At 60.0% G+C, this 86,017-nt stretch carries 74 protein-coding genes and 2 riboswitches (1 of these 76 only partly in view); of the genes, 40 read left to right on the plus strand and 34 right to left on the minus strand.

Translation table 11 applies throughout. The features are described from left to right. Positions 1–48: riboswitch (cobalamin riboswitch) on the minus strand (it extends 151 nt beyond the left edge of the window). Between the two features lie 299 nt (positions 49–347). The 5 genes from GGD50_RS20465 to purU all read right to left on the minus strand — a co-directional run bounded on the left by GGD50_RS20465 (position 348) and on the right by purU (position 7,715). After that, positions 348–1,385: a quaternary amine ABC transporter ATP-binding protein gene (locus GGD50_RS20465; RefSeq protein ID WP_183938854.1), complete on the minus strand. Its 1,038-nt coding sequence runs from the start codon at positions 1,383–1,385 to the stop codon at positions 348–350. Next, positions 1,378–2,265 (minus strand): ABC transporter permease, encoded by an 888-nt coding sequence (locus GGD50_RS20470; protein ID WP_183938855.1) that lies wholly within the window; start codon positions 2,263–2,265, stop codon positions 1,378–1,380. The genes GGD50_RS20465 and GGD50_RS20470 overlap by 8 nt, the downstream gene beginning before the upstream one ends. Positions 2,266–2,362: 97 nt before the next feature. After that, positions 2,363–3,364, minus strand: coding sequence for an ABC transporter substrate-binding protein (locus GGD50_RS20475; RefSeq protein ID WP_183938856.1), 1,002 nt, complete (start codon positions 3,362–3,364; stop codon positions 2,363–2,365). 600 nt (positions 3,365–3,964) lie between these two features. Further along, on the minus strand, positions 3,965–6,526 hold the full coding sequence (locus GGD50_RS20480) for a GcvT family protein (protein WP_183938857.1): 2,562 nt from the start codon (positions 6,524–6,526) through the stop codon (positions 3,965–3,967). A gap of 304 nt (positions 6,527–6,830) precedes the next feature. Then, entirely contained in the window at positions 6,831–7,715 is an 885-nt protein-coding gene (gene purU, locus GGD50_RS20485) for a formyltetrahydrofolate deformylase (protein ID WP_183938858.1), read from the minus strand. 363 nt (positions 7,716–8,078) lie between these two features. On the opposite strand from purU, the gene GGD50_RS20490 reads away from it, so the two are divergent. The 5 genes from GGD50_RS20490 to soxG all read left to right on the plus strand — a co-directional run bounded on the left by GGD50_RS20490 (position 8,079) and on the right by soxG (position 14,465). Continuing rightward, entirely contained in the window at positions 8,079–9,143 is a 1,065-nt protein-coding gene (locus GGD50_RS20490; RefSeq protein ID WP_183938859.1) for a GlxA family transcriptional regulator, read from the plus strand. Between the two features lie 180 nt (positions 9,144–9,323). Continuing rightward, entirely contained in the window at positions 9,324–10,577 is a 1,254-nt protein-coding gene (locus GGD50_RS20495) for a sarcosine oxidase subunit beta family protein (RefSeq protein WP_183938860.1), read from the plus strand. A gap of 12 nt (positions 10,578–10,589) precedes the next feature. After that, complete coding sequence (locus GGD50_RS20500) at positions 10,590–10,910, plus strand: sarcosine oxidase subunit delta (protein WP_183938861.1); 321 nt, start codon at positions 10,590–10,592, stop codon at positions 10,908–10,910. Continuing rightward, positions 10,907–13,897: a sarcosine oxidase subunit alpha gene (locus tag GGD50_RS20505; RefSeq protein WP_183938862.1), complete on the plus strand. Its 2,991-nt coding sequence runs from the start codon at positions 10,907–10,909 to the stop codon at positions 13,895–13,897. Before GGD50_RS20500 ends, GGD50_RS20505 begins: the two co-directional genes overlap by 4 nt. A gap of 13 nt (positions 13,898–13,910) precedes the next feature. Further along, a complete protein-coding gene (gene soxG, locus GGD50_RS20510) occupies positions 13,911–14,465 on the plus strand; it encodes a sarcosine oxidase subunit gamma family protein (protein ID WP_183938863.1) in 555 nt (184 codons plus the stop codon). Between the two features lie 327 nt (positions 14,466–14,792). Here soxG and GGD50_RS20515 read toward each other — a convergent pair whose 3' ends face one another. The 3 genes from GGD50_RS20515 to GGD50_RS20525 all read right to left on the minus strand — a co-directional run bounded on the left by GGD50_RS20515 (position 14,793) and on the right by GGD50_RS20525 (position 19,973). Next, the gene (locus GGD50_RS20515) at positions 14,793–16,172 is read right to left on the minus strand and encodes an MFS transporter (RefSeq protein ID WP_183938865.1); all 1,380 of its coding nucleotides are present in this window, start codon (positions 16,170–16,172) and stop codon (positions 14,793–14,795) included. Positions 16,173–16,458: 286 nt separating this feature from the next. Next, positions 16,459–16,638 carry a hypothetical protein gene (locus tag GGD50_RS20520; protein ID WP_183938867.1) on the minus strand — a complete coding sequence of 60 codons (180 nt, stop codon included), beginning with the start codon at positions 16,636–16,638 and terminating at the stop codon, positions 16,459–16,461. Positions 16,639–17,003: 365 nt separating this feature from the next. Continuing rightward, positions 17,004–19,973, minus strand: coding sequence for an NAD(P)-dependent oxidoreductase (locus tag GGD50_RS20525; protein WP_183938869.1), 2,970 nt, complete (start codon positions 19,971–19,973; stop codon positions 17,004–17,006). Between the two features lie 384 nt (positions 19,974–20,357). Here GGD50_RS20525 and GGD50_RS33250 point away from each other — a divergent pair, with 384 nt between their 5' ends. The 7 genes from GGD50_RS33250 to GGD50_RS20555 are packed head-to-tail and all read left to right on the plus strand — an operon-like array spanning position 20,358 to position 27,762. Further along, positions 20,358–20,480: a hypothetical protein gene (locus tag GGD50_RS33250; protein ID WP_281397201.1), complete on the plus strand. Its 123-nt coding sequence runs from the start codon at positions 20,358–20,360 to the stop codon at positions 20,478–20,480. Continuing rightward, positions 20,464–21,468, plus strand: a complete 1,005-nt coding sequence (locus tag GGD50_RS20530; RefSeq protein WP_183938871.1) for a glycosyltransferase family 2 protein — start codon at positions 20,464–20,466, stop codon at positions 21,466–21,468. Before GGD50_RS33250 ends, GGD50_RS20530 begins: the two co-directional genes overlap by 17 nt. Beyond that, positions 21,465–23,288 (plus strand): ATP-binding cassette domain-containing protein, encoded by a 1,824-nt coding sequence (locus tag GGD50_RS20535; RefSeq protein ID WP_183938873.1) that lies wholly within the window; start codon positions 21,465–21,467, stop codon positions 23,286–23,288. The genes GGD50_RS20530 and GGD50_RS20535 overlap by 4 nt, the downstream gene beginning before the upstream one ends. Beyond that, on the plus strand, positions 23,269–24,492 hold the full coding sequence (locus GGD50_RS20540) for a glycosyltransferase family 2 protein (RefSeq protein ID WP_183938875.1): 1,224 nt from the start codon (positions 23,269–23,271) through the stop codon (positions 24,490–24,492). The genes GGD50_RS20535 and GGD50_RS20540 overlap by 20 nt, the downstream gene beginning before the upstream one ends. Then, positions 24,489–25,796 (plus strand): glycosyltransferase family 2 protein, encoded by a 1,308-nt coding sequence (locus tag GGD50_RS20545; RefSeq protein WP_183938877.1) that lies wholly within the window; start codon positions 24,489–24,491, stop codon positions 25,794–25,796. Before GGD50_RS20540 ends, GGD50_RS20545 begins: the two co-directional genes overlap by 4 nt. After that, positions 25,796–26,536 carry a class I SAM-dependent methyltransferase gene (locus tag GGD50_RS20550; protein WP_183938879.1) on the plus strand — a complete coding sequence of 247 codons (741 nt, stop codon included), beginning with the start codon at positions 25,796–25,798 and terminating at the stop codon, positions 26,534–26,536. The genes GGD50_RS20545 and GGD50_RS20550 overlap by 1 nt, the downstream gene beginning before the upstream one ends. Continuing rightward, positions 26,533–27,762: a glycosyltransferase family 4 protein gene (locus tag GGD50_RS20555; RefSeq protein ID WP_183939000.1), complete on the plus strand. Its 1,230-nt coding sequence runs from the start codon at positions 26,533–26,535 to the stop codon at positions 27,760–27,762. Before GGD50_RS20550 ends, GGD50_RS20555 begins: the two co-directional genes overlap by 4 nt. 3 nt (positions 27,763–27,765) lie before the next feature. On the opposite strand, the gene galE is transcribed toward GGD50_RS20555, so the two are convergent. Further along, a complete protein-coding gene (gene galE, locus GGD50_RS20560) occupies positions 27,766–28,740 on the minus strand; it encodes a UDP-glucose 4-epimerase GalE (RefSeq protein ID WP_183938881.1) in 975 nt (324 codons plus the stop codon). Continuing rightward, entirely contained in the window at positions 28,737–29,711 is a 975-nt protein-coding gene (locus GGD50_RS20565; RefSeq protein WP_183938883.1) for a UDP-glucuronic acid decarboxylase family protein, read from the minus strand. Before GGD50_RS20565 ends, galE begins: the two co-directional genes overlap by 4 nt. A 334-nt stretch (positions 29,712–30,045) precedes the next feature. Next, positions 30,046–30,178: riboswitch (TPP riboswitch) on the plus strand. Between the two features lie 92 nt (positions 30,179–30,270). Here GGD50_RS20565 and thiC point away from each other — a divergent pair. The 5 genes from thiC to GGD50_RS20590 are packed head-to-tail and all read left to right on the plus strand — an operon-like array spanning position 30,271 to position 34,655. Continuing rightward, the gene (thiC, locus tag GGD50_RS20570; RefSeq protein ID WP_183938885.1) at positions 30,271–32,097 is read left to right on the plus strand and encodes a phosphomethylpyrimidine synthase ThiC; all 1,827 of its coding nucleotides are present in this window, start codon (positions 30,271–30,273) and stop codon (positions 32,095–32,097) included. 1 nt (position 32,098) lies between these two features. Further along, positions 32,099–33,079: a glycine oxidase ThiO gene (thiO, locus tag GGD50_RS20575; RefSeq protein WP_183938887.1), complete on the plus strand. Its 981-nt coding sequence runs from the start codon at positions 32,099–32,101 to the stop codon at positions 33,077–33,079. Continuing rightward, positions 33,070–33,267: a sulfur carrier protein ThiS gene (gene thiS, locus GGD50_RS20580; protein WP_183938888.1), complete on the plus strand. Its 198-nt coding sequence runs from the start codon at positions 33,070–33,072 to the stop codon at positions 33,265–33,267. The genes thiO and thiS overlap by 10 nt, the downstream gene beginning before the upstream one ends. 3 nt (positions 33,268–33,270) lie before the next feature. Then, on the plus strand, positions 33,271–34,044 hold the full coding sequence (locus GGD50_RS20585; protein ID WP_183938890.1) for a thiazole synthase: 774 nt from the start codon (positions 33,271–33,273) through the stop codon (positions 34,042–34,044). Beyond that, entirely contained in the window at positions 34,041–34,655 is a 615-nt protein-coding gene (locus GGD50_RS20590) for a thiamine phosphate synthase (RefSeq protein WP_183938892.1), read from the plus strand. Before GGD50_RS20585 ends, GGD50_RS20590 begins: the two co-directional genes overlap by 4 nt. 2 nt (positions 34,656–34,657) lie before the next feature. On the opposite strand, the gene GGD50_RS20595 is transcribed toward GGD50_RS20590, so the two are convergent. The 6 genes from GGD50_RS20595 to bioB all read right to left on the minus strand — a co-directional run bounded on the left by GGD50_RS20595 (position 34,658) and on the right by bioB (position 40,415). Next, entirely contained in the window at positions 34,658–35,290 is a 633-nt protein-coding gene (locus GGD50_RS20595) for a GntR family transcriptional regulator (protein ID WP_183938894.1), read from the minus strand. A 113-nt stretch (positions 35,291–35,403) separates the two neighbouring features. After that, entirely contained in the window at positions 35,404–36,390 is a 987-nt protein-coding gene (locus tag GGD50_RS20600; protein WP_183938896.1) for a beta-ketoacyl-ACP synthase III, read from the minus strand. Further along, the gene (locus GGD50_RS20605; RefSeq protein WP_183938898.1) at positions 36,387–37,658 is read right to left on the minus strand and encodes an adenosylmethionine--8-amino-7-oxononanoate transaminase; all 1,272 of its coding nucleotides are present in this window, start codon (positions 37,656–37,658) and stop codon (positions 36,387–36,389) included. The genes GGD50_RS20600 and GGD50_RS20605 overlap by 4 nt, the downstream gene beginning before the upstream one ends. Next, entirely contained in the window at positions 37,655–38,293 is a 639-nt protein-coding gene (bioD, locus tag GGD50_RS20610) for a dethiobiotin synthase (RefSeq protein ID WP_183938900.1), read from the minus strand. The genes GGD50_RS20605 and bioD overlap by 4 nt, the downstream gene beginning before the upstream one ends. Beyond that, positions 38,290–39,435 carry an 8-amino-7-oxononanoate synthase gene (locus GGD50_RS20615; protein WP_425503986.1) on the minus strand — a complete coding sequence of 382 codons (1,146 nt, stop codon included), beginning with the start codon at positions 39,433–39,435 and terminating at the stop codon, positions 38,290–38,292. The genes bioD and GGD50_RS20615 overlap by 4 nt, the downstream gene beginning before the upstream one ends. Beyond that, a complete protein-coding gene (bioB, locus tag GGD50_RS20620) occupies positions 39,432–40,415 on the minus strand; it encodes a biotin synthase BioB (RefSeq protein ID WP_343069985.1) in 984 nt (327 codons plus the stop codon). The genes GGD50_RS20615 and bioB overlap by 4 nt, the downstream gene beginning before the upstream one ends. Before the next feature lie 412 nt (positions 40,416–40,827). On the opposite strand from bioB, the gene GGD50_RS20625 reads away from it, so the two are divergent. Further along, positions 40,828–41,520, plus strand: coding sequence for a hypothetical protein (locus GGD50_RS20625; protein WP_183938904.1), 693 nt, complete (start codon positions 40,828–40,830; stop codon positions 41,518–41,520). 402 nt (positions 41,521–41,922) lie between these two features. After that, positions 41,923–44,538, plus strand: a complete 2,616-nt coding sequence (locus GGD50_RS20630) for a beta strand repeat-containing protein (protein ID WP_183938906.1) — start codon at positions 41,923–41,925, stop codon at positions 44,536–44,538. A 95-nt stretch (positions 44,539–44,633) separates the two neighbouring features. Here GGD50_RS20630 and GGD50_RS20635 read toward each other — a convergent pair whose 3' ends face one another. The 7 genes from GGD50_RS20635 to GGD50_RS20665 all read right to left on the minus strand — a co-directional run bounded on the left by GGD50_RS20635 (position 44,634) and on the right by GGD50_RS20665 (position 51,247). Then, a complete protein-coding gene (locus tag GGD50_RS20635; protein WP_183938908.1) occupies positions 44,634–45,566 on the minus strand; it encodes a MurR/RpiR family transcriptional regulator in 933 nt (310 codons plus the stop codon). 10 nt (positions 45,567–45,576) lie between these two features. Then, entirely contained in the window at positions 45,577–46,623 is a 1,047-nt protein-coding gene (locus tag GGD50_RS20640) for a C45 family autoproteolytic acyltransferase/hydrolase (protein WP_183938910.1), read from the minus strand. Further along, the gene (gene glnQ / locus GGD50_RS20645; RefSeq protein ID WP_183938912.1) at positions 46,613–47,341 is read right to left on the minus strand and encodes a glutamine ABC transporter ATP-binding protein GlnQ; all 729 of its coding nucleotides are present in this window, start codon (positions 47,339–47,341) and stop codon (positions 46,613–46,615) included. The genes GGD50_RS20640 and glnQ overlap by 11 nt, the downstream gene beginning before the upstream one ends. Further along, positions 47,338–47,994, minus strand: a complete 657-nt coding sequence (gene glnP / locus GGD50_RS20650) for a glutamine ABC transporter permease GlnP (protein ID WP_183938914.1) — start codon at positions 47,992–47,994, stop codon at positions 47,338–47,340. The genes glnQ and glnP overlap by 4 nt, the downstream gene beginning before the upstream one ends. 59 nt (positions 47,995–48,053) lie before the next feature. Continuing rightward, complete coding sequence (gene glnH, locus GGD50_RS20655; RefSeq protein WP_183938916.1) at positions 48,054–48,797, minus strand: glutamine ABC transporter substrate-binding protein GlnH; 744 nt, start codon at positions 48,795–48,797, stop codon at positions 48,054–48,056. 234 nt (positions 48,798–49,031) lie between these two features. Then, complete coding sequence (locus GGD50_RS20660) at positions 49,032–50,360, minus strand: aspartate aminotransferase family protein (RefSeq protein WP_183938918.1); 1,329 nt, start codon at positions 50,358–50,360, stop codon at positions 49,032–49,034. Beyond that, positions 50,357–51,247: a MurR/RpiR family transcriptional regulator gene (locus GGD50_RS20665; RefSeq protein WP_183938920.1), complete on the minus strand. Its 891-nt coding sequence runs from the start codon at positions 51,245–51,247 to the stop codon at positions 50,357–50,359. Before GGD50_RS20665 ends, GGD50_RS20660 begins: the two co-directional genes overlap by 4 nt. A gap of 85 nt (positions 51,248–51,332) precedes the next feature. Here GGD50_RS20665 and GGD50_RS20670 point away from each other — a divergent pair, with 85 nt between their 5' ends. Beyond that, positions 51,333–52,112 (plus strand): 3-keto-5-aminohexanoate cleavage protein, encoded by a 780-nt coding sequence (locus GGD50_RS20670; protein ID WP_183938922.1) that lies wholly within the window; start codon positions 51,333–51,335, stop codon positions 52,110–52,112. A 32-nt stretch (positions 52,113–52,144) separates the two neighbouring features. On the opposite strand, the gene GGD50_RS20675 is transcribed toward GGD50_RS20670, so the two are convergent. Beyond that, positions 52,145–53,068, minus strand: coding sequence for a LysR family transcriptional regulator (locus GGD50_RS20675; RefSeq protein ID WP_183938924.1), 924 nt, complete (start codon positions 53,066–53,068; stop codon positions 52,145–52,147). 153 nt (positions 53,069–53,221) lie between these two features. Here GGD50_RS20675 and GGD50_RS20680 point away from each other — a divergent pair, with 153 nt between their 5' ends. From GGD50_RS20680 to GGD50_RS20700, 5 genes are all read left to right on the plus strand, one after another. After that, a complete protein-coding gene (locus GGD50_RS20680) occupies positions 53,222–54,070 on the plus strand; it encodes a DODA-type extradiol aromatic ring-opening family dioxygenase (protein ID WP_343069983.1) in 849 nt (282 codons plus the stop codon). Beyond that, positions 54,067–54,441: a glutathione S-transferase N-terminal domain-containing protein gene (locus GGD50_RS20685; RefSeq protein WP_183938928.1), complete on the plus strand. Its 375-nt coding sequence runs from the start codon at positions 54,067–54,069 to the stop codon at positions 54,439–54,441. Before GGD50_RS20680 ends, GGD50_RS20685 begins: the two co-directional genes overlap by 4 nt. Before the next feature lie 30 nt (positions 54,442–54,471). After that, a complete protein-coding gene (locus GGD50_RS20690) occupies positions 54,472–54,894 on the plus strand; it encodes a DoxX family protein (RefSeq protein WP_183938930.1) in 423 nt (140 codons plus the stop codon). Between the two features lie 128 nt (positions 54,895–55,022). Next, a complete protein-coding gene (locus tag GGD50_RS20695) occupies positions 55,023–55,943 on the plus strand; it encodes an NADP-dependent oxidoreductase (protein ID WP_183938932.1) in 921 nt (306 codons plus the stop codon). 238 nt (positions 55,944–56,181) lie between these two features. Then, positions 56,182–57,453 carry a TadE/TadG family type IV pilus assembly protein gene (locus GGD50_RS20700; protein WP_281397203.1) on the plus strand — a complete coding sequence of 424 codons (1,272 nt, stop codon included), beginning with the start codon at positions 56,182–56,184 and terminating at the stop codon, positions 57,451–57,453. Positions 57,454–57,468: 15 nt separating this feature from the next. On the opposite strand, the gene GGD50_RS20705 is transcribed toward GGD50_RS20700, so the two are convergent. The 4 genes from GGD50_RS20705 to GGD50_RS20720 all read right to left on the minus strand — a co-directional run bounded on the left by GGD50_RS20705 (position 57,469) and on the right by GGD50_RS20720 (position 60,834). Next, complete coding sequence (locus GGD50_RS20705; RefSeq protein WP_183939004.1) at positions 57,469–57,825, minus strand: hypothetical protein; 357 nt, start codon at positions 57,823–57,825, stop codon at positions 57,469–57,471. A 55-nt stretch (positions 57,826–57,880) separates the two neighbouring features. After that, positions 57,881–58,723, minus strand: coding sequence for a DUF3313 domain-containing protein (locus tag GGD50_RS20710; protein WP_183938936.1), 843 nt, complete (start codon positions 58,721–58,723; stop codon positions 57,881–57,883). A gap of 123 nt (positions 58,724–58,846) precedes the next feature. Further along, positions 58,847–60,145: a HAMP domain-containing sensor histidine kinase gene (locus tag GGD50_RS20715; protein ID WP_183938938.1), complete on the minus strand. Its 1,299-nt coding sequence runs from the start codon at positions 60,143–60,145 to the stop codon at positions 58,847–58,849. 2 nt (positions 60,146–60,147) lie between these two features. Beyond that, positions 60,148–60,834, minus strand: a complete 687-nt coding sequence (locus GGD50_RS20720; protein ID WP_183938940.1) for a response regulator — start codon at positions 60,832–60,834, stop codon at positions 60,148–60,150. A 159-nt stretch (positions 60,835–60,993) separates the two neighbouring features. Between GGD50_RS20720 and GGD50_RS20725 the strand changes: the two genes are divergently transcribed. From GGD50_RS20725 to GGD50_RS20735, 3 genes are all read left to right on the plus strand, one after another. Beyond that, positions 60,994–62,100 (plus strand): efflux RND transporter periplasmic adaptor subunit, encoded by a 1,107-nt coding sequence (locus GGD50_RS20725; protein WP_183938942.1) that lies wholly within the window; start codon positions 60,994–60,996, stop codon positions 62,098–62,100. Continuing rightward, positions 62,100–65,252, plus strand: coding sequence for an efflux RND transporter permease subunit (locus GGD50_RS20730; protein WP_183938944.1), 3,153 nt, complete (start codon positions 62,100–62,102; stop codon positions 65,250–65,252). Before GGD50_RS20725 ends, GGD50_RS20730 begins: the two co-directional genes overlap by 1 nt. 217 nt (positions 65,253–65,469) lie before the next feature. After that, on the plus strand, positions 65,470–66,609 hold the full coding sequence (locus tag GGD50_RS20735) for a patatin-like phospholipase family protein (protein WP_183939006.1): 1,140 nt from the start codon (positions 65,470–65,472) through the stop codon (positions 66,607–66,609). Positions 66,610–66,639: 30 nt separating this feature from the next. On the opposite strand, the gene gabD is transcribed toward GGD50_RS20735, so the two are convergent. After that, positions 66,640–68,094 carry an NADP-dependent succinate-semialdehyde dehydrogenase gene (gene gabD / locus GGD50_RS20740; protein ID WP_183938946.1) on the minus strand — a complete coding sequence of 485 codons (1,455 nt, stop codon included), beginning with the start codon at positions 68,092–68,094 and terminating at the stop codon, positions 66,640–66,642. Positions 68,095–68,185: 91 nt separating this feature from the next. Further along, positions 68,186–69,013, minus strand: a complete 828-nt coding sequence (locus GGD50_RS20745; RefSeq protein ID WP_107107550.1) for a bifunctional allantoicase/(S)-ureidoglycine aminohydrolase — start codon at positions 69,011–69,013, stop codon at positions 68,186–68,188. 723 nt (positions 69,014–69,736) lie between these two features. Between GGD50_RS20745 and GGD50_RS20750 the strand changes: the two genes are divergently transcribed. The 3 genes from GGD50_RS20750 to GGD50_RS20760 all read left to right on the plus strand — a co-directional run bounded on the left by GGD50_RS20750 (position 69,737) and on the right by GGD50_RS20760 (position 73,432). Further along, the gene (locus GGD50_RS20750) at positions 69,737–70,798 is read left to right on the plus strand and encodes a porin (protein WP_183938947.1); all 1,062 of its coding nucleotides are present in this window, start codon (positions 69,737–69,739) and stop codon (positions 70,796–70,798) included. Positions 70,799–71,170: 372 nt separating this feature from the next. After that, positions 71,171–72,046 (plus strand): glutathione-dependent disulfide-bond oxidoreductase, encoded by an 876-nt coding sequence (gene yghU, locus GGD50_RS20755; protein WP_183938949.1) that lies wholly within the window; start codon positions 71,171–71,173, stop codon positions 72,044–72,046. Positions 72,047–72,289: 243 nt separating this feature from the next. Further along, positions 72,290–73,432, plus strand: coding sequence for an ROK family transcriptional regulator (locus GGD50_RS20760; RefSeq protein ID WP_183938951.1), 1,143 nt, complete (start codon positions 72,290–72,292; stop codon positions 73,430–73,432). A 38-nt stretch (positions 73,433–73,470) separates the two neighbouring features. Here GGD50_RS20760 and GGD50_RS20765 read toward each other — a convergent pair whose 3' ends face one another. Then, positions 73,471–74,517 (minus strand): Gfo/Idh/MocA family protein, encoded by a 1,047-nt coding sequence (locus GGD50_RS20765; protein WP_183938953.1) that lies wholly within the window; start codon positions 74,515–74,517, stop codon positions 73,471–73,473. Positions 74,518–74,793: 276 nt separating this feature from the next. Here GGD50_RS20765 and GGD50_RS20770 point away from each other — a divergent pair, with 276 nt between their 5' ends. The 6 genes from GGD50_RS20770 (at position 74,794) to GGD50_RS20795 (ending at position 81,332) form a co-directional block, all read left to right on the plus strand. Next, positions 74,794–76,092 (plus strand): extracellular solute-binding protein, encoded by a 1,299-nt coding sequence (locus tag GGD50_RS20770; RefSeq protein ID WP_183938955.1) that lies wholly within the window; start codon positions 74,794–74,796, stop codon positions 76,090–76,092. Between the two features lie 186 nt (positions 76,093–76,278). After that, positions 76,279–77,208: a carbohydrate ABC transporter permease gene (locus GGD50_RS20775; RefSeq protein WP_183938957.1), complete on the plus strand. Its 930-nt coding sequence runs from the start codon at positions 76,279–76,281 to the stop codon at positions 77,206–77,208. Beyond that, positions 77,205–78,047, plus strand: a complete 843-nt coding sequence (locus tag GGD50_RS20780) for a carbohydrate ABC transporter permease (protein ID WP_183938959.1) — start codon at positions 77,205–77,207, stop codon at positions 78,045–78,047. The genes GGD50_RS20775 and GGD50_RS20780 overlap by 4 nt, the downstream gene beginning before the upstream one ends. A gap of 64 nt (positions 78,048–78,111) precedes the next feature. After that, positions 78,112–79,353 (plus strand): ROK family transcriptional regulator, encoded by a 1,242-nt coding sequence (locus GGD50_RS20785; RefSeq protein WP_183938961.1) that lies wholly within the window; start codon positions 78,112–78,114, stop codon positions 79,351–79,353. Positions 79,354–79,395: 42 nt separating this feature from the next. Then, positions 79,396–80,250, plus strand: a complete 855-nt coding sequence (locus tag GGD50_RS20790; RefSeq protein ID WP_183938963.1) for a sugar phosphate isomerase/epimerase family protein — start codon at positions 79,396–79,398, stop codon at positions 80,248–80,250. 26 nt (positions 80,251–80,276) lie between these two features. Beyond that, complete coding sequence (locus GGD50_RS20795) at positions 80,277–81,332, plus strand: ABC transporter ATP-binding protein (RefSeq protein WP_183938965.1); 1,056 nt, start codon at positions 80,277–80,279, stop codon at positions 81,330–81,332. A 43-nt stretch (positions 81,333–81,375) separates the two neighbouring features. Here GGD50_RS20795 and GGD50_RS20800 read toward each other — a convergent pair whose 3' ends face one another. Beyond that, positions 81,376–81,702 (minus strand): DUF6665 family protein, encoded by a 327-nt coding sequence (locus GGD50_RS20800; protein WP_183938966.1) that lies wholly within the window; start codon positions 81,700–81,702, stop codon positions 81,376–81,378. Between the two features lie 429 nt (positions 81,703–82,131). Here GGD50_RS20800 and GGD50_RS20805 point away from each other — a divergent pair, with 429 nt between their 5' ends. Then, on the plus strand, positions 82,132–82,278 hold the full coding sequence (locus GGD50_RS20805) for a DUF1127 domain-containing protein (RefSeq protein WP_183938968.1): 147 nt from the start codon (positions 82,132–82,134) through the stop codon (positions 82,276–82,278). Positions 82,279–82,370: 92 nt separating this feature from the next. Here GGD50_RS20805 and GGD50_RS20810 read toward each other — a convergent pair whose 3' ends face one another. Together GGD50_RS20810 and GGD50_RS20815 are read right to left on the minus strand one after the other, a co-directional pair. After that, positions 82,371–82,517 carry a hypothetical protein gene (locus GGD50_RS20810; protein WP_183938970.1) on the minus strand — a complete coding sequence of 49 codons (147 nt, stop codon included), beginning with the start codon at positions 82,515–82,517 and terminating at the stop codon, positions 82,371–82,373. A 304-nt stretch (positions 82,518–82,821) separates the two neighbouring features. After that, on the minus strand, positions 82,822–83,013 hold the full coding sequence (locus GGD50_RS20815; RefSeq protein ID WP_331371043.1) for a hypothetical protein: 192 nt from the start codon (positions 83,011–83,013) through the stop codon (positions 82,822–82,824). Between the two features lie 430 nt (positions 83,014–83,443). On the opposite strand from GGD50_RS20815, the gene GGD50_RS20820 reads away from it, so the two are divergent. Together GGD50_RS20820 and GGD50_RS20825 are read left to right on the plus strand one after the other, a co-directional pair. Continuing rightward, positions 83,444–84,757, plus strand: coding sequence for an O-acetylhomoserine aminocarboxypropyltransferase/cysteine synthase family protein (locus tag GGD50_RS20820; RefSeq protein WP_183938972.1), 1,314 nt, complete (start codon positions 83,444–83,446; stop codon positions 84,755–84,757). 113 nt (positions 84,758–84,870) lie between these two features. After that, positions 84,871–85,926: an isopenicillin N synthase family dioxygenase gene (locus GGD50_RS20825; RefSeq protein ID WP_246451359.1), complete on the plus strand. Its 1,056-nt coding sequence runs from the start codon at positions 84,871–84,873 to the stop codon at positions 85,924–85,926. The last annotated feature ends 91 nt before the right edge of the window (positions 85,927–86,017 follow it).

Genomic DNA, 86,017 nt, shown 5'->3' on the forward strand with positions numbered 1-86,017 from the left:
TTATCCGCATCACCAATTCGATGCCGCACCCGAGAACAGCGTGAACATAACGTATCGCTTAGCGCGCCCAAGCATGCATCGCGACATTTGTGTCGCAGATTGAATATGGCGCATATATTTAAAAAGACCCGCCCGAATGGTCGCGGTTTTCAGGCGCAGCCCGTGGGCTGCGCAAAAGGCGCCAATGGTACTTTCAGGATGGGTGGCAAGCTGGATTTCTTTGGAAAAGGGCCGGTTATTCTTCCGATATTCAAACACTCGGAATTGGTCGTGTCTCGGCCAATGGGGTATGGGCTACCCAGGTGGCACAGGCGAATCGACGATCCGCCTGTGCCGAGATTTCATCGTCAGTGCGAATTGACCATCGCCGTCGCCAGTTGGCGGAAATTCACGACGCCAAGCGGTTGACCCGTTGGTGCGACGACGTGGACCTCCCCGTCGGGTGACGAGCACAACAAGCGCACCGCTTCTTCAACGGTAGTACCTGCTGCGATCGTCGGCCCGCCAGTCAGGGCTGCGGATGGCAGCGGCATCATGATAGCCTCGACCTGAACGACACGCCCTCGGTTCACCTCTTTCACGAAATTGGCGACGTACTCGTCGGCCGGCCGCAGGACGATATCCTGGCTGGTGCCCTGCTGGATGACTTCGCCATCGCGCAGGATCGCGATCTGATCTCCGAGACGAAGCGCCTCGTCGAGGTCATGAGTAATGAAGACGATGGTTTTCTTGATCTCCTTCTGCAGATCCAGAAGAACCGTCTGCATGTCCATGCGGATCAGCGGATCAAGAGCCGAATAGGCCTCGTCCATCAACAGGACCGGCGCGTCGTTGGAAAGCGCTCGGGCGAGGCCAACACGTTGTTGCATGCCGCCCGAAAGCTGGTTGGGATACTTTTTCTCGAATCCCTTCAAGCCGACGCGCTCCAGCCAATTCATGGCAATGGCGACGCTTTTTGCCCGGTCCATGCCCTGCACTTCGAGGCCGTAAACGGTGTTGTCGAGCACGTTGCGATGAGGAAGGAGCGCGAACTTCTGGAACACCATCGCGGTCTGATGCCTGCGGAATTGGCGAAGCTTATCCTCATTCATCTTCACGATGTCGACGCCGTCGACCAGCATTTCACCGGCCGTGGGGTCGATGAGGCGGTTGATATGCCGGATCAAGGTGGACTTGCCGGAACCGGAAAGCCCCATGATCACCTGGATGCAGCCCGAAGGAATTTCGAGATTGATGTCCTTCAGCCCCAGGACGTGGCCGTGCTTCTCGTTGAGCTCCGTCTTGGACAGGCCGTTCTGAACGGCCTGGATGTGGGCCTTGGGATTGGGTCCAAAGATCTTATAGAGATTGCGGACCTTGATCCCGCCGAAATGATGATCAGCCATGGACGGTCTCCCGGTGTTTCTGAATTCTCTTGCCATAGGCCTGGCTCACACGGTCGAAGATGATGGCAATGCCGACGATCGCGAGGCCGTTGAAAATACCGAGCGTGAAGTACTGGTTGGCAATCGCCTTCAGAACCGGCTGGCCAAGTCCTTGCACGCCGATCATCGAGGCAATGACGACCATCGCCAACGCCATCATGATGGTCTGGTTGATACCGGCCATGATGGTGGGAAGGGCGAGCGGCAGTTGCACCTTGAAAAGCTTCTGCCAATTGGACGATCCAAAGGCGTCGGCGGCCTCGAGCACGTCCTTGTCGACAAGGCGGATGCCGAGATCGGTTAGCCTGATCATCGGGGGAATGGCGTAGATGACGACGGCGATGAGCCCCGGCACCTTGCCGATCCCGAGCAGCATGACGACCGGGATAAGATAGACGAAGCTCGGCATCGTCTGCATGACGTCGAGGATGGGGTTGACCACCCTTTGGATGCGATCGGAGCGGGACATGATGATGCCCATCGGAATGCCGATGGCGATCGACAGCAAGGTGCAGACGAAGATCATGGAGACCGTCCGCATGGTGTCGTCCCACATATCGAAATAGCCGATCAGCAGGAGTGTCACAAGACAGCCAACGACGATTTTCATGCTTCGGCTCGCCGCCCAGGCGATCACGAGAATGATCAGGGTGATGATCGGCCATGGCGTCTGCGTCATGAAACGATCGGCGGCGATCAAAAAGTGCTGCAGCGGAGAAAAAAAGCTTTCGATCGCGTCGCCATAGCCGCGGGTGAATGTTCGAAACGCTTCGTCAATACCCTTCTTCAGGCTGGCGAGTGTTTCATCGTTCATGTGTGGGAATTTATAAAACCATTCCATTCGGTTCCCCTTTTTAAAAAAGAAGCCGTGGCAAGTCTTTTTGATTTTATCGGCAGCTAGGAAGCGGTGCGCTTTTGCGCACCGCAAGATTTTACGATTACAACGAAGCTTCGATTTTCTTCGCCGCTTCCGGCGAAACCCACTTCGTCCAGATGTCCTTGTTTTCCTTGAGGAAGTGCTTGGCGCCGTCTTCGCCCGTTGCCTGATTGTCGGTCATCCAAGCCATGAGCTTGTTGACCGTGTCGTTGCTCCAGGAACGCTTCTTAAGGTATCCGAGGACGTCAGGGCCTGCCTTTTCCGAAAAAGACTTGGCTACAAGCGTCACAACGTGGTCGACCGGCCATGCGTTCGGCTTCGGATTGGGGCAGTCCGCAACGGTGTTGCAGCGCTTCCATTCGGCCGCGTCAGCGGGTACGCCAGCCTCAAGCTTGACCATCGCGTATTTGCCGAGCAAGGCGGTTGGCGCCCAATAGTAGCCGACCCAGCCTTCCTTGCGCTCGTAGGCCTTGGCGATCGAGCCGTCCAGGCCGGCAGCCGAGCCAGTATCGACCAGCGTGAAGCCAGCCTTCTGAGCATCAAAGGCCTTGTAGAGTTGCGAGGTCACGACCGTGCCGCCCCAGCCCTGCGGACCGTTGACAATGGCACCCTTCTTGGAATCTTCCGGATCGGGGAAGAGTTCCGGATGCTTCAGCATGTCCGGGATCGTCTTGATGTCCGGATGAGCGTCGGCGATGTATTTCGGAATCCACCAGCCTTGAACGCCGCCATCGGGCAGGGACGTGCCGGCGATAACCAGCTTACCTTCTTCCGTGCCCTTCTTGACGACATCCGGAAGAAGATCGATCCAGGCTTCTGGCGCGATGTCCGGCTGGCCTTTTTCAGCCATGGAGGTGATGGTCGGAACGGTGTCACCGACGGTGATCTCGGCGCTGCAACCGTAGCCTTCGTTGAGAATGATCTTGTCGAGGTTCGACAGAACCTCCGCGCTCTGCCAGTTCATGCTGGCGATGGTGACGCTCCCGCATTCTCCGGCGCTTGCAATCGACGCTCCGCCGAGCAGGCCAAACATCAGGCATGTGGACGCAAGTAGTTTTTTCATTATCGTTCCCTCATTTTGCGGCATGTATTGGGCAAGCGGGTTGTGCCGCGTGAACCCGCTTCAACGGCTATCAGGAGCTCCTCCTCCTGCGATAACCGATCTCTCTAAAGCACTGATGCGCCGGTGAACGGCAGCCAGCCTCAAGGCTGTACTGATGTTCGCCGGTCTGAATTACATTGGAAGTTGGGTCGCCCTCGTTGTCTTGTTGCCAAGGCTTGCTGGATTGATGATGCTGCTAAGGACAAATGTTCAACTAGCCCACAAAAGGCGTCAGGTTGTTCGAAAGCTGGGCACGCTATGCTGGCCATCATTGAAAGGGTAACTGACCTTTCGCACGTCGACGAATGTGGATCACCGCTCATGCCAGTCGTATATACTGTGCATTTGAAACACATAGGATGTTTGCGACGATCGGGTGGTTGTTTCGAGACAGTGACAGCGGAGACGCCAGCATCGATCTTGGATTTCGAATGCAAGATCGATTGATCCGGCAGAGGGGCATTGTTTGCTCGACGCCGCCGGCATGTGGCGGCGTCGGACAATTGCTTCAATGACTGTCGGCAAAGCGATGAGGCTTATGCGCCGTTTTAGATCAAGCGCTTAGCTTTTCGGCTTCAGGCTTTCCGGGTCATAGATCGGCTTGTAACCGATGCCGACCACCTCGACCGGATAGGTCTCGGCAAAATATTCGATGTTAAGCTTGCGACCTTCCTGGCAATGGCTCCAGGGCAGGTAGGCAAGCGCAATGTTCTTACCGATGGTTGGGCCAAATGCGATCGAGGTCGTGTAGGAGCGGCGGCCAAGTTCGTCCACCAGCACCTCGCCGGTTTCCGGGTCCATGACCGGGAGGTTGCCGAGCGGATAGCGGGCAACACCCTTGCTGTCGACATTGTCGGTCATGACGAGGGTGCAAAGCACGGCCGGTTGATGGTCGCGCGCCTTGTACTCCAGATGTTTCGCCTTGCCGCGGAAGTCAGCTTCCTTGACCCTCGGACGGGCGAGGTCGCATTCGATCAGGTTGTACTGGGTCAGCAGGTCCGCGTTCTGCAGACGCAGGCTTTTTTCCATGCGGCGCGAGTTTGCATATGTCTCGACGCCGAAGGCCATGACACCCGTTGCACGCAGCGCATCCCAGACGGCAAGGCCATCCTCGTACGCCATGTGCAGTTCCCAGCCCTGCTCGCCGACATAGGAGATGCGGAAGGCAGTGACCCGCTTGCCGGCGATCTCGATGGGCTTGATTGCTGCGAAGGCGAAGTTTTCAGGATCCAATCCTGCCGGATCGGCAACGACCTTCTTCAGCGTGGCGCGGGCGTTCGGCCCCCAGATGCCGATCGTGACGAACTTCTCGGAGACGTCCGTGACGGTGACGTTGAAGCCCTTATCCTCGGCAATACGCTTGATGTAGTGGAAATCACGCGGGCCGGCGTCTGCGCCGTCGATCACTCTGCAGCGATCGGCCATGCGGATGACCGTCAAGTCGGCGCGCACCATGCCCTCGTCGTCGAGGAAGTGGGTATAGATGCCCTTGCCGATATTGGCGTCGCCGCCGATCTTTGCGGCGCAGACCCATTCCATGAGTTCGACATGGTCAGGCCCTTCGACATCGAACATGTAGAAGTGGCTGAGGTTGACGATGCCGCAGTCCTCGCTCATCGCCAGATGCTCGGCATTGGAGACGCGCCAGAAGTGGCGATTGTCCCATTCGTTTTCGCGAACTGGAACACGGTCGCCGTATTTCTCCAGCAGATGTTCGTTGGCGGCGTAGCCGTGCGCACGCTCCCAACCACCCAGCTCCATGAAATAGCCGCCAAGCTCCTTTTCGCGCTCGTAGAAAGGCGAGCGCTTGACGTTGCGGCTTGAGGCATAAGGTTCGCGCGTGTGGACCGCCGGGAAATAGATCTTCTGCGCGGCTTCGTAGCAGCGACTTTCGATAAATTTCTCTTCGAACTGGTGCGGGTAGAAGCGCGAATAGTCGATGCTGGCGTGGTCGATCTCGGTGCGGCCGTCGGTCATCCAGTCGGCAATCAACTTGCCGTATCCCGGACCGTCCTTGACCCAGATGGCGACGCAGTACCAGAGGCCGCGCACCTTCTGGCTCTCGCCACACGACGGGCCGCCGGCGGCGGATACCTGCAGGAGACCGTTGAAGGAGTGGCCTTCATTATAGCCGAGCTCGCCGAGAATTGGCGTCAGTTCCATGGCGCGTTCGAGCGGCTCGAGGATCTGCTCCATATCCAGGTCGCGCTGCGAGGGCGAGAGACGCGCCTCGTGCTTTTCGAGCAATTCGCGCGGATGGCACATGCGCGGATTGTCCTTCTCGTAGTAACCCCATTCGATCTGACCGCCTTCCGTGGTCTTCGGGTCGCCGGTGTCGCGCATATAGGCGGAGTTGCCCTGATCGCGCAGCAGCGGATAGCCGATTTCCTTGCCGGTGCCTTCGAATTCATTGTAGGGGCCGAAGAAGGTGAGGGGGTGGTCGACGGGCATGACCGGCAGATCTTCGCCAACCATTTCGGCGATCAGGCGACCCCAAAGACCAGCGCAGACGATGACGTGGTCAGCCATGATGGTGCCGCGATGGGTAACGACGCCCTTGATGCGGCCGCCTTCAACAATCAGCGATTTGGCCGGCGTGTTGCCAAATACTTGAAGCTTGCCGGATTTCTCCGCGGCATCGACCAACTTGCCGGCTACAGTCTGCGAGCGTGGAACGACGAGGCCGGCATCCGGATCGAACATGCCGCCCATGACCTGATCTTCCTCGATCAGCGGGAACATCTGCTTGATTTCGGAGGGCGTCACGAGGTGGGCGCGGGTACCGAAAGACTTGGCCGACGTCACCTTGCGCTTGATTTCTTCCATCCAGGTATCGTCGCCGGTGCGAGCGACTTCGAGACCGCCGATGCGGGCATAGTGGCCCATCTTTTCGAAGAAATCGATCGAGTACTGGGTCGTCCAGACCGAAAGATAGTCATGGCTTGTGGTGTAGCAAAAATCCGAGGCGTGCGCCGTGGACCCGATGTCAGTAGGGATGCCCGACTTATCGATGCCGACGATGTCGTCCCAACCGCGTTCGATCAGATGATGCGCGATCGACGCACCAACGATACCTCCGAGGCCAACGATGACGACCCTCGCTTTTTCGGGAAACGCTGACATTTTTACCCCTCTTCGTTTCTAATGAGGTTGAAATTCACTGTATGAGGTCGGGTCTAGCAATGTTTTCGGCGGACCATGCGACAGAACCCGACAGCAGATGTTCAAAGCGGGCCATCCGAAGCTTCGGCGTCATTCCGGTCTCGCTCTTCATATGCACTTCGGGCGCAGTCGTTTCTCACGGGTCCTGCAGCAGGCTCATTGCGCGCTAAATGTCACTGCAATTGCAGGGACGCCATCGATTTTCTGCACATCCAGACCTTCAGTATAAGATTTCCCGGCGATTTTATGTGTTCCTCACCATCGCTCAGCCCATTCTCTCCGACGCATAGCTCCCCGGGCTTGCCGGGAAGACGATGGTGCGGTTGCCGTTGAGGAAGGTGCGGTAGTGGATATGGGCATGGATGGCGCGGGCCAGCACCTGGCTTTCGACATCGCGGCCGATCGAGACATAGTCTTCCGCCGACTGCGCATGCGTGATGCGCGCCGTGTCCTGCTCGATGATCGGACCTTCGTCGAGATCGCCGGTGACGTAATGGGCCGTGGCCCCGATCAGCTTGACGCCGCGCTCATAGGCCTGCTTGTACGGATTGGCGCCCTTGAAGCTCGGCAGGAAGGAATGGTGGATGTTGATGATCTTGCCCGACATCTTCTTGCACAGCGCATCCGACAGCACCTGCATGTAGCGGGCGAGCACGATCAGTTCCGTGCCGGTCTGCTCGACCAGATCCAGCAACTGGGCTTCGGCCTGCGGCTTGTTGTCCTTCGTTACCTTGATGTGGTGGAAGGGGATGTCGTGGTTGACCACCACCTTCTGGTAATCGAAGTGGTTGGAGACGACGCCGACGATGTCGATCGGCAATGCGCCGATCTTCCAGCGGTACAGCAGGTCGTTGAGGCAATGGCCGAAGCGCGACACCATCAACAGCACCTTCATGCGCTTCTGGGCGTCGTAGATCTCGGCATCCATCTCGAAGGCCTCGGCGACCGGCTTGAAGCCTTCGACGAGCTTCTGCTGGTTGACCGCTTCTTCGGAGATGAAGGAGACCCGCATGAAGAACTTGCCGGTATCGAGATCGTCGAACTGGCTGGAGTCGACGATGTTGCAGCCTTGATCGGCCAGATAATTCGCTATCGCCGCAACGATCCCCCGCGTCGATGTGCAGGATACCCGTAGAACATATTGTTTCATCGGTAGAGGTCCAATCCGTTGATGCCGAATGTTGATGTCAATGTCTCACGCACAACCTTGTCGCCGCCTCCCTTGGGCACCAGCGGCGCGCTGCTGTCAAGAACGCGCTACATAAAGTCAGCCTGTCGCTTCTTCCCGTTTCGCATTCTCGCCAGGCCGTTCGCCCGCGTGTTGGCGACGGGATATCCCGGGCGATATGAGCTTACGACTTGGCGAAGCATCATCGCTTTGACCGATCATGGAGCGCTTTCTGCGAAATTGACGGAACTATTGTGACAAATGTCGTCGCTGCACAGTACATTTGCGTCAAAGGAAGACTATCACTACGACACTTCCAAAAGAACAAGCGGGGCAACTTTGAAAATGGTGCAGGAGCCTCGATCCCACGCAGTCGCCTCAAGAATCCTCAGGAAGAGAGGTGAAGGGCCACGCCTTTCTGTGGGCTTCATCTTGGCCAAGCGATTCACATTGTGTGCCTTCGCCAATTTCGTTGACGTGCTGAGGCTCGCCGCTGACGAAGGTGACCGGAGCCGGCCGATAATGTGCGAGTGGGCAATCCTCTCGGACACGATGAGTGCAGTCCAGTCGAGTTGTGGCGTTTCCGTGCAGCCGAACGAACGGCTGGGTGACCCCGCCAAATTCGACTATATCGCCGTTATCGGGGGGCTGATCGACGAGATACCCAACATCAGCGCAAACTATATTCAATATCTGCAGAAGGCTGCCGCTGCCGGCGTGCCGCTGGTCGGCATATGTACCGGAGCATTCATCCTCCACCGCGCCGGTTTGATGGATGGACATAAGTGCTGCGTGAGCTGGTTCCACCACACGGATTTTCTTGAGCAGTTCGACGGTCTAACGCCGGTTTCCGACCAGATTTTCGTCATCGATAGAAATCGCCTCACATGTTCGGGCGGCGTAAGTTCAGCCCATCTTGCCGCGCATCTCGTCGAAAAACATGTTGGACGGGCACAGGCGAGCAAGAGCCTGCACATCATGATCATAGACGATGCGCTCCATCCGGAAAAACCGCAGCCGGGAATTCCAATCGATCTGAAGACGCAAGATCCGATGGTGAAACGCGCGCTGCTCATCATGCAGCAGAATATCGACACGCCTCTCTCGATCAGCGATATCGCGCGCCGTATGGGAAACAGCAAACGACAACTGGAGAGGCACTTTCGAGCAGAACTTGGCAACTCTCCCCAGACCGTTTTTCTCGGAGTGCGGCTTTCATTGGCGCGCCGTCTGATCGAAACCACGCAGAAATCAGTGGCATCCATTGCCGTCGAATGCGGCTTCTGTGACTCGTCCCATCTCAGCCGCATGTTCCGCCGTCATTTCAATTGCGCGCCGCTCGATATCCGCCGATCGCAGGGTGTGGGTGAAGATCTGGAAGGAGAGCCGCGCGGACCCGCATACGCGTAAATAGAAGTCCTCTGAGACAACCAAATCGCTCGTACATGCGTGCCAGAATGACGTTGCTGTGGCCAAGTAGCGGTGCGCATGGCGCATTCATTCAAGTCAACTGGCGCGAAAGTTCCGGAAGCATTTGCTGATGTAAGTATACTGCCGCCCAGTCTTTCTCTTGAAGTGGCGGCTAACGATATGACGCGTTTTAGCGCATTTTCTCTCCTCAAGAATGCCCTGACGGGGCACAAACATTGGACCGAGCAATGGCCCGACAGCCAGCCGAAGGCCGAATATGATGTGGTCATCGTCGGTGCGGGCGGCCATGGTCTCGGGGCGGCATATTACCTGGCCAAGCAGCATGGCATCACCAATGTCGCCGTGATCGACAAGGGCTGGCTCGGCGGCGGCAATACCGGCCGCAACACGACGATCATTCGCTCCAACTATCTCTATGACGAAAGTGCTCGCCTCTTCGATCACGCCGTCGACCTTTGGGAGGGGCTGAGCCAGGAACTCAATTACAACGTCATGTATTCGCGCCGGGGCTGCCTGATGCTGGCCCATACGGTGCATGACGTGCAAAGCTTCAAGCGCCATATCCATGCAAACCGCCTTAACGGCGTCGATAACCGCTGGCTCAGCCCAGAAGAATGCAAGGAATTCTGCCCGCCGCTCAGCCTGTCGCCCAATGCGCGTTATCCGATAATGGGCGGAGCCTTGCAGGAGCGCGCAGGCACGGCGCGTCACGATGCCGTGGCCTGGGGCTATGCGCGCGGTGCCGCCGCACGCGGTGTTGATATCATCCAGAATTGCCCGGTTATCGGTATTCGCCGCAAACCGGACGGCTCCGTCGCGGGTGTGGAGACCGTCAAGGGCTTCATCAAGGCGAAGAAGGTCGCCGTTTCGGCAGCTGGTCATACGTCTGTCGTCATGGATACCGCCGGGGTGCAGTTACCGCTTGAAAGCTTCCCGCTGCAGGCATTGGTTTCCGAACCGGTCAAGCCGATTTTCCCCTGCGTGGTCATGTCGAATGCCGTTCACGCCTATATCAGCCAGTCCGACAAGGGCGAGCTTGTTATCGGCTCCGGTACGGACCAGTACACGTCTTACTCGCAGCGCGGCGGACTGCCGCTGATCGAGCATACGATCGCCGCGATTGTGGAAATCTTCCCGATCTTCAACCGCATGCGGATGCTGCGCAAATGGGGTGGCATCGTCGATGTGACACCCGATCGCTCTGCCATTCTCGGCAAGACGCCGGTCGAAGGCTTGTATGTCAATTGCGGCTGGGGGACCGGCGGGTTCAAGGCGACGCCGGGCGCGGCGCATACTTTTGCCTGGACCATCGCCAAGAACGAGCCTCATCCGATCAACGCACCATTCACGCTTGATCGTTTCCGTACCGGCCGCCTGATCGATGAGGCCGCCGCGGCGGCTGTGGCGCACTGAGGGAGCTCACCCATGCTTTTGATCCGTTGCCCCTATTGCAATGAAACCTTGCCCGAGGCGGAGTTCACCTATGCCGGCGAAGCGCACATTGCGCGCCCGCTTGATCCTTCCTCCCAGACCGACGCGCAGTGGCAGGAATACCTCTTCATTCGCACCAACGTGAAAGGGCCGCATTACGAACGCTGGCGGCATCTGCATGGCTGCGGCCGGTTCTTCAATGCCGTGCGCGACACGGTCAGCGACCGCTTCCTGACAACCTATCCGGCGGGCAAACCTCGCCCTGAACTTGCTCCGCTGCCCGGGGTGCCAACCGATCTTGAGGTGCTGAAATGAACCAATATCGTGTTTTCGGCCGTGGCCGCGTCGATCCGGGGCGTCCCGTCACCTTCGCCTTTGACGGCAAGACCTATCGCGGCTTGAAGGGCGACACGGTTGCCTCCGCGCTCCTGGCGAATGGCGTCCACCTGATGGGACGGTCGTTCAAATATCACCGTCCGCGCGGTCCTGTGGCGGCGGGGTCCGAAGAGCCCAATGCGCTGATCGGCACGCGCCGTGGGCTTGGCCGGTTCGAGCCGAACACCCGCGCCACGGTGCATGAGATCTGGAACGGGCTCGAAACCACGTCACAGAACAGATACCCCAGCCTGAAATTCGATGTGGGCGCGGTCAACGATGCGGCCTACATGCTGTTTTCGGCCGGCTTTTACTACAAGACCTTCATGTGGCCGAAGAGCTTCTGGAACAAGGTCTATGAGCCTTTCATCCGGGCGGCCGCCGGTCTTGGCGTATCCCCGACCGAGGAAGACCCTGACACCTATGCTTCGCGCAACATGCATTGCGATGTGCTGATAGTTGGCGCGGGGCCTGCCGGCCTGGCGGCGGCGCGGGCGGCGGCGGTCGATGGGTTAAAGGTCGTCGTGGTAGATGAAAATCCCGAGGCGGGTGGCACCTTGCTGTCTGAGCCTCAGGTGCAGATCAATGGCCGCCCGGCATGGGACTGGCTGGCCGCGGAATTGAAGGCTCTGAAGGGGATGGGTGTGAGGATCATGACCCGCACCACGGCCATCGGCTATTACCATCAGAACATGATCGGCCTGTGCGAACGCTTGACCGATCATCTGGAGGTTTTGCCCAAGGATACGCCGCGCGAGCGCCTGTGGCGGGTGCGGGCGCGGCAGGTGGTGCTGGCGCAGGGCGCGCTGGAAAAGCCGCTGGTCTTTCACGGCAACGACCGTCCGGGTGTGATGCTGGCGGGAGCGGCGCAGACCTATCTCAATCGTTATGGTGTCAAGGTCGGCAATGCGCCTGTCGTCGTCACCAGCCATGACAGCGCCTGGTATGCAGCTTTCGATCTTCACGATGCGGGGGCGCGCATTCAGGCAATCGTCGATACCCGCGCCGATGTGCGGCAGGATCTGGTGAACCAGGCGCGTACCCTGGGTATTCCGGTCAAGCTGTCCCATACGGTGACGGCGACGTCGGGGCGGCTGCGCGTAAGTTCGGTCCGGGTCAATCCGGTTCGTGGTGGTTCGGTCGGCGCGGGGCAGGCGATCAAATGCGATGCCCTGCTGATGTCCGGCGGCTGGACGCCGTCGCTGCATCTCTTTTCGCATACCCAGGGCAAGATCGCATGGGACGACGACCGCACCACCTTCCTGCCGGCGATGACACGCGAAGACTGCGTGATCGCGGGCGCAGGGCGGGGGCTCTGGGGCGTCGAGGCGGCGTTGAAGGACGGCGCTGAGCGTGGCCGCGAGATCGCCGCCGCGCTTGCCAAGACAAGTGCTCCGGTCAGCTACGCGGTGGCCGCCGATCGCAAGGGCAGTGGCGTGTCGCACACTGAACTGCCGACGGACCGCTATCCCGGCAAGGCAAAGGCCTTTGTCGACTATCAAAACGATGTGACTGCCAAGGACCTGCGTCTGGCGGTACGCGAGGGAATGCGCTCGATCGAGCATGTGAAGCGCTACACCACCAATGGCATGGCGACCGATCAGGGCAAGATGTCCAACATCAACGGCCTGAATATCGCCGCCGATGCGCTTGGCAAACGCCAGCCTGAGGTTGGTCTGACCACGTTCCGGCCGCCCTATACACCAACGACCTTCGGGGCGTTTGCAGGTTATCATCGCGGCAATCATTTCGAGATCACCCGCAAGACGCAGATCGACGCCTGGGCCGAGGCACATGGGGCAGTCTACGAACCGGTCGGACAATGGCGCCGCGCCCGGTATTTCCCCAAGCAGGGCGAGGATATGGACGCCGCCGTCAGCCGCGAATGCCGCGCAGTGCGTGCGAGTGTGGGCATCTTCGACGCTTCCACCCTCGGCAAGATCGAAGTTGTCGGCCCGGATGCGGTCGAGTTCATGAACCGCATGTACACCAACCCCTGGACCAAGCTCGTGTCGGGACGCTGCCGCTATGGCCTGCTTCTGGGCGACGACGGCTACATCCGCGATGATGGCGTCATAGGGCGCATCACCAAGGACCGCTTCCATGTCACCACCACCACCGGCGGCGCGGCGCGTGTCCTGAACATGATGGAAGATTTTCTCCAGACCGAATGGCCCGACCTGAATGTCTGGCTGACCTCGACCACCGAGCAATGGTCCACCATCGCGCTCAACGGTCCGAATGCGGCCAAGCTTTTGGCCCCGCTGGTCGAGGGTCTGGATCTCACCGATGCTGCTTTCCCGCATATGTCCTGCGCGGAATGCACAGTCGCAGGCATTCCGGCACGTCTCTTCCGGGTCAGCTTCACCGGCGAGGTCGGGTTCGAGGTGAACGTGCCCGCTCCCCTCGGCCTGAAGCTCTGGAAGATCCTGTGGGATGCGGGGCAGCAATACGGCATCACGCCTTATGGGACCGAGACCATGCATGTGTTGCGCGCCGAGAAGGGCTACATCATCGTCGGTCAGGATACTGACGGCACGGTCACCCCCTATGACGCGGCCATGGGATGGGCCGTGGGCAGCAATAAACCCGACTTCGTCGGCAAGCGCGGTCTTGCCCGCCCCGATCTGGTGGCGAAGGGTCGCAGGCAGCTTGTGGGCCTGCTGACGGAGGACCGTTCCAAGCTCGAGGAGGGTGCGCAGATCGTCTTCGATCCGAAACAGCCACTTCCGATGACGATGGTAGGGCATGTGACGTCGTCCTATCATTCGGACGCGGCCGGCCGGCCGATTGCGCTGGCGCTGGTCGAAGGCGGGCATGATCGAATGGGCGAGACCGTCCATATCCCGATGCCCGAGCGCACCATCGCCGCGAAAATCACCGGGACCGTCTTCGTCGATCCCGAAAACATCCGCCTGAAAATCTGATCCGGAGCCGAAGATGAGCGTAAAGATTTCTTCCCTCACCCCCGGCATTTTGGTCGAGACAAGAGCGGCGCGGGTCAGTGTTCTGCCCGAACGGGGGCGCCTCTCGCTGCGCGCTCGTGGTGATCTCAAAGCACTGAACACGGCTTTTGGTCTGCCCTTGCCCGATATCATAGGCCGGCGCGCCAAGAATGCCGAAGCCGAGGCCGTTCGGCTTGGTCCTGACGAATGGATAATCCTGTCCTCCCCGGAGCAAATGGCCAAGCTGATTGCTGCATGTGCCGCGATCTATGAGCATCACCCGCACAGCCTGGTCGATATTTCCGGGCGTGAAGTCACACTGCTGATCGAAGGGCCGATGGCTGCGGAGCTTCTGACCCTTGGTTGCCCGCGCGACATTGAAACCATCCCCGTCGGCGAAAGCCGCAGGACAGTCTTCGACGGGGCCACGGTGGTGCTTTGGCGTGATGCCGAAGACCGTTTCCGCATGGATATCTGGAACAGCTTCGCGCCGCATCTCGGCCATCTGCTGGAAACTGGCTGTAAGGAACTTGCCGCCGAACACGCGTGATCCGTAAAGGGTCCTCGCTACGTTTCGACGCTTTCCCGAGCTGAGCATTTCCGAAACGTTTGTCGACTGTGGTTCGCCAGATTCTGCGAGGAATCGCGACAGACATCATTTCGCGGAGAGGGTTGGCGTTGCTCTGAAAAGGTCGAACGCAGCCTTGGAGCCAGGAGGCTGGCCTCGGCGGTGGCTCCCAACGCTCGGAATAGGTTCTCGAAGATTGGGCAATTGCGAGACTAGAGCAAAGTGCGTTCAAGCGGGAACGCCTCTTTGCTCTAACTCTTGTTCGACACATCTTGCCGGACTTTGATGTGCCCGCGGGGTCGCGAACCTTTAGTGCGAGAAGCCGGCGGCCGTCTCGCTGAGGCTCTTGCCCTTCGTCTCGGGCGCTAGCCATTGCGACAGGGCGGCGCCGACACCGGCGATGCCGGCAGCAATCAGCATCGTCCCCGATGTGCCGAGGTTGGTCATGGACCACGGCAGCAGGAAGGTGCCGAGGCCGGCCCCGACGCGGCTGACGGCGGCCGCAAAGCCTGTGCCGATTCCGCGGATCTCCGTCGGGAAGACCTCGCCCGGGTAGATGCTGGTCAGCGTGCCGTACCCTGCATTGAAGAAGGAGAATGTGAGGAACAGGGCGAGCACGACCATCGCCGGCGCGCCTGCCCATAGGCCGAGAACCGCAAGCAGCACGGTGGCAATCCATTGTGGTGGTGCGGTCAGCGTACGACGGCCGCACTTTTCGATCAGGAGAACCGTGGTCACGCTTCCGGCCAAAGCGACAGCGGAGAGCCCCACCCCACCGGCCAGCCCACCGCCGAGGCCGTATTTCTGCAGCACGCTATCGGCGAACGTGGCGATCGCGAAGTATGGCGTGACGGCGCAGAACCAGAATCCCGATACGAACAGAGTGGCTCGCCAATACCGACGGGAGAACAGCATCCCGAAGCTGCCCTTCTGGTGGCTACCTTCGTGCTCCATATCAGCCGTGTCGGCGGAGCTTTCCAGATATCGGTTGGCGATCGCGCGGGCCTGTTCGGTACGCCCCTGGTTCCAAAGCCAGCGTGGCGATTCCGGCATGCCGAGCCGACCGAGGAATAAGGCTACCGAGATCAGGGTGCTTGTGCCGAGGATCAGTCGCCAGCCGAGGTCCGTATACTCGTTGAGCAAATAGCCCACGATGAAGGCAATCATGAATCCGGCGTACCAGGCTATAAGCGTCAGGCCCATGAGCCTCCCACGCAGCCGGGCAGGCGCGAATTCCGACATCAATGGCCAGCCGACGGAATACTCGGCGCCGATCGCGATGCCCATCAGCAGACGCACGATGAATAGCTGCATGGGCGAGTCCACGAAAAATTGCACGGCGCCGACGAAGAGCTGCATCATCGAGGACAATAGGAACAGCGCCATGTCCATCATGAACAGCGGTTTGCGGCCATATTTGTCGCCGGCCCAGCCCCCAAGCGGAGAGCCGATCAGAATGCCGAACAATGCGCCCGCGGCGATCAGGCCCTCCCAGAATGGCGAAATGGCGAGATCAGCAGTCATTTTGCCAGACACCGGTCCGACGATCCCGAGGATATAGCCGTCCAAGAACATGCCGCCGGTAAGAACGATGATCATCCTCAGCATAAAGCGTCGTTTGAACGCCGCAGACGTTTCCTCCTCGGCGGTTTCGATCGAAATCGCCGCTGTTTTGTCCAATATTGACATGGTGTTCCTCCTTATTTTCCTTGGGGCTGGACTGTGTGGATGCGCTCGGATCGCGCTGCATGGCGGTTCGCATGCGCCGCCAGATCGCTCTTCCGCCTGCTTTGGCTAAGCGGCTGCGCTCCGCTCGTTGTTGATCCGATGTCCGAAATCAGGATCGAACTCGTCGTGAGTCGAGAGACGTGCAGAGAGATCGTCGGGATGGCGTCGAGGACCGTGATTTCGGCGTCGGGGGCGGTTAGCCCCAACAGCTCATCAATAGCCGGCCACCAAAACGCCAGCCGTATCGTCAGGCCGAGGCGTGATCGTCCTGGTTCGTGAATAGCTTTTTCACGGTGGGGAGCGGCGAAAATTTCAGCTCTAGGCGGTGCCGGAAATGCATATCTTCCATCGGCAGTTTCACCGCCTGGAACTTCTGCTCTGGAATGTGAATACGGCTAGGTATGAAAGGATGGTTGTAGCCTTGCATGTTTCCTCCGATGCATGCAGCGCGTCCGCGGGCGGACTGTTCCTCGCGCTAAAATTGCCTTTCCTGGCATGTCTGCACAACACTCGTTTAGGCAGAAAAGAATGCCAGATGTGCAGCCAATGGATGGCCTGGATGGGTGGCGGCTGGAGGAGGTGGGTAGGTCTGGCCTACCCGGCGGGCAGTCAATCCAGACTTGCGCCGGTGCTCGTGGGCACAAAGAGGCAATGGCTGTGGCGTGATTGTTCGCTTCGCACTTGCGAAAATCGCGGATGTCGATTCGGGCCTGTAGTCAGAAACTCTGGCTATCGACCGGGCGGTTAGTGCGCCCGGTCGATAGAGTCGTCAGTGAAGCCGTATAAGGATCATTAGGCTTTGGCTGCCGGAGCAAGCAGTCCGGCTTCCTTGAGCAGATTATATTGCTTCAGCGCGCTGTCAGCGAGCAGCGACCGATAGCGATCAATGATGCGGGCACGATGAGCATCGTCGGCGACCGCGTTTAGCGCCCCCACGATCGAAGCAATCTTCTCGCTTGCCAGGCGCAAGTCGGTCAAGAGATTCACATCGTCGGCGGCTTGGACCATGTCCGCCCGCGTGACGTAGCCAATTCCCGGCGCGGTTCTCGCACCCTTCGATACATAGCCGTCGGGAAGATCGCCCTTGAGATTTGTGATCGCCCGGTTCCGAATGACATCGATGATCTGATCCACGGCCTGCTTGGCGCCGGCGACGCGCGTCGGGTGGTCGGTGTCGGCGGCGGCATGCGGCAAGAGTTCCAGCTTGTCCGCATGTTTCGGCAACAGCGAAAGATAGGGTTTCATCGGACCCGTCGGACCGTCCTCGCTTTTGAAGATATCCGCATCGATCGCCGCATGCCGGACCTTGCCCGAAGCCAGGGCTTCGTCAAGCGCATTGACATCAACGAGTTCGCCGCGGTCATAGTTGATCAGAACGGCCCTGTCATTGAGCGCGAGCAAGACGTTCCGATCGACCAATCCCGCGTTCGAGAATGCTCGCGTGACCGGATCCTGCCGACCGAGGCCGAGATGCACGGAAAGAACGTCGGCTCCGCTGGCTGCGGCAACCGGGCTTTCTGCATATTCGTAGCCTTCAGCCAGAATATTGTCGCGATGGGTCGGGCGAGCGTAAATAACCACGCTCATATGAAAAGCCTTGGCGATCCGTGCGAGTTCGCGTCCGATGTTGCCGTAGCCAAGAATGGCGACTCTTTTGCCTTCGAGTTTTTCCGTCGGGTATTCCGCCAGGTTTTTCCCGGTGTCGAAATCACCCTTGATGACTCGCTCATGCAGTTCGCCAACCGGAAGATCGGGCGTTACCTTGAGCAATGCCTTGATCGCCATCTGCGCCGTCGCCCGGCTATTGATGCCCGGCGTGTTCATGAGCGGCGCCTCGCCGCCTTCGCCGTTAGGACCACCCCAGGAGGCTGCGCCCATATTGCCGGTTCCGGTGCCGATGCGTACCCCGCCAAGGCGGAACTTGGCGTCGGACGGGATGAACGTCGCGGCTGCGATGACGGCATCGTATTGGCCCCGATCGGTTTGGGCGAGGATCTCATCCGCCTTGCTGAGGTGGGGCTGATAGAAGAAGTGGATCTTGCCGTCATTCGCGACGTCTGCCGTCTGGATCGACGTCTCATGGAAAACGCCATTCTTTTCGGCGATATAGGCGGCGAGTTCGCTATGGTCGAGGCGCCCCTTGGCATCGAAGCGCAGGCCGATGGCGTCTGCGATCAATACCTTGAAGGTGCCTGCACGGGTGCTCTCTGCGGAATTGTTGCCGGCTAGGGAATATTCGACCTGGCGGCCTCTCCGCTCAAGCTCCTCCTCCAGGACGACGATCTTGGCCCGGAGATAGGCATATTTCAGATTTTCGAGCAGTGCCGTGATGTCAGACGGTTCGCGAATGCCGCCAATCCATGCCCGGTAATCGCCGGGCGTTCCAGGGAACGCGTTGACATACCGCGCCGCATCGAGCCCGGTCTCATGAGTGCCGTTCGGATGGGTGATACCCTCATAGCCCAGTATCTGCTTCGAGCGGGCGATGATGCGGGCATGCAGGTCGGACGACGAGATGGCGCCGTCGTTGACCTTCAGGAGTGTGACGGCAGCGCCGCGACGCTCCTCTTCGCTGACCACCAGGCTGAACAACGGGTTCTTTTCAACCCACTCGTTGACGACGATGCGGTTGCCCGCCGAGCGCTTGTTGAGTTCAATCACCGAGCCTACGCGCCGTTCGGTTTGCAGCAGGCCAAAGGTCGTTTCGGCAAATGCCAAGGTGCTGTAGGTATTGATAACCCCGCCGAGCATCTTGTCTTCCTGAGCGTCGTAGAACGGGCCGGCGTCGACCGAGCGCTTGCTGGAAAGCGGCTGCTTCGGATCGAGCGGCGGGGCGATTTTCAACTGACGCGGTATTGCCCAGGAGGGATTGCTCTGGTTGCGTTCGATAAGCGCAAGAGCAGCCGGCGTGAAGGACGCGATGAAGTAGCCGGAGATGCCGCCGATCGCTTTCTGGAACGGCATGAACAGGCAGCACTTGGCCATCACGGCGCGCACCGTCTCGGGCGACCAGGGCATTGCGCCAAGCATCGATGTGGCATCGAAGACCGCGTGCCTGTTTTCGGGATCGCCATCCAGCCACGCCAAAAGTTCGTTGATTTCTTCGTTGGTGTAGGAGTTCGCACCGGTGGTTTCGTGGCCTACACCGACGAAGATGGAGATGCCGAGCTCGGCCAGGCGCTTTGCAGACGGGATTGCGCCTTCTTTTTCCGCGAAATGGATGCGGCTTTCATCGCCCTTTTCGGCAAATCGGTGCATTTCGATCAGCTGGGTTGCCCAGGACTGTCGGAAAAAGCCGGAAGCTCCCGCGCCACCGCTTTCCGGTCGCGGCGTGTCGACATAGACCCGCTGGCCCGCGTCGTTGGCATTCAACAAGTGCTGGACGCACACGGTATAGCCGCTATGGCCGCCGCCGAGCCCGACAGCGACGCGGTTGGACTTGGGAAACTCAAAGTAGCGGTGAATGGCCCGCATCATATCCAGCAGGATCTTATCTGCCGGGTATCCGCGATGCATGCTTCGCGCCAGCTCTGCCGTTGTGAACGGACCGATGTCCTTTCCGGTGTCGTCCAGCTTTCGGTAGGTCTTTTCGATCCACCGATCAAATTCAAAGCGCCGCAGCCTGCTGTCGACCTCATCAAGCGTAGCGTCGGTAATCGGCCCAACGCCGAAGAATGGGTTCGAGGGGATCGGAGGAGCGCCATCCTTTGTCTGTTCAAGCGCATCAAGCCGATTGGCATGCAATTCTGCGTCGGAGATCATGTAAAACCCTCTACTCCCAATTCGGCAGCGCCGTCTGCGCTGGGCCGTTCCGCTTATAGTGTTGGAGAAATCAGCAAAACGCGTCGTGCAGATTCGAACCTATTCGGACCAAAATGCGACATCACGCACGGCAAAGGGCCCAAGAAACAGGGTCATCTCGCCAATCCACTCCGTCTTCGTCGCCTCGTAAGGCCTGCTAAAGACGATGGGCAGCAGGGTTTTCGTTCTTTATCAGACCAAAGTCCCATTCAATCGTAGGACTTACGTCCGAAGACGCAATCTTTGGTCCGAATGCCATGGATTTGTACCAACCGCTGCTCCAGTTCCTCCCGGCAAAGAAAGCGGCGTCACCGCCCGCTTTTGCGAAGCATGCGGAGAAGGTCGATGAACATGAATGACGTCCCCAAGAACGGCATCCTCGCCTCGGCACTCGTTATGATTTCCGTGAGCGACGCCGCCGTGTTGGCCGACGTCCGCGCTAAGGGCTGCAATGATCGTGGGAAGTGAGCGAAGTGCCACAGTCGCGGTCGTGGTGCCAATGTTCAATGCCGAGCGAACAATCGGTGCGACCTTGGCCAGTATCTGCCAGCAGACGCATCAGGCATTGGACATCGTCGTCGTCGATGACGGTTCGTCGGATCGTTCGACGTCGATCGTAGCCGCTTATGCGAAACAAGACCGACGAATTCGAATGCTCCGGCAGACCAACAGCGGGGTCGCCGCAGCACGCAACACCGGTGCGGCTGCGACTGACGCCGAGTTTCTGGCGTTTGTCGATGCCGACGATTTATGGGCTCCCTCAAAGGTCGCTCTTCAATGGCAAGCCCTCGATAAGGGCGGCCCGTCGGCAGGATTGGCCTATTGCTGGTATGCCCTTATTGACGAGGATAGCCGCGTATTCTCGCTCCATAACCAGCCGAGCGCCGAAGGGCACGTGCTTCAACGCATGTGCAGGAACAATTTCGTCGGCAATGGCAGCTCGATGCTCATGCGCCGATCCGCCTTCGAAAAAGCCGGGAAATTCGACCCCTCGCTGAGGGCTCGGAAAGCCCAGGGCTGCGAGGATCTTCTGATCTGTCTCAGAATTGCGGAGAGCTACGAATTTCGCGTCGTGCAGCAACACCTTGTCGGCTACCGCATGACGAACACGAACATGTCGAGTGACGTCAAGCAGATGCTTCGTTCGTGTGAAATCGTCCTTGCCGAGTATCGCAAGAAATATCCGCAGTACGACGCCGATCTCGACGCGCATTTGGTCGACATGATTCATTGGCTGGTCATCCGCGCCTTTGTCAGCGGGCGGTTTTTCGATGGCTGTGATCTGTTGAAACGATTTTTGGCTTTGGAGCCACGCCTGGCGATTTCGAACCTGCCGAACATGCTGGATGTCTATTGCCGGGCCAGGCTGGTTCCCAATTGGATCAAGGCTCGCCTGAAGAGGTTGCGTAGCAAGAATGCCGAGTTCCGACCTCTCTATACGGAGACGGTCCAGTGACGTCGGGCACTTCCCTCTTCAAGCGATTGCGACGGCTTTTCAGCCTCGCGGGAGCACCTGGGTGGGCCGGTCCGACCATCGTGGGACTCGGGCTCGCCGCGGCGGTCCTCGAAGGTGCCGGGCTCTTTCTTTTCATTCCCCTCATTCAGAGCCTCGGTGCTGCAACGGCGCAGGAGGGGGAATGGCAGCGAATTTTCGACCACCTCCTGGCGCCTGTTCCGCAACAGCATTTGACGGCATTCCTGGTCGGAGTGTTGTGCATCAGCATCCTCCTGAAGAATGCGGTCCATCTCATCAACACCTGGGTGACCCGGTATGTCGACGGTCTGGTTGCGCATCGGCTGAGAGCGAGGGTCTTCGACCAGACGATAAGTTCGTGCATCGACTACAGGGTGGAAAACAAGCGCTCGGACATCATCACGACTATTGCCAACAACACCTGGAAGGTCAGCCAGGCACTGAGCCTCGCCTATCGATTGATGATCTGCTTCTGCACGTTCGTCGTCTTCATTCTGCTTATGCTGCTGATTTCCATCCGGCTGACTTTTTTCTCGATGATGTTCCTGCTGCTTGGCGCCATGGCCATTCGTCTCGCCACGCGCCAGGCAGACGAGACCGGCAAGGCCGTTGTCGAAGAGAACAAGCAGTTCGGCCTTAGGATGTGGGAAAGCATCAACGCGCTGCAATTGATCCGCGCTTTCGCCCAGGAAGACTATGAACGCAATCGGTTCCTGAAGACGTCCGATAACGTGCGAAGACGTCTGCTGAAGCTCGATATGTTATGGGCGACGCCCGGGCCTGTCTCGGAAATCTCGATCACAATCCTGATCGGCGCGCTCGTTCTTGTAGCGCAGTCGGTCGGCTTGGGGATTGCGGCATTGGCCGCCTTTCTGTCGTTGCTATACCGTCTTCAAGGTCCGACCCGGGAATTGCTGCAGTCGAAGATTGCACTGGACGGGCTTACCGGCAGCATCGACGACGTTGACGATTTTCTGCAGAGGACGGAGAGGCCTTTTCTATCGGAGGGGCATCTGCCGGCGCCGCAGTTCGGGAATGCCGTCGAGTTTCGGAATGTCTCGTTCCGCTACGCACCCGGCCAGCCGCTCGCCCTGCAGGAGGTTTCCTTCAGCATTCCCGCGGGCAAGACCACCGCGATCGTGGGAGAGTCGGGGGCAGGCAAATCGACGGTGATGGCGCTGCTTTTTCGTTTTGTGGACCCCACCTCCGGTGCGATCATCGCGGATGGCGTACCTCTTCCCGAATTCGACCTTCGCAGTTGGCGCAAGCGCCTGTCGTTGATGTCGCAGGAGGTCCATCTCTTCAACGACGCGATTTCGGCCAACATCGCCTATGGCGACCTGGAGGCTGGCGAGGCTGAGATACGCAAAGCCGCCGAGATTGCCAAGGCGGATGATTTCATCCGACTGCTTCCGGATGGATACGAGACCCGGATAGGCGATGAGGGGATGCGGCTGTCGGGCGGACAAAGGCAGCGTGTCGCGCTAGCCCGAACAATACTTCGAAATCCCGATATTCTGCTCCTGGACGAGGCGACGAACGCGCTCGACGCCGAAACCGAACAGGCGTTTCAGCTCGCGCTCGATGAGTATTCGCATAACCGCACCGTTGTCGTGATCGCTCACCGGCTTTCGACCGTTCTGGCGGCCGATCAGATCATCGTGATGACAAAGGGGCGGGTGGTCGAGGCCGGTTCGCCGGATGAACTCTTCAAACGGCAAGGCCACTTTTCCAGGCTCCACGAATTTCAGCACGGCCGCCGCAATGGGCGGGAGTTGGGTGATGAGTTACAAACTTATTGATATCGACTTGTCGGAGCCCTTGGCGCCGATCGAACTTTCGGCCGAGCAGAATGGGGTCGGCTTGATCGCGCGCTGGCGGGGTCGGCTCATCGCATTTGAAATGATCGAGCTACCGGCCGGATCGGTGCTGACGGCCGAAAGGCTGAAAGCCCTTGCGGACGAGCGCTTTGCCGAGCGCATCCTCGTCGCAAAGCTGGAAGACGAGCTGAGAAAGCGGCAGCCGATGGAAGCGGCGGCGCTGCCAAGCCTCAGCATCGCGATCTGCACTAAGGACCGCGCGCAGCGTCTTTCCCGGCTGCTAGCCTCGCTCGATCGGGTCCGGGCGGAAGCCGCCTTCCAGTTCGTCGAAATCGTCGTGATCGACAATGCCTCGGTGGACACGGCCACGCGCGATGCCGTCGCGGGCTTCAGGGATATCCGCTACGTTTTCGAACCGAAGGCGGGGCTGGATTTTGCTCGAAACGCCGCCCTGCATGCGGCTAGGGGCGATATCATTGCCTATCTGGACGACGATGTCGTGGTGGATCGCAATTGGCTTACGGGCCTTGCGAAAGCGTGCCGGGACAATCCCGGCGTCGGCGGCTTCACAGGCCTCGTGCTGCCGTTTCGCCTCGACACCGAGGCGCAGATCTTTTTCGAGCGACGAGGCGGGTTTGGCCGAGGCTTTGCTCGACGGGAGTTCCACAAAGCGCGATTTGACAATCCGCTCCACCCCGTGGGGTCCGGTGTTCTCGGTGCCGGCTGCAACATGGCCTTCGACCGTGCAGTGCTGATCAAGCTTGGCGGCTTCGACGAAGCGCTCGATACCGGAGCGCCGCTTCCCGGAGGCGGCGATCTCGATATCTTTTACCGCGTGCTGCGTTCGGGCCGCCCGATGATCTATGAGCCGGAATATGCCGTCTATCACGAGCATCGCGAAACCATTCCGCAGCTCAGGCGGCAATATTGGACCTGGGGCCTCGGCATGATGGCTTTTCTGGTCAAAAGCTATCGCACCGACGATGAATTGAGGGCGCAGCATCGCGCCATGGTCCGGTGGTGGTTCTTCGACCAGTTGAAGGCGCTTGCTCGCGCCGCAAGGCGGTTTCGCGGCCATGATCTGCGTTTCGGCATGGCGGAGCTGTGGGGCGGGATCTACGGCCTTGCGGGCGAATATGACCGCTCGCGTGCGCGCATTCAGGCGATCCGGGAGCGCAATCCATGACCGCAGGTAGTTTTGATGTGAGGCATGTCGATCTCGCTGCCGGCGATGCCGGCGGCCATGGCAGGCCCGCATTGTCCATCTTCTGGTGGAAAGACCTGCCGCTTGGAGCGCGAGCATCCCTGCAGGACGAACTGCCCTACGGAACCTCACAGTTGCGCCAACTGACGGCCGAATATGCTGCGGCGCAATTGGAAGCACGCAGCAGCAGGCTGGGCGCACCGTTGCGCGCCACCTATGAAGGATGGCCGAAGCAGGCGCTATCGCTCGAGGCGGCGTTCGAAGCGGAAAATCTGGTCGAAGCTCTCGAAGAGTTTGCCATCCCGTCGTCGGCTCCGGCGCATGATATCTCCGTGGTGATCTGCACCCGCGATCGCGGCCCGGCCCTGAGCAAATGCCTTGCCAGCCTGACGGCACAACGCAGCGCTCCGGGGGAGGTCATCGTCGTCGACAATTCCCAAGATGGGAATGCCAGGGATGTGTGCGGGCAATTTCCTAATTTTCGCTATGTCCATGAGCCGCGCGCTGGCTTGAGCCGGGCCAGAAACGCCGGAATTCATGCAAGCCGGCTAAATATCATTGCCTTCACCGACGATGATGTCGAAGCCCATCCAGGCTGGACCGCGGAGATCGCGCGTGCCTTTGCGGAACGGGACGTTGAGGCGTTTACCGGTCTTGTGCTGCCGGCGCGCCTCGATACGGTCGCTCAACGCAGCTTTCAGTTCACCATGGGTGGCTTCGGAAACACTTTCGTACCGCTCACCTTTGACAGGCGTTTCTTTGAAGAGACGCGGCCGAGCGGGGCGCATGTCTGGAAGATTGGTGCCGGTGCTAATATGGCCTTTCGGCGGTCCGTATTCGAGCGGGTCGGCCTGTTTGACGAGCGCCTCGGGGCAGGGGCGGCAGGATGCTCCGAAGACTCGGAGCTTTGGTATCGGCTGCTGGCAACGGGCGGAACCTGCCTCTACGAACCCCGGGCCGTCGTCTTCCACCATCATCGCAGCGACTGGCCCGGTCTGAAGCGGCAGATAAGGGCCTACATGAAGGGCCACGTGGCGGCCCTCGTGGCGCAGTATGACAATTTCGGCGATCGCGGAAACATTGTGCGCATTGGCAAGCAACTGCCGGTCTATTTCGTGAAGACTTTCGTCAAGTCGCTTTTCGAGGGGCCGCCGGGCCGCCTCGGAATTTTGGCCTCCGAAATGCAGGGTTGGCTGGCCGGGCTGCAGTTTCTCCTGCGCTTCGGCTGGAGAATGCGGCGAACCTCGATGGGTGTCGCCGCGACTGCTGACAAGGAAACAGCGTGATGATCAAGAAAGCACCACTTGGCCGGTTTCTATCCGGGAACCCTTATCCGAACGGGCTGACGGACGGTTTGTTCTATCGCGAAAAGATGCGCGCCATCCACCGCGTGGCTCCCGCTGAAACCGGAGGCTTCGGACGGGTGTTGGAAATCGGCGGTGGTCGCAGCGGCCTTGCCAGCATCCTCTATCCGGAAGCGGAGATCGTTACGCTCGATATCGATCCGGAGCTGGGCGAGCATCAGCCTTCCTGGGCGAGATCGACCTTCATTTGCGGAGACGCCTGTTCGTTGCCGCTCGACGATAACAGTTTTGATGTCGTCACCATGTTCGATGTGCTGGAGCATATCGAGGATGATCACCGCGCCGCGCAGGAGGCGTTACGAGTGGTGCGGCCGGGCGGTTATGTCCTCATCTCAACCCCTGAGATGAATTGGCACTATCCCTATTTCAACGCGATGAAACGCTATTGCCCGCATGAGAGCGCGTTGATGCGCGAATGGGGCCATGTCCGGCGGGGATACCGCGACCCGCAACTGACGGCTCTTTTCAACAGGCGGCCGGAACGGCGGGCAACATTCATCAATCCCGCCACGGCGTTCTTTCATGACGTCTCGTTCTCTCGCATTGGACGTCGCCGTCGCAAGGTACTCTATGCGCTAGCGGCGCCCGTAACGCTCGTCGGCTATCTGATGCACCGGCCATCCACGCGTGGCACGGAGACGGCATTCGCTTGGCGCAAATGATCGGCCATCGGACGCCGCAGGTCATAGCGCTCTTCCCATGGGGCGATGTGATCGAGGAGTTTCTCGACCCGATTGGGCTTGAGCTCAATGATTTCGTCGAGCGAATGACGGGAGGCTGGTTGTTCGGCTATGCCGCCGCCTTAAGCTCGGTAGGCCACAAGCCGATCATCGTCTGCGCATCTGAACGGGTGACCAAAATCGAGCGCTACGAGCATTCGGGCACGGGCACGCCGATCTGGGTCGCGCCGGCAAGGCGGCCCCGGCAAGGCCATTCTCCAGCCGCCTACAGCCTGCGGCGCTGGACCGCAACGCCGCTTGCGGCCTTCCAGGAGATTCTTAGCCGCTCCCGATGCGATCTGCTGCTTGCCCAGGAGTATGAGTATATTCGCTTCGACGCGCTTGCGTGGCTGGCGCGGCGTATCAACGTTCCCCTCTATGCCACCTTCCAGGGCGGGGATCGCACGCTGTCCCGGATAGAGGCGGTTGCGAGACAGCTTTCCCTGCGCGCTTGCCGCGGCCTGATCGTTGCATCCTCCGCAGAGCGCGCGCGCCTCGCCAAGGCCTATCCGCGCATTGTGCTCGACATCGCTGACATCCCGAATCCGCTGGATACCGAGGAATGGCAGGCGATGGATCGTGTAGAGGCGCGCAACAGCCTTGGCCTGCCGCAGGATTGCTTCATTGTCCTCAATCACGGCCGTATCGATATCCGCCGCAAGGGGCTCGACGTTCTCCTGAAGGCTTGGAGGCGGTTTGCCGACGATTCAACCAGCCAATTGGTGATTATTGGCTCGGGCCAGGATAGCGACGCCTTCGCAAAGCTCGTGCGTGAAAGCGGCTCGTCGAATTTGCGATGGCTTTCCGGCTACACGACGGACCGGCCGTTGATCCGGCGCTGGCTTTCGGCCGCCGACGCCTATGTCACAGCCTCCCGCATCGAAGGCATGCCCGTTGCGCCACTGGAGGCGATGGCCTGCAGCCTTCCTGTCGTTGCCACGGATGCGCAGGGTTTGCCGGATATCCTGGCCGATGGAGAGGCCTCGGGCGGTCTGATGGTGGGGCAGGAGCGGCCGGAGGAAATTGCGCAGGCCCTGGCAAGATTGAAAGGCGATAGAGTCCTTCGAGCACGGCTCGGCGCGGCTGCCAGAAAGCGGGTGACGGAAAAATTCTCGATCGAAGCGGTTGGCGCCGCTCTCGATGAGTTTCTGACCGCGACACGCCGGTAAGGGTCACATCCGGCTGCGATACCAGGCGAGTGCCGTGTCGATGATCCCATCGATGTCGGAATGCCTGGGCGCCCATCCAAGCTCCCGCTCGGCCTTGGCGGCAGAGGCGACGAGAGCTGGCGGATCGCCGGGTCTGCGGGGTCCGTAGGCAGTGGGAAGTGTATTTCCGGAGACGCGGCCAACGGCGTCGGCGAGTTCCTTCACGGTCGTTCCGTTGCCCGTGCCGAGGTTGTAGACATGCACCCCTCGATCCCGCAATAGCTTTTCACCGCCAAGGACATGCGCACGGGCCAGATCGGTGACGTGGATGTAGTCGCGGACGGCGGTGCCGTCTCGCGTATCGAAATCGGTACCGTTGATGGTAAAGACCCGGCCCGGCTTGATCGCCGCCTCTATGGCAAGTGGAACGACATGCGTCTCGGGTTCGTGCCGTTCGCCGATTTCGCCATCAGGGTCGCATCCGGCGGCATTGAAATATCGCAGCATCACTGCATTGAGGCCGCGAGCACGGGAGAAATCGTCCACCATCCGTTCGATCATGAATTTCGACCACCCATAGGGATTGATCGGCCACTGCGGATGGGTCTCGTCGATCGGGGTTCGCACCGGAATGCCGTAGGAAGCGCAAGTACTTGAAAAGATCAGCCGGTTGACCCCGGCTTTCAGCATTTCCTCGATGAGCACCAACGTCCCGAATGTGTTGTTCCGGTAGTAGAGTTCCGGAAATTCAACGGATTCGCCGACATAGGCGTAGGCGGCGAAATGGGCCACGACGTCAGGGCGATACTGGCGCAGCGCTGCCGCGAGAGTCTCGGCGTCGGCAATGTCACCCTCGACCAGAGGCCCCCATTTTACAGCGTCACGCCAGCCGCGGGAGAGATTGTCGTAGGTGACGATCGACCAACCGGCCTCCGCGAACGCCTTGCAGCAATGCGATCCGATATACCCGGCTCCGCCTGTGACGAGGACGGTCGTCATTCAGCAGCGACCGCGTGCGAATCGTCCGACGAAAGCAGCTCGTCAAAATAGGCGATCGTTTTGGCAAGCCCGTCTCGCAACTGGAGCTTCGGCTTCCAGCCGAGTTCACGCATGGCAACGCCGATGTCCGGTTGCCGTTGACGGGGATCGTCGGCAGGCAAGGGCAGGAATTTAATCTTCGATCGGCTGCCGGTCAGTTTTATGACGAGTTCGGCAAGCTCCAGCATCGTAAACTCCGCCGGATTGCCAAGGTTGATCGGGCCGGTGACCTCTTCCTTTGTTCCCATCAGGCGAACCAGGCCGTCTATGAGGTCGTCGACGTAGCAGAACGACCGCGTCTGCTGGCCGTTGCCGTAAACCGTTATCGGCTCGTTCTGCAGCGCCTGCACGATGAAGTTGGAAACGACACGGCCGTCATCGGGGCTCATTCTTGGACCGTATGTGTTGAAGATGCGCGCCACTTTGATCTGGAGCCGGTGCTGGCGCCAATAGTCGAAGAACAGGGTCTCGGCGCAGCGCTTGCCCTCGTCGTAACAGGAGCGCGGGCCAATCGGGTTCACCCGGCCCCAATAATCCTCCTGTTGGGGATGGATCTCGGGATCGCCATAGACTTCGGACGTGGAGGCCTGGAGGATCTTTGCACCGACCCGTTTGGCGAGGCCCAGCATGTTGATCGCACCGTGGACGCTGGTCTTGGTCGTCTGTACCGGATCGTATTGGTAGTGAACCGGACTTGCCGGACAAGCGAGATTGTAAATCTCATCGACCTCTACGTAGAGGGGAAAGGTGATATCATGGCGGACGATTTCGAACGACTTGTTGTCCAGGAGGTGCGAGACGTTGCTCTTACGTCCCGTAAAGAAATTATCTACGCAGATAACCTCCTGTTTTTCCTGAAGAAGTCGTTCGCACAGGAATGATCCGAGGAAACCTGCACCGCCTGTAACTAGGATTCGCTTTGCTTGCTGCATGGCCGATTATCTTGCAGCCAACATGGTGACGCGGCTACCGTCTGAAACCGCGACAGGCGTCGGGGCGAGGATGCTGTCTTGGGCGTTCATCTTCATCGACCTTCTCCGCATACTTCGCAAAAGCGGTCGGATACCCCGCCGCTTTCTTCGCCGGAGGGAACTGGAGCAGCAGTCGGTACAAATCCATGGCGTTCGGACCAAAGATTGCGTCTTCGGACGTAAGTCTTGCCATGAGTAGGACTTTAGTCTCATGGTGAGCGGACCTATTCGGCTTGGTCTGCCGAGGCTGTGGTTCCAGGGTTGACACAAGCCGAGCCCCGGACATAGTCTTTGCGACATTCACCAGGGGGGTCCCGGCAAGGGGCTGAGATACTGCTAGGCAATGCGGCTTTGCCGATTGTGGGCGCAGTGACCCGTTGAACCTGATCCAGTTCATACTGGCGTAGGGACGGTGCAAGCGCTCGAAGGCTTCGGATTCCCGCGTGGATTCTATGCCGGCGTCTTTCCATCATTCCGGCTGATTGACTGGGTCTCCAACTGCAACTTGGAGCCTCAAACCATGAACATTGCCGCAAAGAACCTCACCCCGACTGTCACCACCGGCCCGCTGCCGGCGTCGCGGAAGATCTACATTCCCGGCGACATTCACACCGATATCCGCGTGCCGATGCGCGAGATCAGCGTTCATCCGACATCGGGCGAGCCACCCGTCGTCGTCTATGATTCCTCTGGTCCTTATACGGTCGAAGGTGCTGATATCAGCATCGAGCAGGGCCTGTCACAGCTTCGTCGCGACTGGGTGCTCGCGCGCGGTGACGTCGAGGCCTATGAAGGTCGCCATGTGCGTCCCGAAGACAATGGCTTTGTCAGCGGCGAGCGGCTGACGCCGGAATTTCCGGCTAAGCGCCAGCCGCTGCGAGGCAAGGACGGCAAGGCCGTTACCCAGCTCGCCTATGCGCGCGCCGGCATCATCACGCCGGAGATGGAATTCATCGCTATCCGCGAAAACCTCGGCCGCAAGGCCAAGGCCGAAGCCCTGGTTCGCGATGGCGAGAGCTTCGGTGCCCATATTCCCGATCATGTGACTCCGGAATTCGTCCGCCAGGAGGTCGCAGCCGGCCGGGCGATCATCCCGGCCAATATCAATCACCCGGAAAGCGAACCGATGATCATCGGCCGGAACTTCCTGGTGAAGATCAACGCCAATATCGGCAACTCCGCCGTCACCTCTTCGATGGCGGAAGAGGTCGAGAAAATGGTCTGGGCGGCCCGATGGGGTGCAGATACGGTCATGGACCTCTCGACCGGTCGCAATATCCACAACATCCGCGAATGGATCATCCGCAATTCGCCGCTGCCGATCGGCACGGTGCCACTCTATCAGGCGCTGGAAAAGGTCGGCGGCATTGCTGAGGAGCTGACCTGGGAAGTCTATCGCGACACGTTGATCGAGCAGGCCGAACAGGGCGTCGATTACTTCACCATCCATGCTGGCGTGCGGCTGCATTACATCCCGCTGACCGTCAATCGCGTCACCGGCATTGTTTCGCGTGGCGGCTCGATCATGGCCAAGTGGTGTCTGCATCATCACCGCGAGAGCTTCCTCTACGAGCATTTCGAGGAAATCTGCGACATCTGCCGCGCCTATGACGTTTCCTTCTCGCTCGGCGACGGCCTGCGCCCCGGCTCGATCGCTGATGCCAACGACGCCGCGCAGTTTGCCGAACTGGAAACGCTCGGCGAACTGACGAAGATCGCCTGGGCGAAAGATTGCCAGGTGATGATCGAAGGCCCCGGCCATGTTCCGATGCATAAGATCAAGGAGAACATGGACAAGCAGCTCGCCGTCTGTGGCGAGGCGCCCTTCTATACGCTCGGGCCGCTGACGACCGATATCGCGCCGGGCTACGATCACATCACCTCGGGCATTGGAGCGGCGATGATCGGCTGGTTCGGCACGGCCATGCTCTGCTACGTCACCCCGAAGGAGCATCTCGGCCTGCCCGACCGCAACGACGTCAAGACGGGCGTCATCACCTACAAGATCGCCGCCCATGCGGCCGATCTTGCCAAGGGTCATCCGGCCGCCCAGGTGCGTGACGATGCTCTGTCGCGTGCCCGCTTCGAATTCCGCTGGGAAGATCAGTTCAACCTGTCGCTCGATCCCGACACCGCCCGCAGCTTCCATGACGAAACCTTGCCGAAGGAGGCCCACAAGGTTGCGCATTTCTGCTCGATGTGCGGCCCGAAATTCTGCTCCATGCGGATTTCGCACGACATCCGCGCCGAGGCGCAGAAGGAGGGGCTGGAAGCGATGGCGGCAAAATATCGGGAGGGCGGCGACCTCTACATGCCGATTGACGGCGCCGCACATCCGGCCGAATGACATGCGTGTCCTCGTCAAAGGGGCCGGCGTCGCCGGCCTCACGGTCGCTCATGAACTGCTTCGGCGCGGTGCAGAGGTCACGATCGTAGATCCCAACCGGAATTTCCGCCAGGCCGCCTCCTGGCTCGCCGGCGGCATGCTGGCGCCCTGGTGCGAACGGGAAAGTGCCGATGAAGCCGTTCTCGAGCGTGGCCGCGATTCCGTCGACCGATGGGAAGCAATTGTTCCCGGCAAGGTCGTCCACAATGGAACGCTCGTCGTCGCGCTGAACCGCGATCAAAACGAGCTGAAGCGATTTGCCAGCCGCACGACCGGCTATCGCTGGGTAGAGGAGTCCGAAATCGCCACCCTCGAACCCTCTCTTGCGGGTCGATTCCGGCATGGCTTGTTCTTCCCGCAGGAAGCGCACCTCAATCCCCGCGAGGTGTTGCAGTCATTGAAGAACGATCTCTCAGCAAAGGGCGTGACCTTTGCCGATGAAATTGAGGATGACGGCGAATTCGCCAAAGTCGTCGATTGCACGGGCGCCGCCCGCATCGGTCAGAACGGGGAATTGCGGGGTGTCCGGGGCGAAATGCTCTATCTGCAGACGGAGGAGGTCACGCTTGCGCGTCCTGTCCGACTGCTGCATCCACGCTTTCCCGTCTATATCGTGCCACGCGGCAAAGGCCTGTTCATGGTCGGCGCAACGATGATCGAGACGGATTTCCAAGGGCCGATCACCGCCCGCTCGTTGATGGAACTGCTGAACACTGCCTATGCGCTGCATCCCGCATTTGCCGATGCCGCCATCGTCGAGACCGGCTCCGGCATCCGTCCTGCCTTTCCAGACAACCTTCCGCGGGTGTCGCGGGAGGGCAATGTCATCATCCTCAACGGCCTTTATCGCCACGGTTTTTTGCTGGCACCCACCATGGCGGTCGAAGCCGCGGATCTGGTCTTTTCCGAACAGACGAGGCAAAGGAGCCCCCGATGCGCCTGATCATAAACGGCGAACCCGAGACAATTGCCGCAACCACACTTTCGCAGCTTCTGGCCGTGCTCGATTATGAGGGCGAGTGGCTGGCAACCGCCGTCAACGGCGAACTCGTCCATCGCGAGGATCGCGATGATCACCTTCTGAACGACAATGACAGGATCGAGATCCTGACCCCGATGCAGGGAGGCTGAACCATGCTTGATCTCTATGGTACCCAGGTTGGATCGCGTGTTCTTCTCGGCACAGCACGTTATCCTTCGCCGGCCGTCCTGGCCGAAGCTGTCAAGCAATCCAGGACGGAGATCGTCACCGTGTCGTTGCGCCGGGAAACGGCCGGCGGGCGCAATGGCGGCGCATTTTTCGATATGATCCGGGCGCTCGGCGTCCGCGTTCTTCCCAACACGGCAGGCTGCCACGGCGTATCCGAGGCCGTGCTGACGGCCAAGATGGCGCGCGAGGTGTTTCAGACCAATTGGATCAAGCTGGAGGTGATCGGCAATCACGATACGCTGCAGCCGGATGTCTTTGCGCTAGTGGAGGCCGCCCGCATTCTTGCCAGCGAAGGCTTTGAGGTCTTTCCCTATACGACCGACGACCTAGTAGTGGCCGAGCGCCTGCTGGAAGCAGGATGCAAGGTGCTGATGCCCTGGTGCGCCCCGATCGGCACTGCGGCGGGGCCACTCAATCCTTCGGCCCTTCGATCCATGCGAGCGCATTTTCCCGACGTGCCGCTGATCGTCGACGCAGGCATCGGCCGGCCGTCGCATGCGACGACCGTGATGGAGCTGGGTTTCGATGCGGTTCTTCTGAACACCGCGGTTGCCGGTGCGGGCGATCCCGCCGCGATGGCAGAAGCCTTCGCCAAGGCGATTGAGGCCGGTCGACAGGCATTCGGCGCCGGCATGCTGGAGCCGCGCGACATGGCGGTTCCGTCGACACCTGTAATTGGAAAGGCGGTATTCGCGTGAGGCTCGATCCCTTCTACCTGATCGTCGACAGTGCCGCCTGGATCGAAAGGCTGGTTCCGCTTGGCGTCAAACTCGTGCAACTGCGCATCAAGGAACGCGCGCTACCGGACATCCGCGCGGACATCCGGCGGGCAAAGGCAGTCTGCGCGGCGCATGCGTGCCAGTTGATCGTCAACGACTACTGGCAGCTTGCCATCGAGGAAGGCTGTGATTTCATCCATCTCGGCCAGGAGGATCTGGCGACGGCCGATCTTTCCGCCATCCGTGAGGCCGGCCTGAAGCTGGGACTTTCCACGCATGACGAGGCGGAGCTGGCAACCGCGCTTGCGGCGCGCCCGGATTATATCGCGCTCGGTCCGATCTATCCCACGATTCTCAAAGTGATGCCCTGGGCGCCGCAAGGTCTTGACCGTCTGCGCGACTGGAAGAGCCGCATCGGCTCGCTGCCGCTCGTCGCTATTGGCGGGCTGACGGTGGAGCGCATTGCCGGCGTCTTCGAAAATGGGGCGGATAGTGCCGCCGTGGTGACCGACATCACGCGCAATCCCGATCCCGAACAACGGACGCTGGCGTGGATTGGTGCAACCCGGTCATTTCACCGAGAAGGTTGAAACTACGATCTGCTTCCCGGCTTCTGGCCCATCCATTGCACATGGCGCGAAAGGACCGCCGTGGCGACGTCCACATTCCCAGCGCGCAACGCGTTGAGAATGGCACGATGATCGCGGTCGGTCGGCGCTTCCCACTCCGCCCGCCAGCCGGAAAACAGGAAGCGTGCGCTGACCGCATGCAGGTCTTCGATCGTCTTCAGCAGGCGCGGCATGTTGCAGGGAGACAGAATGAGACGGTGGAACGTGCCGTTCGCCTCTTCCCAGGCCTGAACGTCAGTCGCGCGATCGCCGGCGTGGATCGCCTCTTCGGCCTGGTCCAGGATGGCTTTGGTCATATGAGGTGCGGCATTGCGCAGCGCCAATACTTCGAGGGCGGCGCGCATTTCGGCTACTTCGCGCACCTCTTCGACGCTAAAGCCGACCACACGCACGCCCTTGCGCGGCTGGCTGACCACCAGCCCCTGGGATTCCAGGCGACGGAAAGCCTCGCGCACGGGCACATGGCTCGCGCCGAATTCCTCGGCAATGTGATCCTGCCTGAGCTTGGCGCCGGCTTCGATCACGCCTGAAATAATGCGATCCGCGAGTGTCCGGCTTATCCGCACGGCAATAGGATCATCTTTTGCAACGCTCATTGAATTATCATCGGTTTCAGAAGGGGCGCATCGACTCAATGTCCTATGCTTACCTGTCCCTTTGTTGATTCTCCATATTCTTCGTGGAACTGTAGCTGTTCCACAGCGTCAGTTTAGACCGCAAGGATGACAGCCCCGCCCGCCAGGCCAGCACCGGCGGCGGCCATGAGAAGGCGCTCCCCGGATTTGAATGGTTTGCGGCGATTTTCGACGGAAAGGGACAGCGGAATGGTAGCAGCCGAAGAGTTGCCGAATTCCGCGATCGTGCTGACAAGCTTGCTTTCTTCCAATTCGAGATTGTGGCGAACCGCGTCGCAAAGGCGGAGGTTCGCCTGATGCGGGATGAAGCGGTCGATGGCGGAGACCGTTACGGCTGCCTCGTCCATGGCCTGGCGTGAGGTGCGTGTCATCAAATCGACAGCGCGGGAGAAGACCTCGCGCCCATCGCGCATCGTCATTAGTACTTCGTCTGCCGCAGTCTCTGGAGAAAAAGGCTTGTTGCTGCCGCCGGATGGAATGGTAATCAGATCATAGCCACTCCCGTCCGAAGCCAACACGGCTGCCTTGAGACCGCTTTGACCATCGCGGTACGGAGCAAGCACGACCGCGCCGGCGCCGTCGGCAAACAGAACGGCGCTGGCGCGCTCCGCCGGATTGATGCGACGGCTGAGAATATTGGCGGCGACGACGAGTGCCGCTCGCCCATGCGCCCGCACGAAGCCATCCGCCAACGTCAGAGCGTAGAGGAAGCCGGAGCAAGCTCCGGCAAGATCGATGGCTCCGGAATTTGGTAAGCCGAGCTTGTGCGCCAGAAGCGGCGCCGAGGGCGGCAAAAGATGGTCCGGCGTCGAGGTGGCAAGCAGGGTCATGGCGATCTCGCCCGGCGCAATCCCGGCATCCTCAAGGGCCATTTTTCCGGCCTCGGCTGCAAGGCCGCTCAGTGTGTCGCCCTCGGTTGCCCAATGGCGAGATCGGATGCCGGTGCGCCTTTCGATCCAGCCTTCCTCGAGGCCGAGTCGGCTTTCGATTTCCGCATTGTGGACGATGCGGGATGGAACGGCATGACCGAATCCGGCGAGGCGGGAGGAGAGAGGCGTCAAGATCCAGTCTCCTCCAGAACGAGCGAGGCGACTTCGTCGATCGCGTCATAGGCGGCGGCGATGTCCGCGGCGCTCGTGCAATAAGGCGGCATCAGGTAGATGACGTTTCCGAGCGGGCGCACAAGCAGCCCGCGTTCGCGAAACAGCTTGCGCATGCGCGGCCCCGCTTCGGCGAGGTAGCCGCCGGTGGGCACTGCAAGATCGAGGGCGGCGATCGTTCCGCATTGCCTAACGTTTACAAATCTCTTGTCGTTTTGGAAGCGCCGCAGATGCCGGGTATGCTGCGCTGCAAGCCCAGCAATCCGGGTTTCGACCGGTTCGTCCTGCCAGACCTGCAGATTGGCGACAGCCGCCGCACAGGCGATTGCATTGGCAGTGTAAGAACTCGAATGGAAAAAGGTCTTGCGCCGATCGCGAGACAGATGGGCCTCGAAAATCTCCGCGGTGCAAAGCGTTGCCGCCAGCGGCAGGGCGCCCCCCGTCAGACCCTTCGAAGTGCAGAGGATATCCGGGGTGACGCCTGCCTGTTCGCAGGCAAAGCGCGTTCCCGTGCGACCCCAGCCGGTCATCACCTCATCGGCGATGAACAGGCAGCCGTATCGGCCGGCGATCTCCTTCAGCGCAGAAAGCACGGCGCTGCTGTAGAACTTCATGCCGCCCGCGCCGAGCACCAGCGGTTCAATCAGAATGGCGGCGACCTTGCCTGAGCGGCAGATGGCCTCGAACGCGTCAAGCGTCTCCTGTTCCCGGCCGGGTTCGGGGAAGGGCAGGCGGTCGACGCCAAAGAGCAGCGGCTCGAAGGGCGCATTGAACACGCCACGCTCTCCAGCGGACATGGTACCGATCGTGTCGCCATGATAGCCGTGTTCCATCACAACGATGCGGTCACGCGCGATGCCACGATTGTGGAACGCGCCGAGCGCCATCTTGATCGCCACCTCGACCGCCGTCGATCCGCTGTCCGAATAGAAGACGTGTTTCAGTTCAGGGGGCGCGAAGGCGAGAAGACGTTCCGCGAGTAGTTCTGCGGGCTCGTGGGTAAATTCGGCGAAGATGATCTGGTCGTAGGCCTCCGTCGCCTCGCGGATTGCCGCCATGATATGGGGATGGCGATGGCCATGGGTGATCACCCACCATGACGAGATCGCGTCGAGGATGCGATTGCCATCCTCGTCGAACAGATATGCGCCTTCGGTCGCGACGATGCGTTTCATCGGCGGTTCGAGGGCATGCTGAGTAAAGGGGTGCCAGACGGGCGAGGGGGTCACGCGTTTGCCTCCATCAGGGATGCAATGTCGAAATTCTCGCGGAAGGCGCGGCGTAGGGTTTCGCCCGTCAGGCTTTCCAGCAGGGGCAGCCGTCCCAACACCTTCACTTGCCCGACGGCCGCAATGGTCGCTTGGGTGTCGGCATTTTCCGCGCCGATGAAGGCTACGCCGCAAAGGGGGATATCGCGGCTGCGCAGAGCCTCGATGGACAGCAGCGTATGATTGATGGTGCCGAGCGAGGTTCGGGCGCAGAGAATGACGGGAAGGCGCCACCGGGCGAAGACATCGGCAAAGACCGTATTTTTCGTGACCGGCACTAGTAGGCCGCCGGCTCCTTCGATGACCAGTGGATCGGTGCAGGCTGGCGGCTCGAGCCGGGCCGGGTCGATTTCCACGCCGTCGAGACGCGCCGAAAGATGCGGTGAGAGCGGGGAGGAGAGGCGATAGGCTTCCGGCAGGATATGCTCAGCCGGCAGTCCGCTCAGTCGGGCGACGGCTTCGCTGTCCGTTTCATCTTCCAGTCCGGATTGCACGGGTTTCCAGTATCGGGCGTTGAGCGCGCCCGCCAGCGCCGCCGCAAACACGGTTTTGCCGATGCCGGTATCCGTGCCAGTTACCACGAAACGGGCGGTCATCTCCTGTGTTCCTCCATGGCGGCGGCGAGGCGATCCAGCATGTGCGCAATCTGCTCCGAATCGACGTTGAGCGTGATCGACAGCCGCAGGCGCGCGGTGCCCTCCGGCACGGTCGGCGGACGGATCGCGCGGATATCGAACCCTTGAGCCTGAAGAGTTTCGGCAATTCGGACCGCACGCGCGTTGTCGCCGATGATAACTGGCTGGATCTGCGACCCGCTCGGTTCTATGCCGAATCGGCTCCTTAATCCGTCGCCGACAAAGGCGACCAGATGTTCCAGCGCCTCGCGGCGCTCGGGTTCGTCATCCACCATGCGTAGGGCTTCGCGTACACCCGCCGCCATGAGAGGCGAGGGCGCGGTGGAATAGATGAAGGCGCGGGCGCGGTTGACGAGATAGTCGGAGAGCACGCGCGGCACGGCAAGCAGCGCCCCCGATACGCCCAGCGCCTTGCCGCAGGTATGCAGGGCAAGCACATTGTCCCGGCCCTCCAACCCCGCCGCAAGCCCTCTGCCGCCCGTGCCGAAAACGCCGGTGGCATGGGCCTCGTCGATCACTAGGAAGGCCTCGTGACGATGGGCAATATCGGCGAGGGCAACAAGCGGCGCTTGGTCGCCGTCCATGGAATATAGACTCTCTACGGCAATCCAGGGCCGGCCCTTACCGCCCTCCCTGCGCCAGTTTCGAATCGCGTCATCGAAGGCGTTCGCATCGTTGTGGTCGATGCTGACGGCTGCCGCCTTGCTCGCCGCAATGCCCTCATGGGCGCTGGCATGGATAAGCGCATCGTGAACGATCAGATCTTCGCGCCGCGGCAAGGTCGAGAAAAGCGCGGAATTGGCGGCATAGCCGCTGCCGAAATAGAGCACGCGTTCCACGCCGAAGAATTCGGCGGCTTCCGCCTCCAGCGCCTCGTGTTCCGGATGGTTGCCGCGCAGCAGGCGCGAGCCGCCCGCCCCCGCCGGAACGCCGCTTTCCATCGCCGCGATGATCGCCGTCTTGAGGCGTGGTGCGCCCGCAAAAGCGAGAAAATCGTTTGACGTAAAGTCCATGCCACGCTGCGGCGCCAGGCTGCGCAGCCGTGCCTTGCGTCGCAGGCCCTCAAGCGTTGCGGCATAGTCCGAAAGCATTGTCGCCGTCACACCGCCGGCTCCAGCGGCATGGGAGAAAGGCCGAGGCGGCGGAAGAGCGCGGTGTCGTGATCGTCGCCGGGATTGTCCGCCGTCAGCAGCATGTCGCCGACGAAGATGGAGTTGGCGCCCGCGAAGAAACAGAGCGCTTGCATCTCGTCGCTCATTTCGGTGCGTCCGGCCGAAAGGCGCAGATGCGAGGTCGGCATCAGGATGCGCGCCAGTGCGATCGTGCGGACGAAATCGATCGCATCGACAGGTTCAGCGTCGGCCAGTTTCGAACCGGGAATGGGGATGAGCTGGTTGATCGGCACGCTTTCCGGCGGCACGGGCAGGTTTGCCAGCGTCAGCAGCATCGAGATCCGGTCGTCGACCGTCTCGCCCATGCCAAGGATTCCGCCGGCGCACACCTTGATGCCGGCCATACGCACGGTTTCCAGCGTATCGAGCCGGTCCGCGAAGCTTCGGGTGGTGATGATTTCGGAATAGAAGCGTTCGGAGGTGTCGATGTTGTGGTTGTAGTAGTCGAGGCCGGCTTCCGCGAGTTCGCCTGCCTGAGTCTCCGTCAGCATGCCGAGCGTCATGCAGGTTTCCATGCCGAGCGCCTTCACGCCCTCGACCATGGCGACCAGCGTGTCCATATCGCGATCCTTCGGGCTGCGCCACGCCGCCCCCATGCAGTAGCGAGTCGCGCCCGCATCCTTGGCTTTGCGCGCCTCGGTCAAAACGCGTTCGACTTCCATCAGCTTCGAGGCCTTCAGGCCGGTCGGATAGTGGGCGGACTGGCTGCAGTACCCGCAGTCCTCGGCGCATCCGCCTGTCTTGATCGATAGCAGCCGGCTCATCTGCACGGCGTTGGGGTCGAAATGAGCGCGGTGGATAGTCTGAGCCCGCAAGAGCAGATCGTTAAATGGCAAATTATAGATAGTTTTGGCTTCACCCAACGTAATGCCAGGCGATGCTGAGGCAGAAATCGTCGAAAACTCCGAAATTTGGCTGGTTCTTTCCACTGCGCACGTCCTCCAGATTCAAATTATGGATAGAAAATATTTTTATCGATAATTTTGCAAGGGGTAACGCGAAAGGAATTGAAGGACGTTATCCAGCGGTCCAAACGTCACGATCTGAAGGTGGCGAAATGGGCGCGATATCTGCTGCGCCAAAAATTCGCCAGTTGGTAGAGCGTATGGACTGCGGGCGGTGCCATCGGGCGCATCGAAATTTTGGCGCGCTACGGGGGATAAGGCACAGCTTGTAGACCTTGCTTTCGGGTCGACAATCTCAAGCAGCGTGTAGTCTTCGATTTTAAAATCCTACGGTGTATTGATCGCATCAGGAGAGCAATACGGCGCACGAAATCAGGGCGATTCGCGAGCGCTGCGCAGACCAAGGAAAAGGGGCGAAATGAAAAAGCTTGTGATTTTGGTGGCCGCCACTGTGGCGGTTTTTTCTGCGTCGGCGAACGCCGCGCCGGTTACGACCAAGGGCGGGTATGAATATGACAGAAATCGACTAAGCGATGCCACGGTTCTCAATTGGAACATCGAGGCATGCAGCCACAGTGGTATCGAGCCGGACGCGCAAAAGAAGCTTGCGAAGCTGATGGGCGTTCCAGAGGCCAATGTCCGCCTTGAGTTTTGCCGCCGGATTCTCACCGCTTACGCGAAAGGAACCATCCCCTACGACGACTATGTTCAGTTTGTCCAAGGTCACGTCATGAATCCCAGCATTTCGAGGGCTTTGAGGATCTCCGCTTCCAGCCTGCCGAAGCAGCAGGGTCATGGAGAAGGCGACATAGTTCTTCCGGTTTCGGCGAAAATGGATTCCGGTGAGACGTTCAAAGGCTCCACGATCGCGTCGCACGGCAATGGCCGCTTCTCGGTCCAGTCGTCACGGCATTCGGTGAAATGCTCCGGCACCTACGACCTGAAGGATCGGCGTCCGACTGTTACTCTTCCGATGAAATGCTCGGACGGTCGCACCGGGCAGGCCGAGGTCACGAGAGCGCCGGACCTCATGTCAGCCTGGGGGAAAGTGAAGCTGTCCGACGGAAGCGCCGGCCGATTGGTTTTTGGTTCAGCTCCGAAGCAGCCTTGACCGGCAGGTAGGGGCCCCCCGGGGGGGCGTTATATCTGACAATCAGGACGAGATTTCTGCAGTGAATGAACCGGGGACTGCCGCCCTGGTTCTTCTCTGGCTGAGTGGCGCCATCTCTATTGAGGGTGACGAAGACTTCCTGGTCCCTATCAGGAGGACATCACTCGCGGCAGGTCGCCGCGGCAAAAAGCCAAGACGCGCAAGCTTCGGATCAGGTGCCACTGTTACGGGTGTTAACAAGAAACATCCTAGCGAGTAGCGCGGGCACTATGAAAACAAAAGCAGTCAGCTAGTTCGCATCGCGTTTATTCCGACGCCTCTGCCGCCGTCGCCAGCCGTCCGAAGCACCATGGCGGCCTGACCGGTAAGGCGTGATCAAGCTAACATTTGGAACGCTCGTCTATGACAATCATTTCTTCTCTGTCTGCCACTGCGATCAAAGCTCTTTCCACAGCCACCATAGCGTCTCTGAGCACGGACGAGGTTGCGGCGCTGAGCACAAGCGCAGTCAATGCGCTGACCTCAGTCCAGATCGCCGCGTTGGATACCGAGGACGTTGCTGTCCTTAGCTCGAAGCAAATCAATGCAATATCGGCGAGCGCCATTGTGGGCTTGGGGCTAGATCAACTGGCCGTTCTATCGTCGGTCCAGATTGCGGGGATCTCCACGGTTGACGTGAAACGGCTGACCACCACTCAGATCGCGGGGCTGTCGACGGAGCAGATCGCGTCGCTGTCGACGACGCAGATCGCCGCTCTCTCTGCCTCAGAGGTCGGCGCCCTGTCGTCGGAGGATATTGTGGCGCTGTCGAGCAGCCAAATCGGGGCCATCAGCTCGTCCGTCTTGTCGAAGCTTTCCACTGCTAATATCGCGTTGCTGACCACCAGCACGGTCGCCGGCTTGACGACGGCGCAGGTGGCTGCGCTGACGACCAGCCAGATCGCTGCGCTCACGACCGGACAGATTGATGTTTTGAGCTCCACACAGATCAGTGCTCTGAGCATGAGGCAAGTTGCCGCTCTAGGCGCCGACGGCGTGGCCGCACTCTCGACCGCGCAAATCGCTGCGCTGAAGACCGCCTCGATCGCCGGGTTCACCACCGGTGAGATTGCGGCACTGTCGACGACGCAGATCGCGTCGCTGTCGACGGCGCAGATTGCCGCTCTCTCTGCCACAGAGGTCGGTGCCCTTTCGTCGGAAGACATTGAGGCGCTGTCAAGCACCCAAATCGGAGCCATCAGCGCGTCGGTATTGCCGAAGCTTTCCACTGCTAATGTCGCGTTGCTCACCACCAGCACGATCGCCGGCTTGAAGACGGCGCAGGTCGCGGCTCTGACCACCAGTCAGATCGCGGCGCTGACGACCAGTCAGATCGACGTTTTGAGTTCCACGCAGTTGGCCGTTCTGAGCTTGAAGCAGGTTGCGGCTTTGGGCACTGATGGCGTGGCCGCACTCTCGACTGCGCAAATCGCGGCGCTGAAGACCTCCTCGATCGCCGGGTTGACCACTGATGAGATTGCGGCGCTGTCCACAACACAGATCGGCGCATTGACGACGACGCAGATCGCCGCTCTTTCTGCCACAGAGGTCAGTGCCCTGTCGTCGGAGGATATTGTGGCGCTGTCGACTAGCCAAATCGGAGCCCTCAGCGCGACGGCCCTCTCGAAGCTTTCCACCGATAATGTCGCATTGCTCACCACCGGCATGGTCGCCGCCTTGAAGACGGTGCAGATCGCGGCTCTAACGACCAGTCAGATTGCGGCGCTGTCGACGACGCAGATCGATGTCTTGAGCTCCACGCAGATCAATGCTTTGAGCGCGAAGCAGGTTGCGGCTCTTGGCACCGACGCCGTGGCTACGCTTTCGACCGTGCAAATCGCGGCGCTGAAGACCGCCTCGATCGCCGGACTGACCACCGATGAGATTGCGGCGCTGTCCACAACGCAGATCGGCGCATTGACGACGACGCAGATCGCCGCTCTTTCTGCCACAGAGGTCGCTGCACTGTCGTCAAAGGATATTGCGGCGCTGTCGAGCAGCCAAATCGGCGCCCTCAACGCTTCGGTCTTATCGAAGCTGTCCACCGATAATGTCGCACTGCTCACCACCAGCACGGTCGCCGGCTTGACGACGGCGCAGATCGCGGCGCTGACGACCAGTCAGATCGCGGCGCTGTCGACGGCGCAGATCGACGTTTTGAGTTCCACACAGATCAGTGCGTTGAGCGCGAAACAGGTTGCAGCTCTGGGCACCGACGCCGTGGCCACGCTTTCGACCGCGCAAATCGCAGCGCTGAAGACCGCTTCGATCACTGGGCTGACCACCGCTGAGATCGCGGCATTGTCGACGACGCAGGTTGCCGCGTTGACCACGACGCAGATCGCCGCTCTCTCTGCCACAGAGGTCGGCGCCCTCTCGACGGTGGATATTGCGGCAATGTCGAGCAGCCAAATCGGCGCCCTCAGCGCGACTGCCCTCTCGAAGCTTTCCACTGCTAACGTCGTGCTGCTCAGCACCGGTACGATCGCAGCTTTGAAGACGGCGCAGATCGCGGCGCTGACGACCAGCCAGATTGCCGCGCTGTCGACGACGCAGATCGACGTTTTGAGTTCAACGCAGATCGGTGCTTTGAGCCTGAAGCAGGTTGCAGCTCTAAGCACCGTCGCCGTGGCCGCACTCACGACGACGCAAGTTGCCTCGTTGAAGACCGCCTCGATCGCAGCGTTGACGACCAGCCAGATTGCCGCGCTGTCGACGACGCAGATCGGTTCATTGACCACGACGCAGATCGCGGCTCTGACCTCCGCAGAGATCGGCGCCCTGTCGTCGAAGGATATCGAGACGTTATCGACCAATCAAATCGAAGCGATTGGCACTCGCGGCCTGGCGGGACTGTCAACCTATGATATTTCCATCCTGTCCAGCGCCCAATTGTACGCTATCACGACAGCCCAGGCGGCGGCATTGGACTCGGCGCAAGTCGAGGCGATCATTGCCGCCTATGCTGCCTATAGCTAACGACGACGCCTGTAATGGCGAAATAACCGGAAGCTGCGGGCGTTGGTTTGGAACCACGATCTGCAGCTTGCCGACGCAGAATGATCGGGCAAGCGTCAATCGCGATCGATTTCGATGCGAAGATCGCGGATCAGCGCTTCGCGTTTGGCGAGCGCGTCAATGGCGCCGTCGGCCAGCGCTCTGGCAACAAGGTTGAGCAGGCCCTCGCAGAAGACGATATAGGCGCCCATGCTGTTGCTGAAGAAGCTGCTTGCATGCGGCACCAGAAATGCATGGCGGGCAGGCGGGACGAGGGGAGACGATCGGGTATCCGTTACGGCGATGACGTCGAGCCCCCGGCGAGCACCGAGGGCCGCGACTTCGGCGACATTTCGCGTATAAGGCGCGCAACTTGCAACGACAAGGACATCGCCGGGCTCGAGCTGGGCAAGCCCCTCCGCTTCGCCAAGGCGCGGCGCATCGAGCAGGGCGACATCGCTTCTCAACATCGCCAATCCATAGGTAAGAAAGCTCGCGAAAGCGTGAAACTGGCGCACTCCGTAAACGCGCACACGCCTCGCATGGGCGAGTCTGTTCGCCGCTGCATGCAGCTCGGGACCGTCGAGCTGCGCGAGAAAGCCGTCGATATTGATCTTCGATTCAGCCGCCAGTTTCTCGAAAACGTGGATTTCCTCGTCGGCTTCCTCCTTGATCGAGATCAGCCGGCCAGCCTGGCGGCTGTAGAAATAGCGCCCGTCATCGGAAATCGCTTCCCGGAAAACATCCTGAAAATCCCCGAAGCCGCCGTAACCCAGCCGCTTGGCGAGCCGGGTCAAGGTGGATGGGTTGATGCCGAGCCCTTCAGCCAATTCGGAAATCGTGCGGACCGCCGTCTGTTCAGGCGTATCGACAAGCCGGGAGAGGACCCCGAGCGCCTTGCCTCCCAGCGAGAGATCGGTATTGCCGCGTCGGATGTCGACCGTCAGCGCCCGAAGCTCCTCAAGTGTTTGCGGACGCGGGGAGCTTTTCGATGCGCTTATCGTGGTCATTCATCTTGCCTCATGCGGGACTGAACGCATCGCTCTTAAAGCGGAAACGCGGAGAAGTCTCGTTTCCATCATAGATCGTGCAATCGACCTTGTCCGTACCGATCTTGAAATAGGCGGTTGCCAGCGTGTTTTCATTATCCGGATCGTCGGGCTGCTGGCGATAGATCGGTAAGGCGCTTTGTGTCGTATCGTGGAGGATAGCGAGAGGATCGACGTTGCCGCCGGCTTCCGCAATCATTGCATCCGCCCGCTCCTGCCGCGAGTTCGAAGAACCGGTAACGAGCTGCTGCTCCGCGCGGATACCCGCGTGGATCAGATGATTGGCGTGGCTGGAGGGGCTGCGCACGGTCTGGACGGACAGGTGCTTGTGGGTGAACTCCAAGCTGAGGATATCGGCCTCCCCGGATCGGGCAAGCGTCAGATGAAAAGCGCCGGCGCGGGGCGCGGTCTTTACCCGTTCGACGGCCTCATCCAGAGAGCCGCAATCCAGAAGCGCGCGGGTCACGACCATGCGTGGCAGGCCTTCGCCGGTCTCGCGGGAGCGAATGTTGTTGACCGTCATGACCAAGCCGGCGTCGTTGAGGGCAAAGGTGTGGCCGGGAAGGGATGCCGGATAGACGAATGCGGTAAAGGCTCGGCCCTTGGACGGACGCACGGTCGCGAGAGCGCAACCGCGCCGCAGGCCGGGGTCGCCGTCCTCGTTGTGCGCGACGACGGGTTCAGAGCCAGGGATTTGTATCGTCGTGCAGCCATCCGGGCTCATGGCCCAGATGTCGCCGCGGCAGTTCCACGCGAAAACATCCTCCAGCGGCAATTCCAGGCCGGCTGCTAGCCCGCGCAACTCCTCGAAGTAACGAGGAAAAAGCGTCTCCGTCAGCTCTCTCGCAGCTTGCACGTGATCGTGATTCTTAGAACCGGTCACATGTGCCCAGGCATGGGTGCGGATCAGATGCGCATGGGCGGCATCCGCGCCGTGGCGGCCGAGCTGAAGGCCGATTTCGAACGGCTCGCCGGCAATCGCGATGCTGGAAAGCCGGTGGGATTTATCAATGGACATGCTGGAGGAACTCACGAAGGCGAGGATTTTCAGGATTGTCGAGCAAAGTGGCCGGATTGCCATCGACCGTTATCTTGCCGCCCTCCATGAAGATCAGCCGCGTGCCGACCTGTCGGGCAAACGCGATCTCGTGGGTGACGACGATCATCGTCATGCCCTCTTCGGCGAGCGACTGCATGACCTTCAGCACTTCCTGGCGAAGTTCGGGATCAAGCGCCGAGGTCGGCTCGTCGAAGAGCATCAGTTTCGGCTTGACCGCGAGCGCGCGGGCTATGGCCACGCGCTGCTGCTGGCCGCCCGACAATTCGGAGGGATAGTGATGGCCTCGCTCCGCTAGCCCCACCTTCGCAAGGAGCGTTTTGGCCTGCGCGGTCGCTTCGGCTTTGCCCAGGCCGCGGACGCGGCGAGGGCCGAAGGCGACATTTTCCAAGGCCGTCATCTGCGGGAAAAGATTGAACTGCTGGAACACCATGCCCGCTTCCTGGCGGATGAGGCGCACGCGCGAACGTCCCTCGCGCACGCTGATACTATCGACAACGAGATTACCGCCATCGATTTCCTCCAGCGCATTGATGCAGCGCAGAAGGGTGGACTTGCCAGAGCCGGACGGGCCGATCAGCACCACGACCTGGCCAGCCTCGATGTTGAGATTGACATCCTTGAGGACCGTAATCGGACCGAACGTCTTGGTGACGGTTCTGAATTCTACGATGCTCATAGGATGCGCATCCTCTTTTCGGTGAAGCGGAGAGCGAACGTCAGGACGCCGGTCATGATGAGGTAGAGGATGGCGACCGCGGTCCAAATCTCGACCGCGCGGAAATTGGCTGCCATGATCTCCTGCCCTTGCCGCGTCAATTCACCAACGCCGATGACGATGAAAAGCGACGTGTCCTTCAGGCTGACGATGAATTGATTGCCGAGCGGCGGGATCATGCGGCGAAAGGCGATTGGCCCGACGACATAGGCCAGGACCTTCCACATCGGCAGGCCGAGTGCGAGCCCGGCTTCCTTGAGGCCCTTGCTGACGGAAAGCAGCGTGCCGCGAACGATTTCCGCTATGTAGGCGCCCGCATTGACGATGATGGCCGTGATGGCGGCCGTCATGGGGTTGACGCGGATGTCGGCCAGTATCGGCAGGGCGAAATAGATGAACATCACCTGCACGACGATGGGCGTGCCGCGAATGATCTCCACATAGACGAAGGCGATGGCGTTGAGCAGCCAGTTGCCATAGGCGCGCATGAAGCCCGCGACGGCGCCGACGGCGATGCCGCCGACAAGACCCGCAAATGCGATGAGAACGGTCAAGCGAGCGCCGCCGAGAAGAGCAGGCAGGGCATCGATGACCACCGACCAGTCGAATTGCATTGGAATACTCCCGTGGACTGCGCGCCGGCTGCACCGACGCGCATGAGGCTACCGGGCGATCAGAGCTTCGGCTCAGCGCCGAACCACTTCTTGTAGATGGCCGTGTAGGTGCCGTCCTTCTTGAGCTTGGCGAGCGAAGCGTTCACCTTGGCGACGAGCTCACTGCCTTTCGGAAAAGCGATGCCGTATTGCTGCGCCATCATCTGCTCGCCGACAGCCTTCACCTTTCCGGCGCCGGCCGTCTTGATGTAGTAGAGCACGTTCGGCGTATCATGCATGGCGGCGTCGACACGGCCGGTCTGGAGTTCCATGTAGGCATTGTCCACATTCGGGAACTGGCGCAGTTCGGTGTCCTTGAAATTAGCCTTGGCGTAGTCGGCTGCCGACGTGCCGGTCTTGATCGCCAGCGTCTTGCCCTTCAGGTCCGCCGGGCCTGTGATCTTGCTGTCAGTCGGGACCATCAGCAGAAAGCCACTGTCGTAATAGCCGTCGGAAAAGTCGATGACCTTCTTGCGTTCATCCTTGATGGTGATGCCGGCAAGGCCGACATCGACCTGCTTGGTCTGCAGGGCCGGAATGATGCCGTTGAAGTCCATCGGCTGAAGCGTGTAGCTGACGCCGATATCCTTGGCCACTGCCGCCCATAGATCGATATCGAAGCCGACATACTCGTCGCCTTGCTTGAATTCGAACGGCACGAACGCGGTGTCGGTGGCGACGATCAGATCCTTGGCCAGAGCCGGGCTGAAGGAGAGGGCGGCGACGAAAGCGCCGATCAGCAAATGACGAATACGCTGTTTCATGGAAGTTCCCTTTATCGTTGATGCGTCTGAAGTTTGCTCAGATACGCTATATGCAAATATAGAATGCTTTTTGGGATTTGTCGCATTGAAAATTTGCAAAGATGAATCTTTTGCATTGAAATGAATGCATACGAAAAGGGTGGCAATCCATCTTCACGCGGCCATGGAGAACACCGAACATACAAAAGCCCGCGCTGGGGAACAGCGCGGGCCCTCTTCAGTAATTGTCAGCTTTTAAATGGAGGCGATTGCGGCCTCGATGGCATCTCCCAATCTTTCGACAATCGCCTCGACATCGCTCTTCCCGACGATGAAAGGCGGGGCCAGCAGAACGTGGTCTCCGGTCTGCCCATCGATGGTGCCGCCCATCGGGTAGACCATCAGGCCACGGGTCATGGCTTCCTTCTTGATCCGGGCATTGAGTTTCAGCCCGGCGTCGAACGGCTTCTGGGTCGCCCGGTCCTTCACGAGTTCCACGCCACGGAACAAGCCGCGGCCGCGAATGTCGCCGACATGGTGGTGGTTGCCCAACCGCTCGACGAGGCATGTTTCCAGATGGTTGCCCATGTCCCTGACATTGCCGAGCAGACCGTCCCGCTTCAGGATGGTTTGCACTGCAAGTCCTGCGGCGGCGGCCATCGGATGGCCCATATAGGTATGGCCGTGCTGAAAGAAGCCTGATCCGAGTGCGAAGGCATCGAAGATGCGCTTCGACAGCAGCACCGCGCCGACAGGCTGATACCCGCCTCCAAGACCCTTGGCGACGGTCATGAGGTCGGGCGAAACCCCATCCTGCTCGCAGGCGTGCAGCGTGCCGGTGCGGCCCATACCGCACATCACTTCGTCGAGGATCAGCAGCACGCCATATTTGTCGCAGATGGCGCGAATGCGTTTCAGGTAATCGGCGACCGGCGGAACGGCGCCGGCCGTTGCACCCACCACCGTTTCGGCGACGAAGGCGATGACCTGATCGGCGCCGAGTTCGAGGATCTTTGCTTCCAGTTCACCGGCGGCGCGGGCGGCATAGGCCTCGTCGCTTTCCCCGGGCATTTGCAGGCGATAGGCATAGCAGGGATCGATATGATGCGTTTCGATCAGCAGCGGCTTGAACTGTGCCCGTCGCCACTCGTTGCCGCCAGTTGCGAGCGCCCCCAGCGTATTGCCGTGATAGCTCTGCCGGCGCGCGATGATGTGGCGACGCTGCGGCTCACCCTTCTCCACGAAATATTGCCGCGCCATCTTCAGCGCTGCTTCTACCGCCTCCGATCCGCCGCTGACGAGATAGACGTGATCGAGACCTTCCGGCGCATCGGCGACGAGCCTGTCCGCCAGTTCTTCGGCCACTTCGGTCGTGAAGAAGCCGGTATGGGCATAGGCGATCCGGTCGAGCTGCGCATGAAGTGCAGCAAGCACGTCGGGATGGGCGTGACCCAGGCAGGAAACGGCAGCACCTCCGGAGGCGTCGATATAGGCCTTGCCGGTGGCATCGAACAAATGAATGCCTTCGCCGCGCACGGCGACCGGCAGGCTGGCATGAATGGATCGATGAAGCAGGTGGGTCACGGTGTTTTCCTGATGTTGCGGGACGTGAGGTGTGTGCCGAGAGCGGCAAGGCGTTCGTCGAATTCGCGCAGCGCCAAAAGCGTCTCGTCGCCGCCGTGCCCGGCAACGAGCGCGCCGACAATTTCGGCGGCCGCGAAAGCCGGCACCATGCTGTGGAAGAAGGAGGGACTGTCGGTCTGAACGATGAGAGCCATGTCCGCCGACTGCGCCAGCGGCGCAACCGGGCTGTCGGTGATGGCGATCAGGCAAACGCCGCGTTCGCGGGCGTAGTCGGCGATCTCGATGGTGGCGCGCGTATAGGGAAGGACGCTCACCGCCACCAGTACGTCCTGCGGCCCGGCCCGGCCGATCGAATCGGCGCCGGTTCCGCCGATCCCATCCAGCAGCGTCGAACGTTTTCCGATAAGCGAGAGAATGTAGTGCAGGTGCCAGGCCGAGGCATGGCTGGAGCGTAGCCCGAGGCAATAGACCTCGCGCGCCGCCGAAATGCGGGTGCTGACCTCGGCAAAGCGTGCAAGCGAACCCGGTTCTGCCAATGAGCCCGCCTGTCTGCCGAAGGTCATCAGCATTTCGCCGGCGAGAAACTGGTCGCCCTTCAGCTTCTGGTGCTGCGCCTGCTCGCTCACGCGACCCGCAAAGTTTGCTGCGTCGCCGCGAACCGCGGCGCGATAGAGCGACCGGATGTCCTCGTAACCATCAAAGCCGAGATGCTTGGCGAGCCGTGTCATCGTTGCCGGTTGCAGCCCCGCCTGTCGCGCCTGCTCGCGCATGGAAAGCAGCGCGATATCGCGAGGATGGTCGAGAATATAGCGGGCGGCCGCCTGCAATTGCGCGGACATGCCGTCGAAGGCTGCAAGGATTGTCTCTTCAAGAGGATTTTTTTCCATGCCGGATTTGTATCCTTTATAGGGCGTTATTGCAACATATGTTTCATTGTGATTAATATGAAACATATGGATCGCAGGAGTTGGCGTGCCGGAGACAACTATCACCGTGGCCCCGAATGGAGGGCGCCGCACGAAACAGGATCATCCCGCCATTCCCTTGACGGCCGCGGAACTGGCGCGCACCGCCCGCGAATGCCTGGAGGCAGGCGCGTCGATGATCCATGTCCATGTCCGCAAATCGGATGGCACGCATCTGCTGGATGCCGATGCCTATCGGTCCGCGATCGCCGCGATCCGCGCCGAAGTAGGGGATCGAATGGTGATCCAGATCACCAGCGAGGCATTGGGAGTATATTCGCCCGCCGAACAGATCGCCGTGGTGAAGGCCGTGCGCCCGCAGGCCGCGTCGCTGGCGCTGCGTGAACTTGTTCCGGATGCGTCCCACGAAGCGGCTTTCGCGGACCTGCTTGCCTGGATGCAGCGCGAAGACGTGCTGCCGCAGATCATCCTCTATGAGCCTGCGGAGGCGATCCGCTTGGCCGAATATCGTCAGCGCGGTCTATTGGCGTTCGATGATGTGCCCGTGCTCTACGTGCTGGGACGCTATACCGTTGGACAGACCTCGGCGCCAACGGACCTTTTGCCCTTTCTCGCGCTGGACATGCCGCGTTTTTCCCATTGGAGCGTCTGCGCATTCGGCCGTGACGAAGCAGCATGTGTTACCGCCGGAGCACTTCTCGGAGGGCATGCCCGTGTCGGTTTCGAGAACAATCTTTACCGGGTGAACGGTCATTTAGCCGCGTCGAACGCCGACCTCGTGCGCGACGTCGAGTCGGCCCTTCGGCATCTGGGCCTTCGGCGCTAGCCCCGGTTCATCCGTTACGCCGTGCGAGATCCTTAACTCGCCGACTGATCTTCGGTTGCCCCGGAACAAAGGTTTTTCCTGGAAGCAAGGAAATCGATGAAGGTGCGAACCTTGGCGGAGAGATATTTTCTGCTGGGATAGACTGCATGCAGGGTTGCGGTGAATTTAACCTCATCGGGCAGAACCATCTCCAGCCTGCCTTCGGCAACGTCGGTTTGCGTCATCCATACGGGCAGGAAGACGAGGCCCATGCCTTCGAGCGCTGCGAGATGCAGCATGATTTCGTTTTCGCTTTGCATGATGGGCCGAAGGTTCACCGTTGCCGGACCTTCCGCTCCATCGATGGTAATGCTGCCGTTTGCATTCATGCCGCTATAGGCCAGCAGCGAGTGACCGTTGAGGTCGGCCACCCGGGTCGGGCGGCCGGTGCGCGACAGATAGGCGGGAGAACCCACGAGGTGAAAGGTGACCTTCATCAGCGGGCGCGCAATAAGGCTGGGGTCCAGCCGTTCGGGAGCCGTCGCGCGTAGGGCCAGATCAAATCCCTCGTCCACGAGATTGACGATCCGGCCGCTCAGATCCATATCGAAGCGCACGTCGGGATAGCGTTGATGATATTCGGCAAACGCTTGGGCGACGAGCGTATTGGCAGCCCACACCGGAGCGCTGAGTTTTAGAACCCCGCGCGGCATGACCGTGACATTGCTGACGGCGGCCTCCACCTCGTCGAGCCCGTCGAGCATTTGCTTGGTCTGGTTGAAGTAGAGCAGACCGGTTTCGGTCACGCTGACATGGCGGCTGGTTCGGTTCAGCAACCGGGTTCCGAGCCGGTTTTCCAAGTGCATAACATGCTTGCTGGCCATGGCCGGCGAAAGGCCAAGGCGCTCTGCGGCCGCCGTGAAGCTCCTGAGCTCGGCCACCGTGCAAAAGACTCGCAGACTCGTCAAACTATCCATGGATCATCAACGTATAGGAAGTGTTTCTTCAATGTAAGGCGCATTGATCAACAATTGCGAAAAGTTAACATTGGCTGCAAGAACACGGGCAAAACTCGTTTTCCCCGCGATTTCGCACCCGTGGACTGGTGCGGTTCAATAAGGATGCAGCAGGTGAGCAAGTTTCGGCTTCCGACTTATTTCGTCAGTCACGGCGGTGGTCCGTGGCCGTATATCACCGATGATTTTCGCCGTAACTTTGACAAGCTCGAGCAATCGCTGATCGAGATGCGGGCGGAACTTGCCAATGCGCCCAAGGCGGTGCTGGTGATCTCCGGCCATTGGGAAGAGCAGGGTTTCGCCATCTCCTCCGGCGCCAGACCGGGAATGGTCTACGACTATCACGGCTTTCCCGAGTACCTCTATCATATCAAATATGATGCGCCTGGTTCGCCGGAGCTTGCCAAGCGCGTTCAAGACCTTCTGCATGGGCGCGGAATCGAAGCCAGCCTCGACCCGACGCGCGGTTTCGACCATGGCACGTTCAGTATCATGAAGCCGCTTTACCCGGAGGAGGACATCCCACTGGTTCAGCTCTCCTTGGACGTGGGCTACGATCCAGCCTTGCATCTTGAGCTAGGACGGGCCCTTGCGCCATTGCGCGACGAAGGTGTGCTGATCATCGGCAGTGGCCTCAGCTATCACAATTTGCGGGAAATCAGGGGCACCAGCGGCTACGAGCCGTCTCGCCAGTTCGACGCCTGGCTCCAGCAGACGCTGGTCCATTCGTCTCCCTACGAGCGCGCCGAGCGGCTGCTCAAGTGGGAACAGGCCCCGTCCGCCCGCGCCGCGCATCCGCGTGAAGATCATCTCATTCCGCTGATGGTGGTGGTCGGCGCGGCGAGGGACGAACCCGGTTCCGTCACCTACCATCAGACCGATTTCGCAGGCGGCATTACCGCCTCCAGCTTCCGCTTCGGCCATGTGCCCGCAACCCTTTCATCCAAGGAAGATACACAATGAGCGAGAATGCATCGAAGCCGGTCCTCTATTTCAAGAAGGCCTGCCCCTTCTGCCTGAAAGTGAGGTTGTTCCTGTGGGAAGCCCGCATGATGGAAGAGGTGGAAATCCGTGAATGCGAGCCGGGATCGAAACAGGAGAGTGACATTCGCGCCGAGCTTGCCGGTCACCTCGACAAGGTGAGCTTCCCTGCCGCCCGGCTGGAGCCAGGCCGCTACATCGCCGATTCCGGCGAGATCATCGCGCTTCTGGCGGCAAAATCGGGCTGTGTGCCCGCCGACATGCCCGTGCTTGCCAGCTACATCGAAGGCGCTCTCAAGCCGATGATGAAGCTGTGGAAGGAAAATCTCGAGCTCAAGGCCGCAGCCGCTTGAGCATATCAACAGCCAATCAGGAGTAATGCCATGCCGAACACAACCAAGTGGACGCCTCATATCCTCGCAATTTTGCGAATCGTGACCGCGTTGCTGTTCCTTGAACATGCAACGATGAAGTTCTTCCAGTTCCCCGCCGCCATTCCCGGCGTACCTTATCCGCTGCCCGCGATCATGCTCGTTGCTGGCGCGATTGAGATCGTGGCCGGATTGCTGATAACGGCCGGCTTTTATACACGCATCGCAGCCTTCATCGCTTCCGGCGAGATGGCCGCCGCTTATTGGATGGCTCACGCGCCGCAGGGCTTCTGGCCGGCACTCAACATGGGCGAAGCCGCCATCATGTTCTGCTTCATCTTCCTCTATATCGCCTTTGCCGGTCCCGGCAGTTGGGCACTCGACAATGTCCTGCGCCCGTCCACGAAGCAGGTGTCGCTTACCGAAGGCGCATAATGCCAATGCGCTCCCGTCATGTCACGGGAGCGCATCACCGGCCGACGATCCGGCCGCCCGCTTTCCTGCAGGCAAACCAACTCAGTCCCAATTCAATCAAAGCAACAACAAGCTTTTGGAGGCACGCAATGAAGGCTGCTCTTCTGAAATCCTATGGTGATGTCGATCAATTCGAGATCGGCGAGATTCAAACGCCGAAGCCCGGGCCAGGCGAAGTCCTGATCAAGATCGAAGCATCGGCCGTCAACCCTTTCGATCTCATCCTGCGCCAGGGTTTCATGGCACAGTATATACCGCTTCCGCTACCGGCAGTATTGGGCGGCGATGCCGCGGGCATCATCGCCGCAGTCGGCGAGGGCGTCACCGAAGTAGCAATCGGTGATCGGGTCGTTGCCGACTTCGCGGCCAACGGCAAAGGGGCTCATGCCGAATTCGGCGTCGTTCCCGCCACATCGGTCGCCAAACTGCCGGCGGCACTAAGCTTCGAAGAAGGAGCGGTCTTGGTAAAGGCCGGGCTTACGGGGCGTCAGACTGTGGACGCGCTGGGAGTCAAGGCCGGCGATCGCGTCCTGGTTTCCGGCGCGCTTGGCTCGGTCGGCCGCGCGGCAATCCAATATCTCCAGCAGATCGGTGCCAAGCCGGTGGCTGGCGTCCGGCCCGAACGATTGAGTGAAGCGCGCGCGTTGGCGGGTGAGGCGGTGGATATCACAACGTCACCGGGAAATCCCGGCTTCGACTATGCCATCAGTGCTGCGGCGCCGGTGGCCGAAAATCTCATCGCTCACGTCCGCGACCGCGGCCAAGTCGCGAGCATCGTTCCGGTGCCCGAGGGTGCCAAGACGGACAATCGCGTGACCATCCATGAACTCTATCACCGCACCGATGCCGCAACACTCGATGCCGTCCTGGATGCCGCCGTGCGAGGATTGCTCGTGATACCGATCTCGCAGACCTTTGCTCTGGAAGAGATCGGTGCCGCACAAAACGCAGTTGCGGCGGGTGCTCAAGGGAAGGTTGTTCTCAAGCATCGAACGGAGAATAGACCCTAGCCGTACTTTGAGGCCGTGAAGGCTCGACAGCCATCCCAATTCACGGCCTCTTCCGCCTGACAGCGTCTCCCCATCAACTCGATCATTGATCGAAAGCATGCCCATTATCCAAAATACGCGATTGAAGCCGATCTGCGAAGCATACGCATAGTTGCAGTCAACTTGACCCACCGAAATCAATAGCTCGTTTATCTTTCGTGCGCCTTTTGCCGGTCATTTCTTGAACGATTGGTGAAGCATGCGCATTTCGTTGTTTAATAAATTTGCATCCCGAGGACGCCCGCTCATCATTGCCTCCCAGAATTTTGCGGCCGATAGAGGGGGGAACTTTGGAATTCTCACCGCTTTGCTGGTGGTCTTCCTGGCGGCCGCCGCTGGAGGCTCTGTCGATTTCGGTCGCGCCTACGTTTTGCGGGCCGATTTGCAGGAAAGGCTTGATGCGGCAGTTCTTGCCGGCGCAAAAGTTGCGCAGTCACAGCAAATTTCCGAAGCGCAAACATATTTTAAGGGCGGCATTTCCTCTCTTGCGGCATACTCGCCCTCGGCGACCTTCGCGATCAATTCCGACGGCACCATTTCCGGTGACGTGACCGCGTCGCTCCCGGCATCACTTCTCGGCGTGGTCGGGGTGAACCAGGTACCGGTCGCCGTTCACGCCGCTGCCACTGCCGCATCATCCGATCCAGTCTCCAACGGCGCTCCTTGCATCCTGCTCCTCGATACCGGGCAGAATGCGCTCTACGTCAATTCAGGCGCGGGAATTCAAAAAACCTCATGTGAGATGCATGTCCATTCTGCCGCCTATCCAGCCGCCACCTTCACGGATGGCGGCAACGGACTGAAGCTTGCGCGCATCTGCATCAAGGGTACTCAGATCTCCTACAACAATCAGCTCAATCCGGCTGTGGAGAAAAATTGCGCGGCTGCGGATGATCCCTTTGCGGGCAAGCTCCCGGCCGTGAGTTCGCTGGGTTGCGATCAGCAATTGGGCGGACATCTGCCGGACAATAAGGCCGTCGACAAGCTCACACCGGGGATCTACTGCAACGGCCTTAGCGCAAATGGCTCACCGCGGATCGAACTGGCGCCTGGTCTCTATGTGATCAAGAACGGCGATTGGTTCTTCAATTCCGGAACCACCTTAGTCGGCGACGACGTGACGCTCTATTTCGCCGACACATCCAAGATCTTCTTCAACGGCAATGTGAATATCGACCTGTCCGCGCCCGCGGATGGAAAATACAAAGACATCTTGATCTTCGAGCAGGCTGGCTTGCAGAAGACCGACATGCTCTTCAATGGCAACCAGAATGCCGTGCTCAACGGCATCATCTATTTGCCCAGCCGAAATGCGCACTTCAACTCCACCTTTGCGATGAACAATGAGCGCACTGCCATCGTGCTCGACGACCTGAGCCTCGACGGCACCAACTGGAACCTGACGCCATTGTCAGGCACCGGCGGATCATCGGCAAGCAGCGGGAGCGCATCGCCGCGGCTGGTTCAATAGACGCGGCGGGGAACCCTAGCGACTGAACTTCAGATCCGGCTTGTCGCCGTCCCAGGCCTGGAGGGCGCCGGGAACCTCACGGAATCTCAGGCACTTTGTCCCCATCTTGCCGGAAAGGCACATCGCATCGCCCTTGACCGTCCATGTGACGGAGAGCGCAAACGGCAAAGGGCCGCGTATGCTGCCGGAGCCATCCTTATTGAGGATGACTTTGAGGGTCTTGCCATCGGGCGCGTCGGCCGTCCAGGGAGCTCCGTCGGCGAGTATGGCAGCAGCCTTTTGGGCGGCAAGATAAGCCTGTCCTTCCGTGCCGAATGCAGGACTTGCAGCAAGGATTGCGGCGGCTGCGGCAAGCTTCAGATGCGTTTTCATGATCAATGTTCTTTCCTTGTTTGATTTGTTGCGGGTGGCGAAATGGTGGGGATGTCTATTGCGGAGCCGCCGCTCCCTTGTCGCTCCAGCTCGGCGGTAAGCCCAACTGACCGGCAACTGCTCCCGTGAGGCCCGGTGCCGAACCGAATGCTTTGCAGGCGTCGTATTTCGGGTCGCCGCCGAGCGATGCCTTTATCTTTTGTATCGATGGTATGGCCGGCTTTCCCTTGAAGGGGTCATGGCCCCTTACCAGCATGCGGCTGAAGTCGCCGCCAAAGGCGGAGGAGAGGGAATAGGCATCGCCGACCGAGGAGATCCGCGCTTTTGTCGTCAGCATGTTTGCCCCGCGCGACCAAAGCATGGCCGCCTTCTGCGCTCCATCCTGACCGACAGCTTCCGCCTCGACGGACAGCCCGCCGAGGCCGATTGGAATCCTTGGAATGGGAATGGCGAGCGCGACCGATGTGCCGAGCGACGCGACGGCGGATGTCGCCGCGGCCGTCCGGTTGGTTGGAACGATATCGGTGACCGTGGCATGCACGACGAGATCCGCCGGTTGGTTCGCCGCCACGACCTGGAAGCGGTCACTGAGGCCGGTACAAAGAGCCCGGTCTATGGCGTTGGCAACAAGCGCAAGACCCTTCGGGTCTAGTGCGCCGCTGTTGCCGGGGTGCGCCGATGTCGGCACGATACGCACTGTGCGTGCAACAAGGACGGACGCTGGGTCTACCCGCAGCTTCGCCTTCGTCAGCGACCCTCCCGATGCAGCCATATCCTTATAAGAACTGAGGGAGGTGCCCTGATGCAGCGGCACGCTGGCACAAGAGGGAAGCGCCGCGAGCAGAATGACGGCTGCGGTCTGCGGGCGGATGTTGGCAAGCCGAAAGCTGGAGGTCATGTGGCAAATTTCTGAACAGTGATCGTCGTTCAGCTTTTAGCCACGCCAGCGTTAATGGCTGTAAAGGCAGTGTAAAGTTGGGTAAAAGCCTGAGAGGCAGATGTTTAAAGACGCTGAGCCTGCTCAGGCACGTATGCTTGCCGGTGCATAGGCCTTCGGCCTTCGGGGAATTTCGAGGGTGATGGCCAAGCCGCCGGCGGCAGGCAGCGATGCGGAGACGCGCCCGCCGTGACGCTCGATCGCCTGTCTGGTGATCGCAAGGCCGAGGCCATATCCGCCTTCCGGCACGGCGTTGTTGCCACGGGAAAATGGTTGGAAAATGCGTTCGAGCTCGTCTCGCCCGACCCCAGGTCCTTGATCCGTCACGCGGATCTTGAGGAGATCGCCAGTCGTCTCACAGGATACCGATATGCTTGAATGTGTTGCGGTATATTTAACCGCATTGCGAATAACGTTTTCGAGTGCCCGATAGATCAGCTCGCCTTCTACTTCAGCCGGAAACGTGCCGCCAACGCCGGGCGTGATCGAGACCTCGCGGGCCTGGGCCTCGAATGCAGCATCGCCCAGGATCTCGTTCAAAAGGTCGATGACATCAAGGGATTGCGTTTTCAGAGGCAGGCTGGAGCCGGCGGTCAGTCTGGCGAGCGTTAGAATCTCGCCCACGAGCACGTCGAGCCGTTCGACCTCCCTATCCATGCGATCCAGCATGACATCGAGTTTTGCAGGATTCTGCCGGAGGACACCCACGGCGGCCTGAAGGCGGGAGAGGGGCGAACGCAGCTCATGGGACACGTCATGAAACAGCCGCTGCTGCGCATCCTGAAGTTCCTGCAGCCGCGCGGCGCTGGAATCGAAATCATGCGCGAGCGCGGTGACTTCGTCCTTTCGGCCGGCCATCTTGTTCCCGATGCGGACGTCGAAACGGCCGTGGGCAAGCGCGCTCAGGCCATCACGAAGGTGCACGACGGGACGAATGAGATATCGGGCGAGAGCCGCCGCGGCGACCGTGCTCGCAACAAAGATCGAAAGCCAGGGCACCAGCAGAGCCAGGTTGTCGATAATATTGAGAAGGAAGTTGGGTTCCGGCGCCACGGAGATCCGGTAGCAAATTCCGTCCTTCAGGACGGATTTCGTCTGCGACGTACTCTCATTTCCGCACGCACTCGCGTCCGCGGTTTTCGAAAGCGTCAGGCCAAGCGGCACCGTATTCTCGCTTGTGCGGACGAAGCGCGCGGCGGCGTCCTCGCCATCCGTTGTGAGCACGTTTGCCGTCAGCTTCAGAATGATCGCGCGTTCCTGATACTCCCGGTCGCGGCCGGGGGGCGGGATCTGAAAGAGGTTGACGATCACGATGATGACCGTGAGCGTCGTTGCAAGCGTCAGCCAGATTGTCGCGAAGAACTTCCAGAATAGCCGGGGCATGATCAATCCACGAGAAGTTGGTAGCCCTGGCCGCGCACGGACTGGATCCAGGATTGTCCGTCCTCCCGGAGCCCGAGCTTTTGCCGAACGCTGCTGATATGGACGTCGATGCGGCGGTCAAATGGCGTGAGCGGCTTCCCGAAGGCCCGCTTCGAGATGTCCTGCTTCGAGACGAGCTGGCCGGCGCCGCGAGCGAGGACTTCAAGCAGGCTGAATTCAGTGCCGGTCAGATCCAAGGTCTCGCCGCGCCACTCGGCGGTTCTGCTGCCCGGATGGATCACGAGCTGACCGGCTCTGAGCGTATCGGTCGACACGCCGCTTGCCGGTTGGCCTGCCCGGCGCAGGATTGCACGCAGGCGCGCTGCAAGTTCGCCAGGCGAGCAGGGCTTCGGCACATAGTCGTCGGCGCCGAGGTTCAAGCCCGAAATCCGGTCGATGTCATCGCCTCTGGCCGTCAGCATCAGTACCGGGACCTGGCTCAGCTTCCGGACTCGCTGCAGAACCTCGATCCCGTTCATCCGCGGCATCATGATGTCGAGTACGATGATGTCGACCGTATTGCCGGCGGCGGCGGCAATAGCGGCACGACCGTCCGTGTCCGTTACGACCTCATATCCTTCCTCGCTCAGATATTCCTGAAGAAGCGTCGTCAGCTCGACATCGTCGTCGATGAGAAGAACCTTGTTCATTCACGTTACCCGTCATTCCTATCCGCCATTCATACAGCACAAAAGCGAGCGCGGGACGAAGTTTTACTCAGCTTAACATTAACTTGACCGCACTTAACGTTCGCCCGGCTACTGATCGATGTGGCGGCATCGGTCGCGCGGCAGGAACAGCCTGTGCCCATGCCGGAACCTGCAAGGAATGCATCGTTGAACAAGCCATCCATGACATTCGCCGCCGCATTCGTCGCGGCTGCGCTTCTTTTCCCTCTCCCCAATGCCATTGCGGAACAGGCCGCCGTACCTGCAGCCGCGCTCACTGTCTCCCTGGCAGCGCCGGCGCAGCGCGACTGGCCGGAAACCGTTCCCGCGAGCGGCTGGCTGAAACCGTGGCAGGAAGCAATCATCGCCTCCGAGACGAGCGGCCTGCGCATCACCGAGGTTCTGGTCGATGTCGGGTCGGTGGTCACCAAGGGGCAGACGCTGGCCCGGCTTTCGCAGGACAGCGTGCTCGCCGATATTCGCAAGCAGGAGGCGGCCGTCGTGACTGCCAAGGCGAAACTCGCTAAAGCCACGGCCGACGCAGATCGGGCGCGGCAGCTTCGCTCCTCCGGCGCTCTATCCGCTGAGAAAATCACCGAATATTTCGCCGACGAGCAGACGGCAACGGCGAGCCTGGCATCCGAGGAAGCCGCGCTCGACAGCGAAAAGATCAAGCTGGATCAGACAACCATCACTGCCGTCGATGATGGCCTCATAACCTCGCGTTCCGCCGACCTCGGTGCCGTCGTCTCTACAGGCACCGAGCTCTTCCGCATGGTGCGCCAGCAGCGTGTCGAATGGCAGGCGGAAGTATCGGCGCGTTATCTGTCGCGCATTTCCGAAGGCTTGAGCGTTGCGATCAATGGACCGGACGGTCATGCCATTGCCGGCAAGGTGAGACTTGTCGGGCCCTCTGTTAGCACCGATACCAGCCGGGCGATCGTCTATGTCGCGCTTCCGGCCGACGTTCGTCCGCGCACCGGCCTTTATGTCACTGGCAATATCGAGCTGCAGACCACACCGGCGCTCACCGTCCCCGAGACGGCGATCGTGTTCCGGGATGGCATCAGCTACGTCTTCACCGCCGGCGATGATAAGCGGGTTCGACGGATCCGGGTCGAAACCGGCCGCCGCAACAATGGCGAGGTCGAGATCATCTCCGGCATCGACCGGTCGGCGAAAGTCGTCACGTCGGGCGGTGCCTTTCTGTCCGACAATGACCTCGTAAAGATTGCGGAGGCGAACTGATGAACTTCTCGGCCTTCTCGATCCGTAACCCTGTCCCTGCGATCCTGCTGTTTGTCATGCTTGCCGTCGGCGGGCTGTTGGCCTTCAAGCATCTGCCGGTCCAGAATTTTCCCGATATGGACCTTCCGACCATCAGCGTCACCGCCACGCTCGACGGCGCGGCGCCGACGCAGCTCGAGACCGAGGTCGCCCGCACCATCGAGGATAGCCTCGCAGCTCTCAGCTATCTCGATCACATCACCACGACGATCACCGACGGCACCGTGTCGATCAAGGTTTCCTTCAAGCTGGAGAAAGACAGCGAAACGGCCCTCAACGAGGTTCGCAATGCCGTCGACAGCGTCAAGGCCGATCTGCCCTCGCAGATGGAGTCTCCGAGCGTCACCAAGGTCACGGTGCAGAGTTCCGCGCTCGTCACCTATGCCGTCCGCTCGACCGCTCTCAACGAGACCGAGCTTTCCTGGTTTGTCGACAATGATCTGACCAAGGCGCTGCTGTCGGTGCAGGGCGTCGGGCAGGTCAATCGCATCGGCGGGGTCGATCGTGAGGTTCATGTCGATCTCGACCCCAAGACCATGGCATCGGTCGGCGTCACCGCGGCCACTGTGTCGTCGCAGCTAAAGGCCATGCAGGCCGATACGTCCGGTGGTCTTGGCGAAGTCGGCGGCAACCGCCAGACCTTGCGCACGCTGGGCGCCCTGCCATCGGTCGAAGCACTGAAGGGGCTACGGATCCCCCTGGCCAACGGCCAGCAGGCCCGTCTTGACGACATCGCCTCGGTCAAGGATAGCTTCGCGGATCGTTCCTCGATGGCCTATCTCGACGGCAAGCCGGTGATCGCGGTCGAGATCAAGCGTTCGAACGGCTTTTCCGACAGCGGCGTCGCGTCTGACGTCGGCAAGGCGATCAAGCAATTCGCAGCCGCCCATCCGAATGTGCAGATCGATGAGGCTTACAGCACGATCGGGCCGATTATCGATAATTATGACGGCTCGATGCACATGCTCTTCGAAGGGGCGATCCTGGCGATCGTGGTCGTCTGGCTCTTCCTTCGGGACTGGCGCGCGACGATTCTCTCGGCAGTGGCGCTGCCTCTGTCGGTCATACCGACCTTCCTGGTCATGTATTTCGCCGGCTTCAGCCTGAATATCGTCACGCTGCTTGCGCTGTCGCTGGTGGTCGGCATCCTGGTCGACGACGCTATCGTTGAGATCGAGAACATCGCCCGCCACCTACAGATGGGCAAACGGCCGATCGATGCGGCGATGGAAGCGGCCAATGAGATCGGGCTTGCCGTCATCGCGACCACCTTCACGCTGGTCGCCGTCTTCCTGCCCACGGCCTTCATGAGCGGCATACCGGGCCTCATCTTCCGCCAGTTCGGCATCACCGCCTCCGTCGCGGTGCTTGCCTCGCTCGTGGTGGCGCGTCTGCTGACGCCCATGATGGCAGCCTATTTCATGAAGGCGCATCCGAAAGAGGAGAAGGATGGGCGCATCATGCGCGCCTATATGACGATCGCCAAGGCGGCTCTGAAGCACCGGAAGACCACGATTGCCGCAACCGCCGTCGTCGTGGCGCTTTCGCTCGCCACCATTCCCTTGCTGAAATCGGGCTTCCTGCCTGCTTCGGACGATGCGCGCACCCAGGTGACGCTCACCATGCAACCCGGCGCCACCATCGAGCAGACGGATGCGATGACCCGCAAGGCTGCGGATATCGTCGGCAAGCTGCGCGACGTCATGCATGTCTTCTCCTCGGTCGGTTCGACATCCTCCAGCAATGGCCCTGATACCAGCTCCACGAGTGATGTCGGATCGGCCACGATCGTGGCAGTCCTGACACCCATCTCCGATCGGGATCGAAAGCAGTCGGAAATCGAAAATAGTATCCGGCAGGCGCTCTCCGCTCTCCCCGGCGTACGGGTGGAGGTCGGCAGCGGCGGCAATGGCACGAAGCTTGAGATCACGCTCGCCAGCGACGATGCCAGTGCGCTCGATAGCGCCAGCACGGCGCTCGAGGAGCAGTTGCGCACGCTGCATGGCATCGGTGCGGTCACATCGACGGCGGCAAGGCAGGCGCCGGAAATTCAGATCACGCCCGACTTTGCGCGCGCCGCAGCACTCGGGGTAACGTCGAATGCAATCGCCAGCGCCGTGCGCGTGGCAACGAACGGGGAATATTCCTCCGACCTGCCGAAGCTCAACCTGCCGCAGCGCCAGATCCCGATCGTCGTCCGCTTCTCGCCGGAAACGCGCACCAGTCTGGACGACATCAAGACCATGCGGGTGGCCGGCACCAATGGCAATGTCGATCTCGGATCGATTGCCGATATCCGCATCGGCGGCAGCCCTTCGGAGATCGACCGTATCGACCGGATGCGCAATGTCACGGTCTCCGTCGAACTCAACGGCCGCATTCTGGGCGATGTCAACCGCGAGGCGCAGGCGCTGCCGGCGCTTCAGCACCTGCCGCCGGGCGTCACTCTTGTGGAGCAGGGCGAGTTGCAGCGCAGCTCCGAGCTGTTCCAGAGTTTCGCGCTTGCGATGGCGATCGGGGTGTTCTGCATCTATGCGGTGCTCGTCCTGCTCTTCCATGACTTCCTGCAGCCGCTCACCCTATTGATGGCCCTGCCGCTCTCGCTCGGCGGCGCGCTGGTGCCACTCGTGCTGACCGGAACCAGCTTCTCGATGGCAGCGGTCATCGGGTTGCTCATGCTGATGGGCGTGGTGACGAAGAACTCCATCCTGCTCATCGAATATGCGATCATGTCGCTTCGCCAAGGCATGTCCCGATTTGATGCCCTCGTCGATGCCTGCCACAAGCGGGCGCGGCCGATCGTCATGACCACCATAGCCATGGCATCGGGCATGCTTCCCGTTGCACTCAGCCTGACGGGCGGGGATTCGAGCTTCCGGCAGCCGATGGCCATCGTGGTGATCGGCGGCGTGATGATGTCGACGCTGCTCAGCCTCATCGTCATCCCGGTCATCTTCACCTTCGTCGACGATCTGGAACAGGTGCTCAAGCGGCTCCTGCGGCGGGTTGGGCTGAGCCATGAAAGTGCCGACGACGAGGCGCCGCAGGCATCCAATGACCGCGAGGCGATCGCTTTCAAGCCCGATCAGAAGCAGGCACGCAGCCACAGATGATCCCTTCTCAAGACGTCATTGGTCCAATGCATCTGCGCCGAACAGAAGCAGGACTTGCCGATGCTCATGGCAACTTCTTCGGTCGCGTTCCTCCCCCCGGAACGAGGCCGCGGGACGTGTACCCCCCGCAGGCGGCGTCATGCCGCCTGCGCGTCCTGCCGTCCGAAGGAGAGGGGCTGTGAGCTTCCGATCGATCCGGTTTTCTCGCAGCAGTCCGATGCGGGCGCTCATTCTCGTACTGTCCTTTCTGCTCATCCTGTCCGGATGCATGCAGACCCTCGACAGGGCTCTCGATGCGAATGAGGCGGGCAAGGCCGCCATTGCCGGCTACGGCGAAATCCGGATCTATCTCGATGCCCGATTCAACGAAGCACCGCGCGATTTCCATGATTGGGCACCGGTGACGACGCGCAAAAAAGCCGCCGCCCTGATGATCTCAGGCGGCGGTGCGGGTGGCGCGTTCAGCGTCGGTGTGCTTTCGGCTTGGAGTGCTGCGGGGACCCGTCCACAGTTCGACATCGTGACGGGCGTCAGTACCGGCGCCTTGATCGCCCCTTACGCCTTCCTGGGATCGGCCTATGACGATACCCTCGTGCACCTCTATACCAGCGGCGTTGCGCAGGAGTTGGTCCGGACCAAGGGCTTCGTCGGGCTGTTCGGGTCGAGTCTGCTGCGAGCCGGACCATTGAGAGGGATGATCGAACGCTATATCACGCCGGCGATCCTGCAGCAGGTGGCCGCCGAGCATCGCAAGGGCCGCCGCCTCTTCATCCTGACCACCAATCTCGATAGCCAGCGCGCCGTCATGTGGAACATGGGCGCGATTGCCAATAGTGGGCGCCCCGACGCTTTGAAGCTGTTTCAGGATGTTCTGACGGCATCTGCGAGTATTCCCGGCGTTTATCCGGCAGTCATGATCAAGGCCGAGTCCGGAGGGCGGCATTTCGAGGAGATGCATTCGGACGGCGGGTCGGCCTCGCAAGTCCTCATGATGCCGCAGGCTTTTCTCACGAGTTCCGATCGCCTAATGCCCGTCAAAGGGCAGGGCATCGATTTCTACGTGATCGTCAACAATGCGCTCATGCCCGAGTTTGCCGTCACGCCGGACAGGACTCTTCCGGTGATCGTGCGGGCCTATTCGATCTTCATCAAATCACAGACCCAGAGCGCGCTGACGGCGCTCTACAACTATGCACGGCTGACCGGCGCCGGCTTCCATCTCGCCTCGATCGATGCGCAGGTTCACTATTCGATGTTCGATCCGTTCAACACCAATTATATGCGGGCGGTCTATGCTCTGGGATATGCCGAATTCACCGCGGGGACCCTGTGGAAGGAAAAGCCCGTCTTTCGCTGACGGGCTCCTATCCTGGATTAGTTTTTGACCTCAGACGACACCGCCGAGGCAGACATATTTGATTTCGGTGAACTCCTCGATGCCGTAGCGCGATCCCTCGCGGCCAAGGCCGGAGAGCTTGACGCCGCCGAAGGGGGCTTCGGCCGTCGAGATCAGGCCGGTATTAACCCCGACCATGCCGTATTCCAGTGCCTCGGCGACCCGGAAGACCCGGGCGAGATCCTTGGCGTAGAAATAAGAGGCAAGACCGAATTCGGTGTCGTTGGCCTGGGCGATGACATCGGCCTCGTCCTTGAAGCGGAAGAGGGGAGCGACCGGCCCGAAGGTCTCTTCCTTCGCGACAGCCATCGCCGGGGTGACATCGGCAAGCACCGTCGCCTCGTAAAAGCGGCCGCCGAGCGGATGGCGATGGCCACCGGCAACGACGCGGCCGCCTTTGGAAAGTGCATCGGCAACATGCTCCTCGACCTTGGCAAGGGCCGCCTCGTCGATCAGCGGGCCGAGATTGATGCCCTGGTCGAACCCATTGCCGGTCTTCAGCGCGCCGACGGCCTTGGCAAGCTTTTCGGCAAAGGCATCATAGGCACCGTCCTGCACATAGAGGCGGTTGGCGCAGACGCAAGTCTGGCCATTGTTGCGGAACTTGGCGATCAGCGCGCCTTCGACGGCGGCATCGAGATCGGCATCGTCAAACACGATGAAGGGCGCATTGCCGCCGAGCTCCAGCCCAAGTTTCTTGATGGTCGGTGCGCTCTGTTTATAGAGTTCGGCACCGACTTCGGTCGAGCCGGTGAAGGTGAGCTTGCGCACAACCGGGCTTGCGGTCATCTCGCCGCCGATGGCGCGGGCCGAGCCGGTCAATACGCTGAAGAGGCCCTTCGGCAGGCCGGCACGCTCCGCCAGCACTGCGATCGCGATTGCCGAAAACGGCGTCTGCGAGGCCGGCTTCAGCACCATGGCGCAGCCGGCGGCAAAGGCGGGACCGGCCTTGCGGGTGATCATCGCATTTGGAAAGTTCCAAGGGGTGATCGCCGCGACCACGCCGATCGGCTGTTTCATCACCAGAATGCGCTTGTCCTTCTGGTGGCCGGGGATGATGTCGCCGTAGACGCGGCGGGCTTCTTCGGCAAACCATTCGACAAAGCTGGCGCCATAGGCGATTTCGCCCTTGGCCTCGGCAAGCGGCTTGCCCTGTTCGGCCGTCAGGATGCGTCCGAGATCATCCTGGTTTTCCATCATCAGCTCGAACCAGCGCCGCAGGATACCGGAACGTTCCTTGGCGGTGCGGGCGGCCCATTGCTTTTGTGCGATCTCGGCTGCGGCAATCGCCGTCTTGGTCTCGGCAGCACCGAGATTGGGAACAAGGCCGATGATCTCGCCCGTCGCCGGATTGTCGACCTTGATCGCATTCGAGGGATCGGCTTCGATCCAGTCGCCGCCGACCAATGCGGCCTGCCGGAACAATGTTGCGTCTTTCAAATCCATGACTGTCTCCTGCCGACGGTAGAAAGCGGGCGTTTCGCCCGCTCTCAAGGGTAACGCTTAAGGCGCGATAATCGGATGTCACATGCAGTCTTTAATACCGCGACAACTTCATATGGCGATTGACATCCTTATAAAGGAGATAGCGGAACTTCCCTGGCCCGCCTGCGTAGCAGGCCTGAGGGCAGAAGGCGCGCAGCCACATGAAGTCGCCAGCCTCGACTTCCACCCAATCTTGATTCAGCCGGTAGACGGCTTTGCCCTCGAGTACGTAGAGACCGTGCTCCATCACATGGGTTTCTGCAAAGGGGATGACGGCACCTGGTTCAAAGGTGACGATCGTGACATGCATGTCGTGGCGCAGGTCCAACGGATCGACGAATCGGGTCGTTGCCCATTTCCCCTCCGTTCCAGGCATCGGTGTGGGTGCGATTTCCTGTTCATTGGTGAAAATCGGTTCTGGCGCATCCAAGCCCGGGACGGCCTCATAGGCCTTGCGGACCCAGTGGAACCGCGCGGTGACAGATCCGCGATTGCGAAGCCGCCAACCGGACGAAGGCGGCAAGAAGGCGAAGCCGCCGGGATGGAGCACATGAACGTCTCCCCCCAGTTCGACCGTCACCTCTCCTTCTACAATGAAGAGCGCGCCTTCGGCATGCGGGTCCAATTCCGGCTGATCGCTGCCGCCCCCTGGGGCGACCTCCATGATGTATTGCGAGAAGGTTTCCGCAAAGCCGGAAAGCGGGCGCGAGAGCACCCAAAGGCGTGTTCCGTCCCAGAAGGGCAGATAGCTTGTGACGATGTCCATCATCACGCCTTTGGGGATCACGGCATAGGCTTCGGTAAAGACCGCGCGGCCGGTTAGGAGTTCCGTCTGCTTCGGAGCGCCGCCCGCCGGCGCGAAATAGGTTGGTTTTGTCACTTTGGCCTCCGCGAAATATGGCGCTCATGATCCTGCCTGATCGATGGCATCAGGGTAGGGCGAACATGGTATCGGTTTGCCCATATCAAACGGGTTTGTCCAGCCTTTGACGGTCTTGCAACAAGCTTTCGACCGGACTGCGACTGCAGCCCTCCTTCTCTCGTAACCGCCCTTACGAATACCTTTTGCCATCCCATGGGCAAGGCATCTGTAAGCTGGGACTGACGGCGGCCCGAACCTGTCGCCAGCTATTCGTAGCAACAGATCTGCATTCTTGGTGGGAAAATCTTATCGCAGCACCCACCTTGGACAACCCGTGGAGGCAGTGGAAGCAATGAATTCACAGCCGTAAGAGGATCAATTCCCACAATAACTCGACTCAAAATGATAATAGTACCTTACCATATGAACCCTACTGATAAGTATTGTAACTGGAATATGTATAGTTATACGTACAGCCTGTATGTTTATGAATATTTCTGACGCCAAATTAGGACTTATATATTCGATTATTCTTAATTTACTGATGTATTTCTGCATCTATGACGGATTTATGTCGGCAATTTTCTTGTATTTGCCCAAATACTATATTGGCTCCGGTGCTTCTCTGGCTATCTTGCGGCCGGAAGTTCACAAACTTTCGATTATAGGGAACAGCCGGATGAATGAACGTAACGGACAGGCTCCGGGTCGTTCCGATCAGGCACATAGATTGGAGAAAAAATGAACATCAAGAGCCTTCTTCTCGGCTCCGCTGCTGCTCTCGCAGTAGTTTCCGGTGCACACGCGGCTGACGCTGTTGTTGCTGCTGAACCGGAGCCGCTCGAATACGTCCGTATCTGCGACGCATACGGTGCAGGCTACTTCTTCATTCCGGGCACCGAAACCTGCCTCAAGATCGGCGGTAAGGTTCGTACGGAAGGTGAATGGTACAACGCCTACAACCCGAACGACGTTCGCGGCACGCTCTGGCACACCCGCGCTGAACTGCAGCTTCAGACGGCTACCGACACCGAATACGGTCCGCTGAAGACCAACACGGAACTGCGTTGGGATTGGCAGGAAGGCGGCTCCACGAGCACGAACTTCCTCCATGGCAGCATCAGCCTCGGTGGTTTCACCGTCGGTAAGGAAGATTCGCAGTTCAACGTATTCACCGGCTACGCTGGCGACGTCATCAACGACGACGTGGTCTATGACGGCCCGTATGAACTCAACCAGATCACCTACAACTACGATGCCGGCAACGGCTTCACGGCTGTGATCTCGGTCGAAGACACCAATTCTGGCGTTGGCGCAACCGGCTCTAACGGCGAAGACAGCTCGGATCACTACGCTCCGGACGTCGTTGCCGGTGCTGGCTACAAGGCTGGTGCATGGTCCTTCAAGGTCGTCGGTGGCTATGACTCCATCGTCGAAGAAGGCGCCATCAAGGCTCGCGTCGATGCTGACTTCGGCGTCTTCTCTGCCTTCTTGATGGGCGGCTGGAACACGGACGGCGACAAGCTGAACAAGTACGCTGGCGCGAACGGTGGCGGCGACGCTTCCGGTATCGGCTGGGGCGACTGGGCAGTTTGGGGCGGTGCAAGCGTTCCGATCAACGAAAAGCTGAAGTGGAACTTCCAGGTCGCTTATACCGACTCGAAGATCTTCTCTGCTACGACGAACCTCAAGTGGAAGCCGGTTAAGGACCTGCTCGTCGAGCCGGAAATCACCTACACCAACTGGGATTCGATCAACGAAGATCAGTGGGCTGGTATCCTCCGCTTCGAGCGCAGCTTCTAATCTGATCTGAATTTGACCTCCGATCAGAAAAGGGAAAAGGCCCGGTTTCCCTCCGGGCCTTTTTTCTTGCCTATCGCACGCAGTCCGCAAATGTGCGGTAAATAATGCGTTTTTCGTGCCTTTTGCCGTCCCAAGAGACGTAGGCAGGCCGTTCTAATCTTTGACAATCCTACCTCGCTCATTCAGGCCACCCGTGAGGCGCCTTGTCGGCATGCGTTTTGAATGGTTTCCGCGCTCAGTTAGATAATTGTCTCACTGCTGCGTGAAGTGGTGCCCTTGCCCCTGACAAAACATCGCTACCTTTGCTAGGTGCATAGCGATCATCGAAGCGATGTCGATTGTACGTCCCTGTCAAATATCAGGAGTTTGAGCATGACCGGTTCTTCCGACTACACGCCGCCGAAAATCTGGACCTGGAACAAGGCGAATGGAGGCCAGTTCGCGAGTATCAACCGTCCGATCGCGGGACCGACACACGACAAGGATCTGCCGGTCGGCCGCCATCCTCTCCAGCTTTACTCGCTCGCAACGCCGAATGGCGTGAAAGTCACGATCATGCTCGAAGAGCTGCTGGCTCTTGGCCATAGCGGCGCGGAATATGACGCCTGGCTGATCAAGATCGGCGAGGGAGAGCAGTTCGGCAGCGGCTTCGTGGAGGTCAATCCCAACTCCAAAATACCGGCGTTGATGGACCGCAGTGGCCCCAAGCCGATTCGGGTTTTCGAGTCCGGTTCGATCCTGGTTTATCTCGCCGAAAAGTTCGGTGCTTTCCTGCCGACAGACGCCGCCGCGCGCGCCGAGTGCCTGTCGTGGCTGTTCTGGCAGATGGGAAGCGCACCATATCTCGGCGGCGGCTTCGGCCATTTCTACGCTTACGCGCCGACGAAGATCGAATATGCGATCGACCGCTTTGCCATGGAGGTGAAGCGCCAGCTCGACGTGCTCGATCGCCGGCTTGCCGAAAGCGAATATCTGGGCGGCAAGGACTATACGATCGCCGACATCGCCGTTTGGCCCTGGTATGGCGGCCTGGTCAAGGGCTGGCAATATGGTGCGGCGGAGTTCCTTCAGGTGGAGGATTACAAAAACGTCCAGCGTTGGGCAGACGCAATCTTCGAACGGCCGGCCGTGCAACGCGGACGGATGGTCAACCGTGTATCCGGTGAGCCCTCAAGCCAATTGCATGAGCGCCATGACGCCAGCGATTTCGAAACCAGGACGCAGGACAAGCTCGCTGTCGCGAGCTGAGCGATCCTTTCGCTGGAGCCAAAGCTGGGCGTTGCAGTGCCCAGCGAAGTGTCGGGTGAACCGGCACTTTCAACCGAATCAGTCCTATGAGAACCGTCGAGCCCGACATCCACTGCACATGAAGGCGGCCGCCAAGACTATCCGCCATTGGTGAGCCGTTTGGCGCCGCCTCGACAAGAGATGTTCCGATGATAAAAGGCATCGGTGATATCATATGTGGAAGTGGGACAACGAAGAGGGTTCATGCGGCATTTCCGGTCAGATGTGCAAGGGCGCACGCGCGTCGGCCCTGGCGTGGTGGCGTCAAAGAAGGTCGGCCTTCGATCGACTGAGATCGCCGACCGGAACTTCCGCGTCATCCTCGAGGCCATTCGCCGCTACGGCCCGTTGACGCGGCTCGAGTTGGGGCAGCGGACGGGACTCAGCGGACCGGGCATCACCAACATATTGCGGCGGCTGAGCGAAGATGGGCTCGTGACGTCGAGGCGGCGCAGGGATGCGGCCAAGGGGGCTTCGTCCACGGAGTTTGCGCTCAATCCGGATGGCGCCTGCTCCATCGGCGTTCGATTGGGCGGTGCTCGACCGGAAGCCGTGTTGGTCGATCTCAGCGGCCAGATTCGAGAGCGGACACAGCTCGACCTGACTGTCGAGCTGCCGGTCAGCCTTGAAAAGGCGGCCCGTGATCTTCTGGCGGGCAATACCGCGGCGCATCGCCTGCTTGGCATAGGCATCGCCGCTCGCTCGGCGGATGACATCAGCATTGGGCAGATAGAGTTTGATTCACGGCCGCTCCGCGTCTTGGTCGAGCGCGAGTGCGTGGCGGCGGTGCTTGCCGAGCGCACCATTGGCGCGCCAATGCCTGAGGGTGGCCTCGTGATGATCATCATCGATGACGCGGTGGAGGCAGCGCTTCTCGTACGCGGAGTGCCCTTTGCCGGAGTGCATGGCAGGGCGGGCAGCATCGGCGCGATGCGGACGGGTCCGGATCATGTGCGGCTCGACAGTATCGTCGGCTTGCACGCACTGGAGGCCTGCCTCTCGCCGGAGGAGTTTGCGGCGCTTCTGGCCGGAGAGGAGCTGCCGATGTCGGCGGCGATTTCGGACTGGGTGAAAAATGCCGCCGGTCATCTGCTCGACGCTATCGTCGCCACGGCAGGGTTCCTTGCTCCAGGGGCAATTCTTATCGGCGGTGATCTGCCGCGCGGCATCATCGAGGCGCTGATCCACCAAATGTCGATCGAGCGCCGCAATACGACCATTCGTCCGTTCATCACGCCATGGATATCGCCCATGAGGCCGGCGAGCTTCGACGGCGGCGGCATTGCCCTCGGGGCAGCCCTGCTGCCATTCTTCGATGCCCTGCTGCCGTCGCCATCGGCGGGATAAAAAATATGCCCGGCCGGTTTCGACCGGGCACGCTGTGGCTATGCCACCTGTTCGTCCCTGTGGCTGAGATCGGAGGCGAGCGCCTTGTCGAGCACCTTCTGGATATTGGCGGCGCGGCGGAAGGACGGCTCCTGCGTCTTGCCGGCCCTGACAGCCTGCACGAAGCGCTGATAGTTGGTTTCGACCGGGTCGAACGGGATATCGCGCCATGTGGCGGTATGGACATCGTCGCCGAGGCAGGCGCGCAGGGTCGACTTGCCCGTGTCGTAGATCATTTCGATCGAGCCCGTCTCACCATAGACGCGCAAGCGCAACTGATCGAGCTGGCCCGCCGCCGTGCGGGTTGCCTGAATCGTCCCGATCGCGCCCGACGTGAAATCGACATTCATGGTGAAGCTGTCATTGGCATCGAGATCGTATTCGTCGATCTTATCGCCCGGCGCCTTGGTGAAGGTTTTCAGCCGGCCAAAGACATGTGCGACGTCGAGCCCCGAGCCATAGGAGGTGAAGTCGACGATGTGGATGCCGATGTCGCCGAGTGCGCCGTTGGAGCCGTGCTTCTTGCTGAGGCGCCACAGCCACTTGCTTTCCGTCTTCCAGTCGCCCCAGGCCTTGCCGACCAGCCAGCTCTGTAGATGCGATGCCTCGACATGGCGCACGGCGCCGATCTCGCCGGCGAGCACCATTTGCCGGCCCTTCTGCAGGGCAGGGGAGTTGCGATAGGTGAAATTCACCATGCCGACCTTGCCGGATTTCTCCATTGCTTCCGTCATTTCCATCGCCTTGACGGCATCGGTCGCGAGCGGCTTTTCGCAGAAGACATGCTTGCCGGCGGCAATCGCCTGCAGGGTGGTAGGGTGATGGACGCGGTCCGGCGTCACATTGGCGACCGCGTCGAACTCGCCCCAGGCAAGTGCTTCTTCGAGAGAGCCGAAATGGTTGGGTATGCCATGCAGGCTGCAGAAGGCCGCCAGCCGCTCGGGCACGATGTCGACGCCGCCGACAACGCTCACGCCCTCGATCGCCTTGAAGCTCGACGCATGTTTATCGGCCATTCCGCCGGTGCCGAGAATAAGTAAGCGCATGATATCCTCCCATAGGATCGTCGCTCCGCGGCCAAGTCGGACCACGGATGATTGCGGCAAAACAATTTCTACTTCGCCGTTCAGAAGTTGATTGATGTGATGCTTGAACTATCCCCCCGGGCGCTATGTCTTCGCAATGATCGCCATTTTCCGCGCCTCCCAGTTCCGGCTTGACATCAAAACAAAGTAACTTAATCTAATTAATGCAGCACGGAAATGAGGATAGGTCAACTGATCAAACCTGCTGTATTCGCCAAATGGGGGAGGAGACCCATCATGATGAAGTCCATTGTCAGCGCCTTGGCGCTGAGCACGATGCTATTTGCAGTGCAGTCAGGCTATGCTCAGGAGTTGGCGGCAAAAGACAGAATAGGGTTGGAGAGTGCTCCGAAATCTTTGGTTGTCCGCCTGACGAATGACAGTCCGAACAATGCCGATCCCAACATTGCCGATGGCTACAAGCGACTGTTCGTAGACTTCATCAAGAAACATCCGGACTGGAAGCTGCAGATGCAGTTCATGTCCGCCGACATCGGCACTGAACAGGCGAAAATGCTCGAACAGGCAAAGGCCGGCAATGCGCCGGATTGCGCCGCGGTCGACTCCTTCGTGCTCTCGCAATTCATGATCAATCATGTGCTGGCCGACTTCTCCCCCTATTTCAGCAAGGACGAAGTTGCCGATCTCTTCCCCTTCATCCGCAATGGCATCACCGACAAGGACGGAACCGTCCGCGCCTGGTGGTGGGATACCGACCTGCGCGTCCTCTATCGTAACAAAACGGTTGTTCCTGACGCGCCACAGACCTGGGACGATCTGAAGAAGGCGGCTCTTGCCTCCAAAGACCAGGGCATGGAGGGCGTCATTTTCAACGCCGGCCGCTATGAGGGCTCCACCTTTGATTGGCTGGCGAATTACTGGGCACTTGGCGGCAAGCTGGTGGACGACAGCGGCAAGCCGGTCTTCGGCGAAGGCGACAACAAGGAAAAATTCTTAAAAGCGCTGACCTATTACAAGGACCTCGTCGATACCGGCGCTGCGCCGAAGCGCGTCACGACGATCGGCAATTATGACGATCTGAACGCTGCTGCTGCCGCCGGTACGACCGCCCTGTTCATTGGCGGCAACTGGCAATATGCCCAGTTGAAGGCGACGCTCGACGAAGACGAGTTCAACAAATGGACCTTCTCGCCGATCCCGGGTCCGACTGCGGACAAGCGCTCGACCGGCACCGGCGGCTGGACGATCGCCTCCTTCAGCAAGGACAAGGAAAAGGTCGAGATGTGCGCCGATCTCGCCCGCGAGGTCTATATGGGGCCGGCCAACGCCCTGCAACAGCAATTGCCGACGCGCAAATCGCTGTTCGACAAATATCCGGTTTTTGCAACCGATGCGAACAAGACGTTCGCAGCCGCCCTCGCCAATGGCCAGGCCCGTCCCGGCGCGCCGATTTATCCTGAAATCTCCAACCAGATTCAGATCATGATGGGCGACGTTCTTTCCGGCACCAAATCGCCGGAGGAGGCTTTGAACGCGGCGTTCAATGCGACGATGGAGGCCTATAAGCGCCTTTAGAGCGCCGCGCCGCGTTCGCTGGAACGCGCCACGGTTGTCCTACTCTTTTGATCCAGGGCATCCCGCCAGCTTGCAGGTGAAACCACCACAAAGCCGGATGTTCCTGCCGAAAGATGATCGAGGGCGGCGCACCGACATCGGCAGCGGCGCCAGCGTCCATTTGAAACATTCGGACAGAGAGAGCAGATGAGCCCAATTGCAATGGAGGCCCCGACGGGCCGAAGACGCGGGTTCTTTCCGCGTGATTTTGCCGGCGCGCCGCTTCCATGGATCATGCCTGTCATCCTGGTCATCGGCGTATTCTACCTTTACCCGGTGCTCGACGTCTTCCGGCTGTCGCTGACCAACGCGACGCTGATCGGCGACAATTCCATCTACACGCTGGATTCGATCAGGAACGCGATCCACTCGCCGCAACTGCCCGATATTCTGTGGGCAACGCTGATCTTCGTCGGTGGCAGCGTGGTCGGCCAACAGATCCTCGGTCTGGCGGTCGCGGTCGTCGTCATTCGTGGCGAAAAACGCGGATTGTTCGGCACCACCATCCTGCGCACGACAGCGCTCGTCGCCTGGGTCGTGCCCGGCATTGCCGGCGGTATCATCTGGCAGATGCTGTTCAGCGAAGCGCCCTACGGCGCCCTCAACAGCATCCTGCGGATGATGCATATTCCGCCGGTGGTCTGGCTCTCCGATCCGGCGATCGCGCCCTGGTCGGCGCTGCTCTCCAATATCTGGCGTGGCACGGCCTTCTCGATGGTCGTGATGTACGCGGCGCTGAAGGCGGTCGATCCGTCGCTCTATGAAGCGGCGGAAGTGGATGGCGCATCCTCGACGCAGCAACTGATATTCATAACCCTGCCGCAACTGCGGGCCGCAATCCTCGTCAACATGATCCTGATCACCATCATGACCCTTAATACCTTCGACGCGATCATCACGTTGACCGGCGGTGGGCCAGGCCGAGCGACCGAGGTCATATCGCTCTACGTCTTCAACATCGTCTTCCGCAATTACGACCTTTCGGGCGGCAGCGTGCTCTCGGTGCTGATGCTGTTCATCAGCCTCGGGCTTGCCTTCGTTTACGCCTCGTTCCTGCCGAAGGAGGAAGAAACGTGAGTATGAGAACAGGCAGCCGCTGGGGCGATGTTGCCAGCTATATCTTCATGCTCATCATGTTCGTGTTTTTCGCGGGGCCATTATCTTATCTGCTGTCGCTTGCCCTGCGCGATCGGCGGGAGATCTATCTTGGCGTTGCCCGCTATATCCCGAAGAACCCGACCATCGACAATTTCACCGCGGTGCTGACCAACAGCTACTTCCCGATCTATCTTTGGAACGGCCTGAAGCTGGCGTCGCTGAGTGGTCTCGGCGTCCTGATCGTCGCACTCCCGGCGGCTTACGCCTTTTCTCGTTTTCATTTTCGCGGCAAGGGCCTGTCGATGATGGGGCTTTTGCTGTTCCAGATGATTTCGCCGCTGGTGATCATGGTGCCGCTCTACCGCTACATGAACAGGCTCGGGCTGCTCGATACCCATTTCGCCGTGGTCATGGTCTACATCGCCCTCGGCGTGCCGCTGGCGACATGGCTGCTGAAGAGCGCGGTGGACGGCATTCCGCGGAGCCTTGACGAGGCCGCGATGATCGACGGCTGCAACCGCTTTTCTGTGTTCTGGCGCATTATCCTGCCGCTTTCCGGACCCGGCATCGCTTCGGTATTCATCATCACGGTGATTGCCGGCTGGTCGCAGTTCCTGGTGCCGTTCCTGCTGTTGACCCAGAACAATCTGATGCCGATCGGCGTTGGCATCTTCAATTTCAAAGGCATGCAGACGGATTCATCCGTGCAATTGCTGGCGGCCGCCTGCCTGATCTCGGTGGTTCCAGCCATCGTCGCCTTCCTCTCCCTGCAGCGGCTGATCCTCGGCGCGATGACCAGCGGAGCCGTGAAAGGATGATGTTACGGACAACGAGAATTGCGTGTACGAGGCGGTCGAGAGATAGCGCGAGGCTGCTTTGACGATGCAACAATTCGACGATGACCGTAATGTTTTCGACCTGACCGGCGCCAATGTCGAGGATGCCGGCGAGCACAATCGCGCCGTCATCCTGCGGTGCATTCATCGCCAGGCGCCGATTTCCCGGGCAGAGATCGCCCGGCAGACCGGGTTTACGAAGCCAGCGATCGCTCGCATCGTCGATCGGCTCTTGGACGAAGGCCTGGTGATGGAGGCGCGCCGCCGCCATGGGCTGCGCGGGCAGCCGGCGATCGAACTCGAAATCAATCCCGACGCCTGTTTTTCGATCGGCGTGAATATCGACCGCGATCATCTGACCATCCTCGCGGTCGATGCCGTCGGAAACGTCCGCGGGCGGGTGCACCACGAAAAGCGCTTCATTCTTCCGGCCGAATTCGTCGAGCTGACGGCGGATGCCATCTCGCATTTTCAGCGCAGCAAGCTTGTCGACGACGCCCGCATCGCTGGCATCGGCCTCGCCGTTCCCGATTGGCTCGGCGAAATTCCGGTGCTTGGCCGGCCGGACGACTATGCGCAATGGACCACGTTCGACGTCCGCAAAGCGATCGAAGCCATTACCGATCATCCGATCTTCATCGACAACGAAGCCAATGCCGCGGCAATGGCCGAACTGGACTACGGGCTTGGCGCAGAGAGCCGCAGCTTCTTTTATATCGCCATCAACGCCTGCCCCGGCGGCGGGCTGGTGCTCGACGGGATCGGTCATCGGGGCGCAATGGGGTTGAGCGGCGAAATCGGCTGGCTGCCGATCGCCGATCCGAATGATCCGAAGGGTGCGAAAGTGCAGCCTCTTGGCGAGATCTTCTCGCTATTCTTCCTTTATGACCACCTTGCCAAACATGGCATAGAGGTGAGCAGGCCGCAGGATCTGCTGGCGCTCGATGCGCGTGGCCGCAAGCTGGTTTCGTCCTGGCTGAAGCAGATGAGCGTTCATCTTGCCGAATCAGTCATCCACATCGGCCTGATCGTCGATCCCGATGCCGTGATCGTCGGCGGACGCCTGCCGGTGCGTATGACCGACGAGCTTCTGCGCTACGTGAACGAGCATCTGCAGAGTTCGGACCCCAACCTGCCGTCCATTCATCGCGCCTCGCTGACGGAAGATGCGGCCGCTCTCGGCGGCGCGGCGATGCCGACCGCGGCGGCCTTGATGCTCGGTTCGGCCAATCCGCAACAACGCACCCGCTCGCCCCTGCAGATCATGGACCGCCTGCACGCCATATGACGAAATCGTAGCGTCATTCGATTTTGAATAAGGAGGAATTCAGTGAAGATCGGTTTTTATACATCGACATTCAACGATCGCCCCTTTGAGGAGGTTGCCGATTTCGCCAGGGAGGCAGGGTTCGATGCGATCGAGATCGATGTCCGCGGCCATATCAAGGCGCCGGATCGTGTCGCCAGCGTCGTAGCCGTCGCCAGGGATCGCGGCCTGTTCGTTGCTTCTATTACTCTAACTGGCAATCAGCTTGATGCCGACACAGGCCGCCGGAACGAATTGCGCACCACAACCCTTGAATTCGCGCATGCGATCGGTGAAGCAAAGGTTCCGATCTTCGTTATCTTTCCCGGCCGCAACGACGATGCGAGCGAAGAGGAGAATTACGACAGTTTCGCAGACCACGCGAGCGCACTGATTGCGGCGACCGAGGCGAGAGGCCTGACATTTGCGATCGAGAACTGGCCCGGCCCGAAGGATAATTTCGTCGGCACCACGCCCTATGGATGGCAGCAGCTTTTCGAAAGGATCAAGAGCCCGCGCTTCGGCCTGGAATTCGATCCATCGCATCTGCTCCGCATTGGTGTAGACCCCTTCGAAGCCCTTGCAGGCGTCAGGGATCGTATCGCCATTCTGCATGCGAAGGATACCGCCATCGACACCGAGCGGCTTCAGGCCGTCGGCTATCATGGCAAAGGATGGTGGCAATATAAATTGCCCGGCAAGGGCATGCTCGATTGGGACAAGTTCCTCCGCCAGGCAAAATCCTATGGTTTCGACGGCACGCTCTCGATCGAGCACGAGGATGCCGCTTACGGCTGGCCGGGCAAGGATCTTCCCGCCCGAAGGGAAGGCGAGCGGCTTGGTTTGAGCTTCCTGCGCAACGCGCTGAAATCGATCTGACGCGTCCAGGGGAAGGGGAGGAACCAATGGCAAATGTATCCGTCAACAATGCGCGCAAGGATTACGGCGCCTTCAAAGCCATCAAGGGTGTGTCCATGGAGATCGAGAATGGCGAATTCGTCGTTCTGGTCGGCCCATCCGGCTGCGGCAAGTCAACACTGCTTCGCATGATCGCCGGTCTGGAAGGCATCACTTCCGGAGCCATCCAGATCGGGACGCATGTCGTCAACGACCTGCCACCGAAGGATCGCGACATTGCGATGGTCTTCCAGAACTACGCGCTCTATCCGCACATGACGGTGGCGCAGAACATGGGCTTTTCCCTGCGGCTGAAGCGCATGCCGCGGCCTGATATCAAGGCGAGGGTTGATCGGGCGGCCCGCATTCTTGGCCTAGAAAGCCTGCTCGAACGCTACCCGAAACAGCTCTCCGGCGGTCAGCGCCAGCGCGTTGCCATGGGCCGCGCCATCGTGCGTGATCCGGCGGTGTTCCTCTTCGACGAACCATTATCGAACCTCGACGCGAAACTGCGCGTACAGATGCGCTCGGAAATCAAGGAGCTGCATCAGCGCCTCAAGACGACGACGATCTATGTGACGCATGACCAGATCGAAGCGATGACCATGGCCGACAAGATCGTCGTCATGAAGGACGGCAAGATCGAGCAGATGGGCTCGCCCCTCGATCTCTATGATCAGCCGAGCAACCTCTTCGTCGCTGGCTTCATCGGCTCGCCAGCCATGAACTTCATCAAAGGCACGATGACGCAGGAGGGGTTTCGGACGGCCGAGGGCATCGTGCTGCCGACGCTTAAGAAGCCTGGCAATGCCGTCACCTACGGCATCCGCCCGGAAAACATCCATCTCGATCCCGAGGGCATCGAAATCGGCATCGTCGTGTTGGAGCCGACCGGATCGGAAACGTTGATCATTGCAAAACTGGGCGAACAGACGATCACCTGCGTATTCCGCGAACGCATTCGCGCCAAGCCGGGGGAGACATTGCGCGTTTCGCCCGATATGTCGGCTATCCATCTCTTCGACGATGCTGGCGTGAACATAGGCCACAGTCGCGCTTGGTGATCGGGAGCGGGCCTACTGCGCGGATGGTGAAGATGCCACCCGGTTATCGGCGCACGACGCCGACCTTTGCAAGCACCTCGTTGGGGATCGCATAGCGTTGAATGACGTCGCGGCCGTTTCGCAGGCCGCAGATTTCACGCTGAATGAAGAAGGCCCAAACCGCATCGGAAGCCTCGTCGACAAGCTTCTCGCGGTTTGCCTCACTGTGGCGAGCCGCGTCCCAGGCCCGCAGTTCCGCAAGCGCCAACTCTACGCGCAGGCCTTGGCGTCCAAGGGAGCTGGCGCGCTCCGACATGAGTTCGTATTCGAGAACGTTGAAGCCGCCACTCGAATTAAACTGCCTCAGAGATTGCGGCGGACGAAGGCTCATGGATGGAGATCCTGTTGTCTGCGAATGATGTTACCCGATCATCATTGGCAGATCGATAGGCCAGCGCCGCGTTCCGGCATTGATTGATAGCGGCTTCGACGCGCCCTGATCATTGGGGCAAAAGGTGCGACGTGCAACATTGCAGCGGGTTAGGCGTGCGTTTCTCGCATCTCGGTGTCGGATGGCTGTGCTGCCGAAGTCGCGTCGTGTCCCGGGATTTTCGCCGCTCGCCGACAGTCGATCAAAATTCGCGCGACGTTATTGTCTAAAAAATGTGCTATTGGTGGGAAGATATGCAATTGCCGCAATGGTGGGTTGACGGTTCGATGCTGTTAAACGGGGAAGTCAAACCTTATATCGCTGTCATCGAAAACACGGGCGGCGCCCGGATGGCAGCCGCTCTTTCAAGCCCGAAGAAAGGGGATGAACATGAACATCGCGCATTCCTTCAACAATTGGCGCCAGTATCGTCGCACCGTATCGGAACTCGGCCGTATGTCGAACCACAGGCTTAACGACATCGGCATCGAGCGCGCTGAAATCCAGCGTATCGCTCGCGAAGCACTCGCACGATAATATTGAATTCTCTCACGGCGTGACAGTGTGATGTTTGGACGCCCGCTCTCATACAGCGGGCGTTTTGCTTTACCGGGACGGCCACGTTCTTACTAAACCGGCTGGCCAAAAATCTGGAAATATCCCCAGGCGGCGGCGAAAACCGCAACCACGACGAGGACGACGAGCAATTTGCGCAGACCTGGACGCGGTGTCTTGGGCGGCTTCGGTCTTCGAAATTTGATGACGTTGTCGTTCATTTGATTTCGGCTATCGGGCATTATCCAGGTTTCTCTTTCGCTCCAAATCCATGGGGTGATAAATAGAACCGTAAGGCATCCGAGGGCAAGTCATTGCGAAACTGCCGTATCGTCATGTTGCTCTAAAAACTTGGAACTGGCTGCAGCGCCTCAGCCTGCCAAACGATCGCCCATATCTTACCACGCTAGCTCACGCTTCGCTTGCGCGTGGGTACGTGATATTTTCTCAGAAAATCCAGTAGTCAAAGGCTCAATTCGTTAGCAACCGAAGCGGCCACGGCGATCGCCGTTGGGAGATAGCCAGTCACGAGCCAGGGCAGATATTCGCGGCAGCCAATCGCTTGCCGATCGTAGGCATCACAGAGGCAACGATCGTCTGGTCGAGCGCGGCAAGAAGCATAGAAAGACGCGCGCCCGCGATTATGACGTTCTTCTCCGGCTCGGACATTGCGAATGCCGTAACGGGCTTTTCGTTCGGAGGGGTTGCCTCGTTCATCTCTTCAGCCTCACTTTCTGGCAGCTCGCAAACTCTCAGTCTCGGCAAAGTCTTCCAGCGGCGGTGTGCGAGCGCTAGTCTCTGGGGCGGTCCTTAAGAGACGACAGCGTCGCCGCATTCAGGGAGGTGGTGGGTTCCAACCTTATCGTCGAGCGACGCGATCTTGTGCGATCGCCTGCAACACCAAAACAAGCCCTGCCGCAGCTTTCAGCAAACCTCGCGCAGTATCCGTTAGAGTTTTCCAGTCAATCAATCGTTGGCGGCCGCTAACCGAATTTCCGGTAAGACTGAGAACAATTTTCCGTCTCTCTTCCAATCTTTGCAATCTTCAACGTCTATCGATTTTGTGGATTGCATTATCGTCGGATCATTGGATGCGGCACAACGCCCTCTGCAACCTGATGCGACGATTGTTCCAAGGAGTGGGGAAATGACTGAGAGCACGAGATCAGAAACATTGGCGCTGCATGCGGGATGGCGCGCGGATCCAACCACCGGCGCCGTGCAGCCGCCGATCTACCAGACGACATCGTTCCAATTCCAAAACGCTGAGCATGCTTCCAGACTGTTTGCGCTGGAGGAGTTGGGGCCGATCTATACCCGCATTGGCAATCCGACCAATGACGTGCTGGAACAGCGACTTGCCGCGCTTGAAGGTGGTGCGGCCGCATTGGTTCTCGCTTCGGGGCAAGCAGCGTCTGCTTTCGCCGTCCAGAACCTCGCAAGGGCCGGTGACAACATCGTCAGTTCCACCGATCTTTATGGCGGGACTTGGAACCTCTTTGCAAATACGCTGAAGGATCAGGGTATTGAAGTGCGGTTCGTGGATCCGCAGGATCCTGAAGCGTTCGCCCGCGCCACCGACGAGCAGACGAGGGCGTATTATGCGGAAACATTGCCGAACCCGAAGCTTCAGGTTTTCCCAATCGCCGAAGTGGCGGCGATCGGCCGAAAGCTCGGCATTCCCTTGATCGTTGACAACACCGCTGCGCCGCTGCTTGCACGCCCCTTCGACCATGGCGCGGCAGTCGTCGTCTATTCGACCACCAAATATATCGGCGGCCACGGCAGTTCGATCGGTGGCGCGATCATTGACGGCGGCAATTTCGATTGGGAAGCAGCGGGAAGCCGCCAGCCTGCGCTCAATTCGCCTGACGCGAGCTATCATGGCGCGGTCTGGGTCGAAGCCACCAAGCCGCTTGGCCCGGTTGCCTACATCGTCAAAGCGCGCACAACCTTGCTCCGCGACCTTGGCTCAGCCCTTTCGCCGTTCAATGCCTTTCTCACGCTGCAGGGTATCGAAACCCTCCCCCTCAGGATCGAGCGGCACAATAGCAATGCCCAGAAGGTTGCCGAATTCCTTGCGAGCCGCCCCGAGGTCAGCCGTGTCATTTATCCGGGCCTGCAATCGGGGATCGCGCGGGAACGGGCCGACAAGTATCTCAAAGGCGGTTCCGGCGGTCTCGTCGGGTTTGAGTTGGCTGCGGGTCGGGAAGCGGGCCGTCGCTTTATCGACGCGCTGGAGCTGCACTACCATGTCGCCAATATTGGTGACGCCCGCAGCCTGGCCATCCATCCTGCCTCGACCACACATTCGCAGCTTACTGCTGAGGATCAATTGAAGACTGGCGTCACGCCTGGCTATGTCCGTCTTTCCGTCGGGATCGAACATATCGACGATATTCTTGCGGATCTCCAACGAGGCTTGGCTGCAGCAAATGCGTTCAAAGTGGCGGCTGAATAGGAGCCGATAACACCGCGTCAGGAGGGTCGGCCTATGCCGGCCCCAGCTAAGGCGCGGCCTGGTGTCTTCTCATCCATGCTGTCTTATTTGTTCACGATTATGGAGTGCCTGGCTTGACCACTCATCTGCAGCCCGCGAACGAGCAACTGGCTCTGCCGGTCATCGATCTTTCTCGCTTCCATGGCCCGGCCGATGACCGTGATGCGTTCGTAGCCGAGCTGCGCCGGACTCTGTTCGACCATGGCTTCTTCTACCTTATCGGACATGGGGTCGACCCCGGATTGGTTTCTTCTGTGATCGATCTCTCGAAGCGCTTTTTCGCTCTTCCATTGGAGGAGAAGCTAAAAATCGAGATGGTGAAGTCACCGCATTTTCGAGGATACAATCGCGCCGGGCAGGAAAGAACGCGAGGAGAACGCGACTGGCGTGAGCAGCTCGACGTTAATACCGAAGGCGAGCCGGCCGAGATTGGACCGGATACGCCGGCCTGGAATCGTCTATTCGGCCCCAACCAGTGGCCCACGGCGCTTGCGGAACTGAAACCCGTGTTGCTGGCCTATCAAAAGGAAGTGACTAGGGTCGGTATCGATATATTGAAGGCGATCGCCGCTGCTCTCGGCAAGCCCGAGAACGTCTTTGCCGAAATTTATGAGCCGCAACCCTCGCAGCTTCTCAAGATCATTCGCTATCCTGGACGTGAGGTCGCAGAGAGTGATCAGGGCGTTGGGGCGCACAAGGACGGTGGATTCGTGACCATTCTGCTCCAAGACACCGAACGCGGTCTTCGCGTCCGCACGGAGGAGGGAGCTTGGATCGATGTGCCGCCGGTACCGGGCACCTTCATCATCAATACCGGCGAGTTGCTGGAGCTTGCGACCAACGGATTTGTCCGTGCCGACGTTCATGATGTCGTCGGGCCGCCCGTCGGCAAGGAACGCTATTCCGTCGCCTTCTTCCTGGGGTCGCGTTACGACGCAACCATTCCGCTGATCGAGTTGCCGGAGGAATTGAAGAGCGTGGCGCGGGGTGTCACCGTGGATCCGTTAAACCCGATCTTCCGGGAAGTCGGACAGAACCATCTCAAGAGCCGGCTCCGCTCGCATCCCGATGTGGCGCTTGCGCATCATGCCGATCTGCTGACGCCGGAGCACATTGCTTCGATCGGCTAGACGAGCGATTCCATGAAAGCGGCCTTTGATGGAACCTGAAGCGGGCTGGCGGATTCCTGGTTTGAGTTATCCAAATGAGGAGTTTCATCAT

Source organism: Martinezella paranaensis (assembly GCF_014200235.1).
In the GTDB taxonomy this organism is placed as follows: Bacteria; Pseudomonadota; Alphaproteobacteria; order Rhizobiales; family Rhizobiaceae; genus Rhizobium; species Rhizobium paranaense.

Excerpts from the sequence above, each read along its gene's own strand:
- GGD50_RS20465 (WP_183938854.1), bottom strand. The coding sequence starts at position 1,385 with ATGGCTGATCATCATTTCGGCGGGATCAAGGTCCGCAATCTCTATAAG.
- GGD50_RS20470 (WP_183938855.1), bottom strand. The coding sequence starts at position 2,265 with ATGGAATGGTTTTATAAATTCCCACACATGAACGATGAAACACTCGCC.
- GGD50_RS20475 (WP_183938856.1), bottom strand. The coding sequence starts at position 3,364 with ATGAAAAAACTACTTGCGTCCACATGCCTGATGTTTGGCCTGCTCGGC.
- GGD50_RS20480 (WP_183938857.1), bottom strand. The coding sequence starts at position 6,526 with ATGTCAGCGTTTCCCGAAAAAGCGAGGGTCGTCATCGTTGGCCTCGGA.
- purU (WP_183938858.1), bottom strand. The coding sequence starts at position 7,715 with ATGAAACAATATGTTCTACGGGTATCCTGCACATCGACGCGGGGGATC.
- GGD50_RS20490 (WP_183938859.1), top strand. The coding sequence starts at position 8,079 with ATGGTGCAGGAGCCTCGATCCCACGCAGTCGCCTCAAGAATCCTCAGG.
- GGD50_RS20495 (WP_183938860.1), top strand. The coding sequence starts at position 9,324 with ATGACGCGTTTTAGCGCATTTTCTCTCCTCAAGAATGCCCTGACGGGG.
- GGD50_RS20500 (WP_183938861.1), top strand. The coding sequence starts at position 10,590 with ATGCTTTTGATCCGTTGCCCCTATTGCAATGAAACCTTGCCCGAGGCG.
- GGD50_RS20505 (WP_183938862.1), top strand. The coding sequence starts at position 10,907 with ATGAACCAATATCGTGTTTTCGGCCGTGGCCGCGTCGATCCGGGGCGT.
- soxG (WP_183938863.1), top strand. The coding sequence starts at position 13,911 with ATGAGCGTAAAGATTTCTTCCCTCACCCCCGGCATTTTGGTCGAGACA.
- GGD50_RS20515 (WP_183938865.1), bottom strand. The coding sequence starts at position 16,172 with ATGTCAATATTGGACAAAACAGCGGCGATTTCGATCGAAACCGCCGAG.
- GGD50_RS20520 (WP_183938867.1), bottom strand. The coding sequence starts at position 16,638 with ATGCAAGGCTACAACCATCCTTTCATACCTAGCCGTATTCACATTCCA.
- GGD50_RS20525 (WP_183938869.1), bottom strand. The coding sequence starts at position 19,973 with ATGATCTCCGACGCAGAATTGCATGCCAATCGGCTTGATGCGCTTGAA.
- GGD50_RS33250 (WP_281397201.1), top strand. The coding sequence starts at position 20,358 with ATGAACATGAATGACGTCCCCAAGAACGGCATCCTCGCCTCGGCACTC.
- GGD50_RS20530 (WP_183938871.1), top strand. The coding sequence starts at position 20,464 with ATGATCGTGGGAAGTGAGCGAAGTGCCACAGTCGCGGTCGTGGTGCCA.
- GGD50_RS20540 (WP_183938875.1), top strand. The coding sequence starts at position 23,269 with ATGAGTTACAAACTTATTGATATCGACTTGTCGGAGCCCTTGGCGCCG.
- GGD50_RS20545 (WP_183938877.1), top strand. The coding sequence starts at position 24,489 with ATGACCGCAGGTAGTTTTGATGTGAGGCATGTCGATCTCGCTGCCGGC.
- GGD50_RS20550 (WP_183938879.1), top strand. The coding sequence starts at position 25,796 with ATGATCAAGAAAGCACCACTTGGCCGGTTTCTATCCGGGAACCCTTAT.
- GGD50_RS20555 (WP_183939000.1), top strand. The coding sequence starts at position 26,533 with ATGATCGGCCATCGGACGCCGCAGGTCATAGCGCTCTTCCCATGGGGC.
- galE (WP_183938881.1), bottom strand. The coding sequence starts at position 28,740 with ATGACGACCGTCCTCGTCACAGGCGGAGCCGGGTATATCGGATCGCAT.
- GGD50_RS20565 (WP_183938883.1), bottom strand. The coding sequence starts at position 29,711 with ATGCAGCAAGCAAAGCGAATCCTAGTTACAGGCGGTGCAGGTTTCCTC.
- thiC (WP_183938885.1), top strand. The coding sequence starts at position 30,271 with ATGAACATTGCCGCAAAGAACCTCACCCCGACTGTCACCACCGGCCCG.
- thiO (WP_183938887.1), top strand. The coding sequence starts at position 32,099 with ATGCGTGTCCTCGTCAAAGGGGCCGGCGTCGCCGGCCTCACGGTCGCT.
- thiS (WP_183938888.1), top strand. The coding sequence starts at position 33,070 with ATGCGCCTGATCATAAACGGCGAACCCGAGACAATTGCCGCAACCACA.
- GGD50_RS20585 (WP_183938890.1), top strand. The coding sequence starts at position 33,271 with ATGCTTGATCTCTATGGTACCCAGGTTGGATCGCGTGTTCTTCTCGGC.
- GGD50_RS20595 (WP_183938894.1), bottom strand. The coding sequence starts at position 35,290 with ATGAGCGTTGCAAAAGATGATCCTATTGCCGTGCGGATAAGCCGGACA.
- bioD (WP_183938900.1), bottom strand. The coding sequence starts at position 38,293 with ATGACCGCCCGTTTCGTGGTAACTGGCACGGATACCGGCATCGGCAAA.
- GGD50_RS20625 (WP_183938904.1), top strand. The coding sequence starts at position 40,828 with ATGAAAAAGCTTGTGATTTTGGTGGCCGCCACTGTGGCGGTTTTTTCT.
- GGD50_RS20630 (WP_183938906.1), top strand. The coding sequence starts at position 41,923 with ATGACAATCATTTCTTCTCTGTCTGCCACTGCGATCAAAGCTCTTTCC.
- GGD50_RS20635 (WP_183938908.1), bottom strand. The coding sequence starts at position 45,566 with ATGACCACGATAAGCGCATCGAAAAGCTCCCCGCGTCCGCAAACACTT.
- GGD50_RS20640 (WP_183938910.1), bottom strand. The coding sequence starts at position 46,623 with ATGTCCATTGATAAATCCCACCGGCTTTCCAGCATCGCGATTGCCGGC.
- glnQ (WP_183938912.1), bottom strand. The coding sequence starts at position 47,341 with ATGAGCATCGTAGAATTCAGAACCGTCACCAAGACGTTCGGTCCGATT.
- glnP (WP_183938914.1), bottom strand. The coding sequence starts at position 47,994 with ATGCAATTCGACTGGTCGGTGGTCATCGATGCCCTGCCTGCTCTTCTC.
- glnH (WP_183938916.1), bottom strand. The coding sequence starts at position 48,797 with ATGAAACAGCGTATTCGTCATTTGCTGATCGGCGCTTTCGTCGCCGCC.
- GGD50_RS20665 (WP_183938920.1), bottom strand. The coding sequence starts at position 51,247 with ATGGAAAAAAATCCTCTTGAAGAGACAATCCTTGCAGCCTTCGACGGC.
- GGD50_RS20675 (WP_183938924.1), bottom strand. The coding sequence starts at position 53,068 with ATGGATAGTTTGACGAGTCTGCGAGTCTTTTGCACGGTGGCCGAGCTC.
- GGD50_RS20685 (WP_183938928.1), top strand. The coding sequence starts at position 54,067 with ATGAGCGAGAATGCATCGAAGCCGGTCCTCTATTTCAAGAAGGCCTGC.
- GGD50_RS20690 (WP_183938930.1), top strand. The coding sequence starts at position 54,472 with ATGCCGAACACAACCAAGTGGACGCCTCATATCCTCGCAATTTTGCGA.
- GGD50_RS20695 (WP_183938932.1), top strand. The coding sequence starts at position 55,023 with ATGAAGGCTGCTCTTCTGAAATCCTATGGTGATGTCGATCAATTCGAG.
- GGD50_RS20700 (WP_281397203.1), top strand. The coding sequence starts at position 56,182 with ATGCGCATTTCGTTGTTTAATAAATTTGCATCCCGAGGACGCCCGCTC.
- GGD50_RS20705 (WP_183939004.1), bottom strand. The coding sequence starts at position 57,825 with ATGAAAACGCATCTGAAGCTTGCCGCAGCCGCCGCAATCCTTGCTGCA.
- GGD50_RS20710 (WP_183938936.1), bottom strand. The coding sequence starts at position 58,723 with ATGACCTCCAGCTTTCGGCTTGCCAACATCCGCCCGCAGACCGCAGCC.
- GGD50_RS20715 (WP_183938938.1), bottom strand. The coding sequence starts at position 60,145 with ATGCCCCGGCTATTCTGGAAGTTCTTCGCGACAATCTGGCTGACGCTT.
- GGD50_RS20720 (WP_183938940.1), bottom strand. The coding sequence starts at position 60,834 with ATGAACAAGGTTCTTCTCATCGACGACGATGTCGAGCTGACGACGCTT.
- GGD50_RS20725 (WP_183938942.1), top strand. The coding sequence starts at position 60,994 with ATGCCGGAACCTGCAAGGAATGCATCGTTGAACAAGCCATCCATGACA.
- GGD50_RS20730 (WP_183938944.1), top strand. The coding sequence starts at position 62,100 with ATGAACTTCTCGGCCTTCTCGATCCGTAACCCTGTCCCTGCGATCCTG.
- GGD50_RS20735 (WP_183939006.1), top strand. The coding sequence starts at position 65,470 with ATGCGGGCGCTCATTCTCGTACTGTCCTTTCTGCTCATCCTGTCCGGA.
- gabD (WP_183938946.1), bottom strand. The coding sequence starts at position 68,094 with ATGGATTTGAAAGACGCAACATTGTTCCGGCAGGCCGCATTGGTCGGC.
- GGD50_RS20750 (WP_183938947.1), top strand. The coding sequence starts at position 69,737 with ATGAACATCAAGAGCCTTCTTCTCGGCTCCGCTGCTGCTCTCGCAGTA.
- yghU (WP_183938949.1), top strand. The coding sequence starts at position 71,171 with ATGACCGGTTCTTCCGACTACACGCCGCCGAAAATCTGGACCTGGAAC.
- GGD50_RS20760 (WP_183938951.1), top strand. The coding sequence starts at position 72,290 with ATGCGGCATTTCCGGTCAGATGTGCAAGGGCGCACGCGCGTCGGCCCT.
- GGD50_RS20765 (WP_183938953.1), bottom strand. The coding sequence starts at position 74,517 with ATGCGCTTACTTATTCTCGGCACCGGCGGAATGGCCGATAAACATGCG.
- GGD50_RS20770 (WP_183938955.1), top strand. The coding sequence starts at position 74,794 with ATGATGAAGTCCATTGTCAGCGCCTTGGCGCTGAGCACGATGCTATTT.
- GGD50_RS20775 (WP_183938957.1), top strand. The coding sequence starts at position 76,279 with ATGAGCCCAATTGCAATGGAGGCCCCGACGGGCCGAAGACGCGGGTTC.
- GGD50_RS20785 (WP_183938961.1), top strand. The coding sequence starts at position 78,112 with ATGCAACAATTCGACGATGACCGTAATGTTTTCGACCTGACCGGCGCC.
- GGD50_RS20795 (WP_183938965.1), top strand. The coding sequence starts at position 80,277 with ATGGCAAATGTATCCGTCAACAATGCGCGCAAGGATTACGGCGCCTTC.
- GGD50_RS20800 (WP_183938966.1), bottom strand. The coding sequence starts at position 81,702 with ATGAGCCTTCGTCCGCCGCAATCTCTGAGGCAGTTTAATTCGAGTGGC.
- GGD50_RS20805 (WP_183938968.1), top strand. The coding sequence starts at position 82,132 with ATGAACATCGCGCATTCCTTCAACAATTGGCGCCAGTATCGTCGCACC.
- GGD50_RS20810 (WP_183938970.1), bottom strand. The coding sequence starts at position 82,517 with ATGAACGACAACGTCATCAAATTTCGAAGACCGAAGCCGCCCAAGACA.
- GGD50_RS20815 (WP_331371043.1), bottom strand. The coding sequence starts at position 83,013 with ATGAACGAGGCAACCCCTCCGAACGAAAAGCCCGTTACGGCATTCGCA.
- GGD50_RS20820 (WP_183938972.1), top strand. The coding sequence starts at position 83,444 with ATGACTGAGAGCACGAGATCAGAAACATTGGCGCTGCATGCGGGATGG.